Origin of the sequence: uncultured Dubosiella sp. (genome assembly GCF_964018005.1) — a bacterium.
Classification (GTDB): Bacteria; Bacillota_I; Bacilli_A; order Erysipelotrichales; family Erysipelotrichaceae; genus Dubosiella; species Dubosiella muris.
On record NZ_CAXHOA010000011.1, the window covers coordinates 1 to 105,317 of the forward strand.

A 105,317-nucleotide genomic window follows, 5' to 3' on the forward strand; every position below is an offset into this window, starting at 1 on the left:
AATCGACAACAAATCAAGCAATAATATTTCAAACTATTTCATAATTTTATACTTGACTTCCTATATAGTTGTCTTTTCTTAAGAGTATAAATCAGGGGACAAAGTCCCCTGTCAAGACTTTTTATTTTATCAAAAAAGAATGGTATTACAAGAAAAAAACTTCATATCGCAAAACCCCCACAGCTATTGTATTGATTGCTAAAAAGAGCTGTTACACATTCTGCCTGGTTTCGTCAACAACGCCAAGGTGATCGCCCCGTACGCGATCAACGCGCAGTCGGTGGTGGATTGTGTGCTTGTCCTGCTGGTGGCGGTGCTCTTATTTGTCTTGTCGCGCAACGAGAAAATTTCCAAAAAGGAAGGCGTGTTGTTCGTCTTGCTTTATGTCGCGTATTCGGTGTATGTGTTTGTACGCTAGCGCGGGAGCCAACGCAAGTCCGGTATAAAAAGGACCGGGCTTTTTTTTAGAATTCCTGACGGGAGTTTCCGGATTTCCATACCGGATCACGCGCGAACCGGAAGAGGATTTCGAGATTGCGAAAACCCGCAATGATTGTATGGATTGCTGAAAAGTGGGATTACACAACGTGTCAGGTTGCGTTAGACAAGTTTAATTGTCCTGTTTTCGTTAAGATAATTGATGAGAGGTGACAGTATGCAGACACAACGGGATTTTATCAAAGTTTGTGAAAGAATACAGGGAAGAGGTTATCCGGCATACAAGGATTGTCGTGGAGAATATCAATGCGATGGCTATGTGTTTTCCGTCGACCATGTGCAGGGCGATCCGTTCGCGGCGCCAAGCGACGTGTCGGTTCGGGTTCCAAACTCTTTTGAAAAGGAGAGCTGGGAGGTTCGACATCGCCGGATCGCGCTGGAGGATACATTGCTGCGGATTTTTTACGAGGCGTTGAAAAACGATCCATACAAAGGCCGCGGAAGTGGAAAAAGCGGCGTGATTTATGTGAGTCGGCCGCAGCAGGAAGTGATGGAGCGAAGCGCCTGCCATATCGACGAAAAGGAAATTACCATTCGGTTTCACATTGGATTTCCGGCCAACGGACGGCGGGTCTTATCGGACGAGTTGATTAAGATCGTGTGCAATTATTTGCCTGAAATGATTTTAAACAACTTGATCGCGGGAAATTTAAGCATGAAAAATCTGGAACGGGTGCGGGAGGCGATTTCGCTGGCCGACAACCAGCACGCGTTGCGGGAAGCGATGAAGAAACTCGATCTGGTGGCGTTTGTGGCGGATGGGGCCATTTTGCCAAGAAAATCGGGTATTTCACAGTCGCCGATGCGGGATGCGGTGCCGTTTATTTCGCCGGAATCGCTGAGCGTGGAAATTCCGGTTCCGCACGGCAAGCCAATCAAGGGAATGGGAATCAAAAAAGGAATTACGCTGATTATTGGCGGCGGATACCATGGTAAGTCCACGCTGCTGGAGGCGCTGGAGCGGGGCGTATATGACCATATCGCCCATGACGGACGGGAATATGTCTTGTGTGACGAGAGCGCGGTGAAGTCAAGAGCGGAAGATGGACGGAGCATCGAGAACGACAATATCGAGGCGTTTATCCGCGATTTGCCGGGCGACAAGTCGACACGCGCCTTTTCGAGCGAGGACGCGTCCGGATCTACTTCGCAGGCGGCGGGCGTGAGCGAGGCGCTGGAGGCGGACGCGAAAGTTTTGTTGTTTGACGAAGACACAAGCGCGGCCAACTTCATGGTGCGCGACGCTTTGATGCAAAAAGTCGTCCATCCGGATCACGAGCCGATCACACCGCTTGTCTATCGCATTTCACAGTTGTTTGAACGGGCGGGGGTCAGCACGATTTTGGTTGCCGGCAGTTCGGGGGCGTTTTTCGAGCAGGCCGATTTGGTTTTGCAGATGGATCACTACATTCCGATGGATGTGACCGCCAGAGCGAAAGAGATGGCGCTGGCGTTCCCGTATTTGTGCTCGCCGGAACGAAAACTGGCACCGGAGCGCTTCTTTACATCGCGTGTTCCACTGCCGTTGGCGTCTTTGCGATCCGACCGGGTCAAAATCAAATCGCAAGGACTGGACGCCATCGTGCTGGACCGGGAACCGCTGGATGTGCGTCTGGTGGAACAGCTGGTGGATCCGGAACAGCTGCCGACGCTGGGCGCGATGGTTTTGTACGCGCATCGGCATTTGATTGATGGAAAGAGGACGTTGAAGGAAGTCGCGGACAGGCTGGAAGAGCGAATCGACAGCGAGGGATTGCGGGTCCTTGGAAAACGGGACTTTTGCCGGGTAAGGAAACAGGAGTTCATGGGGGTTATGAACCGGTATCGTTCCCAGCGTATGAAACAGAAATCTTAAAAGGGCGAGTGCCCTTTTTCTTTTGGCGGCTGGATGGAAAGTGGACATTCATAACCGAAAGTATACCCGTTCGGGTGTTGATTTGTGCTGAATGTCCAATTTTATACCCGAAAAGGTATAAAATGGCTATTTTTGTTGAATATATACCCGAAAGGGTATAAAATAAAAACATGACAACGATTGGAAACTATATCAAAACGGAACGAAGAAAACTGGGAATCACGCAGGAGGAGTTCGCGCTGCGGGCCGGACTGGGACTGCGGTTTGTCCGTGAGCTGGAACAGGGAAAGGAAACGGTTCGAATGGATAAGGTGAACAAGGCGCTGCGGATGTTTGGCAAGGAAGCGGTGCCGGGTGATTTGGATCGGAGCGAGGAATGAGAAAAGGAAGTGTATGGGTGGAGGAACGAAAAGCCGGAACGATTGAAGAGACGGATCGCGGATACCGGTTTTCCTATGAAAAAGACTATTTAGCCATGAAAGATGCGAAGGACGTCAGTTTGACTTTGCCGCTTCATGATGAACCTTATGAATCGTCTGTGTTATTTCCTTTTTTTGATGGATTGATTCCGGAAGGCTGGCTATATGATGTGACGGTTCGAAACTGGAAGCTCGATCGTAAAGATCGTTTTGGCGTATTGCTTGTCGCCTGTAAAGATGCCATTGGAAATGTATCCATATGGGGGGAGAATGAAAGATGAAATGTTTGTATTGCGGAAAGGAGATCGTCGATCCCGCGCCGGAAGAAATGGAGTCACAATGGCATACAGAATGTACTAAAAAATTTTTCGGAATGACTTTGCATCCGGTTCTTGATTTAGATGATTCGATCTTGCGGGAAATCGCTCGAAAAACGGTAAGCGAAGGATATACGGTGCCTGGCGTTCAAAAAAAGCTTTCTTTGCATTTGATCGAAGAAGAGAAGGGATCGCGGTTAACGATCGTAGATTATCCGGCAGGATATATTTTAAAACCACAAACGGGAAAATTTTCCTATCTTCCAGAATTTGAGCAGTTGGGAATGCGCCTTGCGCAAATTGCTAAGATTCCTACCGTTCCATTCGGGTTGATTCGATTAAAAGATGGGACGTTGGCGTATATCACGAAACGAATTGACCGGTTGGAGAAAAAGAAAAAAGTCACAAAGCTGGCGATGGAAGATTTTTGCCAGCTTCAGAAACGTTTGACGGAAGACAAATACAACAGTTCTTATGAGCGGTGCGCAAAAACAATAAAAAAATATTCGGCTTTCTATCAATTCGACTTAACTGAATTGTTTATCCGACTCGTTTTTGCGTTTCTCATTGGCAATTCCGATATGCATTTAAAAAACTTTTCGTTGATTCAAAACAAAGAAGGGGTGTATCAGCTTTCTCCGGTATATGATCAGCTTCCTGTTAACATCATAATGTCTAAAGATTTCGATCAAATGGCTTTAACGTTGAATGGAAAAAAGCGAAATTTGAGGCGAGGCGATTTTTTGAAGTTCGCGCATTCGATTGGGATTGAAAAGAAAACAGCTGAAAGACTGATTGAGCGGATGCTGAAAAATATTGGCCGCTTTTTGGAAGCGTGCGAACAATCTTTTTTGCCCGAAGAAGAAAAAGAAAACGTGAAACGATTGATCCTGGAGCGGGCGGAATCGCTTCACGGATAAAGAAAGCCGGCAAGTTTGGCGTCTTTACCGGTTTGGAAAAACAATAAAAAGGCTATCATTACGAAGGGGATGCTCGAGAAGCAAAAGTAGAAATATCACGTAAACCGTGAAGAACTTAAAAAGGTAAAACCGCTTTATTTAAAGTGATTTTACCTTTTTTCTTTAAAGCTGTAAAACAAACGACATGAAGACGTGCCCGAATTAAAAGGTACCATCCTCCCGGTCTTTCAGAGCAGTATACGCGGTTTGTGCAAAATAGTTCATCGCTTCGACAGGATAAGAGCCAGACGCCGTTTCCCCCGTCAGCATAATCGAGGACGCCCCATTGTAAACCGCGTGGTAAATATCGGATATTTCCGCCCGTGTCGGGATGGGAGAAGTCATCATCGAGTGCAGCATTTGCGTCACGATCATATACGGCTTTTCATGCCTGCGACATATTTTCTCCAAGTCGTGCTGCGCGCTGGCCAGATGGACAAGACCAACCGAATCGGCAAGATCTCCACGGGCGATGATCAATTCATCGCAATACGGAAGCAGGGATTCCGCCATCGCGATTCCTTCTTTTGATTCGATCTTGGCGTATAGGCAGGCGTTTTTTAGACCACACGCATCCATTTGCGCACGAACCTTTATCAAATCTTCTGTGCTGCGAACAAACGGCTGCATGATGCCGGTGACGCCATATTGCGCCGCGCACGATAAATTATCGAAGTCTTCTTTTGTCAAAACCGGCAAAGGGATCGACACATTTTGGATGGTGATACTTTTCCGGGGAAGAAGCAGGCCGCCCCGGAGAACTTTGGATTTCTCATGATCTACGGTTTCAAGCAGGATCCTGCCATCGTCCACGAGGATTTGGACACCAGTTTTTAAATAGGGTCGCACACAATCCGGAAATCCAAGCGTGTTCGTCATCACGATATGATCTGTTTCCAGTGGCAAAGGCGATAAAGAAGCGGAGGTTCTTAATTCCGGACCTTGCATATCTATAAGAAGCTGAGGAGAAACGCCGCACCGCTTGGCCGCGATATGAAAGTTGGCGATCCAGTCGGCATGTTGCGCCAGATTGCCATGCGACAAGTTCAGCCGCATCCCTGTGGCACCAGCCCGAAACAAAGCCATAATCGTTTCGACTTCATGGCAGGCCGGGCCAAGCGTTCCGAATATATAAAGGTCTTTCATATTAACGACTCTCAAGTACCGGATTCACAGTTTCCGTCCAGATTTTTTCTAACAACCGGCAGCTATCCAAAAACCGCTGCTGCTCGGCGGGTTCAAGCTCAAGCTCCAGCTTTTCAATGACGCCTTTCGCCCCGATGATAGCAGGAACCCCGTTATAAATACCCGTATAACCATATTCACCATTTTGTTTAGCCGAAACGGTAAGAATGCTGTTTTCGTCATTTAAAACGGCTTGGACAAGTCGATTGAGCGTCATTCCAATCCCGTAATATGTCGATTTTTTCCGATTGACGATTTCGTACCCGGCATTGCGCACCTCGTCAAAGACTTCTTCCAGCATGTCTTCGTCGATTTTACGGGACTTCAATACATTCCGTATGGTCTTGCTTCCAATGCAGGCATGGGACCATGGCACAAAGCTCGAATCTCCGTGTTCGCCAAATACGTAAGCATGAATATTGTAAGGAGAAACCTGGAGACATTCGCTTAGACGAAAACGCAAACGAGCCGTATCCAGCAAGGTTCCCGTACCAATGACCCGGTTCGTCGGAAGGTTGGACACTTTCTGCGCGACCGCTGTCATTAAATCAACCGGATTGGTCGCCACGATCAGGATGCCGTCAAAACCGGAAGCCATGATTTGCTCGGTGACCGACTGGACGATTTTTGTGTTATCGACCGTTAAATCCAGACGGGTCTGATCGGAGCGCTGAATGATGCCGGCAGTGATGACGACAATATCGGCGCCTTTGCAGTCGGCATAGTCACCCGCTTTCATGCGGATTTGTTTTTTGGCAAAACAGCCGGCATGCTGCAAGTCCATGGCTTCGCCAATCGCTTTTTCTTTGTTCAAGTCGATTAAAACGAGTTCATCGACATTCCCCTGAACGACTAAGCTGTAGGCAAAGCTCATTCCCACCAGCCCTGTTCCAACGAGAACGATTTTTTTATTGTTTTTCATATGATTGATTCAACTCCTTCAAAAGGAACTATAAGAGAGGCGGGATGAATAGAAAAGAAAGAGCGTGACAAGTTAAATTGCAGAACCACTGCATTTTAAGATGCAAAAAATTGCGTTTACTTTGCAAGAGCCAATTTTTATGATAAGTGTGTCAAGCGAAAGAAAAAAGCGCTTACATAATGAGGAGGTGGCAAAAATGAGACTTTATTCAATCATGCGCGATTTTATCGAAACGGCTGATTGTCTGAATCTCAAGTATTTTACGGAAAAGTATCACGTTTCCAAACGGACAATACAAGGGGATCTCTCCTATTTCATGAATATCGGGGAGAGAAACGGGTTCAAGCTGCATACAATCCGTGGAAAAGGATATTTGCTGGAAGTGACAGACTCAGAAAAATTTGACCGGTTTGTTGCGCAGCTGGCCCAGCAGCATCCAACCGTTCCTCCAGACACACCTGAAAATTTGACCGCTTTTCTCGCGGTGCAAAAAGACTACATTTCTATGGAAGAAACAGCTTTCCATTTTCACATCAATCGGTCGGCGGTCAAAGCGCTCATTAAAGAAGTTGAAACGTTTTGCCGCAAATACGATGTGGTTCTGGAAATCAAAAGCCATTATGGCTTGCGTCTAAAAAAAGACAATCTCGCATTTACGACGATGCTGGCGGAAATGCTGGAAGCGGATAATCCGGTGTTAAAGCTTTATATGGAGCAATCTCTTCCTGTTTTTCGGACCATCTATCCGTTTCTCATTGATCAGATTACCGAGAGCCGGCAGCAAATCAACTACAATGAACTGAAAACGATTTATATTTGGCTGGGAGCGATCGCTCTTCAGGCTTCGCTTCTTTGTTTGCCGGAAGAAAGATACCGCGTAAAAAACACCCCGGTCGATCGCATTGCGGACGCGGTTTTTCAACAGCTCAATAAAAACGCGGGTTTAAATTTCGCGGCCTGGCAATATGAAGTGTTTGTGGATGTGGTCCGAAGCAATATTCGACTTAAAGATGCCTCGCTGGATATTAGCGACCAGCTGGAAAACCATATCGAAGAATTTTTGAAAGGAATTGACGCGCGATACAACACAAAATTTACGGATGACGAAAATTTCAAAAAAATGCTGTCGGAACATGTCTGTCTTCTTGTAAGCCGAAGCCATCAAAAAGTGTCGTATAAAAATTCGATGCTTCATGAAATCTGTATTCGGTATCCGCTCGTATTCAGTGTGGCAATCGAATTTTCCAATATGCTTCAACAACTGTACGGGATTACAGTGACCCAGGATGAAGCGGCTTTTATTGCTACTCATTTTGCAGGTCACCTGGAAAAAGAAAAGAGAGAAAAGCTCATGCGGTTTGATCGGGTAGCTGTCGTCTGCTCAAGTGGCGGCGGATGTGCTTATCTTCTGAAGATGCAGCTGGAAACGATTTTTCCCCAGCAAAAAATTCAGACATTCAGCTTTCTGAATATGGATGAACTCGAGTTATTCGATCCCGATATTATTTTCACGATCATGCCGCTAAACCGGGAGTTTAATATACCTATTATTTATATTCATGAGTTGTTGGAACCGGAAGATCTGGCAGCGATCCGGCAATTTCTATCTTATGACTGCATACAAAATTTTCAATTATCGGATACATCAAGTAAATTTGATGCTTTGTTTTCCCGGCGATACTTTCAAGTTCGGAAAGCTGGTTCCTACAAAGAACTTATCTCCGAGATGGCGGATCAGTTGATAAAAGACGATGTTGTGGAAGCGGAATACAAAGACAGCGTGCTTGAGCGGGAAAAATACATGAGCACCGTATTCTTCAATGGCGTCGCGTTACCGCATCCAATCAAGCTTTGCGCAAAGAAAAGCGTGATTTCCGTCTGTATACTCGATACGCCTTTGATGGAGCAGGGAAAGGAAGTTCGCACTGTTTTTCTTATCTCCCTTCGCAAAGATGAATATGGAAAATATGAGGAGATTACGAAGCTTTTTTACAAACTGATGCAGGACAGAGGAAGCGCCAGTCACATGGCGGCTGCCCGTTCTTTTGAACAAATGCGATTGATTCTTAGAGAAGTGGAGGCTACGGTTTCATGAATGAAACATTTTTACGCAAATTGAGCAATGCGGACGCGATCGCGTCCAAAGAAACGGAAGTGCGCGACCTGCTCGTGGAAGCCAATCGAGAGCATTGTGATGAAATTCGCTGCGACCATCTCGGAAGCGTGATTTTTGTGAAAAAAGGGTGTGGAGCCCATCCTTTGAAAATCATGTTTACCGCGCATATGGATGAAGTGGGATTTCGGGTACGGCATATTTCCGACCTTGGTTTTGTCTATTTAATAAAGACAGGTGGTGTGCTGGACAACTGTCTGGATATGCAAAAAGTCCGGATTACGACGCGATCAGGAAAAAAATTACCAGGCATCATGAACTGCCAGCGGGACAAGGCGGGCCATCCAGACGATATTTATGTGGATTTAGGATTTGAAACAAGAGAACAAGCGGAAAAAGCAGGACTTGAAATTGGCGATATGGTGACATTTGATACGACGTGCGTGTTGCCCGAAGGCACGGGAACCATCATGGGAAAAGCGATGGATGACCGTACTGGCTGTTATGTCGTCAGCAAGGTGCTGGAAAAGCTGAAGGACAGGCGGCTGGAAAACGACATCCTCATGTGCGCAACGAGCAGCGAGGAAGTCGGTACGCGCGGAGCGAAGACGGCGGTATTTCAGGAAGATCCCGACATTGTATTCGCGATTGACGTGGCCAACCACCCGGAGCTGGATCGAAGCTTTAAAAATCACCGCCAGCTTCATAAAGGATGCATGATCGAGCATTATGACAAAACGATGGCGCCCAATGACAAGCTTCTGCAATTTGCTAAAGAAACCGCGCGAAAAGCGAACATTTCCTTTCAGGAGGACATGCTGAGCGGAGGCGGGACGGATTGCGCCCAGGCGCATCTGATTGGCAATGGAAAGCCGGCTCTGGTTATCGGGATTCCTTTGCGGTATTGTCATGGACCGGCATCTATTGCCAGTTTGAGCGATATAGACAACGCGGTCGCGTTCGTATGCGAACTCGCCGCTACACTAACAAGAAAGAACTACGAACAGTTTCTACAGTTTACAGGAGGTATGAAATGACTGAATTGGAACAACAAATCGTAACGATTATTTCTGCGGCGGGTGCCAGTAAAGCGAAAGCTTTCGAAGCGCTCCGCAAAGTGAAAGAAAGCGATTATGATGGCGCCCGGGCTCTACTTGCTGAATCGAGACAGGCAGATCTGGAAGCGCATAAAGTACAGACCGCACTCATCACGGCAGAAATGTCCGGGGAGGAGCGACCGGAAATCGGACTGTTGATGGTCCATGCCCAGGATCACTATATGACGAGCCAGCTGGCCCGGGATTTGGTTGAAGAATTTATTGAGATTTTTGAAGCAAAAGAAAAAGGAGGAAAATAAGATGAAAATTGTATTGTGCTGTGCAGGTGGATTTTCTACCACTATGTTGATGGATAACATGAAGAAAACGGTTCATAATTCTGCGAAATTGAATGATGAGGACTTTGCGTTCAAGGCTGTGCCTGTCGATTTGCTGCCGGCCGAAGTAGAAGACACGGATGTGCTTGTCGTGGGGCCGCAAATCGCACACCGTATCGACTACATTCATGAAATGATTGATCCGTATCAAATTCCGCACATCATCGTAGACCAGGATGTGTATGGAAAAATGGATGGCGCCACGGTTATGAAGCAGGTTCTGATCGCCCGCCGAAAAGCGGATCTGGCAAAAGCAAATAAGAAATCGTAAAAGTGAAGGGACAAGATAAAAGTTATGATGAATAAATTCGAAACGTTCATGTCCAAATATTTGACGCCAATCGCCAATAAAATGGATCAGAACCGTTATTTGAGCGCGATCAAAAAAGCGATGGTCGCGATGACTCCGATTCTTTTGATCGGTAGTTTCTGTTTGATTCCGGAAGCGATTCCGAACATGATCGGTCCCAACAATCCAATATCCCAGTGGATCACGACCAATCTGGACATTATCTACATTCCTTACAATGTAGGAATGGCGCTTCTCTCGCTTTATGTGACGGCGGTTATCGCCTACCATTTAGGAAAACATTACAAACTGGACATTCCCGGCGTTCTCTGCATGGCGATTATCGCTTTCTTGATGATGGGTGTTGACTATGGAGAAGACGGTGGAATCAAATCCACTTATCTGGGGCCGAAAGGCTTGTTCGCGGCGATGTTTGCTTCCATTATCGCAGTGGAATTGTTCCGCTGGTGCAAGAAGAAAAACTTTACGATTAAGATGCCGGAGTCGGTGCCGGATTTCGTATCCCGCTCTTTTGAAATGATTCCGATTAGTGTAATCATTATTGGTTTCTTCCTGATCATCCGAGTTGTGTGCGTCAATGTGCTGAACACGCTGCCGCCTCTGGTTTTCACGAATTTGTTCGCGCCTTTGGTCGGCTCCATGGACAACCCGTTTGCGGTTACGTTCTTGCAGATTTTGCGATGTCTGCTGTTCTTCTGTGGTATTCATCCATCGGTGCTTTCACCGATTACGAGCCCGATTTCAACGCAGTTTCTTGCTGAAAATATCGAAATGGTCAAAGCCGGCGGCGAAGCGATCCACTTTTTCGCTCCTGGACCGGAATCGGCATTCGGAAACTTTACAGGCACCGGCGTGACGTTTGGTCTTGTGTTCTGGTGCTTGCTGTCCAAGGCAAAAGCAATGAAACAGGTTGGCCGCATCTCGCTGATTCCGGCGTTGTTTGGAATCAATGAGCCAATCTTGTTTGGCGCGCCGGTCGTATTGAACCCGATTTTCGCGATCCCATATGTAATCTGTGGTGGAATTATCGGCTCTATTCCGTACTGGATGATGTACTTTGGCTGGCTAAAGTGTTCCACTTTCACGCCACCATATGTTGGCGTTTTCCTGGAAGGATATTTGACGAACTTTGACTACATGTCTTTGGTTGCAAACGGAATCCAGCTAGTTCTGTCCATCTTGATATGGTATCCGTTCTTTAAAATTTATGAGAATCGTGAACTGCTGGCGGAAAAAGAAAAAGAGGAAAAACAAGATATTTTCAGTGCCGAAGATCAGGCTCTACTGGATGATTTACATCTTGATTTCTAATGATTTCAAAGGGCAGGATTTTCTTGCCCTTTCTTTGGAGGGACAATGGCGAAACATATTGAAAACATTCGAAAAGAGTTAGGAAGGCACCGCGCCGACGCAATTTATCTCAAAAGCAAGACGATGAAAAAATATTTGGATACGATGACCGGGAGCGGTTGTCAAATCCTGATTGCGAAAGAGAAAGGTTATTTGCTGCTGGATGGCCGGTATGTGGAAGAAGCAAGACAAAAGGAACGGGATTTGGAAATTATTCTAACCGAAAATATAAAAGAGGAAATAAGCCGGATCATGAAAGAAAACGACTGGCATTGCCTGGCCGTGGAAAACAGCGAAACCTCTGTCAGTGCATATAAAGATTTCAAAGAAAAAGGGTTAGATGTGATTTTACTGGATGAGGAACTCGGACAAATGCGAATTGTCAAGGACGAAGAGGAAATCCGGCGCATTCAGGAAGCTGTCGATCGAACCGATTGGATTTTTGAACAAGTCAAAGCGAAAATCAAGGCAGGGATGACGGAGAATGAGGTTTCCGCCTGGCTGCAATACTACGCGATCGCCAGTGGCGCCCAGCAGATGGCGTTCGACACCATTGTGTCGTCCGGAGAGCGGACCGCCCTGCCGCATGGCCGGCCGACGAATCGCAAGATCAGGCCCCATGAGCCGATCCTGATTGATTTTGGAATCCAATACAACAACTATCAGTCGGATATGACACGGATGCTCTTTATCGGGGAACCGTCTTCAGAAATGAAAAAAATTTATCATACGGTTCTGGTCGCGCAGACCACGGCGCTGGCCGCGATAGAAGAAGGAAAGACTGGACAGGAAATAGACGCGGTGGCCCGGAAAATCATTACGGACGCCGGATATGGCGCGTATTTCGGTCATGGGCTCGGGCATGGAATCGGAATCGGGGATGGCAGCGAGCTGCCGCGGCTGAATCCAAAATCGGATACCGTTTTGAAAGAAGGCATGCTGATGTCCTGCGAACCCGGCATTTATGTGCCGGGCGTCGGGGGTGTCCGCATTGAGGACGATGTCCTGATTCGCGACGGGAAAGGCGTGGCCTTGAATCGTACTCCGAAAGAGATGTGCATTTTGCAGGAGGAAACACATGAACTATGATTTTAATGAAGTAATCAATCGGAAAGGAACGTATTGTACGCAATGGGATTATGTACAAGATCGCTTTGGGGAAAAAGACTTGCTGCCCTTTACGATTTCGGATACGGATTTTAAGATTCCGGTTCCGATTACTGAAAAGATAAAAGAAGTGGCCGCGCATGAAATTTATGGGTACACGCGCTGGAACCATGCGGATTTTAAGAACAGTATTGCCGGGCATTACGGTCGAAGATTCAACACGCCAATTCAAAAGGAATGGATTTTATACAGTCCATCCGTCATGTATTCGGTCAGCTTGCTGATTCGGCTTTTAAGCGAGGAAGGAGACGGCGTCTTGACGTTCGATCCGATGTATGACGCTTTTATGAATGTGATTGAACAAAATCACCGGAAGCTGATTGGCCATTCGCTCAACGCGGAAGAAGGATGGTCGATTGATTTTGAACGGCTGGATAAAGAACTGGAGAGCGCTTCGATTCTTTTGCTTTGCTCGCCACACAATCCGACAGGCCGGGTTTGGACGAAAGAGGAAATGGATCAAATCGTGCGTTTGTGTAAAAAGCACCGCGTCAAAATCATTTCGGATGAAATTCATATGGACATCCATTTGCAGGGGGAGGCGCCGATTCCTTTGCTGCGATATATCGGCGAATATGACGGATTGTATACCGCCTCGGCCGCTTCGAAAATTTTCAATGTGCCCGGGTTGATTGGATCTTACGTTATGATTCCGGATGAAGCCATTCGAAACGCGTTTTTGCATCAGACGCGCACGATGGATTTTCTAAATTCCGCCAGTATTTTCGGCATGCATGCGATCATGACCGGATATAACGAATGTGACGACTACATTGACCAGTTGTCGGCGTACGTGTTCGAAAATATGAAATTTGTCCACGATTTCCTTGCGAGTCAGCTCCCGGATTTTCAGTTTGCAATTCCTCAGGCGACTTATTTGGCCTGGATCGACGTTTCCAATGTGCCGTTTGGGGCAAAAGAGATGCAGGAAGCGCTGGTAAAGGTTGGAAACGTGGCGGTTATGAATGGCGAAGTGTATGGAAAGAATGGCAAAGGGTATTTACGGTTGAATTGCGGATGCCCGCGGACCAAGCTGGAAGAAGGGTTGCGACGGGTGAAAATCGCGATGGATTCTTTGTACGACGCGAAACGAAAGGAGAACGCGGATGAAAAAACTGTTTAGCTGGGTCGACCAGACGCCCAACAAAGTGAACACGACCGCGCGTTTGTACGCGTATTTGATTGACTGGGTGGTTGGTGGCGTGGTTTGCGCTTTTCCGGCCGTTCTTCTTTATGGATTGATTACACGGCGCAGCGATGTGTTTACGGATCTCTATGTGTTTCCGGCACTGGGGTACAGCCCGTTCTGGTCTTATCTTGGCGGTTTTCTATGTATTGTGGCAGCCATTGTTTATTTTGTTTATATTCCGTATAAAAAGTACGAGGGCCAGACGTTGGGCAAGAAAATCATGAAAATTAAAATCGTGAATAAAGATGGAAGCCGTGTCTGTTTGCGATCTTTGTTCGTTCGCCAGTGTATTGGTTTGATGATTGTGGAAAGCGGTGCGGTTGTGGTGGGTGGTTATTTTCGGCAAATGGCTACTTTGGCGCTTTCCTACAATGTGGATTCCTGGTGGCAAATGGCGGGGTCGATTTTGATCGTCCTGTCCGCGCTGCTGGTCGCTGTCACGCTCAGTCACCGCGCTTTGCACGACTATTTGGCCAACACGAAAGTGGTGCCGGCTTAAAGGAAAAAGATTCCCGGAAGACAATTTTCGGGAATCTTTTTTATAGGGCATGGATTTTGATTTGGCGGTCTTTATTTTTTGAAGATCCTGTATTTTGTATTCATGCCGGAACCGTTTTTTTGAATCAATCCTTTAGAGGACAACGAATGCAGAAGGCGAACGGTTTTCGCTTTGCTGAAGCCGGTCCGCTCTTCCAGCTGCGCTCTCGACAACAAAGTCGAAGAAGACAAGTTGCTTAATATCGTCTTTTCATCGGCTGAAGTCTCGATGACCGTATCCGACACGGGAAGAACAACGGTGATGGAATTGTCGTAGATTTTAAATTCCGGACTGGCTTGATAGGGGTCATAGGCTTTCTTGACCCTTTTGATTCCGGAGCCAAACATTTCAATGTACGCGAGTCTGAAAAAGATATTTCCTAAAATTGGATTTCGCAAAAAACTGATTTGTCCATCCAGATATTCCGCTTCGCTGATGCCGGCCGGCAATCCGCCAGGCGACGTGATTTCTATTTTGTCTTGATCCATCGAAATCCTGATTCTTGTTTGGATGTCCCATGTCCGATGGACCAAGGCGTTTGCGAGCGCTTCGCGAAACGCTTCCTTTGGAATCATTTCTTTTTGGACGCGTTGGCTCCCTTCGATTTTTTCATAACAATAATATTTCCGGTACATTTCCATCGCTTGATGGTACATACAGAAAACGGACATATGATCATAGGTTTGACGTTCCATGAGTTCGTTGATATTCCGCCCGTATCGTACGAGATCCACGCCTGGAAACCGGTTTTCATCCGCGACAAGAGCCGCGGCGTGATTATAGGTGTTTTTATCCATCAACCCTAATGTTTTCAAAATGTCCGGTGTTATCGTTTCGACGCCTTTCTTTTGAAAAAATTCTTTTCCAAGTTGAGAGAAAGTCAAATCTTGTATAGATGAAGGCTGTTCTTCGTAGGTTTGATTCGAACCTTCCAGAATCAGGCGGTTTAGCTCAAGACGATCCACTTCGATCGTTGCCGAATCGTTTCTTTTATACGTTTTTCCTTTATAAAAATAAGGGGTGTAAGGACCTTTCAAGATGTTCAGGGTTATGGTTTGATCTTCGTTTATATCTAAAGTGTAGGAAGGGAGCGGCTTGATCGCATCGTTGATTTTGTTTTCCAAACGCAAACAGGCGTCAACCGGATGCTCGATTCCCGGAACCGTGCCATCGTCACGGATCCCAAAAATGATTTTTCCATCGCCAAAATTTGCGTAAGCTGATATTGTTTTTAAAAATGAATTTGTATCGACGGTTTCTTTCAATTCCAGATTCCTGCTTTCGCGCATTGTGATCACCTCTTTTTGATATTGTATATCGAATCGAGTTGGTGTGCAACGAGAGCTTCCTCGACTCAAAAATTTATGAGTCGAGAGCTTTATCGACTCAAGTCGACTCGTTCGTGCAGTAAAAAGGTTTTACAGGGGAAAACTTTTCACTTTCCGTAACGACAATCAGCTCGTTTGCCTGGTTGGCGGGCGTATCTGGTCTTTGTTCGTGAACCCCCGCCTTGTCGTCGTAGCCGTCGACGCCGATAAAAAACTTGTCCACAAGAAAGTGGCTCGCCGTGTCTTTGACAAACGGCCCGACGGCTGTTTTTCAACCGCCTGCATGGCTACCATGTGCAATACAACATTGTTTCGAAGGCGACGCTGCTGGACGCGCAGGCCCATCCGGAAAAGCATCGGGATCTTATTGTCCGCGTGGCGGGATACAGCGCGTTTTTCAACGTGCTGTCGAAAAAGACGCAGGACGATATCATCGGGCGGACGAAGCAAACGTTATAAAAGAAAAAGCGTATCGTGGACGGGATACGCTTTTTTGTCGTCAGGAAACGAGACAGTGGTGGATGGCTTGCTCGAGAATGTCCGGGTCGATTGGTTTGTCGAGATGGATGTCGATGCCGGCCTGGCGCGAGGCTTGTTTGTCGGCTTCCAGCGAGTTGGCGGACAAGGCGATTAGCGGAATGTGGCGCATCGCGGGGTTGTCGCGCATCGCCTTGGCGAGCTGCCAGCCGTTCATGTGCGGCATTTGAATATCGGTCACGACAAGATCGAAGCCGTTTGGATCGGCCACGAGGCGGCCGAGCGCCTGCAAGCCGTTTTCCGCTTCCTCGACTTGAAATCCCATGTCCTGCAAGATTTCCGTTTCGATTTCCCGGTTGATTTCGTTGTCCTCCACGACGAGCAGCCGGATCGACGCTTTGGATAGCGGGTCCGGGGACGAGGCCGGTTGGCCGGAATCCAGGACGCCATTCAAATGGCGGGAAGCGTTGGATAAAAACGCTTCTTTGACCCGGTTGGCGCGGCGGGCGGTTTCGAGCGCGTCGACGAGAATGTCGTTTTGGCGTCGCTCGTTTTCGACCGGATGGAGATGGATCACGACGCGTTCCACTGTTTTGGCGCCCGGCACGCTGTTGACGACGCGCAACCGCATCGCCAGAGGGGGTTCGTGGATGGCGACCTGGTAGGTCAGCGTGAGTTCGGGCTTGCCGGCTAGAGCGGCGCGAATGGATTCCGGCGCGGTTTGCGCGAGAAACGCGGCCTGGTCCTGAGGAAGGATCCACTCTCTGGCGTAGTCGCGAAACAGGGCGTCGTACTTTGCGCTGGCGCCTTTGGGCAGCAGGGCGCCCATCCGGTCGCTGACGCGAAAGCCGTAAATGGTTTGGCGTTCCAGGTCGGCGTATAAAATCGAGTCGTAACGTTCGGAGAGCGTTTCGATGACTTCGGCGTGCATGGTTTGCGCCTGATGAACGCGGCGCAGCCTCGCTTCGAGGCGCTCGATTTGCCGGATTTGTTTTTGCTCGCGTTCGACGCGTTCGGTGATGTCAGCGAGCGTGACGCAAACCAACGCGTCGCGGCCCGGCTCAAAAAGATCGGAGCGGCGCTCTTCGACCCATCGAACGCTTTGGCTTACCGGCCGGATGCGGTAGGTAAGGGGTGTGGAAGACGCGGATGGGCGGATGACCTCGTTTCGGATCCGGGCGCGGTCTTCGAACGCAGCGATTTCGGAAAACGACCGGTTGACGTACGCCAGCCATTCGTCGAGGCTCGCGCATTCAAAGAGCTGGACGAGCGCTGGATTGGCGTACACGATTTCTTTTTGTTCGTCGTTTTTGAAAACAAGAAGAGCGTCGGGTAGCCATCGGGCGAACGCGATAAATGAAAACGCGAGCGAAAACAAGGCTTGGCGCTCTGGCGACGGGGAGGCGATTTGGTCGCGCGACTGCATCGCGGACTCCCAGGATATAGAATGGACCGTCAAAAATTCGGCAAGCGCGGCAAGCGCCTGGCCAATCGACGGCGGAAAGTTTGACTGGTGTATCATTGAAAAAACCTTTCTGCTCTAGAGAGAGGACTTTTTTGTCCTGTTTTTCATGATACCATTTTGCGGGAGGGCGAAAAAGCGGATTTTGAAAAAGAGAGGAAAAAAACGAGGATGTGACATCAAAATGGTTTATATTCCCTTAAATAATTTGCATTATGCGAAGTTATCGCCTATAATAACGGCATGAAAATGAGGAAAAAAGAAGAGTTTCAGAAAAAAATCCAGGCCCATGTCGAGCATTTTGAACAAAACGGCCGCTTTTTTCAACAGCACAATTATCCGCACCATAAACATGTGAGCGTGCATGAGCATGTGCGCCATGTCGCTTATACAGCGCTGAAAATCGCGCATTCCCTGAAAGTGAAAGTGGACGAGGACAAGCTGATTCGCGCTGCGCTGCTGCACGATTATTATTTATACGACTGGCATGACGACGAGGCGTGGCATAAGTTTCACGGGTTTAAGCATCCCCGCTTCGCCTGTGACAACGCGCATCGGGATTTTGGCCTTTGCGAACGGGAGCAGGACGCGATCCTGAAGCATATGTTTCCGCTGACGATCAAACCGCCAAAACACCGCGAAGGGTGGCTGATCACGCTGGCGGACAAGATTTGCGCGTTCAAGGAATGCTGGATCAAAAACTGGAGCTACGAAACGACACGATAAAACAAAGAAACGCAATCTTGATGGAGGTTGCGTTTTTTTGTGTGGCGCTATTTGATTTTGTGGATGAGCAGGCTCGAGAAAGCGTGAAAATCCGTTTGCGCGGACAGGCGGGTCATGAACTCCTCGTCGGAAAGCAAGCTGACAAGCGGTTCGTACACGTTCAGGAAGACGCGTTTGTCGACTTCGTTGATGGCGAGCAGAAAGACGGCGTACACTTTTTGCTCGTTGTTCCATAAGACCCCTTCCGGGCACAAGGCGACGCTGACCTTTGTTTCCCGGGCCGAGGAAACGAGTGGGTGCGGGATGGCGAAGCCGCCAAACGCGGTGGAACACGCCTTTTCGCGTTCGAGTACGCTTTTTTCGAAATCCGACGCGACGATTTCCTTTTCGTTGAATCGGGCGCACATTTGATGAAGCAGCGCCTCTTTGCTCGTTTTGCGGACGACGGAAAAGAACGGTTCCTGGAAATATTCGAAAAAATGGTTTCGAATCATTTCCCCTTTTTTCCGCTCTTTGATTTTTAAGATTTTTTTGCTGAGCGCCTGCTGGGTGTATGGTGTCCAGATCGGCGAAAGCGATATGACTTTTTGGCTCGAAACGGTCGAGAGTGGAATCGTAGAAACGACAAGGTCGTAGCCGTCGTCCATGCCGCTTTGTTCCGAGGAAGCGACGTGCGGAATGTAAAGCTCGTCGGCGAATCGCGTAGAGAGCGTTTGCAGCAAATCGGACTGGAAGTTCAAATACGCCGGACAGACGAGCAAGGTTTTCAGTTTTTGGTTGAGCGCGTTCGACTGGTCGATCCAGGAGGAGATGTGGATCGCGAAAAAGGCGATTTCGTCTTCCGGCAGCAGGACTTGAAAGTTTTTTTTGTATTCGACGGCCATGACGATCGCCATTTCATAAATGGTCGGGCTGATTTGCCGGATACTTTCTTTCATCGGTTTTTTGATGAATCCGCCTGTTTGCGCGCGAATGTTCAAATTGTGCAAATGGCGCAAAAACAATTCCTTGACTTCTTCCCGGTTGAGGTCGACATGAAACCTTTTTTCCAGCAAATCCAAAATTTGACTCGTGAAACGAATGTTTTTTTGATCCATTTCAAAGGAAGGCTCGCTGGCGCGAGATTCCGGATTTTGACTATAAACAGGTTTGAGGGACGCCTTGAACCTTTTTTCGTATGTGGTGTTTCTTTTTACGTCGTCGGATCGTTTCGATATAATCAAGAAAAAGGAGATGATGTTGTATGCATCCAATCACAAACGCGATGGTCGTGCCCCATCCGCCTATCTTTTTGCCCAACATTGGACAAGGACGGGAAGCCCAGGCGCAGCCCATCCTCGACGCGTACCGGGCGGCCGCGCAAAAACTGATCGCCTCCCAACCGGAAACCGTGGTCATTGTTTCGCCGCACGCGCCAAGCTACTTCGACTACATTCAAATTTCCAGCGGGAAGGAAGGCGTCGGCGATTTGCACGCTTTTGGCGATTCCATCGACCGCTTTCAAATCCGCTACGATACCGAACTCATTGAGGAAATCAGCGCGATGTGCCTTCAGGAGGATATGCCCGCCGGCACGCTAGGCAAGCAGGACGGCCTGCTCGACCACGGCACGATGGTGCCGCTCTATTTTTTGAAAGACTTGCCGGCGTCGACCCGGTTCATCCGGATCGGCATTGGCGGCGTCAACGCCCGCCTGCATTATCAGCTGGGTTCGATCGTTCAACGCGCGGCCGCGAAGCTGGGTCGACGCGTCGCTATTGTGGGATCGGGCGATTTGAGCCACTGCCAAAAGGAGGACGGCGCCTATGGCTTTAAAGCGTGCGGTCCCGTTTACGACGAGAATATGATGCGCGTCTTAAAAACCGGCAATTTTCTCGCCCTGCTTTCGATTCCCGAACGCGATTCCGACGAGGCGATGGTTTGCGGGCAGAAATCGTTTTGCGTGCTGGCCGGCGCGCTGGACGGACTCGCCGTCATGGCAAGCGAGGGAGCGCACGCGGCGCCGTTTGGCGTCGGCTATGGCGTCGTGTCTTACGCCCCGCTTGGCTTGGATCCGCTTCGGCACTTTTTAATAACCGCCAACGCGCAGGCGCGGGCAGACTACGAAGCTCGCGTCGCCCGGGAGGACGACTACGTAAAGCTGGCGCGGACCACCATCAACAACGAAATCGAAAAGAACGAGTTGACACTGCCTTCCATGGATTTGCCCGAAAAACTGTTGAAGGAGCGCGCCGGGGTCTTCGTATCCATCCATGAAAACGGCCGGCTGCGCGGCTGCATCGGCACGACGAGTCCGACGCGCGAGTGCGTCGCCAGCGAAATCGTGAGCAACGCCATCGCCGCGGCCACCCGCGATCCGCGTTTTCCAGCGATACAGCCCTGGGAGCTCGAATCGCTTGAGATCCATGTTGACGTCCTCGGTCCGGCGTCTCGAATCGACTCCTCCGATTCGCTCGATCCCAAGCGGTACGGTGTCATCGTGACGAAAGGAAACAAGCGCGGGCTGCTGCTGCCGGATCTGGAAGGCGTGGACACCGTGGAGATGCAGCTTTCCATCGCGAAACAAAAAGCGGGACTCGATCCAAACGAGCCGGATTGCGTGCTCGAACGCTTTGAGGTGGAGCGCCACATATGAAATGCGAGACATGTTTTCGCCATTGCGCGCTTGCCGAAGGACAGATTGGCTGGTGCAAGGCGCGGCAGCGCGTCGGGGATGTGATCGTCGACCGCAACTACGGGAAGATCAGCGCGCTCGCGCTGGATCCGATCGAGAAAAAGCCACTGGCGTTTTTCCATCCCGGCTCGATGATTTTGTCGGTCGGCAGCTACGGATGCAATCTGGCGTGTCCGTTTTGTCAAAACCACGCAATCGCGCAACGCGATCTCGATGGATCCTGCGCCTGGGTGACACCCGAACAACTTGTGGAAAAAGCGGTTTCCCTCGTTCCGCGCGGCAACATCGGCATCGCCTTCACATACAACGAGCCAATGCTTTCGTGGGAGTTTATCCGCGATACCGGCCGGCTGGCCAAGGCGAGAGGCTTGCAGGTCGTCGTCGTGACCAACGGTAGCGTGACGCTTCCTGTTTTGGAAAAGGTGCTGCCGTATGTCGACGCGTTTAACATCGACTTGAAAGGCTTTTCCAACGCGTACTACGACTATGTGTCCGGGAATCTGGAAACCGTCAAACGATTCATTGAACGGGCGGCGACGGATGCGCACGTCGAGCTGACGACGCTTGTCGTGCCGGGAAAAAACGACAGCTTGGAGGAAATGGAGGCGCTCTCCAGCTTTGTGGCGTCGATTTCTCCGTCGATTCCGCTGCATTTGACCCGATACTTTCCACGATGGAAAGAGGAAACGCCCGCGACGTCCATCGAAACGCTGCAAGCGCTTCAAGCGGTGGCCCTTCGGCATCTCGACAAGGTTGTGCTAGGAAATGTATGATGTTTTTCGTTGACAAGCCAGAGGAAGGATGGTAGGATCATACCACTAGTTAGTTTAAACTAACGATTGACGAAGGAGAAACACATGCGAGCATTGAAGAAAATAAAAAAGATAGGAATCGCCCTGGCGGCGGTTTTCTCTATCGCTTATATGAGCGGGTGCGCGAGTCGTCCGGCGGACGAATCCGCCGCCGAAGAAACGAAAGTCGTGCAAACGGACAAGGGGGAGGTCGAGATCCCGGCCCATCCGCAGCGAATCGTTTCCGATTACTATTTGGGCGAGTTTCTGGCGGTGGACACCAAGCCGGTCATCGCCTCGCCGTACGCGCTGGACAATCCGTATTTGGCGGATCAAGTCGAAGGCATTGAACCGATGAATATCACCAGCGCGGAAACCGCGCAGGAAATGATCGCGGCCGCTGAGCCGGATTTGATCGTGACGATTACCGAAGCGGATTACGAGAAATACTCGAAAATCGCACCGACGGTGTACATCGAGGACGGAAAGCGCAGCGACGAGCAGCTGTTTCGCTATATCGCGCAACTTGTTGGCAAAGAAAAGGAAGCGGACGAATATTTGCGGAAATTCCACGAGAAAGTGGAAAAAACCAAGCCGGAAGTCCAGCAGGCGGTTGGCGACAAAACCGTTTCGATCGTGGAAGTGTGGCCGCAGCAAATTTACTCCATGGGCAGTCATTTCGCCCGGGGCGGAACGATTCTTTACGATTTGTGGGGACTGAAAGCGCCGGAAACCGTGCAAAAGGAAATGGTCGATGGGGACGAAGCGTACCAAGTCGTTTCGCTTGAAGCGCTGCCGGACTATACCGGGGACTATATTTTATACGGCGTCCTTTCGGACACGGATCCGGATTTTGTCACGGATTCGGCGATTTGGAACAACTTGCCGGCCGTACAGGCAAAGCGGGTGCTTCCGTATCGGCAAGTGGCGTTCATGCATCGGGATCCGATCTCGCTCAACGGCCAGCTCGATGAGCTGTACGCGTTTTTAACGGGCAAAGAGGTGCAGGAATGAGAAAGACGGTTAAAATCAAGCCCGCCTTTTATATGATTGTGATTTGTATCGCGGTGGTTTTCGCCGCGATTCTTTCTGTTTTTTTAGGGAGCACGAAAATCCCGGTTTTGGAAGTGCTTCAGGCGCTCGTTTCGCCCGATGGAACGAGCCACGCGCATTTGGCGGTTTTAGAGCTGCGCATTCCACGCACGATTGGCGATTTGCTTGTGGGCGCCGCCCTGGCTTGCGCGGGGGCGATGATGCAAGGGGTCACACGCAATCCGCTGGCGGACTGTGGCTTGCTTGGCATCAACGCTGGCGCGTCGTTCGCGCTGGCGCTTTGCCTTGGCGTGTTTTCCACGATGGATTTTGGATGGAGCGTCCTGGCTTCGATGGCGGGCGCCACAGTGGCGGCTTTGCTTGTGTTTGGCTCCATGCGGGTCGGCCGCCGTCCGTTCGATACCGGCCGGCTCGTGCTGGCGGGTCTGGCTGTCAGCATGTTGTTCACGTCGCTGGCCCAGGCCATTTCCTTGTTTACGAATACGGGACAGGACTTGGCGTTTTGGAGCGCTGGCGGCGTGGCCGGCATTCGGATGGAACAGCTGAAAATCGTGGGGCCGATCTTGCTGGCGGGCCTCGTGTGGGGTTTGCTGCTGGCGAAAAAAGTGGCGGTGCTCTCGCTTGGCGAAGAGGTCGCGCAAGGCCTGGGGGTGCCAGTCAAACGGGCGACGCTTCAATGTCTGGCGGCCGTGCTGCTCATGGCGGCTTGCTCGGTGGCGCTGGCGGGACCGATCGCGTTTGTCGGTTTGCTCGTTCCGTACATCGCGCGGTTTTGGATCGGGCCGAGCTATGAAACGCTCATTCCGGCTTCCATGGTGACGGGGGCGCTGTTTATGGTCGTGGCGGATTTGATTTCCCGGGTAGTCAACGCGCCATCCGAAACGCCGGTTGGCTTGATTTTCGCGATCATCGGCGTGCCGGTGTTCGTGGCGCTGGCGCGCAAAGGAGGACGCGGTTTTGAGTAAAAAACAAAAGAGAAGACAGCGCGTCGTGCTGCTTGGACTGCTGGTGGCGCTGCTTGGATTGGTCGTGGTCGACTTGCAGTCCGGCTACGCGAACATTTCGCTGACGCAAATCGGGGAGATTTTGAGCGGCCGGGCGAGCCGGGCGCTGACGTATACGTTTTTAGAGTTGCGGATGCCGCGAATCGTCGTGTCTTTGCTTGTGGGCGTCGGGTTGTCGGTGTCGGGGATGCTCATGCAGTCGGTGACCCGCAACGAGATGGCCGACCCGGGGCTGCTGGGGATGAACGCGGGATCGGGTCTGCTGCTGGCGGTGTTTTTCGTTTTTTTTAAACAAAGCGTGGATCGTTTCTCGTTTTGGCTGCCGGTTTTATCGTTTGCCGGCGCGCTAGGCGTGTTTGGACTCGAATACCGGCTGGCGCTTGTCCGTCAGAAGATGCATCCGAAGCGGCTGCTGCTCATGGGCGTGGCGATTTCGCTGGCGCTTTCCTCTTTGACGACGATGCTGATGCTGCGGCTGCCCGATCAGGACTATGCGTTTGTGCAAAACTGGCTGGCCGGCAACATTTGGGGCGCGAGCTGGGGAAACGCCGCGCTGCTCGCGGTCGGGTTTGTTCCGCTGCTGGGGGTGGCGTTTTATGGAGCGAAAACGCTCAACCTCTTTGATTTGGGCGAAATTCCGGCGACGGCGCTGGGCGTGGATGTCAAGAGGCAGACGAAAAAGTTTTTGCTGGCGGCCATCGCCTTGTCCTCGCTTTGCTGCGCGGTCGGCGGCGGCTTGAGTTTTGTCGGTTTGATTTGTCCTCACCTGGCACGCAAACTCGTGGGTGTCAATCATCGGGTGCTCGTGATTGGAAGCGTGTTGCTGGGTGGCGTGCTACTGACGGGCGCGGACATTGTTTCGCGCACATTGCTGCTGCCCAACGAGATTCCGGTCGGCATCGTGGCGACGGTGCTTGGGGCTCCGTATTTCTTGTATTTGCTAGTAAAGGAGAAGTAATGGAAAACAAAGAGAAAACGATTTTGGAAGGAAAAGGGCTGAAAATCGGCTACGATGGCAAAATCGTCGTGCCCGGGCTGGATGTGAAAATTCCCCGCGGCAAAATCACGGCGCTGATTGGTCCCAACGGCTGCGGAAAATCGACTTTGCTGAAAGCGCTCGCCCGCGTTCTTTCGATTGAAAGCGGCGAAGTGCTGCTGGAAGGAAAGAACATCTTTCAAACGCCGACAAAGGAAGTGGCGAAGCAAATGGCCCTGCTGCCGCAAGCCCCGCAGGCGCCGGCCGGCTTGAGCGTGGAAGAACTTGTGTCTTACGGGCGCTATCCGTATCAAAAAGGATTCGGGGCGCTGGATTCGACCGATCACGCCTTGATCGACGAGGCGATGAAAAACACGGGGGTCTACGATTTACGCGAGCGGGATATCGCGACGTTGTCGGGCGGACAGCGTCAGCGGGCCTGGATCGCGATGGCGCTGGCGCAGGACACGCCGCTCATTTTGCTCGACGAGCCGACGACGTATTTGGATATGGCGCATCAGCTGGAAATTTTGGAGCTGCTGCGAAAACTCAATGAAACTGCGGGCAAGACGATCGTTCTTGTCATTCACGATTTGAATTTGGCGGCCCGGTTTAGCGACTTTATGGTGGCGATGAAAGATGGGCGCATTTTGTTTGAAGGGGATGTGCGATCCGTCATGACCGAAAAGATGATGCGGGACGTGTTTGGCCTGGACGCCTATCTTGTGCCAGATCCGTGGTCGGGGCGGCCGACGATGCTGACGTACCGGCTGGCTCAATAGCCTTCGAAACCGTTTTGGTACAAAGTACCCCAAAACCGCTGGAAGTCGTCGGGCGTGATCGTCTTTTGCGCGCTTAAAATTTCATACGACTCGTTTTGCCACGTGTATTGGATGTTTGTTTCCTGGTAGCCGTTGCGAAGGTAAAACGCTTTTCTTCGGACGCGCTGCTCCCGGTTGTCGATGTGTTCGTGAATCGTTTCGATGTCGACTAAAATCGCCTGGTCGGGATGGGCGGTTTGAATCGTTTGCAGGATTCTCGAGCCGTAGCCTTTGTCTCTTAATTTTGGCTCGACGCAAAAATAAATGATGTGAACGATGGATCGGACGATGAGCAAGGAGGCGAAGCCGACCCATTGCGCTTCGTCGTGAAAGGAAACGACTTTGGCAAAACGGTCGTCGTCGATCAATTTGACGAGATCTTTCCGCTCGTTGGGGGGAAAGGAATGGCGGTACAACGACTGGATATTTGCGTAATCCGGATGTCGGGTGGAATGGATAAATTGATATTTTAGCATAATTTGGACTCCTGAAAAACAAGGCGTATCCTCATGGGTACGTCTTTATTTTAGTGGAAAGGGCGCGTGTTGTGTGCACGGATACTCTATGAGCGCAGAAAAGAAAACGAATCCCGGCTTTTTCGCGGGGACTCGCTTTGTTTTTAATCGTCGCCGTCGGTCGTCATTTCCTCGAGCAGTTTCCAGTCCTTGTAGCTTGATTTGACGTATTTTTTCACTTCTTTGGCGACGCCGCTTGTCAGGGCGTGGCGCTGGCGCGAAAGGGAGTAGTAAATCGTCAGGATCATTTCTTTGAGCTCCTCGTCGTCGAGCCATTGGAGCTTTTCCTCCGGGGTGTCATACAGCTCGTGATAAATTTTGGCGAGCACCGACAGCCGGTTGGCTTGCGTCACGTCGTCCATGACGTCGTCGAACGCCTGTTGGAGCTTGGGCTGCATGTAGGCAGCGATTTGTTCGTGTGTCATATTCAAATCTCCTTTTTCTTTTATTTTACTCGCTTATGAAAACGCTTACAAGTTAAAAAAGGAAAAAGGACTTTTGATTTTTTTCAAAAGTCCTTGAAAGGCTAGTTATTGATGAGAAGCTCGTCCTCGTTGTTCCAGCTGTACAGCTTGCGGATTTCCTCGCCCACTTTTTCGCTTGGATGGGCGGCCGCTTTGCGGCGCAGCGCTTTGAATTTTGTTTGTTTTCCCGCGTCGGACATACCAACGAGGAAGTCCTGGGCGAACGTGCCGTCCTGGATGTCGGATAAAATCTTTTTCATCGCTTTCTTCGTGTCTTCCGTGATGATTTTTGGTCCGGTAATGTAGTCGCCGTATTCCGCCGTGTTCGAAATCGAGTAGCGCATACCCGCGAAACCGCTTTGATAAATGAGGTCGACAATCAGCTTCATTTCGTGAATGCACTCGAAATAGGCGTTGCGCGGATCGTAGCCCGCTTCGACAAGCGTTTCAAAGCCCGCCTGCATCAAAGCGACGACACCGCCGCAAAGAACGGCCTGCTCGCCAAACAAGTCGGTTTCGGTTTCCGTCTGGAACGTCGTTTCCAGCACGCCCGCTCTGGCGCCGCCAATGGCCGCCGCGTACGCCAGCGCCAAATCCCACGCTTTGCCGGAGTGGTCCTGCTCCACGGCGATAAGGCAAGGCGTTCCTTTGCCGGCCTGGTATTCGGAACGAACGGTGTGCCCCGGCGCCTTTGGCGCGATCATCGCGACGTCGATATCTTTTGGCGGCTGGATGCAGCCGTAATGAATGTTGAAACCGTGCGCGAACATGAGCATGTCGTCCTCTTTCAAATTCGGTTTAATGCTTTCCTCGTAGAGCGCCGCTTGTTTTTCATCGTTGATCAAAACCATGATGATGTCGGCTTTTTTGGTGGCTTCAGCAGCCGTATATACTTCGAATCCCGCTTTTTCGGCTTTTTCCCATGATTTGGAACCTTCGTACAATCCAATAATGACATGGCAACCCGACTCTTTCAGATTCAATGCGTGGGCATGACCTTGCGAGCCATAGCCGATGATTGCGATCGTTTTTCCGTCTAATAATCCGATATTGCAATCGTTTTCGTAAAAGATCTTTGCGTTTTCCATATTTATACATCTCCCTTTATGGGGCATTATAATCGAATTTGAAAAAATGTTCAAGAAAGAATGAAAGTTTTTCACGATGTATGAAACCTTTGTTTCATAACCGTTTTGCGTTACAATAAGAAAACGGAAAGGAAGAAAAAACGATGAACTGGAATGATATTGATTTCTCAGCGATAAAAAATATGGTGGATTCCCTCTCCGACGAGGAGAAGAGCCGGATTCAGGACATGGCCCGGCAGATGATGAGCCAAAACGCCCCGAAAAAGGACGAAGAAGCGGAAGAAGAAAAAGAGGTTTCCCTGGCGGAACGACTCGGATTCGAGGAGTCGCTGTTTGTCGATCTGCCCGGAAAGATGCAGGACGCTCTGGAGGCGGCGGACGATATGGAAGACTATTACGAGGACGACCCGGAAGCCGATTTTTCGGCCGCGGCGCTTTTTTACGCCAAAGCGCTGCTCGAAGCATGCCGGCACGCGTTGTACGAGCCCATCAAAACCACGCTCGCCCCGAAAGGATTCGGGCCGAAAGCGTGCACGACGCTGGCGATATACCGCGACGCGTTGAACGAGGACGGGATCCACGCCCTGGTCGACGCCGGCCATGGCGAAAGCGCGGGCTGGATGGAGCTCAAAGCGCTGCTGGCGTGGATGGAGCTGCAGCTTCAGCGCGCCGAGTACGACGTGATCGCCTATCCGGATTTGCTTGTCATAAAACAAAAGCTGCTGGAGGAAAAAGGAATTTTGCGGCCTTTGCGGATGGAAGAGTAAAATACGTTGTTTTTTGGTACAACTCGTGCCCAAATCCGGGTTTTTCCGCTATAATAAAGTATATAGATATAATAAAAGGAGCTGCATTATGAACAACAAAATCGAACAAGCCAAAGGAAAATTGATCGTTTCTTGTCAGGCCCTTCCTGAAGAACCGCTGCATTCTTCTTTCATCATGGGTCGGATGGCCAAAGCGGCCAAAGAAGGCGGAGCCAGCGGGATTCGCGCGAATACGGTGGCGGACATCGAGGAAATTCAAAAACAAGTCGATTTGCCGGTGATTGGCATCATCAAGCGCCAGTATGGCGACAACCACGTATACATTACCCCGACGATGACGGAAGTGGACGAGCTGATGGCGATGGAAAATCCGCCGGAAGTCATCGCGATCGACGCGACTTGCCGTCAGCGCCCCGACAACAAATCGCTTGACGACATGTTCGCCGAAATGAAGGCGAAATATCCAAACCAGCTTTGGATGGCGGATTGCGCGACGCTCGACGAAATGAAACACGCCGACGATCTCGGCTTTGATTTCATTGGCACGACACTGGTAGGCTACACGCCGGAAAGCGAAGGCGACAAAATCGAAACGAACGATTTTGAAATCATTCGCGAGCTGCTGAAGACGGCCAAGCATCCGGTGATCGGGGAAGGAAACATCGACTCTCCGGAAAAGGTGAAACGCGTGCTTGACCTGGGCGCCTACAGCGTCGTGGTTGGCTCGATCATCACCCGTCCGCAAGTCATTACAAGACGGTTCGTGGACGCGATTGAAAAATAAAGAAAAGCGGATTTTTCGCGAAGCGCTGGCTGGAAATGGCGAGCGCTTTTTAATTTCCTTTTGGAGGGGTCTTTGCTATGATGGGACTTGTTTAAAAGCAGGTAAGGAGATCGAACATGGAAAACATCAAATTGGATCCGAATACGATATACAGCCAGGATTTTACCATTTGCGCCAACGGGTACGGCTGCCAGGAGGTGGACGCGTTTTTGGATCAAGTCATTGAAGACTATGAAGAGTATGACGAGAAGGTCCAGGAGCTTGACGAGGCGCTGCACCGGTTCCAGATGAAATCGGCGCAGCTTCAGGAGCAGGCCCGGGCGCTGCAAGCGAAAAACCAGCAGCTCCGCGAAGAGGCGAAAGCCTAGAACGGAAATCGGAATGATTTCTGCTTTTTTTTGGCAAAAGTGCATATAAAACCGCATTTCACAAATTCATCCCAAAAAGTGTTGACATTTGTTCTAAATTTATTATGATTTTTCATAAGAGGGAGAAGGAATATGATGAAGGAGAACAAAAAGAATGGGATCGACACTTTTATATATAGGGATGGCCGCCAGCGCGCGGAAATCGAATCCGGCAAGGAAGGGAAAAACAGGAGGTGTCGAGCATGTTAGGAAATGAAAATTTACGAATGGCCGCCTACGAGTGTGGAAGATTTCAGGGATTTGAAAGCCACTTGCAAGTGCTGAAGGCGCAATACGCCAGCAAAGCCAACGAAGTGGCGATGCGCCAGTGGGAAGAGCTGATCGCGGAAGTGAAGATGTTCATGGACGACCAGCAGCCCAACATCCTGTATTCTTTTTCGAAACGCAACGGAATCATCGCCGCGCAAGGCTTCACGATTGATTTTTATCCCCCGGCGCATACGTTCGCGAATCGGCTGATGAAGCTGCGCAGCCAAATTCTTTTGGCGATGGCGAACGTGGATTGCGGTTCGGGACTTTACAACGTATTGGATTCCCTGTATATCATGGTGCTGTACGCGTTGTACGACGACGAAAGCGGCCGGCATCTTGTTCGATGGAAGAGCGAGCACGAAAAGAATCTGCGCGCCTGGATGGATCCGGCGGATGTGGACGAAATGATTCAAAGCGTCCTGGAGGAGATTCTCATATAAGGACGCGGCGCGTCCTTTTTTTTGCGTGGTGTGTGCTATAATGAGAATCATCAATCATGGAATTAGGAAGAAGGAAATGTATGCTATCAAAAACACAGTTGGAACGGATGCTGACCCGCTGCATGCGCTCCAAGGCGGATTTCGCGGAAATCTTTGAAGAAGATGGAACAAGCGAAGCGATTTCGATGCTCAACGACGCCGTCGAAGACGTCAACCGGGTGCTGCGCAGCGGAATCGGAATCCGGTTGTACGCCGGAACCCGCTCAGTCTATGGATATACCAACGTGCTCGACAACGCGACGCTTGAGGAAATAATCGACGATTTGCGGGCGGCCATCGGGAAAGAGGAACAAGGAAAGGACGTTGTTTTGCACCCGACGCCTGTCAAAAACAACCATCCGGTCGCCGTGGATCCTGTCGACGCCTCGCTGGCAGAAAAAGTGGCTTTGCTCGACCGGGCGCAAAAGGCGGCGTTCGCGGCCAGCGATCAAATCGAGAAAGTCAACGGAACGCTAAGCGCCGTGCGCCAGCATGTGCAAATCGCGAACTCCGATGGACGTCTCGTGCAGGATACGCGCATTCGCACCCGCATGGCTTGCGCGGCGTACGCCAGCGACGGAACGACGCTCCAGTCGGGAACCGCTTCGCCGGGTGCCAGCATGGGGCTTGAGTTTTTCGACACCACGACGCCGGAAGCCATTGGTCAGGAAGCGGCGCGGGTCGCCATCGTGCTGACCAAGGCAAAACCGTGTCCGTCGGGCAAGATGCCGGTCATTATCGACAATGGATTTGGCGGCGTGATTTTCCACGAGGCGTGCGGCCACTCGCTGGAAGCGACGGCGGTCGCGAAAAACCAGTCGGTTTTTTGCGGTAAGCTTGGCGAGCGCATCGCTTCCGAAAAGGTGACAGCCATCGACGACGGGACGATTCCCAACGCGTGGGGCTCCCAAAACGTGGATGACGAAGGCAATCCGCAGCAAAAACGGGTGCTGATCAAGGACGGGATCCTTCAATCGTATATGGTCGACACGCTCAACGGCCGCCGCATGAACATGGCTTCCACCGGGTCGTCGAGACGGCAGTCGTATAAATTCGAACCGACTTCCCGCATGAGCAACACGTTTCTGGCGGCTGGCACCGACAGCCTGGAAGACATGCTCGATGGCGTGGAAAAAGGCTTGTACGCGAAAAAGATGGGAGGCGGCAGCGTCAATCCGCAAACCGGCGAGTTCAATTTCGCGGTGCAGGAAGGCTATTTGATTGAAAACGGAAAAATCACGGATCCGGTCAAAGGCGCTTCCCTCATTGGCAACGGCAAGGAGATTTTAATGCATATCGACATGGTGGGCGACAACTTGAGCCGTTCCCAGGGGATGTGCGGCTCAAGCAGCGGCTCGATCCCGACCGATGTCGGCCAACCGCGCATTCGCGTTTCAAAAATCACAGTAGGAGGAACGGCCAATGAATAAGCAGGCATGGATGAAGCGGGCCGCAGAACTTGGCCTGGAGCAGTTCGAGATTTACCAGGCGCTCGCTTCGCAAAAGGAATTCACATGGTTCGAGCAAACGCTGGACACGTTTGTGACAAGCAAAGTGCTGGGCACAAGCTTGCGGGCCATCAAGGACGGCAATGTGGCGACGATCGCGCTGGAGGAAGTCGACGACGGGAAAATGGACGAGGCGCTGCGCGCGCTGCTGGAACAGACGGCAATCGTGTCGAGCGAGGAGGCGGTCGCCCTGACGCCGGTGCATGAAGTCGTCGCGCTGGAAAATCCACATCGGTTCGAGCCGCTTTCCGTTGAGCAAATCGAAGCGATGCTGCAGGCGATCGAGAAAAAAGCGCTGGCGTTCGATCCACGAATCGTCCAGGTTGGCTATTTGGGATACGAGGAAGCCAAAGGCGGTCGTGAAATCACCAATTCGCTTGGTGTGCAGCTGACGGATGAGGACGCGGTTCAATATGTGGCGTGCACGATCGTCGCGCTGGAAAACGGCGAGTACAAAGACGCGACCAAAGTCCGGATCGTATACGATGCCGGATTTGACGTCGACGCGTTTGTCCGAGAGGTGTGCGAGGAAGCGCTGGGAAAACTTGGCGCGCATTCGATTCCTTCCCGGACGTGTCCGGTCGTGTTTGAAAAGGACGCGATGACGTCGCTGTTTGGGGCGTTCGCGGGGTTGTTTTCCGGCGACATGATCGCGAAGGGCATTTCCCCGATTTCCAAGGATTTAGGCAAAAAAATATTTTCGGAGCAAATCACGATTTTCGACGATCCGCGCCATACCGACGCGCTTTCGGTGGCGGCGTTCGACGACGAAGGGTTTCCGACCCGCCGCAAAACCGTCGTGGATCATGGCGTGTTCGAGCAGCCGCTGTACGATGCCCGGTCCGCGGCGAAAATGAACGTGGAAAGCACAGGCAACGGCTTTAAGTCGGGTTATGCCTCCCCGGTGCGTGTCAGCCCGATGAATATGTGGATCGAGCCGGGTACCGAGGATTTGGACGCGTTGTTGGCGCGCATGGGCGACGGGCTGGTCATTACCGATTTGATGGGACTGCATGCCGGGCTGCATTTCGCGTCGACGCAGTTTTCCTTGCAGGCGAGCGGCTATTTGGTAAAGGATGGCAAACGAGGCGATCCGGTGACTTTGATTACCGTGGCGGGACGTTTCCTCGATTTGATGAACGAGGTGGAAGCGGTTGGCAGCGATTTGGATTGGAGCTACAAGCAGATCGCGTCGCCAAGCATCTTGTTCAAGCAGTGCGCGATTAGTGGAGAATAAATATGGCACCTTACAACAATCAACAATTAAAAGACGCGCTGGTAGCGTTAAGAAAAGAAGAAAACCAGCAGACGATCAACGACATGGCCCGGACGTTGCGCGATACGAGCGTACTCGCGCCCGCCATGTGGGATCAGGAACCTCAAAAAGACGAGAACGGGCAGCTTGTGTTTGAGCCGAACACGAAAATTCAGCTCATGATCATGCAGGACGCGCAAGGAAACATGTATTTCCCGATGTTTACGAGTTTTGAAGAGCTGAAACAAGCCAATCACGACGACACCGTCCATGCGCTCGTGCTGTCCTTCGACCAGTTCATGTCGTTTGTGGACATGGCGAAAGGGCAGATCCAGGGCATCGTGCTCGATCCGTTTACGGAAAACGTGCCGATCGACGTGGAATTTTTGGAAGGCGTCGCCCGGACAAAGAAAACGGTGATCAAGCCGACGAAGCTGAAAAAAGGCGAGCAGCTGCAAGTGCGCGAGCCGCTGAAAAAGGTGGAGGCCCTGATTTCGGCGCTCAACGAGGAGGCGCAGAAAATTCCGTCGATTCAGGAAGTGTACTTGAAAGAGCGTCTGGAAGGCGACGATGTGCACTGGCTCGTCATCGTGGATATGAACCCGCAAGATCCCAAACTGTTTCAACGCCTTGGCGAAGCGTGCCGGGGAAAAACGGATGGCAAGGACATGGAGTTTATTTTTTCGACGATGCAAGTCGCGCAGCAAATCATGGCGGATTCCACGCCGATTTATATTAAAAACTAGAACGGAAGCGGCCGCGTAAAAACGTTGCCGCTTTTTTGCGGATCTATAAAAAACCGGCGAATGACTCGTGTGAATCAGACGCCGGTTTGGCTTTTATGGGAATTAGGAGGCCGCGTTTTCCGCATGGTCGTGTTTGGCTTTGTCGTGCATCATAATGAACACGTCGACGCCCAGCAGCAAGGCCGCGATGATTGTCACGTAGTGGGTCATAAACTGCGCGAAAAACGCGCCGATAATGACGTTGACTAAGAAAGTGACGACGAGAATGATGCTCAGCAAAAACCGGTACATGTCGTCGCTGTCGCGCAGATGGATGTACTTGACAAGGCGTTCGACAGCTTCGCGTAAATTGCCGTTTAAGTAGACGGTCGCCAGCGGAATGTGGTGGATTCGTCGAAAGGTGATGGCTTGCAGGCCGCAGACGAGTCCGAACATGGGATTGGCGAGCGCGTTCCACGAGGCGGGAAGCATCGTGGCGATGAGGATGAGGACGATTTCGCACAGGGCCGGGCCGATGCGCCATCCTTTCCGATCGTCGTGCAAATGAAAATGGGTGCCTAAAACGACGCCGAGCACAAAAAGCAACACGGGGAAGGTGTATTTCAAGATTTGGGAAAAGTCGCCGTTGGCGATATCCATGCCCAAATAGAGCAGATTTCCGGTTTGACTGGACGCGAATACCTTGCCGCGGGTGACGTAGCATCCCGCGTCCATGATCCCCACGCTCGCGCTGGCGAGTATCCCGACTCGCAAAGAATCCTCTCCATGTTTTTCGTCCTGAATGATTTGACGTACAGGATCCATAAAACCACCCGCCTTTTCTAGCTTTACTATACGGTGTTTTGTGTTTTTTTGAAAAACATGTGCTTTTTAAAGCGCGTCTTTGAGGCGGTTTGTGATCCAGGGAAGAATTTGATTTTTTCTTGACAGGACGTGTTCCATGAACAAAGGCGTTTGTTCCGTTGTTTCCAGGACGGATTTGAGCGGGCCGCCAAAGTAAAAGTACGAGCCTTTTTGCAAAATGTCGGTAAACACCATAACAAACAGGTCGGCGCCTTTGCGAAGCGCCTGCTCCTCGAGGGCTTCCTCGATTTGCTGGGCGGTGCAGGCGATGTCCTCGATGCTGGGAATCACGGCTTGCGCGATCAAAACGTTGCGGCTTTCGATGGTGAAGGCTTTGACGTCTTCTTCCAAAAAGCGGCTGGCGCTTTTTTGAGAACAGTTGGATGCCATGAAATACATGTCGTAAGCCAAATCGTCGGTTTTGACGGCGGCGATTTGGGAAAGTCGCTCGGCCAGCTCGATGTCTTTGGCGGTGGTGGTCGGGGACTGGAAGTTCATCGTGTCCGAGATGATGGCGCCCAGCATGAGGCCGGCCAGCGCTTTTGGAGGCTCGATGCCGCTTTCGAAAAACATGCTGGCGATAATGGACGTGGTGCTGCCGATGATTTCGTTGCGGAAATAAATCGGCCGGGTCGTGGAGAAGTCGTTGATGCGGTGATGGTCCACGACTTCGAGAATCGTCGCCTTTTCGATGTTGGGCACGGATTGGGAAAACTCGTTGTGATCCACGAGGATCATCGACTTGTTTTCGTAGTCGATTCCGGCGTCTTTGAGCAAGTAGCCGACCAGCCGGTGCTGGTCGTTGACGACCGGATAGGCGCGGAAGCGGTCTTTGCGCATTTTTTTGGCGGCGTCTTCCATGAACTCGTCGATGTGAAACATGTGCACGCTGCCGGACATGAGTTTTTGGATCGTGGGCGCGAAAAACAAATAACGGGAAGTGTTCATCGAGCCGTGACCTGATATAATGATCGGGCAGTGCTTTTGGGCGGCGAGCTCGAGGACTTCCTCGTCGACGTGGCCGCTCCAGACGATAATGAGCATGCCGGCGCCTTGCTCGAGCACTTGTTTTTGGGAAGCCGTGTCGTCGCCGATAATGACGATGCGGTCTTTGACCTGGTAGCGGTCCGCCTTGTGCCGGGACAGTGTGACGATGCTGACTTTTCCGTTCAGGTGGAGCTGCTCGTCGTCGAAGACGAGGTTGCCGTCCAGCGTTTTGGCGACGTCTTTCGTTTTGACGTCTTTGAGCAGGTCGATGCCAAGCGCGGTGTCGGCCAGGGCGATGACGCCTAAATCGTTGGTCGTGATCATGCCGACGACTTTTTGCTCGCTGTCCACGACGGCCATGAACGGCTGATGGCAGCGCCGCATTTTCTCGAGCGTTTCAAAGATGGTCGCGTCCTGCTCGACGACATACGGGCGCTCGAGCGGCAAATCGTACAGCCGCACTCTGGCGTCTTCGAGCAGTGGGGGCTCGTCAAAGTGGAACCGGTTGAGCAAATAGGCGGTTTCGTCGTTGAGCGGGCCAAGACGGCACGCCACGGCGGGAATCTGGTTTTGATTTTTTAAGTAGGCGTAACTGATGGCGGCCACGATCGAGTCCGAATCCGGGTGCCGGTGGCCGGTAATATATATCGTGTTCATACTTGAACAGTACCATAAATCCCTGAAAAGGGAAACAAAACGAAAAACTTCGTGTAGAAAAGAAACACTTTTTTTATAATAGGAAAAGAACAGAGAGGAGCACTATGAAACTTCCGGATTCCATTCAAAAAATCATGCGCCGGTTCCATGCGGCGGGCTATTTGTGCTATGTCGTAGGCGGCGGCGTGCGTGACACGCTGCTGGGGCGGAAAGCGCACGACTATGACTTGTGTACCGACGCCCTGCCGCGTCAGACGATGGCGTTGTTTGAAAAAACGATTTTGACAGGGGTGCGGCATGGCACGGTGACGGTCGTTGTCGACCACGAGCATGTCGAGGTGACGACGTTTCGTACGGAGAGCGGGTATGTGGATCACCGGCATCCGACGTCTGTTTGTTTTGTCAAAGATGTGCGGGAAGATTTGGCGCGGCGGGATTTTACGATAAACGCGATCGCCTACGCGCCGGAAACCGGAATCGTCGACCCGTTTGACGGAAGAGGGGATTTGGCACGGCGGCGAATCCGGGCGGTCGGGGATCCGGATCGCCGGTTTCAGGAGGACGCGCTGCGCATGGTGCGGGCCCATCGGTTCGCGGCTTCGCTTGGCTTTGCGATCGAGCCGTCGACTTTGGCGGCAATCGAGCGAAACGCGGCGCTGATTCGATTCGTGGCGGTGGAGCGGTTGCTTCCGGAATGGATGCGGATATTGCGGGACGATCCGTTTCAGGTGCGGAAGATGCTTTCTTTGTGGCGTCCGTGGCTGCCGGAATTGGAGGCGGCGGCCCATTGTGAACAAAACACGCCGTATCATTCGATGGATGTGCTGGATCACACGTTGTGCGCGATTGGCCATTTGCGCTCGTTTGATCCGATGTGCGCGTTTGCTTTGCTGCTCCACGATTTGGGGAAGCCATTCGTTCGCACGACCGATCCTGACGGCCGGGACCATTTCAAGGGCCATCCCAAGGTGAGTGTCGAAATCGCTAAGCGGGTTTGCCGGGATTTGAAACTGCCGAACGCGTGGAAAAAGACGATTCCGGAACTGGTTCGTTATCATGACGAGATCGTGAAACCGTCTTTGAAGTGGTTGTATCGGTTTCGGGTCGAGCAAGGCTGGGACGAGGAAATGATGCGGCGGTTGTTCGCGGTGCAGTACGCGGATATCATGGCGCATTCAAACGTGGGCCGACAGCGGCTGGCCGCGCTTGGGGAAATGATTCGTTTTTACGAGGAGGAGTCGAAGAGGCGTCCGCTTTGTCTGGCGGATCTGGCGCTTTCGGGGCAGGATGTCATGGCTCTGGCGCCGGTTCAGGGAAAAGCGGTTGGCCAGGCGTTGAAAAGTATGCTGGATTTTGCGTTTTACCATCCGGAACAAAATACCCGGGAGGGATTGACGCGTTTTATAAAGGAAAGGATTCATTGAGAATATGGAATTGTTGATTGTTTTACTGCTCGTTGTCTTGCTGGTGTGCGTGCTGGTTTTGTTTGTGTATTTGCTCAATCAGGGCCGGCGCAGCGAGTCGATCAACGCGCAGCTGCTGGCGAAAAACCAGGAGGCACTGACGGTGTCGTCCATGGCGGATCAAAAGATGGTTTCGCGGTTCGACTCCATTTTAAGCCAAATGCAGGCGCTGCAAAAAAACCAGATCCACTCAGCGGATTCGCTGGAGTGGGTGCAGGAGCAAGTCGAGGGGATGGCGCAAGTCATGACGAACACAAAGCGGCGGGGCAACTGGGGCGAGTACCAGCTGGATTACTTGCTGGGGACGTATTTGGGAGAGAATGACTCGATTTACTCGACGCAGTACACGCTGCCGAATGGAAAGATCGCGGACGTGGCGCTGCATTTGCCGGGAACGAAGCAGGTGCTGTGCATCGACTCGAAGTTTCCGATGGAAAACTTTATGCGCATGGACGACGATCCGGAGAGCCGGGACTACTACTTGCGGTTGTTTATGCAAAATATTAAAAAGCATATTGACGATATTTCGAATAAGTATATCAACGCGTATACGGCGCCGCAGGCGCTGATGTTCATTCCAAGCGAGGCCATTTACCAGTTTGTGTGCGGCAACTGCGACTCGTTGTTTAGCTACGCGCTGCAAAAACATGTGATGCTGACGTCGCCAACGACGCTGGTGGGCATTTTGTTTTCGTTGCAGACGAGCACGAACGACTTTTACCGGGCGCATCATTTGGAGGAGATCGAGCGGGAATTGTTTAAGCTGAAAGACGACATCGAGCGGCTGGAGGAGCGGACGGAGAAGTCGCTGAAATCGCTGGACGCGTTGAGCAAGCAGTTCCAGTCGGTGTACATTTCGGCGCGTAAGATTGGGACGCGGTTTGATTCGATGATCGAAGGAAAGGATGGACAACATGATTTCGACAATTAAAGGCGATATAACGGGCTTGGATTTTGATTTGATCGTGAACGCGGCGAACGACCAGTTTTTGCCGGGCGGCGGCGTGTGTGGCGCGATTTTCGCGGCCGCGGGTCCCGCGCTGGCGCAGGCGTGCGCGGCGCTACCGAAGGGAAAGGCGGGTGATGTGCGAATCACGCCGGCTTTCGACTTGCCAAGCAAGGCGGTGCTACATGCGGTGGGTCCGATTTACGAGGGAACGAAGCAAAACGCGGAAGACTTGGCGAGCTGTTACTGGAATTGCGTGGCGCTGGCGTACGAGTATATGCGGGAGCATGAATTGTCGCGGGTGAGTTTGGCGTTTCCTTGCATTTCGACGGGGATTTATGGCTATCCGCATGAGGCGGCTTGCGATGTGGCGATCCGGACGATTAAGAAAATCCGTTCGGCGTATCCGGATACGAAGGCGATCGACATCGTGTTTGTTTGTTTCGAGCAAATCGACTATGAATTGTATAAAAAGGCGCTGCGCTCGCTATGAAGTCGATGGTGGAGATCGCGCACGCGTTTCTTGAACCGTGTTTGCATCGGCAGGCTGTTTGCGTGGACGCGACGTTTGGCAACGGGAAGGATACCGCGTTCTTTGTGGAATGTGGCGCGCGGCTTGTGTACGCGTTTGACATTCAAAAAGAACTCATTGAAAAAAGAAGGGGCGATTTCGATGAAAGGGTGGTTGAGCTGATTGTGGATTCACATGCGCATTTGGATCGGTATGTCGACAAGCCGGTGGACGCGATCGTGTTCAATTTTGGTTTTTGTCCGCATGGGGATGAAACGATTACGACGATGCCGAAGGAGAGTGTGGAAGCGGTGCGAAAAGCAATCGGGCGCTTAAGAAAAAAGGGGCGGATGGCGCTGGTCTTGTATCCGCATTTGTTTGGAGAACAGGAATCGGACGCGCTGGAGCGGGTGTTGAGGCGGATCGACCCGCATGTGGCGACGATTCAGAGAGTGGAGAGTGTGAATACGAAAGCGGGGCCTTTTGTGCTGCTGGTGGAGAAAAAAGCAGGGGAAACAGGGAGAGAGTCGGAAACGATCTGATTCTCTTTTTTTGTTTTTAACCAAAAAATATATGCAGATTTTTTCAGAAAAGTTAAATTTAAAAAGAGAACGAAACATTTAATGAGGTATAATGAATAAAAAGAGAAAGATAAGAAAGGTGATATATTTTTATGACAAAAATGTTTGAAAGATTTCATGATCTAGGGATCATCCCGGTCGTCGTTCTCGACCATAAAGAAGACGCCGCGCCACTAGCCAACGCCCTTTGCGAAGGCGGTCTTCCCGCCGCGGAAGTGACATTCCGCACCCGCGAAGCCGCCGCCTGCATCGAGGCGATGAAAGCCGCCCGTCCCGACATGCTCGTCGGCGCGGGTACGGTTTTGACGACAAAACAAGTCGACGAAGCCATCAACGCGGGCGCGCAGTTCATCGTTTCCCCTGGATTCGACGAGGATGTCGTTCGCTACTGTATCGAAAAAGACATTCCGGTGACGCCGGGAACGTGTACGCCAAGCGACGTGCAAAAGGCGTACCGCCTCGGACTCGATGTCGTGAAGTTCTTCCCGGCCGAGCCGGCAGGCGGTCTGGCGATGATCAAAGCGATCGCAGCGCCTTACAACATGATGAAATTCATGCCGACCGGCGGCATTTCCGAAAAGAACATGGATGCGTATTTGAAAGAGGACGTCATCCTGTGCATCGGCGGCAGCTGGATGGTGAAAAAGGACTTGATCGAGGCGAAAGCGTTCGATCAGATCGAAGAAATGACGCGGCAGGCAGTCAAAAAATTGAATGAGGTAAGAGGATAAAATGAAAAAAGTCATTACATTCGGAGAATTGATGCTCCGGCTCGCGCCGGCAGGCTACACGCGTTTCGTGCAGGCCGATAGCTTTGGCGCGACCTACGGCGGCGGCGAAGCCAACGTCGCGGTATCGCTGGCCAACTACGGCCACGACGCGCATTTCGTCAGCAAACTGCCAGCCCATGAAATCGGGCAGGCGGCGCTGAACTCACTGCGCAAATACGGCGTGAACACAAGCGACATCGTGCGCGGCGGCGAGCGTGTCGGCATTTACTACTTGGAAAAAGGCGCCAGCCAGCGTCCAAGCAAGGTCATTTACGACCGCAAAGACAGCGCGATCGCGAAAGCGAACCCGGAAGACTTCGACTGGGATCAAATTCTGGACGGGGCTGAATGGTTCCATACGACGGGCATCACGCCGGCGCTCAACGACGAGGTGGCGGCCATCACGTTGGAAGCGATGAAGAAATGCCATGAAAAAGGCATTCCGGTATCGTGCGACTTGAACTACCGCAACAAGCTGTGGAGCAAGGAAAAAGCCAACAAAGTGATGAGCGAGCTGGCGAAGTACATCGACGTGTGCATCGCCAACGAGGAGGACGCCAAAGACGTGTTTGGCATCGAAGCGGCGAACACGGACATCCATGGCGGCCAAATCAACCACGAAGGCTACAAAGACGTGGCCAAACAGCTGATGGACACGTTCGGCTTCCAGAAAGTGGCGATCACGCTGCGGGAAAGCATTAGCGCGAACCGGAACTTGTGGAGCGCGATGCTGTATGATGGCAACGAGTACTGCTTCTCGAAAAAATACGATTTGAACATCGTGGACCGCGTAGGCGGCGGGGACTCGTTTGGCGGCGGATTGATCCACGCCTTGATGGAAGGCAAAAACAGCCAGGACGCGATCGAGTTCGCGGTGGCGGCCAGCGCGCTGAAGCACTCGGTGGAAGGCGACTACAACCTGGTGTCGGTGGACGAGGTCGAAAAGCTCGCCCAGGGCGATGGTTCGGGACGCGTTCAGCGATAAAAAACATTATTTTTGAAAAAGTGCTAAAAAGATAAGCACTTTTTATTTTGGAATCATAAAAGAAATAGAAAATAGTGTGATTGCGATGCGATGGGGAATAAAAAGTTGTAGAGGGGTATGATAGATGGTATTTTAAATGGCAAAGAAAGGAATTTGATTTATGAGAATTTCAAAAGAATGAGCCTTAAATTATTTGGATCTTATGAGCGTAAGCAGTGCGATTATGGTTACGTTTCTTCATGCAAATAATTGCTTTTGGATTTTTTCGGCTACGGAACGTTATTGGAAAAGTGCGAATATAATTGAAAGTATATTTTATTGTGCCGTCCCGCTTTTCTTCATGATCAGTGGAGTAACACTTATGGATTATTCTAAAAAGTATTCAACTAAGACTTTTGTGAAAAAAAGAATGAAAAAAGTGATGATTCCGTATGTTTTTTGGAGTTTAATAGGGATATTTTGGACCCATTATCTTTTTCCTTGGAATGGGCAGAAGGCTGTTCTTTCTTTTAAAGATATTGTTGCATTTTTAGTAAATGGAAATGGAATTCGCTATTTTTGGTTTTTTATTCCTTTATTTATGATTTATATTTCAATTCCGTTTCTAACTTCAATAGATGAAAAGAAAAGAATAAAAATTTTTAGTGGATATGTTGTACTTTACTTACTGATCAATGGGTTGATTCCATTTTTTAATTCGTTTTTTTCTTTGGAATGGAATACGAGTAGTTGGGCTATTCCGGTGATGGGAGGTTATTTGGTTTATCCATTAGCTGGATATGTCATCCATCATAGTGAATTTTCAAAGTCGCAGAAGAGATTCATATATTGTGCTGGTATTATCTCTTTGATCGTCATGATTTTAGGGACCTATTTCTCTTCCATAAGGATTGGAGCGATTAGTGAATTGTTTAGAGGAGATAAGAATTTACCGTGTTTATTGTATTCTTTTTCTTCCTTTTTATTCATAAAAGATATTTTTCCAAAAATTAAGCGAATTGACTGGTTTCGAAAAGGAATTGCTTTTTTTCGTTCTTACACTTTTAGTATCTATTTGCTTCAATTTTTTATTTTTGACTGGATTGAGCGATTTTCTGTAGTTGACCAACGCTCGATCTTATATAGATTGTATTTTCCCTTTGTACTTTGTACTTTTATTGTAGGGATCACAAAATTTATTCGGTTATTTTCCTTAGGAAGGCTGGTGCTCCCAAAGTAAATTGAGGGAGATTTGCGAGAAAAAGAAAGGGGTTGGATTATGGATTACATCGGTTACATTTATTTTCATCTTTTTTTTACCTTTATACTTGCTATAATGACCATGGCAATGTTGAATGCAAGTGAAAATTCATTGGCATAATAATCCGAAAAAGTTAAACGGGGGCTATGACTTTTTGGCGGAGAATTGAATTTTTAATCACTATCAAATGTCGAAAGGAGAATATAATGAAAGTAGTTATTTTAGCTGGCGGTTTTGGAACGCGAATTAGCGAGGAGTCCTATTTAAAACCAAAACCTATGATTGAAATTGGAGAGAAGCCGATCTTATGGCATATTATGAAATATTTTTCCCATTTTGGCTTCAATGAATTTATTATTTGTTTGGGGTATAAAGCACATAAAGTGAAAGAGTTTTTCGATGATTATTACCTCTATACATCGGATATTCAGTATAATTTTTCAACGGGAGAAAAAAAGGTTTTAAACAATTCAGCAGAACCTTGGAAAGTAACTTTGATTGATACAGGGTTGCACACATTGACGGGTGGCCGTTTAAAACGGGTGAAAGATTATATTGGTAATGAGCCTTTTATTATGACATATGGAGATGGAGTGGCTGATGTCGACTTAGAAAAATTAATTGAGTTTCATAAAAAAGGCAATCGTTTGGCGACGATCACAGCGGTTCAACCGGGAGGACGATTTGGCGTTTTAGATTTAGCAAAAGATGGACAAATCAAATGTTTTAGAGAAAAATCAGTTGAAGATGGAGGCTGGATTAACGGAGGCTTTATGGTTCTTGAACCTAAGGTATTAGAATATATTGAAGGGGATCATACGACTTTCGAACGTGAACCACTTGAAACCATTGCATCGGAAAATCAGTTGGATGCGTATAAGCATCACGGTTTTTGGCAATGCATGGATACAATGAAAGACAAGCAGCAGTTGGAAGAATTATTTGAAAAAGGAGAAGCACCATGGAAAGTTTGGAAGGATTAAAAAAATTTTATCAAGGGAAAAAAGTTCTCATTACAGGACATACGGGTTTTAAAGGATCATGGCTTTGTGCGATTTTGCATTATTTCGGAGCGGAAGTGAGTGGAATTTCTTTGAAGCCGAACACGAATCCATCCCTTTATGAGGTGGGAGGAATTGATGATTTGGTTCATTCGTATATTTGCGATATAAGAGATCTGAATAAAATGGAAAAAATCTTTTCAGAAGAGAAGCCGGAAATCGTTTTTCATCTGGCAGCCCAGCCGATCGTTTTGGATTCTTATACGGATCCGGTATACACCTATGAGACGAATGTAATGGGAACAGTCAATGTTTTGGAATGTATTCGAAAAACACCAAGTGTAAAATCGGTTGTCAATATCACAACTGACAAAGTATATCAAAACAATGAATGGAACTGGGGATACCGGGAAATTGACCGTTTAAATGGATATGATCCATATTCGAACAGCAAATCGTGTTCAGAACTGGTAACCGATTCATATAAAAAATCATTTTTGGAAGAATTGGGGGTTATTGTTTCTACAGCACGTGCAGGAAATGTGATTGGCGGCGGTGACTTCGCGAATTTCCGAATTATCCCAGACTGTGTAAGAGCCATGAAAGAAGGAAAAGAAATTGAAGTGCGAAATCCAAATTCTACTCGACCATATCAACATGTGCTGGAGCCGTTATTTGCCTATTTAATGATTGCAAAAGAGCAATATTTAGATAAATCAAAAGCGGGAAGCTACAACATTGGACCGGACGAGACGGACTGCATTACGACGGGTGATTTAGCGACAATTTTTTGTGAAGAGTGGGGAGAAGGCGCAAAATGGCATGCGATAGATTATAATGCGCCTCATGAAGCAAATTTTTTGAAGCTGGATTGTTCGAAATTAAAATCAATGTTTGGATGGAAACCAAGATGGAATGTACGAGAAGCCGTAGGAAAGACGGCAGAATGGTCGAAAGCCTATTTTGCTAACGAAAACGTATTGGATACGATGTTGAAGCAAATTAAAGAATATTTAAAGGAGGAAGAAAACAATGTTTAAAAATAAAACAGAGCAGGAAGCAAGAAACGAAATTCTTCAAATGGTTAGTGAATATTGTGATACATACCACAACCAAAACAAAGAGTATCAGGAAGGGGATCGCATTCCTTACGCGTCACGTGTATATGATCACGATGAAATGGTCAATCTCGTCGACAGCTCTTTGGATTTCTGGTTAACGTCTGGGCGTTATACGGATGAATTTGAGAAGAAATTGGCAGAGTATTTGAATGTTCGGTTCTGCTCATTAGTCAATTCGGGATCAAGCGCGAATTTATTGGCTTTTATGACATTGACATCTCCATTATTGGGCGAGCGTCGTGTAAATCGTGGAGATGAAGTCATCACGGTTGCGGCGGGCTTTCCAACAACTGTGACTCCAATGATTCAATATGGTGCAGTGCCTGTTTTTGTGGATGTTACAATTCCGGGCTATAACATTGATGTGACAAAGCTGGAAGACGCTTTGAGTCCAAAAACAAAAGCCGTTATGATTGCCCATACTTTAGGAAATCCGTTTGACTTGAAAGCAGTAAAAGAATTTTGTACCAAAAATAAGCTTTGGCTGATTGAAGACAACTGTGATGCGTTGGGATCAACTTACACGATTGATGGAGTGACAAAACAAACAGGAACAATTGGCGATATTGGAACTTCCAGCTTCTATCCGCCTCATCATATGACGATGGGAGAAGGTGGCGCTGTCTATACAAACAATCCTGTTTTGAATAAAATCGCTCGTTCTTTCCGTGATTGGGGAAGAGATTGCGTATGCAACCCGGGACAAGATAATATGTGCGGACATCGTTTTGACCGCCAATATGGAGAACTTCCAATCGGTTACGATCATAAGTATGTTTATTCTCATTTTGGTTACAACTTAAAGGCCACAGATATGCAGGCGGCTATTGGATGTGCGCAGCTAGAAAAATTTCCTACATTTGTTGAAAGACGAAAAGAAAATTTTAGACGAATGAAGGAAGGACTCAAAGGATTAGAAGAATATTTAATCTTGCCAGAAGCAACAGAAAATTCGGATCCAAGCTGGTTTGGTTTCTTGATTACGTGCAAAGAAGGCGTAGATCGGAACGCGCTTGTTCAATATATTGAAGACAAAGGCGTGCAAACGCGGATGTTGTTTGCCGGAAATTTGACAAAGCATCCATGCTTCGACGAAATGCGTGCAGAAGGAAAAGGCTATCGAATCGTAGGCGACTTGACAAATACGGATCGTATTATGAATGAATCGTTCTGGGTTGGATTGTATCCGGGCATGTCCGAAAAGAAAATTGATTACATGGTGAAAGTAATTAGAAACTATTTTGAAGAAAACTAACTTCAAAATAGTTTTCGTTTTGTTTGAGGCAAATTTATGAAGAAAGAAAAAGCTATTATTACAGGCGGCACGGGAATGATTGGAATCGCTCTCATTCAATGCTTACTGGCTAATCATGTAGAAGTCACGGTTCTTATGAATCCAAATTCAAATCGGAAAGCGGTTTTAGAACAATTTAAAGACATTCAAATTGTTTTGGCTGATATGAGTCAGTTAAAACAAGTAGAAACCATTCTTCCCAAAGATTATACATACTTCTTCCACTTGGCGTGGATGGGAACATTTGGAGATTCCAGAAATGACATGTATCTGCAAACAAAAAATATTGAATATACTTTAGATGCAGTGAAATTAGCCAAGGCATTGGGATGTGAAGTGTTTTTAGGAACAGGATCTCAAGCCGAATATGGACCGGTAAAGGAAAAAATGAGTGCAGAAACTCCAACTAATCCTGTCACAGGATACGGGATCGCAAAATTGTGTGCGAATAGAATGAGCCGGATATATGCCCAATCTTTAGAACTTCGCCATATATGGGTGAGGGTATTAAGCGTATTTGGCCCATACGATGGTCAGGGAACAATGGTTATGTCAGGGTTGAGGAATATGCTGGCCGGGCATGAAGGAAAGTATACCAAAGGCGAACAAATGTGGGACTATCTTTATTGCGAGGATGCGGCTCAAGCGCTTTATCAGGCGGCAAAAAATGGAAAAGATGGAAAAATCTATCCATTAGGAAGCGGTGAAGTAAAGCCCTTGAAAGAATATATTGAAATCATGCGGGATAATGTGGATCCGAATCTTTCGTTAGATTTTGGCGCTGTTCCTTACTACCCAAATCAAGTGATGTATATGTGCGCTGATATTGAAGATTTAAAAAAAGATACTGGATTTGAGCCTGAACATACATTTGATGAAGGCATAAAAAAAACAATTCAATGGATCAAGGAAGGTGACTAAATGAAAAAAATCAGTGTTTTGGTTCCTTGTTATAACGAGGAAGAAAATGTTATTCCCATGAGCGAGGCGTTAACCGTTCTTTTTCATGAGCAACTTCCTACATACGATTATGAAGTGGTTTTTATCGACAACTGTTCGACAGATTCTACACGGGAAAAACTACGCCTAATCTGCAAAAACGACTCCAACATAAAGGCGATTTTAAATGCTAAAAATTTTGGGCAGTTTAATTCACCCTATTATGGCATGTTACAAACAACTGGAGATTGTGTGATCTGTTTGTGCTGTGATTTCCAGGATCCAGTCGAGTTGATTCCCAAGTTCATAGAAGAATGGGAAAAAGGATACAAGATCGTATGCGGAGTAAAAACGCAAAGTGAAGAAAATCGGTTTGTCCGCTTTTTAAGAACTTGCTACTATAAGGCGATTAAAAAAATGTCCGATGTGGAGCAGATTGAACATTTCACTGGATTTGGTCTTTATGACCGTTCTTTCATCGAAGTCTTGAGAGATTTAAAAGATCCTACTCCATTTTTAAGAGGAATTGTCGCGGAGTTAGGGTCAAAAAGAAAAGATATTCCATACACGCAGGCAAAACGTCGGGCAGGCAAAACGCATAATAACTGGTACAGTCTTTATGATGCTGCCATGTTGAGCTTTACATCGTATACGAAGATTGGATTGCGTATTGCTACGATTGGTGGATTTATTATTTCGATGATCAGCTTTTTGATTGCGATCGTTTATTTCATTTTAAAGCTCATTCATTGGAATACATTCCAAGCCGGGATTGCGCCGATTCTTTTAGGCATATTTTTCTTTGGATCGTTACAGCTTTTCTTTATTGGGCTGGTTGGAGAATATATCATGAGTATGAACACGCGGATCATGAATCGGCCTCTTGTGGTGGAAGAAGAGAGGCTGAACTTTTAAGGAGATGCTATGAAAGAACTAAGGATAAATTATAAATCAATAAGGCTTGGTTCTTTTCTGTATCTGGCTTTTCCTGTTGTGTTGTTTTTTATAGGTTTTGTAAAATGGAATATCACGCTTCCTGCGATTCTTTTTATTGGATGGATTGTTTTCAAGCTGGGAAGAGAAAAGGAAGCCCCCGGATATGTAACGTTCAAAATAAACACTTTATTCATCGTTATTGTTGCTTTTATTCTTTGGGCGTATCTTGGAGGACAAGGTGGTTTATTTTATCAAACAAGTGATTGGAATGAACGGAATGCGATTTTTAGAGATTTGATTCAATTTGATTGGCCTGTATACTATCCAAAAACAGATACGATGTTGACCTATTATATTGGCCATTGGCTTCCGGCAGCAGGTATGGGCAAGATAATCTATATTTTATCTTCTAATCGCGTGCTTGCCTTTCAAATCGGAAATCTATTTCTTGCGTTGTGGACTATTATCGGGATTTTGTTTACTTACTTGTTGATGATAATTTATATTCAACCAAAATCAAAAAACTTAAAGTGGATCATTCTGATTGTTTTTATTGGTTTCAGTGGTATGGATGTAATTGGATGTGTTCTTGAAAAATGGAACTGGCAAACATTTATGGAGTGGATGCATTTGGAATGGTGGTCGCCAGGCTATCAATTTAGTTCTAATACTACCGATCTTTTTTGGGTCTTTAATCAAGCTATACCAGCTTGGGTGGCAACCATGTTATTTTTGAATGAAAACTCTCCAAAAAATTATGCGTTCATCATTAGTTGTCTTTTATTGGCGGCTACTTTTCCGGCAGTGGGACTTGCGGCTTTGATGATTGGAAAATATATAGGCGATTTAATACGAGCAATTCATTTGAGATCACAAAAACAATTTTTAGTAGAAACATTCTCCGTTTCGAATATAGGCGCGATTCTCTTTGTTACTCCTTCCATGATTGCATACTTATTGATGAATAGTGCGATCGGAAAAACAAAAGAGAACATTTATCTATTGCCAGACCAACTTCTGCTTACTTCAACAATGAAGGGATTGATACTCGGGATGAGTATCGTCGCACTGATTGGATTTGTCTATATTTGGAAAAGAAGAAAAGAAATTCAAACACAAAAATCACTAAAATTTATTTTAGGATCGTTGATTTTGTTATTGCTCTTAATCGGGATGGTCATCACACATCCAGAGACTCGAAGAATTTATTTTGTATTTTTGGCTTTAGAATGCGGAATATATTGGCTTTGCTTAGCTCCGGATTTTGCAAACCGTTATTTATATTATTTGATTGCAGGAACTTTGTTAGTATTTCCTATGATTCATATTGGAACTTCCATTGATTTTTGTATGCGGGCATCCATTCCAAGTTTAATTATTTTGACCACTTTATGTGCAAAGAAAATATGTGATTGGATCTATAACGGAAAAAAATTTAAAGGAATACAAAATATAAGTACGATTTTTCTTGTTGGATTTCTTTGCATAGGCAGCGTAACTCCTATAGTAGAAATGGGAAGAGGAATTTACAAAGCTATGGAAGCCGGGACGACAAGTCTTCAAGCCGATCAAATTAAGACATTAAACAAATATCACGAGACAGGAAGGACATACTATAATTTTGTGTCTGAAGATTATAAAAATACGTTTTTTTATAGAAATTATGCGAAATAGAAGTAGGAATGGAAGTGTAAAGTGAGGAAAATGATAAAAATGTTGAATCGACAAAATCAGATAAAGCAGTTATGGATCATTAATTTATTTTTTCTGATATTTTATATGAGTGCTGTTTATAATTCTAGTTGGAAAGTAGTAAGAGCCAATTGGATGATGGTAGAAGGGATTATAATTATTGGAAGTATAATTGCTTTATCATATAAGCTGGGAAAATATAAAATTGAAAAAAATTTCGAAATAAAAAAAATTTTAAGAAAGAATTGGTTGTTCTGTTTAATTTTTACAGGAAGCATCCTTATTCGAATACCTCAACTTACTGGTGGAATTATTTGGGATGCAGGTGAATATTATGGACGACTAATTACCGCAACGGAAAAATTTGATTTTTCATTAACGTCTTTTTTGGATTATTTTAATTTAGCAAATCACCCCAATTATGGATATACTTTTTTCACAGGCATTGGAGAGTTTTTGTTTCCTAGAAAAGTTTGGGGAGTAAATTTAGTAGTTTTGGTTTTAACGGCATTTGCACTGGTTTTTTTATATAAAATTTTTAACAAATATATAAAACTTAATAAAACAACATCTTCTTTTTTGTGTGGTTTATTTAGCTTATCACCATTAGTTCTTGGAACAAGTGGATATTACAATCCAGATTATGGAATCGCTTTGTTTTTTATATTTATGTTGTATTTTTTACTTGAGCGAAAATACATTTTATTTGCATTTTGGAGTATTTGTTTTGTATTCACGAAAGAAGTCTCAGCGATTATTTATTTTTTCTTTATTGTAGGAATTATGATCGCAAAAATTCTTGAAAAAAAAGATGAAAAGGCTGGAAATGTATTTTTTACCATCTTTAAGAATCCAGTTATATATATATCAATGGTAGCCGCTTTGTTCTATCTTGGATATATGAAATATATTGGAGGAGTAACTAAATGGAAACAAGTAGAGGATGCTGGAAGTAATTTTACTTGGAACAATGATGGTTTTAATTGTTTTGGTTTTAATATAGAATATATAGTCCTTAAATTCCAGCAGATGTTTATTGAGAACTATAGATGGATTATTATTTTCCTAGTTTTATTAGGAAGCTTTTTGATTCTTCTCTTTAAAAAGAAATTGAACTTATCTGTTAATAAATATTTGCTTTTGAGTATTACTTTGAGCTTATTTAGTTATATTTGCTTTAATTGTTTATATATTACGTTTGCTTTGGTACGTTATAATTATATTTCTGATCTTCTAATTATTTTGGTTTTAGGGATGATAATTAGTGAAGTCTCAAAGTTAAAGGTGAAAAACATTATAAATGGATCATTAGTAGTAGTTTGCGTTATTTTTTGTGTAGAAAGTTTTATAACAACAGATCCTATTTCTAAGTCTATTTATCCACTTGTATCGACCAATTCGATTAGTATGGTTTATCCAGGTTATTTAGGAAAGAATATATATTATGGAGATAACTTAGTCTACAATAATCAATATTCGTTTCTTATAAATAGTTACGATCAGCTTTTAAAGAAGGTAAATTATGATGAAAATCAGATTGTGGCTTTTCCAGGAATCTTTGATGGTAGTCAAATCAACGGAAATGGCGAAATATATCAAGTAAACTGGGATAAAAATAGCTCAAGAAGAACGTTTGAGAATCTTTCTGATTCGATAATTCCGATTAAAGTGGAAAATTTAGAATCAATTCTTTCTATTAAAAAGAAAAAAGACATGCCAGAAGAAGTGGTAGTTCCTTTTATTCCTTACTTTTATTGGAATTTAGGTAAAAACGAAGTAAAAGAAGAAATGAAGAAAAATTATGAATTGATTTTAGAAGGAAAGACGGAAGGGATTCAAGGGAATATAGAATACCAATACTATAAAAAGAAATAGAGAGGGGTAAAAATGAACGAGGCAAAGACTTCTAAAAATGTAATCTATAATACCATAGGGACATTCTTTTATTTCTTTTGTCAATGGTTGACAACGATTCTTGTAGTTCGAATTAGTGGATATGAAGATGCTGGTATTTTGTCGATTGTGATTTCTTTTACGAATATCTTCTATTTCATTGCTTTATTTGGAGTTCGGAATTTTCAGGTTACAGATATTAACCATGAGTTTACGGATCGTGATTATTTAAATTCGCGACATATTACATCTGGAATCGCTCTAATTCTTTTTGTGATTTCGCTGTTTTGTATGCGATTTAGTCAGGTAACAGTAATATGTTGTATTCTTTATATGATATTTAAAGTCTTTGAAGGATATACAGATGTAATTTTTGGGATTTGGCAAAATCATGATGGATATTTTGAAATCTTGGTTTCCTATATTGGAAAAGGAATTTTAACGATTGCCGGTTTCTGTATTGGATTATATTTGTTTAACTTGCCTATTGCGATTGCGATTCAAGCACTGCTATATTTTTTGTTTATTGCGTTGTATGATGGGAATCAAATAAAGAAATTGGTGAGTGATTTTGAAGTCAAGACAAGTCAATACAAAAAGATGCTCATTCCCTGTGTACCTTTAATGATTTATGGACTGATCGTGCCGTATTTGAATTTTCTATCTCGGTATGTGGTGGAATTAAAATTTGGAACAGAGATTCTCGGTTATTACTCTTCTATCACGATGGTTTTTACTGTGATGAGTACATTAATGGGATCTATTTTTGTAACAGTGCTTCCTAAAATCGCTTATTTATATCAGACAGGAAACTATAAAGAACTGAATAAGTTTATTTTATTAGCAAACCTAGGAATTGTTGGATTTGGTGTTGTGTGTGTAGGGTTGGGAATCGTATTGGGAAATTTCGTATTTTCCATTTTGTTTGGTAAGCAAATTCTTGATTATATATACTTGTTAACACCAACAATTATTGCTTCAATTATTTTGTCTTTAGTTTCCTTGACAAGCTCTATTATGATTTCTTTTCGAAAGAATCATTTAATGCTGATGATCAATATAATCGGTGTTGTATTGTGTACATTATCTATTTCGCTTATAGTGGATTCTTTTGGTTTGGTCGGCGCTTTATATGCATTGATTATTTCCTTGTTGATTGTATATACTAGTTTATGGGGCGTTATTGAAATTATTATATTTAGACAAAAAAAGGAGGAGAGATTATGAAAATGCGATTAGCAGATTATGTAGCGGATTTTTTAGTAAATCATGGAGTGACAGATTGTTTTAGTGTCGTAGGTGGAGGTGCAATGCATCTAAACGACGCTTTAGGGCATAAGGATGGTTTGAAAGTAACATATAACCATCATGAGCAGGCTTGCGCGATTGCCGCGGAAGCGTATGCGCGTCTGGATAACCGAATTGCCGCGGTATGCGTGACAACGGGTCCTGGCGGAACGAATGCCTTGACAGGTGTTGTTGGAGGATGGTTGGATTCGATTCCAATGATGATTATTAGCGGACAGGTTCGATATGATACGACGGCTCGCTATGCGTTGCAGTTTACAGAAACCCCTTTACGGGCTATGGGTGATCAGGAATACGATATTGTAAAATCGGTTGCGCCGATGACGAAGTATGCGACGATGATCGAAGATCCGATGGATATTCGATATGCGTTGGAAAAGGCGTGGCATTTAGCAACGACAGGACGTCCTGGTCCAGTGTGGATTGATATTCCGGTGAATTTTCAAGGAATGTACATTGAGACGGATGAATTGAGAGGTTATGATCCTACTGAAGACGATGCACTGTTGCCGCCAGCGGTTTCTCAAGAAACGATTGATGAAGTTATTGAGAAAATTAAAAAAGCGGAAAGACCGGTTTTTCATGCAGGATATGGTATTCGACTTTCCGGGGCGTATAAGCAGTTTAGAGAAGTGGCAGAAAAGCTTGGCATTCCGATTGTAACGTATTGGAACGCAGTAGATTTGATTGAAGATGAAAATGAATTGTATTGTGGACGGGCTGGAAACATGGGAGATCGGCCTGGAAACTGGGCGATACAAAATGCGGATTTGATTTTAGCCATTGGTACGCGAATTTCAATTCGTCAGGTTGGATATAACTGGAAAACTTGGGCACGGGAAGCGGAAGTAATTATGGTCGATATTGATCAGGCCGAATTGAAAAAACCAACATTGCATGTAGAAATGCCGATTTGGGCGGATGCGAAAGACTTTTTATTGAAAATGAACGAATCTTTGACGCAGCCGTTGCCGAGAAAAGAAAAATGGCTGGAAACGTGTCAGAAATGGAAAAAAGAATATCCAGTTGTTCAACCTAGACAATGGGAAGAAAACGGAACAACAGCCAATGTATATGCGTTTGTTCACTATTTAAGTAGTCAACTGCCAGAAAATAGCTTAACAGCGGTTTCGAATGGTGCGTGCTGTGTGGTAGGAAACCAAACGTATGTGATTCAAAAGGGAAGCCGAATGGCCAATAACAGTGCCATCGCCAGCATGGGATATGGATTGCCGGCAGCGATTGGTACGTGTATTGGTGGAGGTGTACGGGATACGATTTGTTTGGAAGGCGATGGAAGTATTATGATGAACTTACAGGAGCTTCAAACAATTTTGACAAATCGACTGCCAATTAAAATTTTCTTAATCAATAACAATGGGTATCATTCCATTCGGATTACACAAACCAATTTATTTGGACAACATACAAAAGTTGGGATTGGACCGGAATCTTCGGATTTGTCGTTCCCGGATTTCGAAAAGATTGCGAAGGCTTTCGGGTATCCTTATTACAGTGCGCACAGCAATCAGGAAATGAAAGAAGTCGTAGATAAGGTATTGCAGGAGGATGGACCTGTATTTTGTGAGATTTTTACAGATACAAGCCAAGTTTGGGAGCCAAAAAGCAGTACCAAGCGACTAGAAGATGGAACTTTGGTAAGTCCGCCATTGGAAGATTTGGCACCATTCCTTCCAAGAGAAGAATTGGAAGAAATTATGATTGTTCCGATGGTAGATGAAAATTAAGGGATGTAAGGCTCTTAGTTAAGGATAGAAATTTTATGAAAAGCTATAATTTTCTTTCCTTTTGGAATGGGAGAGTTATAGCTTTTTATTTTTAAAAGTTGCTCATTTATTTTTGCTTGTTAGAGTTTATCCGTTTGAAGAAGATATATAAGGATAACTTATTATGGCATAACTCAGGATTCCGGGCATAAACCCATCATGCGTTGACATTCTTATGCCATAATGCCTATGGATAGAAGAAATTTAAGTTTTATTTTTTAGAAAGGAAAAATATGGATATAGAAATTATTGTGGCAACCCACAAACCATATAAAATGCCAACCGATCCAATGTATGTTCCATTACAAGTGGGGGCGTTTGGAAAAAAGGATATTGGATTCTTGCGAGACAATACGGGAGAAAACATTTCGTCTTTAAATCCATATTTTTGTGAATTGACGGGATTGTTTTGGGCGTGGAAAAATTTAAATGCCGAGTATATCGGATTGACGCATTATCGGCGCCATTTTAAAGGGAAGCATACTGGTTCTTCAAAGTTTGACCGCGTATTAAGCAAATCGGAAGCAGAAGCATTGCTGGCATCGACAGATGTGATTCTTCCTAAAAAAAGACATTATTACATTGAAACGATTTATTCTCATTACGCACATACGCATTATGAGAGGGAACTGATTGCGACCCGACAAATTCTTGTGGAAAACTATCCGGAATACGTTCCTTTATGGGATAAAGTGATGAAGAAGCGAAGCGCGCATATGTTCAATATGTGTATTATGAAAAAAGAAAAACTCGACTCGTATTGTTCGTTTATTTTTGATGTGCTGGATCGGTTAAACCAGAAAGTGACCGTGAGCGATTATGATGATTTTCAAGCCCGCTTGTTCGGACGAATCAGTGAATTGCTTCTTGATGTCTGGATCGACCACAACCACATAGATTACGTGGAAGTTCCTGTAATGCATATGGAGCCGGTTAACTGGTGGAAAAAGGGCACATCCTTTATTAAAGCAAAGTTTTTTGGAAAAAAGTATGAGGGAAGTTTTTAAGGCAGGCCCTTTTGTCCTGCTTTTTATTTTGGAGAAGAATTGATATGAAAGTGCATTCGATAAAACTGAATTTTATTATGAATTTCCTGCTCACCGCCTCTTCGATTTTGTTTCCGCTCATTACATTTCCGTATGTTTCAAGAGTGTTAGGACCAACGGGAACCGGAAATGTTACGATGGGAACATCGGTGGTGTCGTACTTTACGATGGTGGCGATGCTGGGTGTCCCAACCTATGGAGTGCGCGTATGCGCCCGTGTACGGGATGATCGAATCGAACTCTCGCGGACGGTACAGGAATTGATGATCATGAATATAGGGATGATGGTGCTTGCCTATATCGCGTTCTTTATCACCATTTTATGCGTGCCGAGCTTTTCGGTGATGAAAACACTCTACTTTGTCAGCGCATTGGCCATTGTATTGAATGTGATTGGCGTCAACTGGCTTTATCAGGCGCTGGAGCAATATTCCTACATTACCATGATGTCCTTGTTGTTTAAGGTCGTGGCGCTCATCCTCATGTTTACTTTTGTTCATCAAGCCAACGATTATATCGCCTACGCGTTGATTACCGTCATTGGCGGGTTTGGATCGAGTATATTTAACTTTATTCGACTTCGGAAACTCGTGGATTTACGTCCTGTGGGAAATTATGATTTCAAACGGCATATTCGACCAATGTTTACGTTTTTCGCCATGACGGTGGCGACAACGGTATATACGAATCTCGACGTGGTGATGCTTGGACTGATGCGATCCAATTATGATGTGGGCTTGTACAACGCGGCCGTTAAAATCAAGACGATCATGGTGTCGCTGGTCACCTCGTTAGGAACGGTTCTGTTGCCGCGGATCTCGTATTATTTTGAACAAAATAAGATCCAGGAATTTCACGCGCTTGTGTCAAAGGCCTTTTCGTTTGTGCTGCTTTTAGCAATCCCGTGTTGCGTGTATTTAATGGTTTTTGCGAAAGATACGATTTTATTGTTGTCGGGAGAAAGCTTTTTAGAAGCCATTCCAGCCGTGATGGTCATTACTCCAACCATTTTATTGATTGGGCTTTCCAACATCACGGGAATCCAGGTTCTTGTTCCAACTGGAAGAGAAAGTTTGGTATTACGAAGTGTCGTTTACGGAGCCATCGTGGACTTTGTATTAAACATGTGCCTGATTCCGGTATTTGGAGCGGCAGGAGCGGCTTTTGGAACGTTGATGGCGGAATGTGTCGTTTTCATTGTTCAACTTTTTTACTTGCGGGACATGGTGAAAGAAATCGTTCAGCATTTGGAATGGCGGAGTTTGATTTGCAGTTTTGCACCAGCGCTTCTCGTTCTTGTGGGAGTTTGGTGTTCGCCGATCCAGGGCGTATTCTGGCGGTTGCTTGTCGCTGGCATCGCGTTCTTTGGGGTTTATGGAATTGGCTTGATTTTCAATAAAGAAGAAATCGTAATGTCTGTGATTGGAAAATATTTGCCAAAGAGAGGAGGGTAATATGAAAGAGAAATGGGTAGGAGTCGTTGATTTGTATGGAAGATATTCCCAAAGGATTTTATCCATTGCCGGGTCTGCTTATTTAGCGGTCGCTTTGCTTTCTTATTGCTTATTGTTTAAGCAATCTCAATCGGTATGGAATGATGTAGCAGTAATCGGGTTAGATCTCATTCGAAAAGCTGCATTTATCATTTTTTTGATTAGCATCCTTTACAATATATGGAAGAAAAACCTGGATTGGAAATTGTGTGGTGGCTTTTTTCTGTTATCTGGTTTGGTTACTTTTTTTTCAAAAGATGCAGAGCCGATAAAAATGTTTTTTTTACTAACGGCGCTTTCCGTGTTTCCGTTTGATTTTATTTTGAAGAAGTATTATAACGTACAGTCTTTTATTTTGTTGCTTGTGATCACATTGACAGCGTTTGGAGTCATTGAAAATATTTTATACGATAAAGATCGGATGCGATTTGGGCTAGGATTTGATTGGACGACGACAGCGGCCGTTTTATTGTTACACATTCTCATTCTTTATGAATGTGTGCGAAAGTATAAGTGGAAGAAAAATGAAGTCTATCTTTTTCTTGTATCTATTGTGGTGATTTACTTATTTACAGATGCTAGATTTATATTCATAATGAGTATTTTGTTTTTGCTTTTAGTCGTATTTCAACAAAAGACGCACTTTCTTTCTTGTCAAAAAAAGTCAATTCAAATGATATTCACTTGTTTGCCAATTCTTTTTTTGATTATTTCGTTTTTAGGCTTTTTATTTTATGATCCAAACAATGAAATCTGGCGTACTATAAATTCCTTATTAAGCGATCGACTCGCTTTAGGGCATACCGGTTTGATGAGGTATGGATTTACTATTTTTGGACAACCCATTCAATGGATTGGCTATTCATTTACACAAATAAATGGAACATATAACTATATTGACAATTCATATATTCGGATTTTCTTAGAAACAGGAATATTCAACTTAATTTTTTATATGACAGTATGTAGTTTAGGAATTTGGAATTTGTGTAAAAGAAATCAGATTCGCAAAGTATTGGCTTTTTCTTTTTTAATTATTCTGGGTATGATTGAGCCATTCTTTTTTAACCCGCTCTTCAATCCTTTCTTGATTTTGGGATTGAAAGATTTAAATGATAAGCTAAAGAAAGGTCGGGTATATGCAAAAATCTAAAGTGCAGTTTTCCGTTGTGATGCCTATTTATAATGTGGCGCCTTATCTTGAAAAATCTATTTTATGTATATTAAATCAAACATATTTGGATTTTGAGCTTATTCTCGTAAATGATGCATCGACCGATTCTTCTTTGGAAATATGTAGAAAATTTGAAAAAGAGGAAAAAGTTAAAATTATTGATTGTTCAAAAAATCAGGGAGTAAGTACAGCTAGAAATTTAGGATTACAGTCCGCTTATGGCGAATATATCTTATTTATTGATCCAGATGATTCGATTGATTTAAACTTGCTTGAAATATATGATCAAGCGATTGAAAAGTACCATCCAGATTTAGTGATCGTAGGCGCTAAAGAAGAATATATGAACCAAAATGGGAAGATTGAATACGAGAAGGTGATCATTCCGGAAAAAAGCAAAGTGTATGATTCCCAAGAATCTATTTATGAGGAAGCGCTTTTTCTGGAAGCGAAGACTTTATTTGGATATCCGTGGAATAAATGCTATCGAACAAAGCTTTTACGAAAAAATGGGGTAGCCTTTAAAAAAGTAAAGATGATTGAAGATATTCAGTTCAATTTGGAACTTCTTCCCTATTTAAAGTCGATGCAAACGTTGTCGATTGCTCCGTATCATTATGCCATTCGTCCCAACGCGAGTTTGACACATCAAAAATTGGCGGATTATTTCGAGCTTCATACGACCCGGATCACTCTTTTTATTGAAGAATATGAACGCCATATGCCAGAACTTCTACCACGCTGTAAAGAAACGATGGCCCCGATCTATTGTCGGTATTTGTTATCGGCGATTGCCCGTTATGAAGGAATGGATATAAAAAAATGGCTGAAAAGTGTATATGAATCAGAATTGTTTAGTACGTTGCATCCATACATGCAATTTGAAGGCAAAAAGAAATGGATTTATAGCCCTCTTATATCACGGAATATAGGATGGAGTATCGCGGCCGGAAAGTCTGCTGGTTTTGTGAAAGAGAAACTGCCAACGCTTTTCGCGAAGGCAAAACAAACACGATAGGAGAACATCTATGAATGAATTGGTTTCAATCGTTGTACCAATATACAATGTGGAAAAATACTTGTCAAAATGCATTGACTCCTTGATTGGCCAGACATATAAAAATTTAGAAATCATATTGGTCAATGATGGCTCAACAGATCAAAGTGGGGAGATTGCTCAACAATACGCAAAACAGGATTCGCGAATCCGATATATCGTCCAGAAAAATAAAGGTCTGGGAGGAGCAAGAAATACAGGACTTGAATATGCCAAAGGAGACTATGTTTTATTTATCGACAGCGATGACTATGTTAGAAATAACATGGTGAAAAAAATGGTAAAAGCCATGGAGGCGAATGCTCTGGACATTGTGGTTTGTGAATATGAACGAGTGAATGAAAAAGGAGAGTGTATTGAAAGGTATCATTTACCTTTTTTAGAGCATATAGTTTACGATCCGCTTCATCAAAAAGAAGTGTTGCTCATGGATCCGGCGGCATGGAATAAGATGTATAAAAGAGAGTTGTTTGAACATACAAATTTACGATTTCCGGATCGCGTATGGTATGAGGATTTGCGGACGACGCCAAAGTTGATCGCGCAGGCAAAGCGAGTTGGATTTCTTCATGAACCATTTTATCTTTATTTGCAAAGAGCAAGTTCGATCATGAACTCTACAACATTATCAAGGCAAGCCGAATCTTTACAAGCCATGGATGATTTGATTCATTATTTTAAAGCGAATCATCTTTACAAAACATATGAAAAAGAGTTGGAATTTTTGTGCATTGCTCATGTCTATGTGTTTGGAATCAACCGGGTGGCGCGGATTCCGCACAGCAAGGCGATGATTCAAAAGTTTAAAGAGTATACAGTGGAAAACTTTCCGGATTTCCATTCCAATCCGTATTTTTCTTTGTTTACACCAAAGGAGAAAAAATTTTATAAATGGATCGACCACAATCAAATCTGGAAGATCCAACTGGGAGATAAAGTGAAAAAGGAGGTTAAAAAATGGAAAAAACATTGACGATCACGATTCCTTCTTACAATGTGGAAAAGACATTGAAAGAAACGGTCGATTCTTTGTTGGAGCCTTCGATTTTAAATGATTTGGAAATTTTAATCGTAAACGATGGTTCGAAAGATTCGACTTCTGAAATCGCGCACGAATACGAGAAAAATTATCCAAATACAGTGCGGGCAATCGACAAGGAAAACGGGGGACATGGCTCCACGATCAATACGGGTATGCGAGAAGCGACAGGGCGGTATTTTAAAGTGGTCGATGGTGACGACTGGCTGATTACCGAGAACCTTCCACGATTTCTTGCAGATTTAAAGAAAACGAATGCGGATATTGTGTATAATCCTTTTTTTGAAGTCAATGACCAAACCAAAGAGAGAAAAGAAATTGGACAGGCTACAACAAATCTTTTGTTTGAGCATGTATATGCTTTTGATGAGGTTTCAAATCAGTTTTCGATCCAGATGCATGCGATGACATATAAAACATCTATTTTGAAAAAACATCATATTGAAATTGATGAACACAGATTTTATGTGGATGCCGAATATGTGCTGATGCCGATTCCGTTTGTCCAAACGATTGAGCTGTTAGAATATCCGATGTATCTTTATCGCATGTTTACCGAACAACAAAGCATGAATGTTAAAAATATGCAGAAAAATGTTCAGCATCACTATGATGTTGCGATGCATATGGTAGATTATTATTTGCGATACGCGCCTTTATTGACGAAAGAAAAACAGGAATATATGAAGAAAAGAGTTTTGGCGTTAATTGAAATGCAATACCAAATCTACTTTAGTTTTCCGTTCGACTGGAATGTCACAAAAGAAATTGACCGATTTAATCAGGAGTTAAAAGGAAAAGACGCACAAATCTACAAAGACAGCCAGGGTACGATGGTACGCTTCATCCGGTTGCAGCCCAAATTGTTTTATCCGGTTATAAAACTTCGCGAAAAAGTGAGACGTTCATAAAACGAATTTTGCTTTTAAATAAGAAATATGGTTAAATAGACACGACATAAGAGAGGTACACCATGAATAAAGGATATCGAATATTTTCAATTATCTTGACTATATTGACTGTATTAGCAACTGGATTTTTTGTTTACCAGTTGGTGAAGCTGGGTGTATTGCCTACACAGATTTTGCTTCCAATTATTGCAGCCATCATACTCATTGTTTTGATTATGGCGTTGCTTGTTGTTTTTATGGCGAAATCCGTGGTATCCAGATCCATTACCAGTATTTTAATGGTTTTGATTTGTGCAATCATCGCGTTTGGCGGGTTTAATATCTACAAAACAAGCAGCATGCTTTCGAACATTACAACACCAGAAGGGAAGGTTGCAAACAAGATCTCGGTTGTGGCTTTAAAAGATAGCCAAATCGAAAATTTGAAGGGCCTTCGGGATAAAAAAGTTGGCGTATTGAATACATTGGATCGTGTAGGAACCGATAAGTGTCTGGATGCGATTGCCAATGAAAATGTCACCATTACGCAAACGGGATTTGATGGATTGAATGCGGAAGTGGCGGCGCTCTATGATCATTCTGTAGACGCAATTATTTTGAATGAAGCAAGACGTGGAAGTGTGGCGGAAAACGAGCAGTACGCAAATTTCGACAATGACACGAAAGTTGTGTATGAAACCGTGTATTATACGGATGCGGTACAAGGAAGCGCGAAAAAGGTAAACGATATTACTCAGCAGCCATTTACGGTGTTGATTAGTGGAAGCGATTCCCGGAATGGTTTCGCGGAAGCCGGACGCAGTGATGTAAACATGGTGGCCACGGTCAATCCGCAGACACATACGGTTCTTTTGACCAGTATTCCGCGTGACTTCTATGTGACAACCCAATGCGATGAAGGATATGGATGCGCGCAAGGGCAACTGGATAAATTGACACATACAGGATTGCATGGCGTGGAGACGACTAAAAAGACGATTGAGAATTTCCTGGGCATTGAAATCAACTACACATTGCGGGTAAACTTCAATAGCGTTGTCAACCTCGTTGACGCGTTAGGCGGTATCGACGTGTTTGTTCCGGAAGGATACGCTGTGGAATCGTTCTGGACGAATCCGGCTTATGGTGTCCATGAAGGGGAAAACCATTTGGATGGCGAAGGCGCCTTGGCGTTTGCCCGGGAGCGGTACGCCTATACCGAAGGGGATTTCCAGCGAGTAAAAAATCAGCAGACCGTATTGATGGCGATTGCGCAAAAAGCGTTGTCTCCGGCTGTCATTGTCAACTACTCCCGTTTGATGGACGCATTAGGTGGTGCGTTGGAAACCGACTTAAGTGACGAGGAAATCCAGAAGCTCATCCATAATCAAATTGACAATGGTGGAAACTGGAACTTTATCACAACGACGCTAGATGGTACGGGAAGCACAGAGTTCTGCGCCGAGTTAGGTGACCGTGCCTACGTAACGATTCCAAACGAGGAATCTGTACAAATGGCCCGTCAGCAAATTCAGGAAGTTTTGGAAGGACAACCGGTGACAGAATCGGCGCCAGCACAAGAACAACCAGCTGAGCAGCCACAGGAAGAGACGCCAGTGGTGGAAGATCAAACGTATGTAGAAGAATCGACATCGCAAGGAGATGTATATTATGGCGAGGATCAAACTTACGTGGAAGACCCAGTCTACTATGATCCAAACGCGGTGGATTCCACTTACGGCTATTAAAGGAGAAAGAAGAGAGAAGAATAATTCTCTCTTTCTTTGTGTAAAGGAGAAAGAATGAAAAGAATTTTGATTGGCTATATTTCCAATACAAAAGGAAGTGGCTTGGATAATTATATTTACAATCTTGTGGATATCCTGAAAACGGAAGCTGTTCAGATTGATTTGTTAAGCAGCGCAATCGACAAAGAACTAGAAGAAAAGTATAAGGCGAATCCGAACATACGATTCTTACCTATTGATCGAATCCCGCATCCAAAAAAACGATATGATCAAATTAGAAAATATGCCAAAGAAAACAAGTACGACATCGCTTACTTTAATATCTCGGAGGCATTTGATTGTTTTGGAAATCTTGCTTGCCATCAAATCGTTCCGGTTGTGATTACACATAGTCATAGCGCTGGAAATGATAACCAGAATCGGTTAAAAAGATACGTTTCGAAAGTAGCACATATTTGTGGAAGACCAGTTATTAATAAATATACAACTTATTGTTTTGCGTGTTCGGATTTAGCGGCAAATTGGTTGTTTGGAAAAGGAAAAAAATATCGACTGATACGTAATACGATACAGTCGAAACGATTTCTTTATAATTCGATGAATCGAAAAGAAGTAAGAGAACAATTAGGAATTTCTGAAGAGACTGTGGTTTTGGGGTTCGTTGGAAATTTAACCTATTCTAAAAATCCATTTTTTCTACTTCAATTTATGAAAGAGTTAAGAAAGAAAATTCCAAATAGTTATTTATTGATAATTGGTGATGGACCTTTGAGAAATTCATTGGAACAAACTGCAAGTAAAAATAAACAAAATTATATTTTATTTTTAGGAAAAAGATTCGATATAGAACGATATTATAGTGCGATGGATTTGTTTGTGCTTCCTTCCAATTTTGAAGGATATGGAATAGTTGGCGTAGAGGCGCAAGTAAATGGGCTTCCATGTTTGTTTTCCGATAAAGTTCCTAAAGCCCTCGCCTTCAGCAATCACAGCCTTTTCTTCCACACTCAAAATATGGAGGAAGGGGTTGAAAAAGCACAAAAGCTTCTTCAGCTTGGAAGGATGGATCCAAAAGAATATCCGTCGGAGATCTTGTATGATTTGAACGATCAAAAACAGGAATTTATTGATATTTTTATACACGGGGAATTTGAAAAATAAAGGAGACAAATATGAAACAATACGACTATTTAGTGGTAGGAACCGGTTTGTTTGGCGCGGTATTCGCGCAACAGGCAAAAGAACAAGGAAAAAAAGTGTTGATGGTGGAAAAGCGAAACCACATCGCCGGAAACGTATATACAAAAACGGTGGATGGAATCCATGTGCATGAATATGGCGCGCATATTTTCCATACCAACAATCGCACGGTATGGGATTATATTACGCGGTTTGCGACCTTTAATCGTTTTACCAATGCGCCCGTCGCGAATTATAAAGGAGAATTGTATTCACTTCCGTTCAACATGTACACGTTCAATAAAATGTGGGGCGTGATTACGCCGCAAGAAGCGAAAGCGATGATTGAGCGTCAAAAAGAGGAATCGGGAATTAAAGAACCGAAAAATCTGGAAGAGCAGGCGATTTCTTTAGTCGGCAAGGATATTTATGAAAAGCTCATCAAAGGATATACCGAAAAACAATGGGGTCGCGACTGCAAAGATTTGCCGGCGTTTATTATCAAACGGCTGCCTGTTCGTTTTACGTTCGACAACAACTATTTCAACGCGCTGTATCAGGGCATTCCCATGGGTGGTTATACAAAGATGGTGGAAAACATACTGGAAGGCATCGAAGTGCGGTTAAATACAGACTATTTAAAACAAAAAGAAGAACTGGACGCCTTGGCGGATAAAGTCGTGTATACAGGACCGATTGATGCGTATTTCCACTACGCGTTGGAACCGCTCGAATACCGTTCCGTACGCTTCGAGGTGGAGCATTTGAATACGGATAACTTCCAGGGCAACGCGGCCGTGAACTATACAGACCGCGAAACGCCGTATACCCGAATCATCGAGCATAAATGGTTTGAATTTGGAAAGGATGAGGAAGGAAACGATATTCCGACCACGATTATTTCAAAAGAGTATTCTTCTGAATGGAAACTGGGAGACGAGCCATACTATCCAGTCAATGATGAAAAAAACTCCAGGCTGTATGAACAATATAAAGCGCTGGCAGAACAGGAAAAAAACGTTGTGTTTGGTGGTCGTCTGGCGGAATACAAGTACTACGACATGGACGCGGTAATCGCCCAGGCGCTGGATTGTGCGAAAAAGGAACTGCAAAAATAACACATTGATTTTTTAGAATAAAACCCTCCGAGGTATAAGATCGAATAAGCATGCAAAAGCTTATTATGAATCTTATGACCGGAGGGTTTTATTTATTTAAACTGATGGTCTTCTCCACCGTTTTTACTGGACTTGTTTCAGCGCATTGTGTGGGCTTATCGTCGTATAATATTTACTAACAATCATGATTTAAAAAACCTGTCTTGATTTTGAAACGGTCAGAGATAAGCCAAGGTGCTGAAGGATATTTAAGAGGGTTCTTAAATTTGGCATGGTTTGGCATGATTCAATTCTCGCAATAGAAGATTGAGGTAGCTTGCAAAGAGCTGCTAAATCTCTTTGTGATAATCCTAGTCTATTTCTTTGTTCAATAATTGTCGAAATAATGGCGGCCAATTCTTCTACTTCTTTCATATCTTTTGCGATTTCTGAATCAACTTTATATACATGTTCTTTATAATCATTCCACGTTTTCATAGATTTTCATTATCCTTTCTATGCAAATAGTCATCTCTTTCGCGTTTTGCCTTTGCGATTTCACGTTTGGGAGTTTTTTGAGATTTTTTTCGAAACTGATGAAGTAATACGTATGTATTGTTTTGAAAGAAAAAATAAAAAACCCTGTTATTCCCGGGGCGGAGTTCCCAAATCCCATCTTCTAAATATTTTGTGATATTCTCGCTCAAATGGGTGCCATTTTTTTGAAGAAGTTCTATATAAAAAGAAATTTGTTTATATTGTACCCGTTCATTCTTATTTGATTTGGCATTTTTTCTTAGCTTTTCAAGAAAATTCCAAACTTGGCTTTCTCCGTTTTCATTTTCATAAAACTCTATTGTATACATTTTTATAACTTTTCCCTCCATAAATAAGGTAAACTTAAATTTAATTTTATCTTAAAACTTCTTTTTCCATCCAAATGATAGCATTAATGCTATCGCATATCAATTCATAAAAAGAGTTTTTCCAGAAAACTAGAGTTGGCCGGATCCTCCATCCCCCATTGAAAAACCTTCGCCCAATCGGTATACTAAACTAAGATAAAAATATAAGAGAAGGGAAAAACTATGTCAGAAGAAAATAAGAAAGTGACGCCGCCACCCGTGGATCCAAAAAAGATGAACCTCGGACCGGCGCCATGGTATAAGAAAAAGGAAACCATCATCGGTTTCGCTCTTGTCGCCGTCGTTCTTGTCGGCATCATCGTCGGCGCCGTCGCGTTCGCCAATTTTAAAGTGATGGACACACTGCAAACCATCGCCCCGCAGGAAACGTACGATTACCGGCTACTCAATCAATCGTCCGAATATATCGTCAACGAAGACGCGGACATTGTTCTCGAACCTATGGACAGCCAAGTCATTGGGAAAGTGAAAAAAGACGACATCGTCTGGTGTGAAAACACCGCCTACGTCGACGAAACCGAAGCGCTCTGGGGCCAGTTGAAAAACGGCTGGATCCTGCTGCGCGACCACGAGAAAAACTACGCCAGCGAAAACGTGTTGCGCGAAGTGGAAAGTGATGGCGGCGAACTCGAGCTCGAGCAACCCGCCACGACCTACGAAGACCCATCGCTTTCCGCGCCCGAAGCCGGCCAGCTCGAAGGCGATCAACGCGTGCCTTACGAAGCCATCTATCAGGATTTATCCGGAAACGAGTGGTTCCAGCTCGAAAACGGCGCTTGGCTCCACCGCGAGGAAGGCATGAAAAAAATCGTCGCCGCGCCATCGTCCAAGAAAAAAGAAGAAGCCGCGCAAACCGACGAAGAAACTATGGAGGAGGGCGAGGAAATTCCAACCGAGTTTATCGCGAAATACACGATGAAAATCCGCAAGGAGCCAAATCTCGATGCCGAACGCACCGGAACGATCCAGGAAAATCAAACCGTCGTGATCTCCGAGCTCAAAGACGGCGACGAGGAAAGCGTCTGGGGCAAAATCGTCGACGGGGACTGGGTGTGCATGCAGGACAAAGAATACACGTACTTTGAGAGAGCCGACGAAGATGAGGAAGCGGACACGCCATCCGCGGAAACCGAAGAATAAAGCCAAGGAGGACTTATGACCGAAAAGGAACTCAGAAAACTATCCCGGCTCGACCTTCTCGAACTGTTTGTCGAGCAAAGCAAAGAAGTGGAACGCCTGAAAAAAGAGCTCGAAGAAGCCAACGCGAAACTGGAAGACCGCCGGCTTTTATGTCAAAATACCGGCAACATCGCCGAAGCCGCGCTGCAAATCAATAAAATCTTCGAACAGTGCCAGCAGGCCGCGGACGATTATTTAATCAGTGTCCGCGCCAACGTGAAACCACAATAAAAATCCCGAAAACTCTCTGCACGGAGAGTTTTTTTCTATACCCATTTTTCAGGAAACAGAGTACAATAGAAGGCATGAAAAACAAAAAAATAAGGGGAAAAATCCACTGGTACTACGCGGTGCCCGTGGTCGTGGGAATCGTGGCGATTGCCATCGCGCTCTGGCCCAAGCCTGTTCTGGAAGGAGAGAACTACATCAAAGAACAGGATCAAAAATCAACCGACGAACTCGCCGGAACGCTCGCCAATCGTCGTTCCGCCGAACTGACCGCCGCCAGCGCTAATGAACAAATGAGTATTTACGACCTATTCGACTCTTACGCGATCCTGGGCGACTCACGCGCCGTCCGCTTCCAAAACAGTTTGGATCCAAGCCGCGTCATGGCCGACATCGGCGTGAAAATCACGAATATCGACAACTACCTGTCCACCTTGCAGTCGTTGCAGCCACGCGTGATTTACACGTTTTACGGACTCAACGACATCCACTCCAACCTCAATGGACTGGAAGGCGGCTATGAAAAAATCGTCACCGACGAACTCAAAAAAGTCGCAGAAGTTTGTCCGCAATCCAAAATCATCGCGCTCAGCATCCTGCCTGTTCAAAACGACGACGCCATGAACGAGCAAGTCGCCATCTACAACGAGGCGCTCAAAAAAGCGTGCGAGCAAAACGGATGGACTTATCTTGACTGCACCGATCTGGTTCACGACGAATACTACGAACCAGACGGAGAGCACTTCTCCGAAAGCTTGTATCCGCTGCTGGCCGAACGCATGTACAGCGCGCAGGAGGACCGCCCATGAACATCAAAGTGATTCGCGCCTGCAAAGCCGTTCTGCTCGTCTTGCTCTTCCTTATGGTCGCGCCCCATTTTTTCAAGCCGAAAAACTCCGACGCGCCCTTCGAGCAAGTCGTCAGCCAGACGATGCAGGACATCGACCAAAACGTGTACCCGCAACGGGACAATCAAGCCATCAAACGCTATCTCGGACTGGAACCGGCAAGCTATGAAAACATCGCTTTTTACCGCACGGAGGACGCGATGAACGCCTCCGAGCTCGTCATCGTCCGCTTTCGGGACGACACACAAGCCGCTCCCTTTGAGGAAGCCGTCAACAAACGCATGGAAAGCCAGAAAAAGATTTACCAGGGCTACGCGCCCGAACAGGAACAACTCGTCAAGGAAGGGCGCGTGGACATCGAAGCCAACTACGCGCTCTACGTCGTCGGCCCGCAAGCCCGCGCCATCGACAAACAGTTCAAGGAAAGTTTGAGGTAGTCCCATGGTCTTTAACAACGTTCTCTTTTTATTTGGCTTCCTGCCTGTCACCTGGCTGCTCGTCCAGCGCCTTAAAAATCCAAAAGCCAAAAATATCGCGCTTCTGGCTGCCTCGCTGCTTTTTTACGCGTTCGGCTCCTGGAAAGATCTTGGCGTTTTGCTCATAATGGGAACCTGGACGTATGTATCCGCCCTGGAAATGGAAGCGGACCCGCAAAACCGCAAACCGGTATTCATCGCTTCCGTCGCGGTCGAAATCGCCGTGCTTTGCTTTTACAAGTACATCCCGTATTGGTTTTCCGATTTGAAAATCGGATTCCCGATCGGCATCTCGTTTTACACGTTTTCCGCGATCTCGTACCTCGCGGACATCTACATGAAAAAAGCGCCCCTGCAAACCGATCCGGTCGCGTTCGGGTTGTATCTCGCTTTTTTCGGAAAAGTCAACATGGGACCTATCAGCGAGTACCATCAGATGGAAAACCAGCTGTCACGCCGCGTATGCACGCACAAAAAAACCGGGGAAGGACTGCTCCTGTTTACCCGCGGACTCGTCAAAAAAGTCGTGTTCGCCGACCAGCTCGCCGTGGCCTACACGCTGCTGCGCGCAGACGATTCGTGGCTTGGCGCCTGGCTGCTCACGCTCGTTTACACGTTCCAGCTCTACTTTGACTTTTCCGGCTACTCGGACATGGCCATCGGTCTAGGAAAAATGTTTGGATTCGACATCCCGATCAACTTCGACCATCCTTACATCGCCAAAAGCGTCAAGGATTTCTGGCGCCGCTGGCACATCGCCTTGTCGACGTGGTTTCGCGACTACGTGTACATTCCTCTTGGCGGAAGCCGCGCCGGGAAACGGAACTACATCCGCAATATCCTGATCGTCTGGCTCCTTACCGGAATTTGGCACGGCCCCAGCCTAACCTACGTCGTTTGGGGATTGTATTATGGCGGTCTGCTGCTGCTCGAGCATTTCGCGCTCCAGAAGCCTTTTGAAAAGCTGCCCGACTGGCTGCGCGTCCTCGTGATCTTTCTTGTCGCCAACATTGGATGGGTGTTCTTTTCCAGTCCAAATCTTGGCGCCGCTTTCGGACAGCTGGGCCGGCTTGTCGGCATCGGTATCGGCGCAAGCGCCTCTCAAACCGCGCTCTTCGCGCTGTCGAACTATGGCCTGCTGCTGCTCGCCTCCTTCGCGTTCAGCACCCGGCTTTTTGAGCGTGTGGAAGCGGAAACGATCACAAAGCGGTATGGCGAAACGACATGGCTCGCCCTGTATTTGTTTGCCTTTGCCGTCTGTGTCGTTTTCATCATTGGATCGACATCCAATTCGTTTTTGTATTTCGCGTTTTAAGGAAAGGAGTCTACAATGAAATCAACGCCATTCAAAGCCGCTCTTGGCAAGCGCTACGTCATGATCGTGCTGCCGCTCCTTTGCCTGGGCCTGCTCGTCAACGTGTTTTGGCCGGACCGGGAAACCAGCGCGCTCGAAAACCGCCCGCTCGCCAAATTTCCAGCGTGGACACCGAGCTTTCTTGACGATCTGGATTTGTATTTTTCCGACCAGTTCGTTGGCCGGGATTTGGCAATCAACGCCAACTACCTCCTCAAGAAGCTGGAAGGCGTTCGGGAAATCGACAACGTCTATTTAGGCAAAGGGACACTGATCCAGGAAAGCATGCCGTACGACGCGTCGATCGTCGACAGAAACATGGACGCTCTCAGCGCATTTCGGCAGACGTATCCGCTCAACACGATGCTCATGGTCGTGCCAACTGCCGCGAGCGTAGAAAAAGACAAGCTGCCTCCTTTTGTCGACACGCCAGCCGAGGCGCTGGATGATATTTTCGCCAAAAGCGGGGAAGGAATCACCAACATCGACGTTCGCCCGATCTTCAACGACCATAAACAAGAGCGCCTCTACTACAAGACCGACCATCACTGGACAAGCCTTGGTGCCTCGCTGGCTTTTGAAGCCTTGGCCCAAAGTCAAGGCTGGACACCGGCCAAAGCGACCGTCTACCCGCTGACGAAAGATTTTCAAGGCACGCTGGCTTCCAAAACCGGCAGTCCGTTTTTAAAAGACGACATCGACTTGTATGTGCCCGAAAACATTCCCGAATACGTCGTGACGTATGGCGGGGACCACAAAAGCCGGACGATGTACGACGCGGATGCCATGGACGCCAAAAACAAATACGAAGTGTTTCTCGGTCCCAACCAGGGCATGGTGAAAATCGAATGCGACAACGACAGCGACCGCCGGCTCGTGCTTTTCAAAGACTCGTACGCCAACTCGCTGCTTCAGTTTCTCATTCCGCAATATCGAACCATCACGATCATCGACCCGCGCTATTACTACGACGACATCGACCGGGTCATGAAATCGGACTTGATTACCGATGTGCTCGTGGTGTACAACTACAGCAACTTTGTTTCCGACGCGACTCTGGCCGACGTGCTTTCCAGCGCGAACGGATAAACGAAAAAACGACCGCATGGATGGACACGCGGCCGTTTTTTTTTAAACTTGCACTTCGCCGGCGAGAATCGCCTCGTAGTCTTTCAGGTTTTCCTCCAGCAAGCGCGGAGTGTCGAGCTCGTACGGGCATTTGGACGCGCACTGGTTGCAGTGGAGGCAGTTTTTGATTTTCGCCATCTCCTGCTGCCAGTGGCTGTCGAGCCAGCTTTCGCTTGGCGCGCGCCGGACCATAAGCGACATGCGGGCGCACTGGTTGATCTCGATCCCCACCGGACACGGCATGCAGTACCCGCATCCGCGGCAAAAGCTGCCCGCCATTTCCGCTCTTTCTTTGGCGATAAAGGCGGCGGTTTGCCCGGTCATGATTGGCGTGTCGTCCATGAACGCCAGCCACTCTTGTAGCTCGCTTTCTTTTTGGACGCCCCAAATCGGAACGACATTGTCGAACTGCTGCATGAACGCCATCGCCGGAACGGACTGGTTGATGAGTCCGCCGGCCAGTCCTTTCATGGCGATAAAGCCCATTTCCCGATCCCGGCACGCCGCGATGAGCGCCTGCTCTTTTTCGGAAGACAAGTAGCTCATTGGAAACTGGAGCGTTTCATACAAGCCGGATTCGATGGCTTCCTGCGCGACGCCCAGCTTATGCGCCGTGATGCCAATGTGGCGGATCTTGCCAAGCCGTTTGGCTTCCAGCATCGCCTCGTACATGCCGCTGCCATCGCCAGGCTTGTACATTTGACTGGCGCAATGAAACTGGTAAATGTCGATATAATCGGTCTGCAGCAGCCGCAAAGATGTTTCAAGCTGATCCCAAAACTCGTCCGGGGTCTTCGCCATCGTCTTGGTCGCCAGCACATAGGTCGAGCGATCCAAATCCGCGAACGCGGCGCCGATTTTTTCCTCGCTGTCCGAATACGCCCGGGCTGTATCGAAAAAGCGCATCCCGCCCGCGTACGCCTGCCGAAGCAGCCGGACGGCCGCCTCTTTCGAGATTCTCTGGATCGGCAAGGCGCCAAAGCCGTTTTGAACGACGGTGATGCCCGTCGTTCCTAAAGTCACATCTTTCATATCTCTCTCCTTTTTCTTAACGATAACACAAAAAGAAAGAATGGGAAATTGTGTTATAATCATTCCGACGAGGTGAAGACGATGAATATGCAGGAAGTATTGGAACAAAGCCGTGGCCGCATGGGAACCTGGTGCAAATCATGCCCCGTATGCAACGGACGGGCGTGCACAAACCACATTCCAGGTCCCGGCGCCAAAGGCACGGGAACGGTCGCGATCCGCAACTATGAAGGCTGGCAGGACGTGTTCGTGAACGTGGACACCATCCAGGATACGAACGCGGTGTCCACGACGTTCGAGCTGTTTGGAAAAACGTTCAAATATCCGATTTTTGCCGGACCGGTTGGCGCGGTTGACATGCACTACAGCGATTTGTATACCGACGCCACATACAACGACGCGCTTGTGGAAGGCGCGCGAAAGGCGGGCATCGCGGCGTTCACAGGCGATGGAATGGACGACCGGATCATGGAGGCGGCGACAGCCACCATTCAAGCGCAGGACGGAATCGGTGTGCCAACGATCAAGCCGTGGCCGCTGGACATTGTGAAAGCGAAGATGGAGCTGGCCAAACAGAGCGGGGCGTTCGCCGTCGCCATGGATGTGGACGCGGCCGGCCTGCCGTTTTTAAAGGCCTTCAATCCGCCGGCGGGCCGCAAGGGCGTCGAGGAGCTGAAAGCCATCCGCGCCATGTGTCCGGTGCCTTTCATTATCAAGGGCATCATGAGCGTGGAAGGCGCGCGAAAAGCGCTTGAAGCCGGAGCGGACGCGATCGTCGTGTCCAATCATGGCGGCCGGGTGCAGGATGGAACGCCTTCGACGGCCAGCGTGCTGCCGAAGATCGCGCAAGCCGTGCAAGGAAAAATGAAAATTTTTGTCGATGGCGGCATCCGTACGGGTGTGGACGTGTTCAAGGCGCTTGCGTTAGGGGCCGACGGCGTCCTCGTTGCCAGACCGTTTGTGAACGCGGTGTATGGCGCGGGCGCCCAAGGCGCGCAAACGCTTGTGGAAAAACTGGGAAGCGAGCTGGCAGACACGATGCAAATGTGCGGCGCCACCGATCTTGCGTCGATCCAGGCTTCCATGGTCGAAACGCCGGCTGCAAAATAAACCCCAAAACAAAAGGAAAAGAAGAAACGCCGTTTCAAAGTGAAGCGCTTTCATCTTTTCTTTTTTTTGTTTGCTATAATGGAACCAAAGAGGAGGATTTGACAATGAGTGAAAAACAAGGGGTGAAAATCGTAACGATTGGCGGCGGCAGCAGCTACACGCCAGAGCTGATGGAGGGCTTTATCAATCGGTACGACGAGCTTCCGATCCGCGAAATCTGGCTGGTTGACATCGAGGACGGAAAAGAAAAGCTGGAAATCGTCGGAACGATGGCGCAAAGAATGTGGGACGCTTCGGGCCATGACGTGAAAGTGCATTTGACGCTGGACCGCCGCGAGGCGCTCAAGGACGCGGACTTCGTGACGACGCAGTTTCGGGTCGGGTTGCTGAACGCGCGCATCAAGGACGAACGCATTCCGTTTTCGTACGGCATGCTTGGCCAGGAGACGAACGGCGCGGGCGGCATCTTCAAGGCGTTCCGCACGATTCCGGTCATTTTGAACATCGTGGAGGACATGAAAGAGCTTTGCCCGAACGCGTGGCTCATCAACTTCACCAACCCGAGCGGCATGGTGACGGAGGCCGTCATGAAATACGGGCATTGGGACAAAGTCATCGGCTTGTGCAACGTGCCGGTTGGCGCGATGCTGAAAGAGCCGGCCACGATTGGCAAGGAGCTGGACGATTTAACGTACAAATTCGCCGGCCTCAACCACTTCCACTGGCACCGGGTGTGGGATGAAAACGGCGACGAGGTGACGCAGGACATTATCGAAGCGATGTACAAGGACGATGTCGATGCGGGCATTCCGGCCAACATTCACGACATGCCGTTTTTCAAGGAACAGCTCGTTGAAATGGGCATGATCCCTTGCGGATACCATCGCTACTACTACCGGCAGGAGGAAATGCTGGCGCATGGCATCGAGGAATACAACACGATCGGAACGCGCGGACAGCAGGTGAAGAAAACCGAGGAAGAGCTGTTCGAACTGTACAAAGATCCAAATTTGAACTATAAGCCGGAGCAGCTGACAAAGCGTGGCGGCGCGCATTATTCGGATGCCGCGTGCGAGACGATCGCGAGCATTTACGCCAACAAAAACAGCCACATTGTCGTGACGACGAAAAACAACGGCGCCGTGCCGGATCTGCCGGCGGACTGCGCGGTGGAAGTGTCGGCCATGATTGGCAAAACGGGCGCGAAAGCCATCGCGTTTGGACCACTCAAACCAGCGGAAAAAGGTTGGCTGCAAGTCATGAAAAACATGGAGCACTGCGTGCAGGAAGCGGCGGTGACCGGCGACTACGGCAAGGCGTTGCAGGCGTTCATCCTCAATCCGCAGATCCCAAGCGGACAAAGCGCGAAAAACGTGCTCGACGAGTTGCTGATCGCCCATAAAAAATATCTCCCGCAGTTCGCGGATAAAATCGCCGAGCTGGAAGCGGCGGGTGTGACCGTCAAAGATCCAGTCGTGCAGGATTTGATCGCCCAGGGACTGTAATGAGAACACAAAAGGAAGTGAAAACCAGGTCACTTCCTTTTTTAAATGAGTTTTGTGTAGGTTTGCCCGGAAAAATCCCGGGAGAAAAATCCATATTCGATCAAGCAGCGCCGCAGGGAGGCGAAATCTTCATAAACCGGCTGCAAAATATCGTTTAATTGTTTTTCGGTATAGTTTTTTTGCGTGAGCGTTTCGCAAAGAATGCGCAAGACGATGATCTTGTATTTTTCCTTTCTGGGAATCGACTTGAGTTTTAACGGATCCAAACTCAGAAAAAAGTCCTGCTTTACTTTTTCCTCGTCCTCCTTTGTGGCGATGTAGCGCTCATCCACTTGTCTGGCGGTGGAGTGGATGGCAAGAAAGTTGGAATCGGGCTTTTGCCGCAAGTTTTCCATGACCGCCAAATAGATCTTGCATTGTTTTTCTTTTTCTTTTAACGTGAACCGCTGATAGCGGACGGTGGATTCCTTGATGCCTAAACGCTGGGCGATGTCCCGGTCCGCGTATCCTTCATGGAGCAGGCGGATAAGCTCGACCTGGTGGGCGGAAAGTCCGGAATCCTTTTTTGGCAAATCCAAAAGCATGTCCAGATTGGAACGGTGCGCCACTTGAAGGTGCAGCTTCATCATGCCAAGCGCGGTGTAAAACTTGTTTTCGTATGGGTAGATTTCATCTTTGCTGGTGGAAAACTCGCAGTAAATGCATTGATAGCCGGTTTTTGTTTCCACATAGCCATGTTTGATTTCAGAATATGTTAATGTCGAAAAGTCCATTGTGTTCACCTCTATAAAAAGTTTAAAAAGAAATAGGGTGTTTGTCTAGAAAAGCGTGTTGTTTTTCCACCTTGATTTCCGAAACAAAAAGCGAAGAACGAGTACGAGGAGCAGACCGTTGCTGGCATACGCCATACTGCTTCCGATTTGATTGCACAACGTCCCGGCGTAAAGCGTTCCGCATGGAGACATGAGGTTCGCGCTCAATGTCAACAAAGAAAAAAAGCGGGTTTGCTGGTGCGCGGGAACTTGTTTTTGAAAATAGGCCATCAAAGGGATGTTGACTTTGGTGGAAAAGTAGCCGGACAATCCGCACAGCATCAAATAAAGCCAGTAAAAAAGACCAGGTGTGGCATGCAGTCCGTACGCCAGGACGCCGCTTACGATCATCAGCGCGCCTTGCATATAGAAAAACACGGTGATCTTCTCGCATTTTGGATGGAGACTGATGGCGAGGCTCGAAAGGATCGCGCCAAGACAAACCGCGGTGCTCGTCAGACCATAAAGAACGTCGGAAAAATGATAGTCGATCTTTAATATGCCGGGTGCGAACACATTCGCGGTGGGCATGACTAAAAAATTTAAAAGCATAAAAGCGATAAACAAGGTTTTTAATTCCTGATTTTTTGTAATATACCGCAATCCGTCGGACAGAGATGGTTTCATTCTTTTTGCCGAAGCGGTTTCCGGGTAGGAAATTTTTGTTAAAAACAAAAAAGAAATCAAAAACGAAAAGGCATTCAATAAAATGACGATATTCAATCCGAATCCGGAATAAATGAATGTTCCGAAAACCGGCGCGAGCACGGAAGTCAAATTATCGACGGTGCTTTTCCATCCGTTGGCTTTTTCAATCGTTTCCACCGCAAAAATTCTTGCGAAAATACTATTCGAAGCGACATGAAAACACGAGGAATTGATTTTTTCCAACGCGGAGATCGCAAGGAAAAGCCAGATTTGCTGTTTGGCAAACAAAATATAACCAATCAGAAACAAGAAAAGAACCGCGGAAAGGACATTGGACGCCAATAAAACATGTTTCAAATTTTTATTTTCCAGAAAGATCCCCAGAAGCGGAAGAAACAAAAGAGATGGGATCTGGATCAATGTGTAAAAAATACTGGTCGAGAAAATGGTTTGGCATTGCTCAAGAAGAAAAAGCGGGACGCAAATGGAGTAGATACCGGTTCCGAGTAAATTCACGAAACGGGCCGCGGTGTAGTATTTTAGATTTTGTTCCATCGTCTTAGTTGTTGGAATTGGAAATCCAGAGCGAGCCGTCTTTCCATACAAGCAAGGAATGGGAGATACAGTATTGTAAAAGCGGACTGAAAAAATCAGGGCATTGTTCAAGGTCCGCAATTTTCCGGGCGTTTTGTCCATTGAAAAAACGGTCGAAGTAGCTGGCAAGTTCTTGAGAAGTGGGCTTTTTTTGGCTTATCGTTTGATCGGGATTGATCCAGTAAAGGCGGCCGGATGGATCCCGCAGTAAAAATTTCTCATCCACGAGGGCGCGCCGGAGAGCAGGGAAGTCCTCGTAAGTGGATCGTAGCGTCTGATTGACGACGTATTCCGAGTAAAAAGTGTTTTTTTTGAACAACGAGCAGATCACTGCCAGAATTTCAAGACGATCTTTTCTCTTTTTGGGGATCTGAAGCAGTTTTTTTGAATCTTTCTTTGAAAAGTATTTTTCGTGTATTGTTGGTTTCATACTATCGCCTCCTTGGGGTCATTATAGGCGCTCAAATAGAATAAATCAAACAAAACTATAATTTGTTTTCTAATTTTGAATATTTAAATGAATTTGTTTTTAAAATCGAAAAAAATAAAAATCGAATCCAAACGAATGAATTCGACTTTTTAATTATTTTACTTTCCCCTGGTTGGCGACCGCGGCCATCTTCTCGTTCAGTTCCTCCTGGCTGGCCAAATAGAAATAGCGGACGAGGCGCATGTCGTCGTCAAACTCGAACACAAGCGGGATGCCGGTCGGGATGTTGACGCCCATGATCGCGTCGTCGTCAATATGGGCGAGAAACTTCAACAGGGCGCGCAGCGAGTTGCCGTGCGCGACGACGAGGACGTTTTCCCCGCCTTCGATGTGCGGCTTGATCGTTTGCTCGTAAAACGGTACGACGCGTTCGATTGTCGTTTTTAAGCTTTCACCAAGCGGCAGCTCGTCGGCCGGCACGGTTTTGTACATCGCCTCGTTGCGCGGCGCGTGCGGATCGTCCTCTTTCATCAACGGGGGCAGGACGTCGAAGGAACGACGCCATATGAGAACTTGTTTTTCTCCGTACTTGGCGGCTGTGTCCGCCTTGTTCAAGCCTTGCAGCGCGCCATAGTGGCGCTCGTTGAGCTTCCAGCTTTTGACGACGGGCAAATACACCTGGTCGAGTCCGTCCAGCACGTGGTCAAGCGTGTGGATCGCCCGTTTGAGCACGGACGTGTAGGCGATATCGAACGCGTAGCCTTGGCGTTTCAGGGTTCGGCCGGCCTGCTTCGCTTCCTCATGGCCTTTTGGGGAGAGGTCGACGTCGCTCCAGCCGGTAAAGCGGTTTTCCTTGTTCCACCCGCTTTCGCCGTGGCGGACGCACACAAGCCGCTTCATAAACTTTTATCCTCTTTTCGTTTTGCTTTATCGTACATGTCTTTCAACTGGACGAAGCCGATGCCCAGGACGACAAGAATTGCCAGGTTTGTCCAGGAAGGATTCGTGACCATTTGGAAGGCGAAAGCGATGAACAAGATCACTTCGATGACAGCGATCAAATAGATTTGGTTTTTTTGCATGGGAGTTCTCCTTTCGTTTTCCTGCTTTCATTGTAAACAACATCGCAAAAAACGCATACTTGAATGCTTCGCGCGGCCTCATCGAAAGTTTGCGATATTTCTTGCGACAACTTGTTCCGCCGCTTGTTTTTCGCTATGATACAAGTGTACTGTACTTGGGTACGACGAAACGGCAGCAATGCCTTAACCGGCAGGAAACCGATGTGGGGAAGGTTTCCTGCTTTTTTATGAAAGGAGAACGGGATGCACGAATTTTCAGAAATGTATGGACGCCTGACAGCCGGGCGGACCATTCGCGTGTACGAGATGGCGGACTATTGCCAAATCGCGCCGCAAAGCTTATATCAAATTCTCAACGGCAAACGCAAGCCGACTTCCGTGGAACTTGTCCAACGCATCGCCGACTACATCCAGGTCGATCCGATTGGCCGCGAACAGCTGCTGGACGCCTATTTTATGACGCTTTGGGGCAAGGACGTGTACGACCGCCGCAAGGAAGTGACGAACTTTTTAAACGCGGTTCACGAAAACAAAAGCGCCTTGCGCTTGCGACGAAACGAGGTGTTCGCGCAGCTGCCGCCCACCTCCAAAGTCGTCCGGGGCTCCATGGCCATCGCCCAGACGTTGTTCGACATGTTTTTCGACAGCGAAAAAGATCCGATCCGGCTGTTCATGCCCGCCTCGTTTTCCATGCTGCCGCATTTGGTTGGTTCCTACATGAAAGAAAATCGGACGCTGCGCATCGAGCACATTCTCGAGCTCTCCTCCAAAGACATCCTTTTCGCGCTGCAAAACATTTTGCCCATGTACTCGTCATTCGCCCGCTACGACGCGTATTACTACTACGATCAGCGGTGCGCGTCCACCGATCCGTTTCCGTACTACGCCGTTTCGGACCACGTGCTGATCCAAATCGACGCCGGTTTCAAAACCGCCCTGTTTCACAATCAGGAGGAAATCGTGAAGACGTTCGCCGACCATTTCAACTACCAGCTGAAAATCGTCCATCCGTTCATGGTTTCGGTTTCCAACGTGCAAAACCAGCTCGATTATTTTTATTCGATTGTCGCCAACGCCGGCAAACAGGCGATGGTGTTCCACTCGGCGATGTCGCTCTTTCCGCTGCTGACCCAAAATGAATGGGAAATCGTGCTGCCAGAGCGGGAAGAGGGCGAAGCGCAGGCGCGCATCGAATCCATACAAACCCGGTTGCGCGCGGCCCAGACGATGTTCATCTTCGCGCTGCCGGCCGTGACCGGATTTCTGGAACGCGAGGACATTTCGCTTTTGACGCAAACCACGCCGCTCACGTTTTCCCAGCGCCTCGACATCGTGAAGCGGATGATCGAGCGGTACCGCAAAGACGGCTACCGCATGCTCAAAGATCCGATTTCGACGTTTCGCCGCGAATTGCAGTGGTTTCTCGGGGACTCGAATGGCTTTTTGCAAATCATCGACGCCCAGGAGCGCCCCATTTACTTGAACGTTGAAAACCCGTACTTGCTGTTTTTGTTCCGCGACTATTTCGAAAACATACCGGACCGCTTGTTTTACGACGACGAGGAAGCGCTCGACATTTTGCGTGGCCTCGTCGAGAAAGCCGAAAACGGAAAATTCCATCCTGCCTTGTCACAGGAATGGAAAAAGTGAAAAAAGCGTTGAGTTTTTCTTTGGATTTGTGTACAAAAAAGAAAAGGGAAAGCGGACAGAAGAAAGATGGAAAAAAAGAAACATTGGGGAAGCAAAATCATATTTCCACCGATGCGGTGGGTTTTGACCTGCGCGCTGATCACGATCGTGCTCATGCCGCTGGCCAATCGCTTTCGAACGCTTATGACGTTCGCCTGGGGATTTTTTATGTATTCCTTGACGATTTTCGCGTGCGCGACCCCGAAAATGATTCGAGGCGTGTTCGTGTTTCTCAATCGCCACAAGTACACGTCGATGTTCGTCAACGACGTCAATGTCCGGATTTTCGTTTCTTTGTATTTCAACATGATCATCACGACCGCCTACGCGTGCTTCGATTTGTTCACCGGGCTGGTGGATCATTCCGAATGGCTGGTGGCGATCTCGTTTTACTATCTCGTGCTGACGGTGATTCGCTTTTATTTACTTAGCTACGTCAACCGCCACCACGGCCGGCAGAAGATCGCGGGCAGAAAGTTTCTCGAAGATTTGAAACGTTATAAATTCACCGGCATCATGCTGCTTGTCCTGCTCGTGCCGTATTGCTGGATCGCGTTCATGATGCTCGAGAAAAACCAGTCGTACTCGTACCGAGGACTCATGCTGTACGTGATGGCCGGCTTTACGATCTACCAGTGGGTCATGGTCGTGTTCGGCCACATCGTTTACCGGAAAATCGACGCGCCGATTTTGACAAGCACCCGGGCGCTGAATTTCGCCTGCTCGATCGTGTCCCTGCTTTCGTTTGAAACCGCGTGGTTTTCGGGCTATGGCGAAACGCGCCAGATCTTGGTCGCGCTGTCCGGAACGGCGGGCGGCATCGCCGTGTTTGGCGTGGCGTTTGGCATGATTTCCAGAGCCCATTCGATTCTTTCGCTCAACTTCGTGCCGGGCGGCAAGGACAGGCTCAAGTTCTGGGACGCCCTCCAGCAAAAGAAGGCCGACTACGCGCAGGAAAAGGAAAAGTACAACGCGTACATCGAAAAGCACTGGAACACCGACGAAATCGACAACTACCGCTGGATCCGAAAAACAGATCCCGAATCAAAAAACGAGCCGGCATCGCGCTAGATGCCGGCTTTTTAGCGGTCTTTCGGGATGCGCAGCTCGTTTTGGCGCATCGTCAAATAAAAGATGGGAACCAGGCCAAACAGCCCCAGGTAAAAATACCAGGCGTAGGCGAACGTGGAAAACTCGTAAAGAACGCCCGAAATGACGATGCTCGACAACAAAAGCGTCGTCGTCACCATCGAGTGCCGGTCTTTGTAGCGCATCCAGATGCCGCCGGCCAAAAGCAGGAAGGCAAGAAGCTTGATCGAGTTTTTAATCATCAAAATCGTGTTGAACAGCTTGGCCGAGCGGGTGAAGTGCATACTCAAGTACACGGCCGAGTTGGCCGCGATCAAGTTGGGCACGCACGTGCAAAGCAAAAGTACGTAAAACGCGTACATGAGCGACCACGTGCTTTTCGACCACGAAAACAGGCGGGACAGGAAATAGCTCGTGACCAGACACAAAAAGACGTTGAGCACGGCGTAGCCGGTCACGTCGAATTCCGCGACGAACTCGTGGATGGACGTGTTGTAGTGGATCTCGACCGCGTGGATGTCGATCCAGTTGAGGGCGAGCAATCCAGCCAGCGACAACAGCAGCTGCCCGAGCGTGCGGGCGTTGACCTTCGATTTCATGCGGCGTCCTTTCGTGCGCGCCAGAACAGGCAAAACGCGATCAGGAAACAAAGGCTGGCGACCAGCACGATCCAGAACACGGACCAGAGCGTGTAGCCGGACAACAGCACGAGAGCCACGACGGCCAGCGCGATCGTAAAACAAAGCTGAAGCACAAGCAAGCTGGCATCCTCCATATATTTGTCGGTATGGAACGGCGTGCCGAACACTTGCAGGTTTTTCGATTTGGCATACTGGGCCAGCGCGCTTTCCAGCAGCACGATCAAGGCGACGGCTCCAATCGTGAACAGCCAGCCGATTTCAGGAATCCAGAAGCACGAGCCGGCGAGCACGCCTTGCCACAGCAGCAATGTATAGTAATCCTTTTTCATACAAAGACTCCTTTTTTCTTTTATTTTAGCAAATCGGGACGGGAAATAACATTCCAGTTGCATTATACCCCATAAGGGTATATTATGGGAACAGGAGGACAAAACGATGAAGGAAGACACAAAGCGCTACCGGCAGACGCCGCGCGACGAGCAGGAAACGAGGCTGTTGAAAAACCGGCTGCATCGGATGATCGGCCAGCTCAACGGAATTGAAAAAATGATTGACGAAGGGCGGTACTGCGGTGACATCCTCATCCAGGTGGGGGCGTTGGAGTCGGCTCTGCAATCGTTTGGCTATATACTGTTAAAAGACCATCTTCATTCGTGCGTGACAAACGACGTGCTCGAGGGGCGTACGGAAACGATGGATGAAGTGATGGAACTGATCCGAAAACTGAAGTAGGAGGTAGACTATGAAAGAGACATTCGATGTGACGGGCATGACATGCGCCGCGTGCCAGGCCAACGTCACCAAGGCGGTGGAAAAACTTCCCGGGGTGCGCGCGGTGGACGTGTCGCTGCTCGGAAACACCATGAAAGTGGAATACGACGCCGACCAAGTCGACGTGGCGCAAATCAGCGCGGCCGTGGACCGGATCGGCTATGGCGCGATTCCCCAAAAACAAGAAACGAAAGCGGGAAAAAACACGCTCAAAGAACAATGGGACGCGCGAGCGCGGCGCATGGAGGACGAGCAAAAAGAACGCAAACGCCATTTGTGGTGGTCGATCGCGCTTCTTGTTCCGCTGATGGTCGTCGCCATGGGCCCGATGATGGGACTGCCGTTTTGGCAAGGCATGGAATGGGCGATGGTATCCGCCATCACGCAGCTGCTTTTGACGATGTTCATCTTGTTTTTCCAGCGAAGCTTTTTCACGCATGGCTGGAAGGCGCTTGTCAAACGGGCGCCGAATATGGACTCGCTCGTGGCTCTTGGCGCCAGCGCGGCGTTTTTGTATGGCTTGTACGCCATGTACCGCATGGCGTATGGCTTTGGCTTTGGCGACCACGCCATGATTCACGCCGCGATGCACTCGATGTATTTCGAGTCGGCGGCGATGATCGTCACCCTCGTTTCGCTGGGCAAGTACTTGGAGGCGCGCTCCAAGTCGAAAACGAGCGACGCGCTAGGCAAGCTCGTCGATCTGGCGCCCAAAAGCGCCACGGTCATCCGGGATGGGGCGCAAGTGGAAATCGACGCCGAAGATGTCATGGAGGGGGATTTGGTCGTCATTCGTCCGGGCGAGCGGATCCCGGTTGACGGCGTCGTGGAATCCGGCCATGGCTTCGTCGATCAGGCCGCCATTACCGGCGAGAGCGTGCCGGTGGAAAAGGAGCCGGGGGACAACGTGTTGTCGGCGACGATGAACGTCAACGGATCGTTCCGTTTCCGGGCGACAAAAGTAGGCGAGGACACGACACTGGCGCAAATCATCCGGCTCGTGGACGAGGCCGGCAACTCGAAAGCGCCGATCGCCCGGCTTGCCGACAAGGTGTCCGGCGTGTTCGTGCCGGTCGTGATCGGGATCGCGCTTTTGACGTGGATCGTGTGGATGGCGCTGGGGCAGTCGTTTGAATTCGCCCTCAGCAACGCGATCAGCGTGCTGGTGATTTCGTGTCCGTGCGCGCTCGGTTTGGCGACGCCGGTCGCTATCATGGTCGGGACCGGGAAAGCGGCGGAAAACGGCATTTTGATCAAGTCGGCGGAAAGTCTGGAAACGATGCGGCGCGTCGACACGATTATTTTGGACAAGACAGGAACGATCACGTCGGGCCATCCGTCGATTCACGACATCGTGCTTATGGAACCCGGCCTGTCGGAAAACGAGTTTTTGCGATTCGCCGGCAGCGTGGAGCTTGGAAGCGAGCATCCGCTCGCGAAAGCGATCGTCGAGGAAGCCAGAGCGAGAGAGCTGCCGCTTCAGGCGCCTGACAAGTATGAGGCGCTTTCGGGCAAAGGACTCAAAGCGTGGATCGACGATTCGACAGTCGTGGCCGGCAATGTGAAAATGATGGCGGAAAGCGGGCTCGCACTGCCAAAGCAGGCGCTGGCGCAAGTCGATCGTCTGGCCAAACAAGGAGAAACGCCTTTGATTTTCGCCAGGGACCGGGTCGTTTTGGGCATCATCGGGGTGGCGGATACCGTGCGGGCGAGCAGCGCCCAAGCCATCCGGCTCTTTCAGCAGCATGGCATCCATGTCGTGATGCTCACAGGCGACAACGCGCAAACCGCGCAAGCCATCGCTAGGGAAGTGGCGGTGGACGAAGTCATCGCGGACGTCTTGCCGACCGAAAAGGAAAATGTCGTGCGCCGGTTTCAGGACCAGGGAAAATTCGTCGCGATGGTGGGGGATGGAATCAACGACGCGCCGGCGCTCGCCCGCGCCAATATCGGGATCGCGATTGGCGCCGGAACCGATATCGCGATTGATTCCGCGGACATCGTGTTGATGAAAAACAACTTGATGGATGTCAACACGGCGTACGCGTTGTCGGAAAAAGTCGTGAAAAACATCAAGATGAACTTGTTTTGGGCGTTTTTCTACAACGTGCTCGGCATTCCGGTGGCGGCTGGCATATTTTACCCGCTGTGGGGCTTGCTGCTGTCGCCAATGATTGGCAGCGCCGCGATGTCGCTCAGCTCCGTGTGCGTCGTGCTCAACGCGTTGCGCCTGCGGTTTTTCAAGCCGCCATACGAGAGTGTCGAGGAACAAAAAGAGAGCGCCAAAGCGAAGATCCACGTCGAAGTGGATCCAATCGAATCAAATCCAAAGGAGGAAAAGAAAATGAAAAAAGTCATGATCGTGGATGGAATGTCGTGCAATCACTGCAAAAAACACGTTGAGGAGGCGTTGGAAAAGATCGCCGGGGTACAAAGCGCCGTCGTCGACCTGGATAAAAAAGAGGCTGTCATCACAATGGATGCGCCGATCCTGGACGACACGCTTATGAACGCCGTCAAGGAAGCGGGCTACGAGCCAAAGGAAATTCTTTAAGCGATAGAAATGGAAGGAAAATCAGCCTTCCATTTTTTTTGTGGAAAGGCGCTGTGAATAAGAAAAAAAGCCTGAGGTCCGAAAAAATGTAGAAAAGGATGACTTTTAGGTCCGAAAAAGTGTAAAAAGAATTTAAATTCCAAAGAAGAAGTAAAAGATAGATATTGCTCTTGTTTTTTTATGAAGGGGAATGTTTTTAGTATAATCAAAGAAAAACAGGAGGGGAAAAGATGGGATGGAAAAAATGGATGGGACCTGGTGCCGTCCTTTTAGCCGGCATTTTGGGGTTTGGAATCTGGAAGCAAGTCGAAGCGGATCGGGTGAAAACCGTTCAGGAACAACTTGGGCCGCTCGAAGTGATCGTGGATGGAGAACCGGTCGTGCTGGACAGCTGTTATACGAGCGTCGACCGGAACCATGGATTTGAAAGCGAGATGGTGTCGTACCAGTCATTTGCCGAACTGGAAACGCTGCTAAAAAGTCAGCAGGAAAATGGCAGACCCGTGGTGTTGGACGAGAATTCGATTTGGACGGTGACGCAAGATCCAAAGGCCGCGTATTCGCTCGTGTGGTACGCGCCGGATGAAACGAAAACACCGGCCGATTTTTCAGACGCGGATCTTGCATCGCATCGCGGCGATCTTTTGCTTGTCGAAAGAAGGCAAACAAGCGCCGAACTGGACGCGGACATCGTTCAGCAGTTCGCGCTACTCGTGGAATGATCACGGATCCCATTCCTAAAAAGTGTGCAAATGTACGGAATTTAGGAATGGGGATTGCGACTTCACTTGTCTTTCGATACAATATCATTACTAAAAAGTGTGCAAATGCACAAAAATTAGGAGTGAAAGAATGGAAATCAAAAGAGATTCATATTTAAAGCAATTGATTGAGCGGAAAAATAATGGGATGATCAAGATAGTTACCGGCATTCGTCGCTGTGGAAAATCTTATTTGTTGTTCAATATTTTTAAAAGGTACTTGCTTGAGAGCGGTGTGACGCCGGATCATATTATCGAAATTGCTTTGGACGGGATTGAAAATGAAGAGCTAAGAGATCCGAAGATGTGCTTCAAATATATTAAGGAAACCATAAAAGATAATGAGAATTACTATTTACTTTTGGATGAAGTGCAATTCATGCCGCGGTTTGAGGAAGTGATGAACAGTTTGCTTCGTATAGCCAATATAGATGTGTATGTGACTGGAAGCAATTCAAAGTTTCTTTCAAGTGATATTGTGACAGAATTTCGCGGCCGGGGAGATGAGATTCGAATCTATCCGCTTTCTTTTGCGGAATTTTTCTCGGTCTATGAAGGCGATTATGAGGATGCCTGGCAGGAGTACATGATTTTTGGCGGATTGCCGCAAGTCGCAGGTTTTCAAAGCGAGAGACAAAAATCAGATTATTTGAAGAATATCTTTGCAAATGTGTATTTGAAAGATGTGATCGAACGAAATAAAATTCAGAATGCGGCTGAAATCGGCATTCTTGTCGATGTGCTTGCCTCGGCCATCGGGGCGCCGACCAATCCATCTAAAATTGCGAAGACTTTTGCGAGTGAACGGCAGATGCGTTATACGAACAAAACGATCTCTGCGCATATTGATCATTTGATCGACGCTTTTCTGATTTCCAAAGCGAGCCGCTATGATATTAAAGGAAGAAAGCACATTGGCGCAAATTTGAAATATTATTATACCGATTTGGGATTGAGAAATGCCCGCCTGAATTTTCGGCAGCAGGAACCAACGCACATCATGGAAAATATTGTGTATAACGAGTTGCTGATGCGTGGCTATAATGTGGATGTAGGCATCGTTGAAATTTTTGACCAGGATAAAACAGGCAAGCGGATTCGCAAACAGCTGGAGGTTGATTTCGTGGTGAATCGAGGCAGCGAAAGATACTATGTCCAGGTGGCTTACGATATGACTTCGGAAGAAAAACAAAATCAGGAATTTCGTTCGTTGCGCAATATTCCCGACTCATTTAAAAAAATTGTCATTGTCAATGGCAGCAAGAAACCTTGGCGAAACGAAGAGGGCTTTATCATAATGGGAATGAAATATTTTCTCCTCCATGTCAACAGTTTGGAGTTTTAAGACGCAAAAAGCCGAATGGCGCAGGCCATCCGGTTTTTTTTTGACCGGATCAGGACATCAGTACGTCACGCATATGCTCATGGTAGCGGCTCCATTGCCGCCGCTTCATTTTCATGTATACGTCAATGAACCAGTCGGGTTTGAGAAGATTTTTCACTTTGTTTTTCATGATCCTATGATAATCCGATAAAATAAAGAAAAAAACGAACAAATTTGAAAGGTTTTCTTAAGAAGCAACCGGCACGTGCGCGCCTTCCAAGCGCACGCGCTTTTCTTTTTGCCAAAAATCCGGCAAAATACAGGCATAGAAAGTTAGGTGATCGCATTGACGACCGGAGAAAAAATTATAGAACTAAGAAAGCGAAACGGCTATTCGCAAGAGGAGCTGGCCGAAAAGCTGGATGTGTCCAGACAATCGGTATCCAAGTGGGAGCTGAACGCGTCGACACCCGATTTGGAACGCATCGTGCAAATGAGCGAGCTGTTCCACGTGTCGACCGACTATTTGTTAAAAGAAGGCGACCAAAGCCAGGTCGATACGCAAGCCGGCCGCTGGCTGGGCGACGAGGAAGTGGAACGGTTTTTGGCCTATAAGAGAAAGGAACAAAAAACGCTTCCGTTCGCCATCGGGCTGTGCATTTGCTCGCCCATCACGCTCATCGTGCTTGGCGGCCTGTGGGAAGGGACGCCGCAGGAAGACCGGTTCGGCGGCCTGGGCATGATCGTGTTGCTCGTTTTGGTCGCCATCGGCGTCGGGGTGTTGATTTACACAAGCACGCAAGGCGCAAAGTTTGAGTGGATCGAAAAAGAGGACGTGCGCCTGAGCGAGCGCACCGCCCGCATGCTTCGACAGTTGAAAAACGACGACGAGCTCGGCCACGCCAAACGCACGACGCTCGGCATTTGCTTATGCGTCCTCTCGGTTTTGCCGTTATTCGTCAGCTTGTTTCTCGATCCCGACAATGGCCGGAACATGGCGGTCAGCGTTGGCGTGCTGCTGCTTGTCGTCGCCATCGGCGCCGGCATCCTCATTTACGATGGAACGATGCGGGAGGCTGTCGACATGCTGTTGCAGGAAGGGGAATACACAAAAAAGGAAAAGCGGTTCAACCGCCGGTATGGCTATGTGCCCGGCGTGTACTGGTGCCTGGTGACCGCGATCTATTTGGCATGGAGCTTTTCGACCGAGCGCTGGGACGAAACCTGGCTGGTGTTCGCCGTGGGCGGCGTGCTGTACGCGGCCGTGATCGGTGTGCTGAAAGCCAAAAAAGCGGAATAAGAAAACGACGGAAGAACGTGGAGTCTTCCGTCGCTTTGTTTAGTGGGTTTCGCCCATGTTGGCCTGAATGTCGGTTTCGTTTTCCGCAATCGCCTCGATCGCTTTTTCCAGCGCGCTGGCAATCGTTTTCAAATCCATGGACGGGGTGCCGTTTGGCTTGTTCACGACTTGGCTCGTCATAAACGGCACGTGGATGAAGCCGCCCTTCGTGTTTGGGTAATAGTGGTCGATCAAATACAACAGCTCGTACATCAAGTAGTTGCACACGTATGTGCCCGCCGTATACGACAAAAACGAAGGAATGCCTGCCTCGCGAATGGCTTGCACCATCGCCTTGACTGGCAGCGAGGAAAAGTACGCGGCCGGACCATCCTCGCGCACCGGCGTGTCAAATGGCTGGTAGCCCGCGTTGTCCGGAATGCGGCCGTCCATCAAGTTGATGGCGACTTTTTCCGGCGTCACGGCGCTGCGCCCACCCGCCTGGCCGATGCACAGCACGTAGTCGGGCTGATGGATGTCCATCGCCTGTTTGAGCGTTTCGCCCGCCTGGCCGAACACGGTTGGCACTTCGAGCTTGATCAGATCCAGACCCCGAATCGAATCGGGCAAAAGCTTCACCGCCTCGTAGGCCGGGTTGATGGATTCGCTGCCAAACGGGTCGAATCCGGTAATGAGCAGTTTCATGATAAGGTCCTCCTTTTACTGCATCGCGATCATCATGATAATTTGAATGACGATCATAATGGCCGCGATCAAAACCTGGTTTTGAATGACGCCAAATTGTTTTTTCATGTTAAGCAAGGCGACAGGCACCGTGTTGAAGTTGGCCGCCATCGGCGTGCACAACGTGCCGCAGTAGCCGCACGTCAAGGCGAGCATGCCGATAACCGTCGGGTTGGCGCCGTACGCGAGCACGAACGGATAGCCGATGCCCACCGTCATGACGGTGATGGCCGCGAATGCGTTGCCCATGATCATCGTAAAGAGCATCATACCGATGGCGTACACGATGATGCCAATCGTCACGTTGCCTTCCGGAATGATCGTGCCGACGACCTGGGCGATGACTTCGCCGACGCCCGCCTGCGTGAAGACGGCGCCAAGGCACGCCAGCAGCATCGGCAGCATCGAAAGCGGCCCGACCGTCGAAAGCATTCGCTCCGAGTCGGACAAAAACACCTTGAACGTGTTCGTCTTGTTTTGGAGCATCAAAATAATCATCGCCAGCACGACGCCGATCGCGACGCCGTTGAGCGCCGACAAGCCGACACCCAGTCCGTTGATGGCGCATACGATGGCGAACACGCCAATGCACAACGTCGGGATGAAAATCTTCATGCCGATCTTCTCAAAGTTGCCGCGCGTCTCGTCGTCGGACGGAACGGCGACTTGTCCTTTCGCCACTTTTTTAAAGACGGCCGGCAAACACATGAGCACGACAAGCACGCCCGAAGCCAGTGGCGGCAGCCATTGGCCCAGCGCCAGCACGATGCCGAGCAGAAACCAGAAAATGAACGTACCGACTTGCGCGGGATTTTCCTTGTCCTTCAAGTTTTTGAACGCCGTGTACACGCACATGCCGCCCATGAAAATATAAATGATCTCCATCACTTTCGCGCTGGTGGCGATTTGCGGATCGAAAAAGAAACTCATCGCAGTCCCTCCTCGCCAAGCTCGTCTTTATAGTATTTCTTCAGCATGCGCCGGTCCTTGAAATAGTAGTATACGATCGCGAGCGCCGTCGCGATGACGCACACCGGGATTTCCACGAGCGCCAGGTCGATAAGCTCGACGTGGATGCCAAGGCCTTGCAGCGTGCCTTGCACGAGCAGCGCGCCCGAGCCGCCCACAAACAGCACCTGGCCAAAAAACCATGTGATGTTTTCCATGCCCGATGCCATGCCTTTGAGCTCTTCCATATGCTCTTCGTGCGGCTTGTGGCCTTTGGACGTGATCGCGCCCTCGGCCATCGGCATGATGACCGGTCTTACAAAGCCGGCGACGCCTCCAAAGCCGACGTTGAACGCCGCGAAGATCGCGCGCATGACGCCGTAAATGCCAATGACCATGCCGCTGGTCGCGCCTTTGAACTTGCCAATGACGCCCGCGGCCGCCTCGCGCAAGCCGTTGCGCTCCAGCGTGCCGGTCACAAGCATGACGAGAATGAAAATCGCCATGTTGCGGTTGGCGACAAACGTGGTGCCAATCGTTTCCAGCAAAGCGACTGGCGAAATGCCGCTGACAAGGCCGGTCGCGCCGGCCGCCAGCAGGATGACAAGGATCGAATTCCATTTCCGGGCGAAGCCGACAATGACGATGACGATCCCGATTAAATTAAGCCATTCCATCGTTATACCTCTTTCTTTATTTTATACTCTTTTACTATACCGAAACTGCTCTTTGATTACTACTTTATTTTTGTCAAAAAAGAAAGGATAGGGAAATAAAAAAAGATCCGCGGGTTGCGGATTTTTTCAGATTACCATGCCGTCGCGATGTCGAGCTGGGTCGGATTGCCGTGGGCGAAACCACCCGTGTCGCACACGATGCCTTTGCCAAGGGACGTTTCGACAATCGAGCCGCGCGGCCGTAGGCCCAGGTGGGCGGCCACCATGACGTAGTCGCCCAGCATTTTTACGCCATCTTCGCGGACCCAGTACTCGTCGTTGTTGCCCATGGCGCGCATCGTCGCCACGACACCTTCCATTGGTAAATTATAATATGTTTCCTTGCCGCTTGGTCCCTGGTTCGTTCCGGCGCTCGCGCTTAAAACCGGTCCTTTCCAGCGGCTGGCTTCCTCTTCCTCCTGCTTTTTTTGGGCGAGCAGGGCGTCGATTTCTTTTGGATCGGTCGTCAAGTCGTCGTGGTCGATAAAATATTCCTTGCCGTCGACTTCGATTTTCCAGAAGTCGTAACCGTTTTGACCGGTCAAGGTCACCTCGGTATACTGGTCGAGCGCGATCTGGTTGAGCGCCTCGGCTTCCGGTACCGCTTTTCCTTTCGTGTCGCGGATGATATAGGCAGGTTCGTCGGCTTCTTCGAAAAAGTAGCGTTCGAATCGTAAATTGGCTTGTTCAAAGACGGGACTTGCTTCTTGGGAAAACAAGACGTTCGGCGTCGCGGTCAAGATTGAGGTTCCGACGTACGCGAGGGCGAAAAGTTTCGTTAGCATAAAAATCCTCCTTGTGTTATTTCCGCGACTGACTATACCGGAAAAAATCGGGTTTGTCAAAATTGTTTACAAATCGAGAACAAAACGATTGGAAATAGCGGGATCGAAGGAGAAAGTATGCATAAATAAAAGACAATTCGCAATGTCGAAGAAATGTCATAAAAAAACGTCCACAATATGTGAACGTCCTTTCTATTCAAGGTATAAAATGACTTCCTGTTCGCGCAAGGATTTTTTCACGTCGATGACGCGCTGATTTTCGCTACCGCGAAATTTAAGCGAAATATTCTTCTTTTCTTCCACGAACGGCCCGTCGATGAGCACGTCGAGGTACGAAAGCATTTCGTCCGTGCAGGGGCCGTGGCGCCGGCCGCCCTCCAGCAAGTCCTGGTCGAGCAGGAATCCGGTATAAGACCAAATGTTTTTTTCAGGATAGCGGGCTTTGACGGCGCGCAGCAGCTTGACAAGCTCGGCCTGGTTGGACAGCTCGAACGGATCGCCGCCCAGCAGCGTCAGGCCCTGGATGTAGGAAGGCTCGAGCGCTTGCAGGATTTCCTCCTGCGTGGTTGCGGTAAACGGCTGGCCATAGTCGAAGTCCCACGTTTCCGGCTGGAAGCAGTGAAAACAGTGGTTCGTGCAGCCCGACACGAACAGCGAGACCCGGACGCCTTCGCCGTTGGCGATGTCGTTTTTCTTGATATTTCCATAGTTCATGTTGTTACCTCTCATTGAAAAAGGAGAAGAAAACAGATCGTTCCTCTCCTGTGAAAATTATTGTTCTGTTTCGTTTTCGATTTTCTCAAACCGGTACCGCTGGCCGGCATCGGGATATTTTTGATGGTCGACTTCGGACAAAAACTCATCCAGCGCGCGCGTCCAGTACGTCCCTTTGGCGTATTGCGGCTCGTACACGACCACGACGGTTTCGTCTTCGGCGCGACGGGCCAGAAACAACGCCCGGTACAAGCCGCCTTTAAAGTGGCGGTACAGCGCGCCGCATTCAAGGACGCGTTCCATCTTACAAATGCATGACGCGTTCTTTGATTTCCTGCGTCCGTCCCTGGTTCCAGAACTGCGTGCCGATGTAGCCGCATGTCCGGCGCGCCACGTTCATCGTTTCCTGGTCGTGGTTGTGGCAGTTCGGGCATTCCCAAACCAGCTTGTGGTTTTCGTCCTCCACGATTTGAATCTCGCCGGTGTAGCCGCACGCCTGGCAATAGTCGCTCTTCGTGTTCAGCTCGGCGTACATGATGTGATCGTAAATGTGCCGCATCAGTGCCAGAACGGCCGGGATGTTGTTTTCCATGTTCGGCACTTCCACATAGGAAATGGCGCCGCCCGGGGAAAGCTTCTGGAACTGCGACTCGAACGTCAGCTTATCGAACGCGTTGATTTCCTCGGTGACATGCACGTGGTAGCTGTTCGTAATGTAGTTGCGATCCGTGACGCCCGGAATGATGCCGAAGCGGTCCTGGAGCTTTTTCGCGAACTTATACGTCGTCGATTCCATCGGCGTTCCATACAGCGAGAAGTCGATGTTCGTCTGGGCTTTCCACTTGGCGCAGGCGTCGTTCAAATACTGCATGACTTCCAGACCGAAGGATGTGCCCGGCTCTTCGGTGTGCGGATGGCCGGTCATGTACGTCACGCACTCGCAAAGACCCGCGTAGCCTAGCGAAATCGTCGAGTAGCCGCCAAAGAGCAGCTTGTCGATCGTTTCGCCTTTTTTCAAACGGGCCAGGGCGCCGTCCTGCCAAAGAATCGGCGCGACGTCGCTTGGCGTGCCCAGCAGCCGGTTGTGGCGGCACATGAGCGCCCGGTAGCACAAATCCAGACGTTCGTCCATGATTTTCCAGAACGCCTCCACGTTGCCTTTCGAAGAGCAAGCCACATCCACAAGGTTGAGCGTGACGACACCCTGGTTGAAACGGCCGTAGTATTTCGGCTTGTTGTTTTCGTCGCGATACGTCGTCAGGAAGGAGCGGCAGCCCATGCACGGGTAGCAGTTTCCTTCGCCGGCTTTGTCGATTTTGAGCGAAAGCATCATTTTTTCGGAAATGTAGTCCGGCACCATGCGTTTGGCTGTGCAGCGCGCGGCCAGCTCGGTCAAATAGTAGTACGGGCTGTTTTCGTGGATGTTGTTTTCCTCCAAAACGTAAATGAGCTTCGGGAACGCCGGCGTGATATAAATGCCTTTTTCGTTTTTGACGCCCTGCATACGCTGACGCAGCATTTCCTCGATGATCAGCGCCAGGTCGTGACGCGTCGTCGGGTCCTCGACCTCGTTCAAGTACATGAACACGGTCACAAACGGCGCCTGGCCGTTGGTCGTCATGAGCGTGATAACCTGGTACTGGATGGTCTGCACGCCTTTTTCGATTTCGCGACGTACGCGCATTTCCGCCATTTCATTGGCTTTTTCCTCGGTGTACTCCATGCCCATCGCGTCGAGCTCCTCGCGCACTTCCCGGCGCGCCTTGTCGCGCGACACTTGCACGAATGGCGCCAAGTGGGACAGGGTGATGCTTTGGCCGCCGTACTGGGAACTGGCCACCTGGGCGATGATTTGCGTCGCCACGTTGCAGGCGGTCGAGAAGCTGTGCGGCTTTTCGATCATCGTTTCCGAGATGACGGTGCCGTTTTGGAGCATGTCCTCCAAATTGACGAGGCAGCAGTTGTGCATGTGCTGGGCGAAGTAGTCCGAATCGTGGAAGTGAATGATTCCCTTGTCGTGGGCTTCCATGATTTCGGGCGGCAGCAGGAACCGCTTCGTGATGTCCTTGGACACCTCGCCGGCCATGTAGTCGCGCTGGACGCTGTTGACAAGCGGGTTTTTGTTGGAGTTTTCCTGCTTGACCTCCTCGTTGTTGCGCTCAAGCAGCGACATGATTTGCTGGTCGGTGGAATTTGCCTTCCGAACGAGCGCCCGCTCGTACCGATATGTGATATAATTGTGCGCGACTGCGAAATAGCCGTGACGCATGATTTCGTTTTCGACGAGGTCCTGGATTTCCTCAACGCTTGGACTGCGGGAAAAATCCTCGCATTTTTCGGCGACAATGTGCGCGATGGCTTGTACTTCGAGTTCGTGCATTTGCATGTTCGGGGTCGCGTTGCTGGCCTTCCGAATGGCGTTTTCTATTTTCGAGATGTCAAAAACAACTTCTTCTCCACTTCGTTTGATCACTTTCATCGTATGTTCTCCTTTGATCGGTTATCCCTTGGAAATAAATAGTTGAACGTTCAACTATTTTGCCTGCCCATCGTAACACACAAAAAACGGAAAGAAAAGAGTTGACTTTTCGCTTTGTTTGGCATGCCCGAAAAGGAAGGGGGATAGGGGTTGATTTCTTATGGTGGATGTGACAAAGTATGGAATGAGGATTTTGGTTTAGATGGGAAGAGAGGATAATATGAATATGGATCAAGAACTCAAACAAACGATCGAATGCGTATATGAATTATGCGAAGAAGTCGAAAAAACGCTCCAAAAAACCGTAACGCTCCAAAACCCCCTGAAAGCTCTGCTACAAACCGAATTGATGATGTATGTCATGTATTTGACGGTTTCCGACGACCGGATCGAATTGAGCGAAAGCCAGTTTCTGCGCGACTATTTGGATTATGATTTCTCCCCCGACGAAATCGCCGCGTTCGTGCAAAACAATTCGGTCGAAACGTTTCGGCAAACGGTGCCGTATACGTTCCAGCTCTTTGTGAAAGCGGATAATTTATTGTATGGCCGCCACGGAAAGGTGTCGCTGGCGGCGTGCGCGCTATATCAAATGTATGAAACGATCGGCCTGGCGCTGATTTCGGCGGACGAAGAAATCGACGTGCAGGAATACCATGACCTGGCAGACTTTTTGACGATGCTCAAAGCCTATATGGACCAGCATCTTGATTCCGCAAAAAAGCGAAGTGTGCATTGACGCTTCGCTTTTTTTACTGCTCGTTTTCCGGCGTGTATGTCCAGCCATGCTCGCCATGGTAAATCATTTGACGGCTCATGCCGCCATCCACGACGATGTTTTGCGCGGTGATGAACGCGGCCTGGTCGCTTGCCAAAAACAAAGCGAGATCCGCGACGTCGTCGACCGTTCCAATACGGCCAAGCGGCTGTTGTTTTTCGTCCGCCTCGCTCCATTCCTGGGCGTGGCTGTTGATCCAGCCAGGCGCGATCGCGTTGACGCGAACGGCCGGCGCCAGGGACATCGCCATGGCGTGCGTGAGCGCCGCCAGTCCGCCTTTGGCCGCGGCGTAGCTTTCCGTTTGCGGCATCGACTGATCCTGTCTGGTGGAGGTGATGTTTAAAATCGAGGCGTGCTCGGCAAACGCGGGCCGCAGCAGCTTCGACAAGTAAAACGGGGCGATGACGCCAACGGCCATAGCGTGGGAAAACGCCGCGTATCCGCATTCGTCGATGCCTTGCATGACGGGGATGGCGTTGTTGACGAGCACGTCGACGGTTTCGAACGTGTCGATGACTTTTTTCGCGAACCGCTCCAGCGTGGCTTGATCCGAGACGCTTCCTTGAAAAAAATCGTTCGGTAAAATGTCGATGATCGCCACGCGGGCGCCTTCCGCCTCGAAGCGTTCGCGCAGCCGCTTTCCGATGCCCGAGGCGCCGCCGGTAATGACGACATGTTTGTTTTTAAAGCGCATATTCCATTCTCCTTTTTTGAAATCATAGCACACGATGGACGTTTTCTTGACGGAGATGATATGATTTGGATAGAGGAGAATCACGATGGCAAAACGAAAACGGCAAACAGCACGAATTTTATGGATCGCGAGCCTCGCCTTTTTCCTAGGCTCGATCTATTTGTTTTACGATAATCTGCTCGTGGCTGGTCTATTCGGATTGGTGGTCAGCTTTTTTTTAGCGCCTACCGTCCGCGCGCTGCTCCGGCAGCATCATTATAACCGGAACGCGCTCATCGGCGTTCCGTTGTGCGCCCTGGCGCTGATGGCCGCCAGCTATGTGGCGTTCAAACCTGGCGAGAAAGACATTCCCTCGCTGCTCAAGGAATACACTCACGTGTCCGGCACGAAGGTGGACAATTTTCAGGACATGAGCTACATGGTCGATCCGCATTTGCGACCTGTGAAAAAAGAGGGGGAAATCCGCTATTATCCCGTGAAAGGACAGCCGATCCCGGTTTTGATCGTGTCCCATGTCGACAACGCGTCGTGCGCCGACGCCGAGGCGTTTTTGTCGCGCTACATTCCCGGGCAGCTTGGCAGCGACGGGGCGGTTTCGAACGTGCTGACCGAAGATTACGAAGTCAACGGCCGGCCAAGCCAGATGGCCACCTACGCCTACACGCTCACGAAAAAGGAAAAGGGCGACCTTTCCGCCGACTTGATCGGGGAAACTTTTCTGGCGCCCATCGAGGGCGGGGTGTATGTGATGTCGTTTTTCACGTACGCGGCCGACTTCAACGACTACGGCTATTTGAGCCTGGTGGACACGATCGACTTGTACCGGATCACGCATCTGCTTGATGTCCGGGAGGAAATGAAAGCGTACTTGACGAAGCACGCCTGCCCGCAGGACGCCTACCAGAGCGAATGCGACGAGTTTGCCAAATACCGCTCCGCCCTGCAAACGGCGCTCGACGAGGAAAAGCCGATCGAGGAACTCGAGGCGGCCAAGGCCGCGGCTGTGACGTACGAGAACGCGATCAAGGCGCGAATCCAAAAAGACAAAGAGGACCAGGCGTATTTGAACAAGCTGTACAGCGGCGAGATCGCGGCGGACGAAACAGGAGAATAAAAGGAAAGGCAGGATCACTTTTGCGAACCTGTCTTTTTTGTGTCCTTATTGATGTTGCTCGTCGTTCATGCCGTCGGTGTCGACGACGCTTTCGTCGGAAGGCTCCATCGTGTCGAATGGCGAATTGATTCCGGCGAACGCGAAGCCGGTTTTGTCCAGCATTTGCATTTGAGGAATGATTTCAAACGGAATCATATAGTTGGCCAGATCGTTTGGGTCGGCGTCGTCGGCGCCAGTCGAATAAATCGGCCATTTTTTGTAGTCCATGGTTTGATCGCCTTGAAGAAGCTCGATTTTGATGCCGTCTTCCTCCACGACGATGCGGTATTCTTTTGTCATACTTTTCACCTCGTTTTCCTCATTATAAAAGAATCCCGTCGAAAATGGTCGCCGGATGATTGACAAAGTCGAAATGCGCCGGCAAAGAAGGTATAATGAAAAACCAAGAGGTACGAGTGAATGATGGAAATTGAATTGTTTGGGCTGCATGCCGATTTGAACGTCCGCTCCCGGGTGGCCTGGAGCGAGTCGAGCGTGACGGCCTTGTATGAGCAGCTGGACCAGCCGTGCGTGATTTTGGTCACCTGCCATCGGTTTGAAATTTACGCGACGAAAAAAATCGACGCGAACCGCATCCTGGACCGCTACGAGGGACAGGCGGTGGAAGTGTACACGAAGCAAGGAAACGAGGCGGTTCGGCATTTGCTGGAAGTCGTCAATGGACTGCATTCCCAAATTTTCGGCGAGGATGAGATCTTGCGGCAAGTCAAGCAGGCGTATGCGACGAGCGTGCGGATGGACCGGTGCGATTCCAAGCTCCACCGTTTGTTCCAGCTCGCTTTGCGATGCGGCAAGGAGGCGCGAAGCCGGTTCCGGATGAGCGAACACCCGCTTTCGATCGCGTACTTGGCCCGGCAGACAATGGGCGATTTGCGCGGGAAATCAGTGCTGCTCATTGGCAGCGGCGAAATCAGCCGGCGCCTGCTTGGCTATTTAAAAGACGAGCCCTGCACGATTTATATCGCCAGCCGCCACCAAAAGCACGCCAACGCCTTGCGCGCCATCGCGCCGCAAGCCAAGGTCGTTCCGTTTGACCAGCGCGTCGCGACGGCTAGACGCTGCGATTTGGTGTGCTGCGCGACCGCGGCGCCCCATCTGGTGCTTCCCGTTTTTTTGAACGAGAAACCGCTGGTGCTGTACGATTTCGCTTCGCCGCGCGACATCGACCCGGCGTTCGCGACGCAAAAGGACGTGACGTTGTACACGCTGGACACGTTTGCCGCGCTGTCGAAAGCAAACGAGGCCATTCGAAAAGAGGCTCTGGAGGATATCCGGGCGCTCATTGAACGCGACGTGAAGGAATGGGACGCCCAAAACGCCAGCGGGATGCAGGCGCAGACGCTGCGCGCTCTCCACGCCCAAATTGACGAAATCAGCGGGCAGACCTTTTTCTCTCTGGAGCAAAAAATCGACTTGACGGATCGTGAAAAGGCGGTTTTGAAAAAGAGTTTGCGCGCCTCGATGCTCCGGCTGCTTCACACGCCGATTCACGAAATCGGAACCCATTACGACGACCTGGAGCCAGCCACCGTTCAAAGGCTGTTCGCGGTGGAACCGGATAAAGAAAGGAATGAGGACGAATGCATTTAAAAATCGGAACCCGGGGAAGCCGGCTGGCGCTGGCGCAAGCCACGCTCGTTGGCGAATATTTGAAAAAGCAAAAGGAAGGGCTGACATACGAGCTTGTCGTCATCCGCACCAAAGGCGACCGGATTCTCGACCGGCCGCTTCATCAAATGATGGACAAAGGATTGTTTGTCAAGGAAATCGAGCAGCAGCTCGCCCAGGGGAGTATCGACCTGGCCGTGCATTCCTACAAAGACGTGCCATCCCAGGTGCCGGAAGGCTTCGTGTTCGCGCCCGTTTTTATGCGGGCGGATCCTTTTGACGTCCTCGTCAGCAAAAAAGGCGGCTTCTTTTCCTTGCCGGCGGGCAGCGTGGTCGGCACGGGCTCGTTTCGGCGCGTGATGCAGTTGAAGGCGCTGCGAAACGACCTCGTGTACAAAAACGTGCGCGGCAACATCAACTCCCGGCTTCAAAAGCTGGACGATGGCGAATACGACGCGCTCGTGCTGGCCGGCGCCGGTTTGCGAAGGCTTGGCTTGGAGTCGCGCATCACGCAAACGTTTGACGAGAGCGAGTGCGTGCCGGCGTGCGGGCAAGGCGCGCTCGCGATCGAGCTTTGCGCCAGCCGGACGGATTTGTACGCGTGGCTGGCCGGTTTGGCCAATCCCGAGCTGGATCGCTGCGTGGCGGTGGAGCGGGCGTTTTTGACAGAGCTGGGCGGCTCGTGCTCGATTCCGATTGGCGCCTATATGCGCAAAGAGGGCGGCCGATTCCATCTTTTTACGGTGTTTGGCGACGAGAACCGCATCGTGCGGACGGAAAACGCGGACGAAGATCCGCAGGTGGCGCTGGACAAGGCGGTGGCGCAAAGCCGGGAGGCGTTTTATGGGTAAAGTCGTACTGGCCGGCGTGGGCTGCGGGGAAGCGGATTTGATGTCGATTCGCGCGTGGGACTTTGTGGAGCGGGCGGATTGTATTTTGTACGATCATTTAATGGACGCGGCGATTTTAAAAGCGGCGAAACCCGGCTGCGTGAAAATTTTTGTCGGCAAGGAAAGCGGCAACCACGCGGTTGCGCAAGATCAAATCAACGCCATGCTTGTCGACTTTTCCACACAGTATGATTGCGTAGTCCGGCTCAAGGGCGGGGATCCGTACGTGTTCGGACGCGGGGCGGAGGAAGCCCACGCGCTGCTGGAGGCGGGGGTGCCATTTGAAGTGGTGCCCGGCATCTCCTCGTGCATTGCCGGCTTGTCGTTTGCGGGTATTCCGATCACGGCGCGGGGCATCACCCGGGGATTTCGGGTGTATACCGCCCATTCCAGCGAAGACCGGATGCCGGAGCTTGATTTTGAACAGCTCGCCTTCACCAAGGATACGGTTGTCTTTTTAATGGGGCGCAAAAATCTGGCGCGCATCGTGGAAGGGTACCAGAAGGCGGGCGCGCCGGATTTGCCGATCGCTTTGATTTCCAAAGCGGGATTTCCGGAGCAGCGCGTATGCGTTGGCACGCTGTCGACGATTGTGGAGCAATGCGCCCGCGAGGAATATCCGGCGCCGGCACTCATCGTCGTGGGGAATGTCGTGAACGAATCCGAAGCGCTGAACTGGTTTTCGCGCCGGCCGCTTTCGGGAAAGACGGTGCTGTACGCACGCAATTCCGATCGGGACGACTTGCTGGAACCGCTGCGGGATTTGGGCGCCATCGTGGACGCGCCGGTCGCGTTTGAGCGGGTCGAAAGTCCGGAAATGGCGGTGGATGTCGAAAAGTACGACTGGGTCGTGCTGACAAGCCAGACGGCGATCCATCTTTTCATGGAACGGATGCGCCGGCAACAGGTGGATGTCCGGCGGCTGCCGAAGGTGGCGGTCGTGCACGAGCAAAGCGCGCAGGCGCTGGCGCGTTATGGCGTGTTCGCGGATTTGGTGGGCACGAAAGACGCGGAAAGCCTTGTGAAGCAGCTCAATCAAGTCGTCGACGCCGATTCGAACATTTTGGTTCCGCATTCGGCGGCCAACATCGACGTGTTTGTCAGCCTCAAGGGCAACGTCGATGTCCATGTGCTGTATCAAATGGTGCCGCTTGACTGGCACGCGTCGCGGCCGGCGTACGACTATGGCGTGTTTACGAGCGCGCGGATGGCGGAAAGCGTGCTGGCGCGCGGCGTTCGAATTGGAACGGCCATCAGCATTGGCGAAAAAACGACCGCCGCCTTGCGAAAAGGCGGGGTGAAGACGATTTGCCAGGCGAAACGTCCATGCTATGGGGATATGCTGGAAATTTTGAAAGGAAATGAATCATGTATAGAGGCAGAAGACTAAGAATGAATCCGACGATTCGCTCGCTTGTCCGGGAAACGAGATTGTGCGTCGAAGATTTGATTTATCCGATTTTTGTCGTGGAAGGCGAAGGGATCAAGGAGCCCATCGACACGATGCCCGGACAGTACCGGTATTCGATCGACCGGCTGCCCGCGCTTTTGGACGAAATGAAACGGCTTGGCGTGCGCGCCTGCTTGCTGTTTGGCATACCCGCCCATAAGGACGCGTGCGGCAGCGAGGCGTACGCGCCCGATGGCATCGTGCAGCGCGCGATCCAGGCGATCAAGCGATGGGATCCGGCGATGTACGTGATCGCGGACGTTTGCATGTGCGAATACACCGATCATGGCCATTGCGGGATCCTGGACGCGTGCGGCCGGGTGAAAAACGACGAGACGGTGCGCTATTTGGAAAAGATCGCGCTTTCCTATGCGAAAGCGGGTGTGGACATGGTGGCGCCAAGCGACATGATGGATGGGCGCATTGGCGCCATTCGCCACGCGCTGGACGCGGCCGGGTATCCGTATGTGCCGATCATGGCGTACTCGGCCAAATACGCGAGCAGTTTTTACGGCCCGTTCCGCGAAGCCGCCCATTCGGCGCCTGGTTTTGGCGACCGGAAGGCGTACCAGATGGATCCGGGCAATGCGAAAGAGGCGATGCGTGAAATGGCGGCGGACATCGAGGAAGGCGCGGACGCGATCATTATTAAACCGGCGCTTCCGTATTTGGATATTTTGAGCGCGGCGTCAAACCGCTTTGACGTGCCGCTTTGCGCGTACAATGTGAGTGGCGAGTACGCGATGCTGATGGCGGCGATCGAAAAAGGCTGGATGAAGCCGGACGTCGTCGAGGAGTCTTTATTGTGCTTGAAACGCGCGGGCGCGGATATGATCATCACGTATTTCGCGCTGGACGTGGCAAAGAGGTTGGCAAATGAAAAATAAAAACAAAGCGCTGTTTGAAACGGCGAAACGATACATTCCCGGCGGCGTCAACTCGCCGGTCCGGGCGTTCAAGGCGGTGGGCTGCGATCCGGTTTTTATCCGGAAGGCGAAAGGCGCCCACTTGTTTGGCGAAGACGGCCGGATGTACATTGACTACATTTCCTCGTGGGGACCGATGATTTTAGGGCATTCGTGCGAGGTCGTCAACGAGGCGGTCGAACGGCATTTGCTGGATGGCATCAGCTATGGCCTGCCTAGCCGGGTGGAAGTCGAGCTGGCGAAAACGATTGTCGAGGCGTATCCGGGCATCGACGAGGTGCGGATGGTCAACTCCGGCACCGAAGCGACCATGTCCGCGATTCGGGTGGCGCGGGGATTTACCGGGCGCGACAAGATCGTGAAATTCGAAGGCTGCTATCACGGCCATAGCGATGGCTTGCTTGTTTCGAGTGGTTCGGGCGCGTTGACGTTTGGTTTGCCGACTTCGCCGGGCGTACCGGACGACATCGTGAAAAACACCCTGGTCGCTCCCTACAACGATTTGGCGCGGCTTGCGCAGCTAGTGGACGCCAATCCGGGACAAATCGCCTGCGTGATCGTGGAGCCGGTTTGCGGGAATATGGGGGTCGTTTTGCCGGATGCCGGCTTTTTGGAAGGTTTGCGGTCGCTGTGTACGGAAAAGGGGATCGTGCTCATTTTCGACGAGGTGATTACGGGCTTCCGGCTTGGCTACCATGGGGCGGCTGGCGTCTTTGGCGTGACGCCGGACATGGCTTGTTTTGGAAAAATCATCGGGGGCGGTTTTCCGGTGGGCGCGTATGGCGGCCGGCGGGAAATCATGGAGTGCGTTTCTCCGGCCGGATCGGTTTACCAGGCGGGCACGCTTTCCGGCAATCCGCTGGCGATGCATGCCGGTAAGGCGATGCTCGATTATTTGAAGCACCAGCCTGCAGTGTATGACGTGATCGAGGAAAAAGCCGCGTATTTGGAACGGGGCATGCGGGCGATTTTGGAAGAATACCATTTGCCGTTTTCCCTGGTCCGGGCAGGCAGCTTGATGACGCTGTTTTTTTGCGAACGCGTTCCGCACCGGTATGACGATGTGCAAAAAGCGGATTTGAAAAAATACAGCCAGTATTTTCGCGGCATGCTTGATCGCGGAGTGATGCTCGCGCCCAGCCAGTTTGAGGCGATGTTCGTTAGCTGCGCTTTGACGAAAAACGATATGGATGTCACGCTTCAGGCGTTCCGGGAAGTGATGAAGGAGATGGCGGCGTGATCGTCGACGTGTCGTGGAACGGGAAAAAAGTCCTCATTGTCGGCGCGGGAAAGCAAGGCAAAAAAAAGGAGGCGCTTCTCAAAGCGGAAGGCGCTGACGTCACGGTCGTGGATCAAGGCTTTGACTGGCGTTCGTTGCGGGCGTACGACTTGGTGGTCGCCTGCACGAACGACGCGCGCGTGAATCATGAAATCGTCGTTCAGGCTCAAAAAGAAGGGGTGTTTTGCGCCAGCGCGACGTACGAGCCGGACGCGAGCGTCCATTGGATGCGGCAAATCGAGCGGGATTGCCTGCGCCTTGGCTTTTCGACGCGGCGCGCCTATCCTTTGTATGGAAAGACGATGGCCCGGGATATCGAAGCGCTTTACGACGAGAAGTGGAAGCGAAGGCTGAAGGCGCTCAGACGATTGCGGCCGTTTCTGCGAAAGGATCCGGCGCTGCTGGCAGCGGTGATGGAGTGGCGAGTCGACCAGCTGGAGTGGCTTGGAAACGCCGTGCAAGCCAAAGCGGGGAAAGTGTGCGTGTTCCATAGCTGCCAAAGCGAAGCGCAGCACGCGTGGATTCGCGCCCGGCTAGGCGAGGGCGTCATGCCGTTTTATATGCGGGAGAACTGGGAATCGGCGTGCGCGGTATTTTCGCTTTTGGAACTGCCGGTCGAGGTGCAGCCGATGTTCGTGTTTGCCGGAAGGATTTATCGCCAGTTTGAGGCGCTTTGCGAGCGGCACCGTCCGCTTTTGCTCGATGAAAACGGATGGCGGCGCGTCCTGACTCCGTTCGATCGCCCGGAGGCGGTGTTTGTGGTGCATCGCAGCCAACACGACGCGTTGAAAAAACGAGTAGCCGCTTGCTGCCACGAGGCTGTCGTGGTCGACTACGAGGAGGAACTTCCCGTAAACAAAGAGCGAATGGTCGTGTATCCGTTGTTTATGCTGGATGGCGGACATGTGGAAAACGATGTGGCGAATCAAATCGCGCGGGCGCGCGAGCGAGGCGCCGATGTGCGATGGGGTTGTCGCTGCTTGCTTGATCTTTCTTCGTTTCAGGAACTTTTACGTGATCGTTTATGAGAAGGATAAAAAATCCTCTTTTTTCCTCCCTTCATCTGTCATCTAAATTTCTTTAAAAAAGATATAAAAAGCAGTTGACAGTTGATAGGGAGTGCGGTATGATAAGTGAGCG

The 105,317-nt window shown here is 48.8% G+C and carries 105 protein-coding genes and 1 pseudogene; 76 read left to right on the forward strand and 30 right to left on the reverse strand.

Annotation, left to right across the window (positions count from 1 at the left end; genetic code table 11):
- Positions 1-247: 247 nt before the first annotated feature.
- The 5 genes from ABNS49_RS08445 (at position 248) to ABNS49_RS08465 (ending at position 4,009) form a co-directional block, all read left to right on the forward strand.
- Positions 248-418: a hypothetical protein gene (locus tag ABNS49_RS08445; protein WP_168353544.1), complete on the forward strand. Its 171-nt coding sequence runs from the start codon at positions 248-250 to the stop codon at positions 416-418.
- A 237-nt stretch (positions 419-655) separates the two neighbouring features.
- Entirely contained in the window at positions 656-2,353 is a 1,698-nt protein-coding gene (locus tag ABNS49_RS08450) for an ABC-ATPase domain-containing protein (protein ID WP_135979753.1), read from the forward strand.
- 170 nt (positions 2,354-2,523) lie between these two features.
- On the forward strand, positions 2,524-2,733 hold the full coding sequence (locus tag ABNS49_RS08455) for a type II toxin-antitoxin system Y4mF family antitoxin (RefSeq protein ID WP_135979754.1): 210 nt from the start codon (positions 2,524-2,526) through the stop codon (positions 2,731-2,733).
- A gap of 17 nt (positions 2,734-2,750) precedes the next feature.
- Entirely contained in the window at positions 2,751-3,053 is a 303-nt protein-coding gene (locus tag ABNS49_RS08460) for a HipA N-terminal domain-containing protein (protein WP_288341939.1), read from the forward strand.
- Positions 3,050-4,009: a HipA domain-containing protein gene (locus tag ABNS49_RS08465; protein ID WP_135979756.1), complete on the forward strand. Its 960-nt coding sequence runs from the start codon at positions 3,050-3,052 to the stop codon at positions 4,007-4,009. Before ABNS49_RS08460 ends, ABNS49_RS08465 begins: the two co-directional genes overlap by 4 nt.
- 201 nt (positions 4,010-4,210) lie before the next feature.
- Here ABNS49_RS08465 and ABNS49_RS08470 read toward each other — a convergent pair whose 3' ends face one another.
- Together ABNS49_RS08470 and ABNS49_RS08475 are read right to left on the reverse strand one after the other, a co-directional pair.
- Positions 4,211-5,194, reverse strand: coding sequence for a pyruvate kinase (locus ABNS49_RS08470; protein WP_288341941.1), 984 nt, complete (start codon positions 5,192-5,194; stop codon positions 4,211-4,213).
- A 1-nt stretch (position 5,195) separates the two neighbouring features.
- Positions 5,196-6,155, reverse strand: a complete 960-nt coding sequence (locus ABNS49_RS08475) for an L-lactate dehydrogenase (RefSeq protein WP_135979758.1) — start codon at positions 6,153-6,155, stop codon at positions 5,196-5,198.
- Positions 6,156-6,255: 100 nt separating this feature from the next.
- On the opposite strand from ABNS49_RS08475, the gene ABNS49_RS08480 reads away from it, so the two are divergent.
- The 8 genes from ABNS49_RS08480 to ABNS49_RS08515 are packed head-to-tail and all read left to right on the forward strand — an operon-like array spanning position 6,256 to position 14,218.
- On the forward strand, positions 6,256-8,250 hold the full coding sequence (locus ABNS49_RS08480; RefSeq protein ID WP_135979759.1) for a PTS sugar transporter subunit IIA: 1,995 nt from the start codon (positions 6,256-6,258) through the stop codon (positions 8,248-8,250).
- Positions 8,247-9,305, forward strand: coding sequence for an aminopeptidase (ypdE, locus tag ABNS49_RS08485; RefSeq protein WP_135979760.1), 1,059 nt, complete (start codon positions 8,247-8,249; stop codon positions 9,303-9,305). The genes ABNS49_RS08480 and ypdE overlap by 4 nt, the downstream gene beginning before the upstream one ends.
- Positions 9,302-9,625, forward strand: coding sequence for a PTS lactose/cellobiose transporter subunit IIA (locus ABNS49_RS08490; protein WP_135979761.1), 324 nt, complete (start codon positions 9,302-9,304; stop codon positions 9,623-9,625). The genes ypdE and ABNS49_RS08490 overlap by 4 nt, the downstream gene beginning before the upstream one ends.
- Before the next feature lies 1 nt (position 9,626).
- Complete coding sequence (locus tag ABNS49_RS08495) at positions 9,627-9,974, forward strand: PTS sugar transporter subunit IIB (protein WP_135979762.1); 348 nt, start codon at positions 9,627-9,629, stop codon at positions 9,972-9,974.
- Between the two features lie 24 nt (positions 9,975-9,998).
- Entirely contained in the window at positions 9,999-11,324 is a 1,326-nt protein-coding gene (locus ABNS49_RS08500; RefSeq protein ID WP_135979763.1) for a PTS transporter subunit EIIC, read from the forward strand.
- A gap of 45 nt (positions 11,325-11,369) precedes the next feature.
- On the forward strand, positions 11,370-12,452 hold the full coding sequence (locus ABNS49_RS08505; RefSeq protein WP_135979764.1) for a Xaa-Pro peptidase family protein: 1,083 nt from the start codon (positions 11,370-11,372) through the stop codon (positions 12,450-12,452).
- Positions 12,442-13,653 carry a PatB family C-S lyase gene (locus tag ABNS49_RS08510; protein WP_135979765.1) on the forward strand — a complete coding sequence of 404 codons (1,212 nt, stop codon included), beginning with the start codon at positions 12,442-12,444 and terminating at the stop codon, positions 13,651-13,653. Before ABNS49_RS08505 ends, ABNS49_RS08510 begins: the two co-directional genes overlap by 11 nt.
- Entirely contained in the window at positions 13,637-14,218 is a 582-nt protein-coding gene (locus tag ABNS49_RS08515) for an RDD family protein (RefSeq protein ID WP_135979766.1), read from the forward strand. Before ABNS49_RS08510 ends, ABNS49_RS08515 begins: the two co-directional genes overlap by 17 nt.
- A gap of 71 nt (positions 14,219-14,289) precedes the next feature.
- Here the strand turns inward: ABNS49_RS08515 and ABNS49_RS08520 are convergent, their stop codons facing one another.
- Both ABNS49_RS08520 and ABNS49_RS08525 read right to left on the reverse strand, forming a co-directional pair.
- Positions 14,290-15,546 (reverse strand): ATP-binding protein, encoded by a 1,257-nt coding sequence (locus tag ABNS49_RS08520; protein WP_135979767.1) that lies wholly within the window; start codon positions 15,544-15,546, stop codon positions 14,290-14,292.
- A 97-nt stretch (positions 15,547-15,643) separates the two neighbouring features.
- Positions 15,644-15,808: a hypothetical protein gene (locus tag ABNS49_RS08525; protein WP_168353545.1), complete on the reverse strand. Its 165-nt coding sequence runs from the start codon at positions 15,806-15,808 to the stop codon at positions 15,644-15,646.
- A 44-nt stretch (positions 15,809-15,852) separates the two neighbouring features.
- Here ABNS49_RS08525 and ABNS49_RS08530 point away from each other — a divergent pair.
- Positions 15,853-16,044: pseudogene (locus tag ABNS49_RS08530) on the forward strand (glycine radical domain-containing protein); the annotation flags it as partial.
- A gap of 40 nt (positions 16,045-16,084) precedes the next feature.
- Here ABNS49_RS08530 and ABNS49_RS08535 read toward each other — a convergent pair.
- On the reverse strand, positions 16,085-17,584 hold the full coding sequence (locus ABNS49_RS08535) for a response regulator (RefSeq protein WP_135979768.1): 1,500 nt from the start codon (positions 17,582-17,584) through the stop codon (positions 16,085-16,087).
- A 189-nt stretch (positions 17,585-17,773) separates the two neighbouring features.
- Here ABNS49_RS08535 and ABNS49_RS08540 point away from each other — a divergent pair, with 189 nt between their 5' ends.
- The gene (locus ABNS49_RS08540; protein WP_288341947.1) at positions 17,774-18,250 is read left to right on the forward strand and encodes an HD domain-containing protein; all 477 of its coding nucleotides are present in this window, start codon (positions 17,774-17,776) and stop codon (positions 18,248-18,250) included.
- 47 nt (positions 18,251-18,297) lie between these two features.
- Here ABNS49_RS08540 and ABNS49_RS08545 read toward each other — a convergent pair whose 3' ends face one another.
- Positions 18,298-19,347, reverse strand: a complete 1,050-nt coding sequence (locus ABNS49_RS08545) for a PTS sugar transporter subunit IIA (RefSeq protein WP_135979770.1) — start codon at positions 19,345-19,347, stop codon at positions 18,298-18,300.
- A gap of 146 nt (positions 19,348-19,493) precedes the next feature.
- Between ABNS49_RS08545 and amrA the strand changes: the two genes are divergently transcribed.
- From amrA to ABNS49_RS08575, 6 genes are all read left to right on the forward strand, one after another.
- Entirely contained in the window at positions 19,494-20,885 is a 1,392-nt protein-coding gene (gene amrA / locus ABNS49_RS08550) for an AmmeMemoRadiSam system protein A (protein WP_288341949.1), read from the forward strand.
- The gene (amrS, locus tag ABNS49_RS08555) at positions 20,882-21,697 is read left to right on the forward strand and encodes an AmmeMemoRadiSam system radical SAM enzyme (RefSeq protein ID WP_135979772.1); all 816 of its coding nucleotides are present in this window, start codon (positions 20,882-20,884) and stop codon (positions 21,695-21,697) included. The genes amrA and amrS overlap by 4 nt, the downstream gene beginning before the upstream one ends.
- A gap of 84 nt (positions 21,698-21,781) precedes the next feature.
- Positions 21,782-22,729 (forward strand): ABC transporter substrate-binding protein, encoded by a 948-nt coding sequence (locus tag ABNS49_RS08560; RefSeq protein WP_135979773.1) that lies wholly within the window; start codon positions 21,782-21,784, stop codon positions 22,727-22,729.
- Complete coding sequence (locus ABNS49_RS08565) at positions 22,726-23,733, forward strand: iron ABC transporter permease (RefSeq protein ID WP_135979774.1); 1,008 nt, start codon at positions 22,726-22,728, stop codon at positions 23,731-23,733. The genes ABNS49_RS08560 and ABNS49_RS08565 overlap by 4 nt, the downstream gene beginning before the upstream one ends.
- Entirely contained in the window at positions 23,726-24,730 is a 1,005-nt protein-coding gene (locus ABNS49_RS08570) for an iron ABC transporter permease (protein WP_135979775.1), read from the forward strand. Before ABNS49_RS08565 ends, ABNS49_RS08570 begins: the two co-directional genes overlap by 8 nt.
- Positions 24,730-25,530 (forward strand): ABC transporter ATP-binding protein, encoded by an 801-nt coding sequence (locus tag ABNS49_RS08575; protein ID WP_135979776.1) that lies wholly within the window; start codon positions 24,730-24,732, stop codon positions 25,528-25,530. Before ABNS49_RS08570 ends, ABNS49_RS08575 begins: the two co-directional genes overlap by 1 nt.
- Here the strand turns inward: ABNS49_RS08575 and ABNS49_RS08580 are convergent.
- The 3 genes from ABNS49_RS08580 to ilvC form a co-directional block, all read right to left on the reverse strand.
- Positions 25,524-26,045, reverse strand: a complete 522-nt coding sequence (locus ABNS49_RS08580; RefSeq protein ID WP_135979777.1) for a GNAT family N-acetyltransferase — start codon at positions 26,043-26,045, stop codon at positions 25,524-25,526. The genes ABNS49_RS08575 and ABNS49_RS08580 overlap by 7 nt on opposite strands.
- A 143-nt stretch (positions 26,046-26,188) precedes the next feature.
- Positions 26,189-26,509: a hypothetical protein gene (locus ABNS49_RS08585; protein WP_135979778.1), complete on the reverse strand. Its 321-nt coding sequence runs from the start codon at positions 26,507-26,509 to the stop codon at positions 26,189-26,191.
- 101 nt (positions 26,510-26,610) lie between these two features.
- Positions 26,611-27,636 carry a ketol-acid reductoisomerase gene (ilvC, locus tag ABNS49_RS08590; protein ID WP_135979779.1) on the reverse strand — a complete coding sequence of 342 codons (1,026 nt, stop codon included), beginning with the start codon at positions 27,634-27,636 and terminating at the stop codon, positions 26,611-26,613.
- Positions 27,637-27,779: 143 nt separating this feature from the next.
- Here ilvC and ABNS49_RS08595 point away from each other — a divergent pair, with 143 nt between their 5' ends.
- The 7 genes from ABNS49_RS08595 to ABNS49_RS08625 all read left to right on the forward strand — a co-directional run bounded on the left by ABNS49_RS08595 (position 27,780) and on the right by ABNS49_RS08625 (position 33,855).
- Positions 27,780-28,403 (forward strand): hypothetical protein, encoded by a 624-nt coding sequence (locus tag ABNS49_RS08595; protein WP_135979780.1) that lies wholly within the window; start codon positions 27,780-27,782, stop codon positions 28,401-28,403.
- 88 nt (positions 28,404-28,491) lie between these two features.
- On the forward strand, positions 28,492-29,187 hold the full coding sequence (locus tag ABNS49_RS08600; RefSeq protein ID WP_135979781.1) for an N-acetylmannosamine-6-phosphate 2-epimerase: 696 nt from the start codon (positions 28,492-28,494) through the stop codon (positions 29,185-29,187).
- 116 nt (positions 29,188-29,303) lie between these two features.
- Positions 29,304-29,555 (forward strand): DivIVA domain-containing protein, encoded by a 252-nt coding sequence (locus tag ABNS49_RS08605; RefSeq protein ID WP_135979782.1) that lies wholly within the window; start codon positions 29,304-29,306, stop codon positions 29,553-29,555.
- 242 nt (positions 29,556-29,797) lie between these two features.
- On the forward strand, positions 29,798-30,307 hold the full coding sequence (locus tag ABNS49_RS08610) for a hypothetical protein (RefSeq protein ID WP_135979785.1): 510 nt from the start codon (positions 29,798-29,800) through the stop codon (positions 30,305-30,307).
- Positions 30,308-30,387: 80 nt separating this feature from the next.
- The gene (locus ABNS49_RS08615; protein ID WP_288342771.1) at positions 30,388-31,776 is read left to right on the forward strand and encodes a TldD/PmbA family protein; all 1,389 of its coding nucleotides are present in this window, start codon (positions 30,388-30,390) and stop codon (positions 31,774-31,776) included.
- Positions 31,769-33,091: a metallopeptidase TldD-related protein gene (locus ABNS49_RS08620; RefSeq protein ID WP_288342769.1), complete on the forward strand. Its 1,323-nt coding sequence runs from the start codon at positions 31,769-31,771 to the stop codon at positions 33,089-33,091. The genes ABNS49_RS08615 and ABNS49_RS08620 overlap by 8 nt, the downstream gene beginning before the upstream one ends.
- Positions 33,092-33,093: 2 nt before the next feature.
- Complete coding sequence (locus tag ABNS49_RS08625; RefSeq protein WP_135979788.1) at positions 33,094-33,855, forward strand: enhanced serine sensitivity protein SseB C-terminal domain-containing protein; 762 nt, start codon at positions 33,094-33,096, stop codon at positions 33,853-33,855.
- Between the two features lie 102 nt (positions 33,856-33,957).
- Here the strand turns inward: ABNS49_RS08625 and ABNS49_RS08630 are convergent, their stop codons facing one another.
- A complete protein-coding gene (locus tag ABNS49_RS08630) occupies positions 33,958-34,659 on the reverse strand; it encodes a YoaK family protein (protein WP_135979789.1) in 702 nt (233 codons plus the stop codon).
- 66 nt (positions 34,660-34,725) lie between these two features.
- On the reverse strand, positions 34,726-36,342 hold the full coding sequence (locus ABNS49_RS08635; protein WP_135979790.1) for a putative manganese-dependent inorganic diphosphatase: 1,617 nt from the start codon (positions 36,340-36,342) through the stop codon (positions 34,726-34,728).
- A gap of 104 nt (positions 36,343-36,446) precedes the next feature.
- Here ABNS49_RS08635 and ABNS49_RS08640 point away from each other — a divergent pair, with 104 nt between their 5' ends.
- From ABNS49_RS08640 to glf, 25 genes are all read left to right on the forward strand, one after another.
- Complete coding sequence (locus tag ABNS49_RS08640) at positions 36,447-37,766, forward strand: HD domain-containing protein (protein WP_135979791.1); 1,320 nt, start codon at positions 36,447-36,449, stop codon at positions 37,764-37,766.
- A 4-nt stretch (positions 37,767-37,770) separates the two neighbouring features.
- On the forward strand, positions 37,771-38,736 hold the full coding sequence (locus tag ABNS49_RS08645; RefSeq protein WP_135979792.1) for a DNA recombination protein RmuC: 966 nt from the start codon (positions 37,771-37,773) through the stop codon (positions 38,734-38,736).
- Positions 38,720-39,244 (forward strand): macro domain-containing protein, encoded by a 525-nt coding sequence (locus ABNS49_RS08650; RefSeq protein ID WP_135979793.1) that lies wholly within the window; start codon positions 38,720-38,722, stop codon positions 39,242-39,244. Before ABNS49_RS08645 ends, ABNS49_RS08650 begins: the two co-directional genes overlap by 17 nt.
- Positions 39,241-39,804, forward strand: a complete 564-nt coding sequence (locus ABNS49_RS08655; RefSeq protein ID WP_135979794.1) for a class I SAM-dependent methyltransferase — start codon at positions 39,241-39,243, stop codon at positions 39,802-39,804. The genes ABNS49_RS08650 and ABNS49_RS08655 overlap by 4 nt, the downstream gene beginning before the upstream one ends.
- A gap of 131 nt (positions 39,805-39,935) precedes the next feature.
- The gene (locus tag ABNS49_RS08660) at positions 39,936-40,574 is read left to right on the forward strand and encodes a bifunctional 4-hydroxy-2-oxoglutarate aldolase/2-dehydro-3-deoxy-phosphogluconate aldolase (RefSeq protein ID WP_135979795.1); all 639 of its coding nucleotides are present in this window, start codon (positions 39,936-39,938) and stop codon (positions 40,572-40,574) included.
- A 1-nt stretch (position 40,575) separates the two neighbouring features.
- The gene (locus ABNS49_RS08665; protein WP_135979796.1) at positions 40,576-41,598 is read left to right on the forward strand and encodes a sugar kinase; all 1,023 of its coding nucleotides are present in this window, start codon (positions 40,576-40,578) and stop codon (positions 41,596-41,598) included.
- Positions 41,599-41,791: 193 nt separating this feature from the next.
- Positions 41,792-42,817: an acyltransferase gene (locus tag ABNS49_RS08670; RefSeq protein ID WP_277820776.1), complete on the forward strand. Its 1,026-nt coding sequence runs from the start codon at positions 41,792-41,794 to the stop codon at positions 42,815-42,817.
- Positions 42,818-43,044: 227 nt separating this feature from the next.
- A complete protein-coding gene (gene rfbF / locus ABNS49_RS08675; RefSeq protein WP_135979798.1) occupies positions 43,045-43,821 on the forward strand; it encodes a glucose-1-phosphate cytidylyltransferase in 777 nt (258 codons plus the stop codon).
- The gene (gene rfbG / locus ABNS49_RS08680) at positions 43,800-44,879 is read left to right on the forward strand and encodes a CDP-glucose 4,6-dehydratase (protein ID WP_135979799.1); all 1,080 of its coding nucleotides are present in this window, start codon (positions 43,800-43,802) and stop codon (positions 44,877-44,879) included. Before rfbF ends, rfbG begins: the two co-directional genes overlap by 22 nt.
- The gene (gene rfbH / locus ABNS49_RS08685; RefSeq protein WP_135979800.1) at positions 44,872-46,215 is read left to right on the forward strand and encodes a lipopolysaccharide biosynthesis protein RfbH; all 1,344 of its coding nucleotides are present in this window, start codon (positions 44,872-44,874) and stop codon (positions 46,213-46,215) included. Before rfbG ends, rfbH begins: the two co-directional genes overlap by 8 nt.
- 36 nt (positions 46,216-46,251) lie before the next feature.
- Positions 46,252-47,175, forward strand: a complete 924-nt coding sequence (locus ABNS49_RS08690) for an NAD(P)-dependent oxidoreductase (protein WP_135979801.1) — start codon at positions 46,252-46,254, stop codon at positions 47,173-47,175.
- Complete coding sequence (locus tag ABNS49_RS08695) at positions 47,176-48,108, forward strand: glycosyltransferase (RefSeq protein WP_135979802.1); 933 nt, start codon at positions 47,176-47,178, stop codon at positions 48,106-48,108.
- A 9-nt stretch (positions 48,109-48,117) separates the two neighbouring features.
- Positions 48,118-49,803: a hypothetical protein gene (locus ABNS49_RS08700; RefSeq protein ID WP_135979803.1), complete on the forward strand. Its 1,686-nt coding sequence runs from the start codon at positions 48,118-48,120 to the stop codon at positions 49,801-49,803.
- Between the two features lie 39 nt (positions 49,804-49,842).
- A complete protein-coding gene (locus ABNS49_RS08705; protein WP_135979804.1) occupies positions 49,843-51,696 on the forward strand; it encodes a hypothetical protein in 1,854 nt (617 codons plus the stop codon).
- 12 nt (positions 51,697-51,708) lie between these two features.
- Positions 51,709-52,941 (forward strand): oligosaccharide flippase family protein, encoded by a 1,233-nt coding sequence (locus tag ABNS49_RS08710; RefSeq protein ID WP_135979805.1) that lies wholly within the window; start codon positions 51,709-51,711, stop codon positions 52,939-52,941.
- A complete protein-coding gene (locus tag ABNS49_RS08715; RefSeq protein ID WP_135979806.1) occupies positions 52,938-54,770 on the forward strand; it encodes a thiamine pyrophosphate-binding protein in 1,833 nt (610 codons plus the stop codon). Before ABNS49_RS08710 ends, ABNS49_RS08715 begins: the two co-directional genes overlap by 4 nt.
- Positions 54,771-55,042: 272 nt before the next feature.
- Positions 55,043-55,816, forward strand: coding sequence for a DUF4422 domain-containing protein (locus ABNS49_RS08720; RefSeq protein ID WP_135979807.1), 774 nt, complete (start codon positions 55,043-55,045; stop codon positions 55,814-55,816).
- A 44-nt stretch (positions 55,817-55,860) separates the two neighbouring features.
- On the forward strand, positions 55,861-57,309 hold the full coding sequence (locus ABNS49_RS08725; RefSeq protein ID WP_135979808.1) for a flippase: 1,449 nt from the start codon (positions 55,861-55,863) through the stop codon (positions 57,307-57,309).
- A 1-nt stretch (position 57,310) separates the two neighbouring features.
- On the forward strand, positions 57,311-58,501 hold the full coding sequence (locus ABNS49_RS08730) for a hypothetical protein (protein WP_135979809.1): 1,191 nt from the start codon (positions 57,311-57,313) through the stop codon (positions 58,499-58,501).
- Positions 58,488-59,540: a glycosyltransferase family 2 protein gene (locus tag ABNS49_RS08735; RefSeq protein WP_305084880.1), complete on the forward strand. Its 1,053-nt coding sequence runs from the start codon at positions 58,488-58,490 to the stop codon at positions 59,538-59,540. The genes ABNS49_RS08730 and ABNS49_RS08735 overlap by 14 nt, the downstream gene beginning before the upstream one ends.
- 10 nt (positions 59,541-59,550) lie before the next feature.
- Positions 59,551-60,552 carry a glycosyltransferase family 2 protein gene (locus ABNS49_RS08740; RefSeq protein WP_348688172.1) on the forward strand — a complete coding sequence of 334 codons (1,002 nt, stop codon included), beginning with the start codon at positions 59,551-59,553 and terminating at the stop codon, positions 60,550-60,552.
- Complete coding sequence (locus ABNS49_RS08745; protein ID WP_135979812.1) at positions 60,537-61,529, forward strand: glycosyltransferase family 2 protein; 993 nt, start codon at positions 60,537-60,539, stop codon at positions 61,527-61,529. The genes ABNS49_RS08740 and ABNS49_RS08745 overlap by 16 nt, the downstream gene beginning before the upstream one ends.
- Before the next feature lie 62 nt (positions 61,530-61,591).
- A complete protein-coding gene (locus ABNS49_RS08750) occupies positions 61,592-63,256 on the forward strand; it encodes an LCP family protein (protein WP_135979813.1) in 1,665 nt (554 codons plus the stop codon).
- Between the two features lie 54 nt (positions 63,257-63,310).
- Entirely contained in the window at positions 63,311-64,417 is a 1,107-nt protein-coding gene (locus ABNS49_RS08755; RefSeq protein WP_135979814.1) for a glycosyltransferase, read from the forward strand.
- A gap of 11 nt (positions 64,418-64,428) precedes the next feature.
- Positions 64,429-65,553 carry a UDP-galactopyranose mutase gene (glf, locus tag ABNS49_RS08760; RefSeq protein ID WP_135979815.1) on the forward strand — a complete coding sequence of 375 codons (1,125 nt, stop codon included), beginning with the start codon at positions 64,429-64,431 and terminating at the stop codon, positions 65,551-65,553.
- 189 nt (positions 65,554-65,742) lie between these two features.
- On the opposite strand, the gene ABNS49_RS08765 is transcribed toward glf, so the two are convergent.
- The gene (locus tag ABNS49_RS08765; RefSeq protein WP_135979816.1) at positions 65,743-66,030 is read right to left on the reverse strand and encodes a helix-turn-helix transcriptional regulator; all 288 of its coding nucleotides are present in this window, start codon (positions 66,028-66,030) and stop codon (positions 65,743-65,745) included.
- Entirely contained in the window at positions 66,027-66,398 is a 372-nt protein-coding gene (locus ABNS49_RS08770) for a type II toxin-antitoxin system RelE/ParE family toxin (protein ID WP_135979817.1), read from the reverse strand. Before ABNS49_RS08770 ends, ABNS49_RS08765 begins: the two co-directional genes overlap by 4 nt.
- Positions 66,399-66,620: 222 nt before the next feature.
- Here ABNS49_RS08770 and ABNS49_RS08775 point away from each other — a divergent pair, with 222 nt between their 5' ends.
- From ABNS49_RS08775 to ABNS49_RS08800, 6 genes are all read left to right on the forward strand, one after another.
- The gene (locus tag ABNS49_RS08775) at positions 66,621-67,598 is read left to right on the forward strand and encodes a hypothetical protein (protein WP_135979818.1); all 978 of its coding nucleotides are present in this window, start codon (positions 66,621-66,623) and stop codon (positions 67,596-67,598) included.
- Between the two features lie 15 nt (positions 67,599-67,613).
- Positions 67,614-67,868, forward strand: coding sequence for a DNA repair protein (locus ABNS49_RS08780; RefSeq protein ID WP_135979819.1), 255 nt, complete (start codon positions 67,614-67,616; stop codon positions 67,866-67,868).
- Between the two features lie 74 nt (positions 67,869-67,942).
- Positions 67,943-68,674, forward strand: a complete 732-nt coding sequence (locus ABNS49_RS08785; RefSeq protein ID WP_135979820.1) for a GDSL-type esterase/lipase family protein — start codon at positions 67,943-67,945, stop codon at positions 68,672-68,674.
- Positions 68,671-69,150 (forward strand): DUF4358 domain-containing protein, encoded by a 480-nt coding sequence (locus ABNS49_RS08790; RefSeq protein WP_135979821.1) that lies wholly within the window; start codon positions 68,671-68,673, stop codon positions 69,148-69,150. Before ABNS49_RS08785 ends, ABNS49_RS08790 begins: the two co-directional genes overlap by 4 nt.
- 4 nt (positions 69,151-69,154) lie before the next feature.
- Positions 69,155-70,504 carry an MBOAT family O-acyltransferase gene (locus tag ABNS49_RS08795; RefSeq protein ID WP_135979822.1) on the forward strand — a complete coding sequence of 450 codons (1,350 nt, stop codon included), beginning with the start codon at positions 69,155-69,157 and terminating at the stop codon, positions 70,502-70,504.
- 15 nt (positions 70,505-70,519) lie between these two features.
- Entirely contained in the window at positions 70,520-71,632 is a 1,113-nt protein-coding gene (locus tag ABNS49_RS08800; RefSeq protein ID WP_135979823.1) for a DHHW family protein, read from the forward strand.
- A 42-nt stretch (positions 71,633-71,674) separates the two neighbouring features.
- Here the strand turns inward: ABNS49_RS08800 and ABNS49_RS08805 are convergent, their stop codons facing one another.
- Entirely contained in the window at positions 71,675-72,703 is a 1,029-nt protein-coding gene (locus ABNS49_RS08805; RefSeq protein WP_135979824.1) for an aldo/keto reductase, read from the reverse strand.
- 81 nt (positions 72,704-72,784) lie between these two features.
- Here ABNS49_RS08805 and ABNS49_RS08810 point away from each other — a divergent pair, with 81 nt between their 5' ends.
- Positions 72,785-73,813 (forward strand): alpha-hydroxy-acid oxidizing protein, encoded by a 1,029-nt coding sequence (locus ABNS49_RS08810; protein WP_135979856.1) that lies wholly within the window; start codon positions 72,785-72,787, stop codon positions 73,811-73,813.
- 104 nt (positions 73,814-73,917) lie between these two features.
- Positions 73,918-75,318, forward strand: a complete 1,401-nt coding sequence (locus ABNS49_RS08815) for a 6-phospho-beta-glucosidase (protein ID WP_305084882.1) — start codon at positions 73,918-73,920, stop codon at positions 75,316-75,318.
- A 41-nt stretch (positions 75,319-75,359) separates the two neighbouring features.
- Here the strand turns inward: ABNS49_RS08815 and ABNS49_RS08820 are convergent, their stop codons facing one another.
- The 5 genes from ABNS49_RS08820 to ABNS49_RS08840 all read right to left on the reverse strand — a co-directional run bounded on the left by ABNS49_RS08820 (position 75,360) and on the right by ABNS49_RS08840 (position 78,884).
- Complete coding sequence (locus tag ABNS49_RS08820; protein WP_290148461.1) at positions 75,360-76,091, reverse strand: DUF2087 domain-containing protein; 732 nt, start codon at positions 76,089-76,091, stop codon at positions 75,360-75,362.
- A 45-nt stretch (positions 76,092-76,136) separates the two neighbouring features.
- Positions 76,137-77,333, reverse strand: a complete 1,197-nt coding sequence (locus ABNS49_RS08825) for an MFS transporter (RefSeq protein ID WP_290148460.1) — start codon at positions 77,331-77,333, stop codon at positions 76,137-76,139.
- 4 nt (positions 77,334-77,337) lie between these two features.
- Positions 77,338-77,802 (reverse strand): DUF2087 domain-containing protein, encoded by a 465-nt coding sequence (locus ABNS49_RS08830; RefSeq protein WP_290148459.1) that lies wholly within the window; start codon positions 77,800-77,802, stop codon positions 77,338-77,340.
- 153 nt (positions 77,803-77,955) lie between these two features.
- Positions 77,956-78,702 carry a 2,3-diphosphoglycerate-dependent phosphoglycerate mutase gene (gpmA, locus tag ABNS49_RS08835; protein ID WP_305084883.1) on the reverse strand — a complete coding sequence of 249 codons (747 nt, stop codon included), beginning with the start codon at positions 78,700-78,702 and terminating at the stop codon, positions 77,956-77,958.
- On the reverse strand, positions 78,699-78,884 hold the full coding sequence (locus ABNS49_RS08840) for a hypothetical protein (RefSeq protein WP_305084884.1): 186 nt from the start codon (positions 78,882-78,884) through the stop codon (positions 78,699-78,701). Before ABNS49_RS08840 ends, gpmA begins: the two co-directional genes overlap by 4 nt.
- Positions 78,885-79,127: 243 nt before the next feature.
- Here ABNS49_RS08840 and ABNS49_RS08845 point away from each other — a divergent pair, with 243 nt between their 5' ends.
- Both ABNS49_RS08845 and ABNS49_RS08850 read left to right on the forward strand, forming a co-directional pair.
- Positions 79,128-80,534: a helix-turn-helix transcriptional regulator gene (locus tag ABNS49_RS08845; RefSeq protein WP_305084885.1), complete on the forward strand. Its 1,407-nt coding sequence runs from the start codon at positions 79,128-79,130 to the stop codon at positions 80,532-80,534.
- A gap of 66 nt (positions 80,535-80,600) precedes the next feature.
- Positions 80,601-81,644, forward strand: a complete 1,044-nt coding sequence (locus tag ABNS49_RS08850) for a hypothetical protein (protein WP_135979832.1) — start codon at positions 80,601-80,603, stop codon at positions 81,642-81,644.
- A gap of 11 nt (positions 81,645-81,655) precedes the next feature.
- On the opposite strand, the gene ABNS49_RS08855 is transcribed toward ABNS49_RS08850, so the two are convergent.
- Together ABNS49_RS08855 and ABNS49_RS08860 are read right to left on the reverse strand one after the other, a co-directional pair.
- A complete protein-coding gene (locus tag ABNS49_RS08855; RefSeq protein ID WP_289197493.1) occupies positions 81,656-82,261 on the reverse strand; it encodes a hypothetical protein in 606 nt (201 codons plus the stop codon).
- Positions 82,258-82,632 carry a hypothetical protein gene (locus ABNS49_RS08860; protein WP_289197494.1) on the reverse strand — a complete coding sequence of 125 codons (375 nt, stop codon included), beginning with the start codon at positions 82,630-82,632 and terminating at the stop codon, positions 82,258-82,260. Before ABNS49_RS08860 ends, ABNS49_RS08855 begins: the two co-directional genes overlap by 4 nt.
- 106 nt (positions 82,633-82,738) lie before the next feature.
- Here ABNS49_RS08860 and ABNS49_RS08865 point away from each other — a divergent pair, with 106 nt between their 5' ends.
- The 5 genes from ABNS49_RS08865 (at position 82,739) to ABNS49_RS08885 (ending at position 89,013) form a co-directional block, all read left to right on the forward strand.
- Positions 82,739-83,035, forward strand: coding sequence for a metal-sensing transcriptional repressor (locus tag ABNS49_RS08865; protein ID WP_135979835.1), 297 nt, complete (start codon positions 82,739-82,741; stop codon positions 83,033-83,035).
- 10 nt (positions 83,036-83,045) lie between these two features.
- Positions 83,046-85,628 carry a heavy metal translocating P-type ATPase gene (locus ABNS49_RS08870; protein WP_305084886.1) on the forward strand — a complete coding sequence of 861 codons (2,583 nt, stop codon included), beginning with the start codon at positions 83,046-83,048 and terminating at the stop codon, positions 85,626-85,628.
- A 230-nt stretch (positions 85,629-85,858) separates the two neighbouring features.
- Positions 85,859-86,350, forward strand: coding sequence for a hypothetical protein (locus ABNS49_RS08875; protein WP_305084887.1), 492 nt, complete (start codon positions 85,859-85,861; stop codon positions 86,348-86,350).
- A gap of 130 nt (positions 86,351-86,480) precedes the next feature.
- On the forward strand, positions 86,481-87,734 hold the full coding sequence (locus ABNS49_RS08880; RefSeq protein WP_305084888.1) for an ATP-binding protein: 1,254 nt from the start codon (positions 86,481-86,483) through the stop codon (positions 87,732-87,734).
- A 316-nt stretch (positions 87,735-88,050) separates the two neighbouring features.
- A complete protein-coding gene (locus ABNS49_RS08885; protein ID WP_290155358.1) occupies positions 88,051-89,013 on the forward strand; it encodes a helix-turn-helix domain-containing protein in 963 nt (320 codons plus the stop codon).
- A gap of 39 nt (positions 89,014-89,052) precedes the next feature.
- Here the strand turns inward: ABNS49_RS08885 and pcp are convergent, their stop codons facing one another.
- The 7 genes from pcp to nrdD all read right to left on the reverse strand — a co-directional run bounded on the left by pcp (position 89,053) and on the right by nrdD (position 95,378).
- The gene (pcp, locus tag ABNS49_RS08890; RefSeq protein ID WP_305084889.1) at positions 89,053-89,697 is read right to left on the reverse strand and encodes a pyroglutamyl-peptidase I; all 645 of its coding nucleotides are present in this window, start codon (positions 89,695-89,697) and stop codon (positions 89,053-89,055) included.
- 15 nt (positions 89,698-89,712) lie between these two features.
- Positions 89,713-90,666, reverse strand: coding sequence for a DUF979 domain-containing protein (locus tag ABNS49_RS08895; protein WP_289183787.1), 954 nt, complete (start codon positions 90,664-90,666; stop codon positions 89,713-89,715).
- Complete coding sequence (locus ABNS49_RS08900) at positions 90,663-91,361, reverse strand: DUF969 domain-containing protein (protein WP_135979841.1); 699 nt, start codon at positions 91,359-91,361, stop codon at positions 90,663-90,665. The genes ABNS49_RS08895 and ABNS49_RS08900 overlap by 4 nt, the downstream gene beginning before the upstream one ends.
- A gap of 131 nt (positions 91,362-91,492) precedes the next feature.
- The gene (locus ABNS49_RS08905; protein ID WP_305084890.1) at positions 91,493-92,185 is read right to left on the reverse strand and encodes a hypothetical protein; all 693 of its coding nucleotides are present in this window, start codon (positions 92,183-92,185) and stop codon (positions 91,493-91,495) included.
- Positions 92,186-92,377: 192 nt separating this feature from the next.
- The gene (nrdG, locus tag ABNS49_RS08910) at positions 92,378-92,899 is read right to left on the reverse strand and encodes an anaerobic ribonucleoside-triphosphate reductase activating protein (RefSeq protein ID WP_305084891.1); all 522 of its coding nucleotides are present in this window, start codon (positions 92,897-92,899) and stop codon (positions 92,378-92,380) included.
- Between the two features lie 57 nt (positions 92,900-92,956).
- The gene (locus ABNS49_RS08915; protein ID WP_135979844.1) at positions 92,957-93,202 is read right to left on the reverse strand and encodes a DUF1653 domain-containing protein; all 246 of its coding nucleotides are present in this window, start codon (positions 93,200-93,202) and stop codon (positions 92,957-92,959) included.
- Between the two features lies 1 nt (position 93,203).
- Positions 93,204-95,378 carry an anaerobic ribonucleoside-triphosphate reductase gene (gene nrdD, locus ABNS49_RS08920; RefSeq protein ID WP_289197369.1) on the reverse strand — a complete coding sequence of 725 codons (2,175 nt, stop codon included), beginning with the start codon at positions 95,376-95,378 and terminating at the stop codon, positions 93,204-93,206.
- A gap of 226 nt (positions 95,379-95,604) precedes the next feature.
- On the opposite strand from nrdD, the gene ABNS49_RS08925 reads away from it, so the two are divergent.
- The gene (locus ABNS49_RS08925) at positions 95,605-96,117 is read left to right on the forward strand and encodes a hypothetical protein (RefSeq protein ID WP_135979846.1); all 513 of its coding nucleotides are present in this window, start codon (positions 95,605-95,607) and stop codon (positions 96,115-96,117) included.
- 13 nt (positions 96,118-96,130) lie between these two features.
- Here ABNS49_RS08925 and ABNS49_RS08930 read toward each other — a convergent pair whose 3' ends face one another.
- The gene (locus ABNS49_RS08930; RefSeq protein ID WP_289183792.1) at positions 96,131-96,850 is read right to left on the reverse strand and encodes an SDR family oxidoreductase; all 720 of its coding nucleotides are present in this window, start codon (positions 96,848-96,850) and stop codon (positions 96,131-96,133) included.
- An 85-nt stretch (positions 96,851-96,935) separates the two neighbouring features.
- On the opposite strand from ABNS49_RS08930, the gene ABNS49_RS08935 reads away from it, so the two are divergent.
- Positions 96,936-97,964, forward strand: coding sequence for a hypothetical protein (locus ABNS49_RS08935; protein WP_135979848.1), 1,029 nt, complete (start codon positions 96,936-96,938; stop codon positions 97,962-97,964).
- Positions 97,965-98,009: 45 nt separating this feature from the next.
- Here the strand turns inward: ABNS49_RS08935 and ABNS49_RS08940 are convergent, their stop codons facing one another.
- Positions 98,010-98,303, reverse strand: a complete 294-nt coding sequence (locus tag ABNS49_RS08940; RefSeq protein WP_135979849.1) for a hypothetical protein — start codon at positions 98,301-98,303, stop codon at positions 98,010-98,012.
- Positions 98,304-98,423: 120 nt separating this feature from the next.
- Between ABNS49_RS08940 and ABNS49_RS08945 the strand changes: the two genes are divergently transcribed.
- The 6 genes from ABNS49_RS08945 to ABNS49_RS08970 are packed head-to-tail and all read left to right on the forward strand — an operon-like array spanning position 98,424 to position 105,205.
- Positions 98,424-99,614, forward strand: a complete 1,191-nt coding sequence (locus tag ABNS49_RS08945; RefSeq protein ID WP_305150806.1) for a hypothetical protein — start codon at positions 98,424-98,426, stop codon at positions 99,612-99,614.
- Positions 99,605-100,483 carry a hydroxymethylbilane synthase gene (hemC, locus tag ABNS49_RS08950; protein WP_305084892.1) on the forward strand — a complete coding sequence of 293 codons (879 nt, stop codon included), beginning with the start codon at positions 99,605-99,607 and terminating at the stop codon, positions 100,481-100,483. The genes ABNS49_RS08945 and hemC overlap by 10 nt, the downstream gene beginning before the upstream one ends.
- Positions 100,476-101,912 (forward strand): uroporphyrinogen-III C-methyltransferase, encoded by a 1,437-nt coding sequence (gene cobA, locus ABNS49_RS08955; RefSeq protein ID WP_305084893.1) that lies wholly within the window; start codon positions 100,476-100,478, stop codon positions 101,910-101,912. Before hemC ends, cobA begins: the two co-directional genes overlap by 8 nt.
- Positions 101,891-102,859 (forward strand): porphobilinogen synthase, encoded by a 969-nt coding sequence (gene hemB, locus ABNS49_RS08960; protein WP_348688173.1) that lies wholly within the window; start codon positions 101,891-101,893, stop codon positions 102,857-102,859. Before cobA ends, hemB begins: the two co-directional genes overlap by 22 nt.
- A complete protein-coding gene (hemL, locus tag ABNS49_RS08965; RefSeq protein WP_288341775.1) occupies positions 102,849-104,138 on the forward strand; it encodes a glutamate-1-semialdehyde 2,1-aminomutase in 1,290 nt (429 codons plus the stop codon). Before hemB ends, hemL begins: the two co-directional genes overlap by 11 nt.
- Complete coding sequence (locus ABNS49_RS08970) at positions 104,135-105,205, forward strand: NAD(P)-dependent oxidoreductase (RefSeq protein ID WP_168353548.1); 1,071 nt, start codon at positions 104,135-104,137, stop codon at positions 105,203-105,205. Before hemL ends, ABNS49_RS08970 begins: the two co-directional genes overlap by 4 nt.
- Positions 105,206-105,317 lie beyond the last annotated feature (112 nt).

What these genes read in the sequence shown, in the direction of transcription:
- ABNS49_RS08710 (WP_135979805.1), top strand. Translation starts at nt 51,709, where the DNA reads ATGAACGAGGCAAAGACTTCTAAAAATGTAATCTATAATACCATAGGG.
- ABNS49_RS08515 (WP_135979766.1), top strand. Translation starts at nt 13,637, where the DNA reads ATGAAAAAACTGTTTAGCTGGGTCGACCAGACGCCCAACAAAGTGAAC.
- ABNS49_RS08820 (WP_290148461.1), bottom strand. Translation starts at nt 76,091, where the DNA reads ATGGACTTTTCGACATTAACATATTCTGAAATCAAACATGGCTATGTG.
- ABNS49_RS08625 (WP_135979788.1), top strand. Translation starts at nt 33,094, where the DNA reads ATGGCACCTTACAACAATCAACAATTAAAAGACGCGCTGGTAGCGTTA.
- ABNS49_RS08715 (WP_135979806.1), top strand. Translation starts at nt 52,938, where the DNA reads ATGAAAATGCGATTAGCAGATTATGTAGCGGATTTTTTAGTAAATCAT.
- hemC (WP_305084892.1), top strand. Translation starts at nt 99,605, where the DNA reads ATGCATTTAAAAATCGGAACCCGGGGAAGCCGGCTGGCGCTGGCGCAA.
- hemL (WP_288341775.1), top strand. Translation starts at nt 102,849, where the DNA reads ATGAAAAATAAAAACAAAGCGCTGTTTGAAACGGCGAAACGATACATT.
- ABNS49_RS08635 (WP_135979790.1), bottom strand. Translation starts at nt 36,342, where the DNA reads ATGAACACGATATATATTACCGGCCACCGGCACCCGGATTCGGACTCG.
- amrA (WP_288341949.1), top strand. Translation starts at nt 19,494, where the DNA reads ATGCATCCAATCACAAACGCGATGGTCGTGCCCCATCCGCCTATCTTT.
- ABNS49_RS08945 (WP_305150806.1), top strand. Translation starts at nt 98,424, where the DNA reads ATGATGGAAATTGAATTGTTTGGGCTGCATGCCGATTTGAACGTCCGC.
- ABNS49_RS08565 (WP_135979774.1), top strand. Translation starts at nt 22,726, where the DNA reads ATGAGAAAGACGGTTAAAATCAAGCCCGCCTTTTATATGATTGTGATT.
- ABNS49_RS08695 (WP_135979802.1), top strand. Translation starts at nt 47,176, where the DNA reads ATGAAAAAAATCAGTGTTTTGGTTCCTTGTTATAACGAGGAAGAAAAT.
- ABNS49_RS08455 (WP_135979754.1), top strand. Translation starts at nt 2,524, where the DNA reads ATGACAACGATTGGAAACTATATCAAAACGGAACGAAGAAAACTGGGA.
- ypdE (WP_135979760.1), top strand. Translation starts at nt 8,247, where the DNA reads ATGAATGAAACATTTTTACGCAAATTGAGCAATGCGGACGCGATCGCG.
- pcp (WP_305084889.1), bottom strand. Translation starts at nt 89,697, where the DNA reads ATGAAACTGCTCATTACCGGATTCGACCCGTTTGGCAGCGAATCCATC.
- ABNS49_RS08780 (WP_135979819.1), top strand. Translation starts at nt 67,614, where the DNA reads ATGACCGAAAAGGAACTCAGAAAACTATCCCGGCTCGACCTTCTCGAA.
- ABNS49_RS08870 (WP_305084886.1), top strand. Translation starts at nt 83,046, where the DNA reads ATGAAAGAGACATTCGATGTGACGGGCATGACATGCGCCGCGTGCCAG.
- ABNS49_RS08610 (WP_135979785.1), top strand. Translation starts at nt 29,798, where the DNA reads ATGTTAGGAAATGAAAATTTACGAATGGCCGCCTACGAGTGTGGAAGA.
- ABNS49_RS08770 (WP_135979817.1), bottom strand. Translation starts at nt 66,398, where the DNA reads ATGTATACAATAGAGTTTTATGAAAATGAAAACGGAGAAAGCCAAGTT.
- ABNS49_RS08855 (WP_289197493.1), bottom strand. Translation starts at nt 82,261, where the DNA reads ATGAAATCGAAGGTCAACGCCCGCACGCTCGGGCAGCTGCTGTTGTCG.
- ABNS49_RS08895 (WP_289183787.1), bottom strand. Translation starts at nt 90,666, where the DNA reads ATGAGTTTCTTTTTCGATCCGCAAATCGCCACCAGCGCGAAAGTGATG.
- ABNS49_RS08495 (WP_135979762.1), top strand. Translation starts at nt 9,627, where the DNA reads ATGAAAATTGTATTGTGCTGTGCAGGTGGATTTTCTACCACTATGTTG.
- ABNS49_RS08505 (WP_135979764.1), top strand. Translation starts at nt 11,370, where the DNA reads ATGGCGAAACATATTGAAAACATTCGAAAAGAGTTAGGAAGGCACCGC.
- ABNS49_RS08595 (WP_135979780.1), top strand. Translation starts at nt 27,780, where the DNA reads ATGAACTGGAATGATATTGATTTCTCAGCGATAAAAAATATGGTGGAT.
- ABNS49_RS08850 (WP_135979832.1), top strand. Translation starts at nt 80,601, where the DNA reads ATGGAAAAAAAGAAACATTGGGGAAGCAAAATCATATTTCCACCGATG.
- ABNS49_RS08600 (WP_135979781.1), top strand. Translation starts at nt 28,492, where the DNA reads ATGAACAACAAAATCGAACAAGCCAAAGGAAAATTGATCGTTTCTTGT.
- ABNS49_RS08490 (WP_135979761.1), top strand. Translation starts at nt 9,302, where the DNA reads ATGACTGAATTGGAACAACAAATCGTAACGATTATTTCTGCGGCGGGT.
- ABNS49_RS08645 (WP_135979792.1), top strand. Translation starts at nt 37,771, where the DNA reads ATGGAATTGTTGATTGTTTTACTGCTCGTTGTCTTGCTGGTGTGCGTG.
- ABNS49_RS08690 (WP_135979801.1), top strand. Translation starts at nt 46,252, where the DNA reads ATGAAGAAAGAAAAAGCTATTATTACAGGCGGCACGGGAATGATTGGA.
- ABNS49_RS08740 (WP_348688172.1), top strand. Translation starts at nt 59,551, where the DNA reads ATGAATGAATTGGTTTCAATCGTTGTACCAATATACAATGTGGAAAAA.
- ABNS49_RS08705 (WP_135979804.1), top strand. Translation starts at nt 49,843, where the DNA reads ATGTTGAATCGACAAAATCAGATAAAGCAGTTATGGATCATTAATTTA.
- ABNS49_RS08540 (WP_288341947.1), top strand. Translation starts at nt 17,774, where the DNA reads ATGAGGAAAAAAGAAGAGTTTCAGAAAAAAATCCAGGCCCATGTCGAG.
- ABNS49_RS08750 (WP_135979813.1), top strand. Translation starts at nt 61,592, where the DNA reads ATGAATAAAGGATATCGAATATTTTCAATTATCTTGACTATATTGACT.
- nrdG (WP_305084891.1), bottom strand. Translation starts at nt 92,899, where the DNA reads ATGAACTATGGAAATATCAAGAAAAACGACATCGCCAACGGCGAAGGC.
- ABNS49_RS08810 (WP_135979856.1), top strand. Translation starts at nt 72,785, where the DNA reads ATGAATATGCAGGAAGTATTGGAACAAAGCCGTGGCCGCATGGGAACC.
- ABNS49_RS08510 (WP_135979765.1), top strand. Translation starts at nt 12,442, where the DNA reads ATGAACTATGATTTTAATGAAGTAATCAATCGGAAAGGAACGTATTGT.
- ABNS49_RS08930 (WP_289183792.1), bottom strand. Translation starts at nt 96,850, where the DNA reads ATGCGCTTTAAAAACAAACATGTCGTCATTACCGGCGGCGCCTCGGGC.
- ABNS49_RS08860 (WP_289197494.1), bottom strand. Translation starts at nt 82,632, where the DNA reads ATGAAAAAGGATTACTATACATTGCTGCTGTGGCAAGGCGTGCTCGCC.
- ABNS49_RS08830 (WP_290148459.1), bottom strand. Translation starts at nt 77,802, where the DNA reads ATGAAACCAACAATACACGAAAAATACTTTTCAAAGAAAGATTCAAAA.
- glf (WP_135979815.1), top strand. Translation starts at nt 64,429, where the DNA reads ATGAAACAATACGACTATTTAGTGGTAGGAACCGGTTTGTTTGGCGCG.
- ABNS49_RS08725 (WP_135979808.1), top strand. Translation starts at nt 55,861, where the DNA reads ATGAAAGTGCATTCGATAAAACTGAATTTTATTATGAATTTCCTGCTC.
- ABNS49_RS08630 (WP_135979789.1), bottom strand. Translation starts at nt 34,659, where the DNA reads ATGGATCCTGTACGTCAAATCATTCAGGACGAAAAACATGGAGAGGAT.
- ABNS49_RS08615 (WP_288342771.1), top strand. Translation starts at nt 30,388, where the DNA reads ATGCTATCAAAAACACAGTTGGAACGGATGCTGACCCGCTGCATGCGC.
- ABNS49_RS08535 (WP_135979768.1), bottom strand. Translation starts at nt 17,584, where the DNA reads ATGATACACCAGTCAAACTTTCCGCCGTCGATTGGCCAGGCGCTTGCC.
- gpmA (WP_305084883.1), bottom strand. Translation starts at nt 78,702, where the DNA reads ATGAAGCGGCTTGTGTGCGTCCGCCACGGCGAAAGCGGGTGGAACAAG.
- ABNS49_RS08480 (WP_135979759.1), top strand. Translation starts at nt 6,256, where the DNA reads ATGCAAAAAATTGCGTTTACTTTGCAAGAGCCAATTTTTATGATAAGT.
- ABNS49_RS08580 (WP_135979777.1), bottom strand. Translation starts at nt 26,045, where the DNA reads ATGCTAAAATATCAATTTATCCATTCCACCCGACATCCGGATTACGCA.
- ABNS49_RS08500 (WP_135979763.1), top strand. Translation starts at nt 9,999, where the DNA reads ATGATGAATAAATTCGAAACGTTCATGTCCAAATATTTGACGCCAATC.
- ABNS49_RS08545 (WP_135979770.1), bottom strand. Translation starts at nt 19,347, where the DNA reads ATGGATCAAAAAAACATTCGTTTCACGAGTCAAATTTTGGATTTGCTG.
- ABNS49_RS08765 (WP_135979816.1), bottom strand. Translation starts at nt 66,030, where the DNA reads ATGAAAACGTGGAATGATTATAAAGAACATGTATATAAAGTTGATTCA.
- ABNS49_RS08520 (WP_135979767.1), bottom strand. Translation starts at nt 15,546, where the DNA reads ATGCGCGAAAGCAGGAATCTGGAATTGAAAGAAACCGTCGATACAAAT.
- rfbG (WP_135979799.1), top strand. Translation starts at nt 43,800, where the DNA reads ATGGAAAGTTTGGAAGGATTAAAAAAATTTTATCAAGGGAAAAAAGTT.
- ABNS49_RS08805 (WP_135979824.1), bottom strand. Translation starts at nt 72,703, where the DNA reads ATGAAAGATGTGACTTTAGGAACGACGGGCATCACCGTCGTTCAAAAC.
- ABNS49_RS08755 (WP_135979814.1), top strand. Translation starts at nt 63,311, where the DNA reads ATGAAAAGAATTTTGATTGGCTATATTTCCAATACAAAAGGAAGTGGC.
- ABNS49_RS08940 (WP_135979849.1), bottom strand. Translation starts at nt 98,303, where the DNA reads ATGACAAAAGAATACCGCATCGTCGTGGAGGAAGACGGCATCAAAATC.
- ilvC (WP_135979779.1), bottom strand. Translation starts at nt 27,636, where the DNA reads ATGGAAAACGCAAAGATCTTTTACGAAAACGATTGCAATATCGGATTA.
- ABNS49_RS08935 (WP_135979848.1), top strand. Translation starts at nt 96,936, where the DNA reads ATGGCAAAACGAAAACGGCAAACAGCACGAATTTTATGGATCGCGAGC.
- ABNS49_RS08465 (WP_135979756.1), top strand. Translation starts at nt 3,050, where the DNA reads ATGAAATGTTTGTATTGCGGAAAGGAGATCGTCGATCCCGCGCCGGAA.
- ABNS49_RS08730 (WP_135979809.1), top strand. Translation starts at nt 57,311, where the DNA reads ATGAAAGAGAAATGGGTAGGAGTCGTTGATTTGTATGGAAGATATTCC.
- ABNS49_RS08560 (WP_135979773.1), top strand. Translation starts at nt 21,782, where the DNA reads ATGCGAGCATTGAAGAAAATAAAAAAGATAGGAATCGCCCTGGCGGCG.
- ABNS49_RS08785 (WP_135979820.1), top strand. Translation starts at nt 67,943, where the DNA reads ATGAAAAACAAAAAAATAAGGGGAAAAATCCACTGGTACTACGCGGTG.
- amrS (WP_135979772.1), top strand. Translation starts at nt 20,882, where the DNA reads ATGAAATGCGAGACATGTTTTCGCCATTGCGCGCTTGCCGAAGGACAG.
- ABNS49_RS08585 (WP_135979778.1), bottom strand. Translation starts at nt 26,509, where the DNA reads ATGACACACGAACAAATCGCTGCCTACATGCAGCCCAAGCTCCAACAG.
- ABNS49_RS08900 (WP_135979841.1), bottom strand. Translation starts at nt 91,361, where the DNA reads ATGGAATGGCTTAATTTAATCGGGATCGTCATCGTCATTGTCGGCTTC.
- ABNS49_RS08875 (WP_305084887.1), top strand. Translation starts at nt 85,859, where the DNA reads ATGGGATGGAAAAAATGGATGGGACCTGGTGCCGTCCTTTTAGCCGGC.
- ABNS49_RS08800 (WP_135979823.1), top strand. Translation starts at nt 70,520, where the DNA reads ATGAAATCAACGCCATTCAAAGCCGCTCTTGGCAAGCGCTACGTCATG.
- ABNS49_RS08840 (WP_305084884.1), bottom strand. Translation starts at nt 78,884, where the DNA reads ATGCAAAAAAACCAAATCTATTTGATCGCTGTCATCGAAGTGATCTTG.
- ABNS49_RS08735 (WP_305084880.1), top strand. Translation starts at nt 58,488, where the DNA reads ATGCAAAAATCTAAAGTGCAGTTTTCCGTTGTGATGCCTATTTATAAT.
- rfbH (WP_135979800.1), top strand. Translation starts at nt 44,872, where the DNA reads ATGTTTAAAAATAAAACAGAGCAGGAAGCAAGAAACGAAATTCTTCAA.
- ABNS49_RS08925 (WP_135979846.1), top strand. Translation starts at nt 95,605, where the DNA reads ATGGATCAAGAACTCAAACAAACGATCGAATGCGTATATGAATTATGC.
- ABNS49_RS08795 (WP_135979822.1), top strand. Translation starts at nt 69,155, where the DNA reads ATGGTCTTTAACAACGTTCTCTTTTTATTTGGCTTCCTGCCTGTCACC.
- hemB (WP_348688173.1), top strand. Translation starts at nt 101,891, where the DNA reads ATGTATAGAGGCAGAAGACTAAGAATGAATCCGACGATTCGCTCGCTT.
- ABNS49_RS08640 (WP_135979791.1), top strand. Translation starts at nt 36,447, where the DNA reads ATGAAACTTCCGGATTCCATTCAAAAAATCATGCGCCGGTTCCATGCG.
- cobA (WP_305084893.1), top strand. Translation starts at nt 100,476, where the DNA reads ATGGGTAAAGTCGTACTGGCCGGCGTGGGCTGCGGGGAAGCGGATTTG.
- nrdD (WP_289197369.1), bottom strand. Translation starts at nt 95,378, where the DNA reads ATGAAAGTGATCAAACGAAGTGGAGAAGAAGTTGTTTTTGACATCTCG.
- ABNS49_RS08915 (WP_135979844.1), bottom strand. Translation starts at nt 93,202, where the DNA reads ATGGAACGCGTCCTTGAATGCGGCGCGCTGTACCGCCACTTTAAAGGC.
- ABNS49_RS08655 (WP_135979794.1), top strand. Translation starts at nt 39,241, where the DNA reads ATGAAGTCGATGGTGGAGATCGCGCACGCGTTTCTTGAACCGTGTTTG.
- ABNS49_RS08660 (WP_135979795.1), top strand. Translation starts at nt 39,936, where the DNA reads ATGACAAAAATGTTTGAAAGATTTCATGATCTAGGGATCATCCCGGTC.
- ABNS49_RS08775 (WP_135979818.1), top strand. Translation starts at nt 66,621, where the DNA reads ATGTCAGAAGAAAATAAGAAAGTGACGCCGCCACCCGTGGATCCAAAA.
- ABNS49_RS08880 (WP_305084888.1), top strand. Translation starts at nt 86,481, where the DNA reads ATGGAAATCAAAAGAGATTCATATTTAAAGCAATTGATTGAGCGGAAA.
- ABNS49_RS08720 (WP_135979807.1), top strand. Translation starts at nt 55,043, where the DNA reads ATGGATATAGAAATTATTGTGGCAACCCACAAACCATATAAAATGCCA.
- ABNS49_RS08450 (WP_135979753.1), top strand. Translation starts at nt 656, where the DNA reads ATGCAGACACAACGGGATTTTATCAAAGTTTGTGAAAGAATACAGGGA.
- rfbF (WP_135979798.1), top strand. Translation starts at nt 43,045, where the DNA reads ATGAAAGTAGTTATTTTAGCTGGCGGTTTTGGAACGCGAATTAGCGAG.
- ABNS49_RS08845 (WP_305084885.1), top strand. Translation starts at nt 79,128, where the DNA reads ATGCACGAATTTTCAGAAATGTATGGACGCCTGACAGCCGGGCGGACC.
- ABNS49_RS08825 (WP_290148460.1), bottom strand. Translation starts at nt 77,333, where the DNA reads ATGGAACAAAATCTAAAATACTACACCGCGGCCCGTTTCGTGAATTTA.
- ABNS49_RS08665 (WP_135979796.1), top strand. Translation starts at nt 40,576, where the DNA reads ATGAAAAAAGTCATTACATTCGGAGAATTGATGCTCCGGCTCGCGCCG.
- ABNS49_RS08905 (WP_305084890.1), bottom strand. Translation starts at nt 92,185, where the DNA reads ATGCTAACGAAACTTTTCGCCCTCGCGTACGTCGGAACCTCAATCTTG.
- ABNS49_RS08650 (WP_135979793.1), top strand. Translation starts at nt 38,720, where the DNA reads ATGATTTCGACAATTAAAGGCGATATAACGGGCTTGGATTTTGATTTG.
- ABNS49_RS08475 (WP_135979758.1), bottom strand. Translation starts at nt 6,155, where the DNA reads ATGAAAAACAATAAAAAAATCGTTCTCGTTGGAACAGGGCTGGTGGGA.
- ABNS49_RS08620 (WP_288342769.1), top strand. Translation starts at nt 31,769, where the DNA reads ATGAATAAGCAGGCATGGATGAAGCGGGCCGCAGAACTTGGCCTGGAG.
- ABNS49_RS08790 (WP_135979821.1), top strand. Translation starts at nt 68,671, where the DNA reads ATGAACATCAAAGTGATTCGCGCCTGCAAAGCCGTTCTGCTCGTCTTG.
- ABNS49_RS08575 (WP_135979776.1), top strand. Translation starts at nt 24,730, where the DNA reads ATGGAAAACAAAGAGAAAACGATTTTGGAAGGAAAAGGGCTGAAAATC.
- ABNS49_RS08470 (WP_288341941.1), bottom strand. Translation starts at nt 5,194, where the DNA reads ATGAAAGACCTTTATATATTCGGAACGCTTGGCCCGGCCTGCCATGAA.
- ABNS49_RS08865 (WP_135979835.1), top strand. Translation starts at nt 82,739, where the DNA reads ATGAAGGAAGACACAAAGCGCTACCGGCAGACGCCGCGCGACGAGCAG.
- ABNS49_RS08815 (WP_305084882.1), top strand. Translation starts at nt 73,918, where the DNA reads ATGAGTGAAAAACAAGGGGTGAAAATCGTAACGATTGGCGGCGGCAGC.
- ABNS49_RS08605 (WP_135979782.1), top strand. Translation starts at nt 29,304, where the DNA reads ATGGAAAACATCAAATTGGATCCGAATACGATATACAGCCAGGATTTT.
- ABNS49_RS08745 (WP_135979812.1), top strand. Translation starts at nt 60,537, where the DNA reads ATGGAAAAAACATTGACGATCACGATTCCTTCTTACAATGTGGAAAAG.
- ABNS49_RS08700 (WP_135979803.1), top strand. Translation starts at nt 48,118, where the DNA reads ATGAAAGAACTAAGGATAAATTATAAATCAATAAGGCTTGGTTCTTTT.